General features: G+C 66.5%; 84 protein-coding genes and 1 pseudogene. 38 read left to right on the forward strand and 47 right to left on the reverse strand.

Features of this window, described 5'->3' with window-relative positions:
• Positions 1-21 precede the first annotated feature (21 nt).
• Genes ACZY0B_RS18430 through ACZY0B_RS18440 form a run of 3 tightly spaced genes read left to right on the forward strand, consistent with a single transcriptional unit; the run spans position 22 to position 2,397 of the window.
• Positions 22-882 carry an HAD family hydrolase gene (locus tag ACZY0B_RS18430; protein WP_463765726.1) on the forward strand — a complete coding sequence of 287 codons (861 nt, stop codon included), beginning with the start codon at positions 22-24 and terminating at the stop codon, positions 880-882.
• Positions 883-929: 47 nt separating this feature from the next.
• A complete protein-coding gene (locus ACZY0B_RS18435) occupies positions 930-1,463 on the forward strand; it encodes an FAS1-like dehydratase domain-containing protein (protein WP_463765641.1) in 534 nt (177 codons plus the stop codon).
• A 10-nt stretch (positions 1,464-1,473) separates the two neighbouring features.
• Positions 1,474-2,397: a cyclopropane mycolic acid synthase family methyltransferase gene (locus ACZY0B_RS18440; RefSeq protein ID WP_463765642.1), complete on the forward strand. Its 924-nt coding sequence runs from the start codon at positions 1,474-1,476 to the stop codon at positions 2,395-2,397.
• 97 nt (positions 2,398-2,494) lie between these two features.
• Here the strand turns inward: ACZY0B_RS18440 and ACZY0B_RS18445 are convergent, their stop codons facing one another.
• From ACZY0B_RS18445 to ACZY0B_RS18485, 9 genes and pseudogenes are all read right to left on the reverse strand, one after another.
• Positions 2,495-3,574: a lysophospholipid acyltransferase family protein gene (locus tag ACZY0B_RS18445; RefSeq protein WP_463765643.1), complete on the reverse strand. Its 1,080-nt coding sequence runs from the start codon at positions 3,572-3,574 to the stop codon at positions 2,495-2,497.
• Positions 3,556-4,628 (reverse strand): annotated as a pseudogene (locus ACZY0B_RS18450) (SDR family oxidoreductase). The gene ACZY0B_RS18445 and the pseudogene ACZY0B_RS18450 overlap by 19 nt, the downstream one beginning before the upstream one ends.
• A 137-nt stretch (positions 4,629-4,765) precedes the next feature.
• Positions 4,766-4,867 (reverse strand): 30S ribosomal protein bS22, encoded by a 102-nt coding sequence (locus tag ACZY0B_RS18455; protein WP_003402602.1) that lies wholly within the window; start codon positions 4,865-4,867, stop codon positions 4,766-4,768.
• Between the two features lie 165 nt (positions 4,868-5,032).
• Positions 5,033-5,287, reverse strand: a complete 255-nt coding sequence (locus ACZY0B_RS18460) for a cell division/environmental response transcriptional regulator (RefSeq protein ID WP_463765644.1) — start codon at positions 5,285-5,287, stop codon at positions 5,033-5,035.
• Positions 5,288-5,427: 140 nt separating this feature from the next.
• Entirely contained in the window at positions 5,428-6,306 is an 879-nt protein-coding gene (gene proC, locus ACZY0B_RS18465; protein ID WP_463765645.1) for a pyrroline-5-carboxylate reductase, read from the reverse strand.
• Between the two features lie 36 nt (positions 6,307-6,342).
• Positions 6,343-7,173: a thioesterase family protein gene (locus ACZY0B_RS18470; protein ID WP_463765646.1), complete on the reverse strand. Its 831-nt coding sequence runs from the start codon at positions 7,171-7,173 to the stop codon at positions 6,343-6,345.
• A gap of 13 nt (positions 7,174-7,186) precedes the next feature.
• Positions 7,187-8,029 carry a sugar phosphate isomerase/epimerase family protein gene (locus ACZY0B_RS18475; RefSeq protein ID WP_463765648.1) on the reverse strand — a complete coding sequence of 281 codons (843 nt, stop codon included), beginning with the start codon at positions 8,027-8,029 and terminating at the stop codon, positions 7,187-7,189.
• Between the two features lie 16 nt (positions 8,030-8,045).
• Positions 8,046-9,092: a hypothetical protein gene (locus ACZY0B_RS18480; protein WP_463765649.1), complete on the reverse strand. Its 1,047-nt coding sequence runs from the start codon at positions 9,090-9,092 to the stop codon at positions 8,046-8,048.
• The gene (locus ACZY0B_RS18485) at positions 9,089-10,105 is read right to left on the reverse strand and encodes a Ppx/GppA family phosphatase (protein ID WP_463765650.1); all 1,017 of its coding nucleotides are present in this window, start codon (positions 10,103-10,105) and stop codon (positions 9,089-9,091) included. The genes ACZY0B_RS18480 and ACZY0B_RS18485 overlap by 4 nt, the downstream gene beginning before the upstream one ends.
• 128 nt (positions 10,106-10,233) lie before the next feature.
• Between ACZY0B_RS18485 and ACZY0B_RS18490 the strand changes: the two genes are divergently transcribed.
• A complete protein-coding gene (locus tag ACZY0B_RS18490; protein WP_463765651.1) occupies positions 10,234-11,019 on the forward strand; it encodes a DUF3109 family protein in 786 nt (261 codons plus the stop codon).
• Positions 11,020-11,031: 12 nt separating this feature from the next.
• On the opposite strand, the gene ACZY0B_RS18495 is transcribed toward ACZY0B_RS18490, so the two are convergent.
• Positions 11,032-11,751, reverse strand: coding sequence for a FadR/GntR family transcriptional regulator (locus tag ACZY0B_RS18495; protein WP_463765652.1), 720 nt, complete (start codon positions 11,749-11,751; stop codon positions 11,032-11,034).
• A 46-nt stretch (positions 11,752-11,797) separates the two neighbouring features.
• On the opposite strand from ACZY0B_RS18495, the gene ACZY0B_RS18500 reads away from it, so the two are divergent.
• From ACZY0B_RS18500 to ACZY0B_RS18510, 3 genes are read left to right on the forward strand one after another with little or no spacing between them, the layout of a single operon-like run.
• Complete coding sequence (locus ACZY0B_RS18500; protein WP_463765653.1) at positions 11,798-12,748, forward strand: hypothetical protein; 951 nt, start codon at positions 11,798-11,800, stop codon at positions 12,746-12,748.
• Positions 12,745-13,074 (forward strand): hypothetical protein, encoded by a 330-nt coding sequence (locus ACZY0B_RS18505; protein WP_463765654.1) that lies wholly within the window; start codon positions 12,745-12,747, stop codon positions 13,072-13,074. Before ACZY0B_RS18500 ends, ACZY0B_RS18505 begins: the two co-directional genes overlap by 4 nt.
• A complete protein-coding gene (locus ACZY0B_RS18510; RefSeq protein ID WP_463765655.1) occupies positions 13,071-14,945 on the forward strand; it encodes a GMC family oxidoreductase N-terminal domain-containing protein in 1,875 nt (624 codons plus the stop codon). The genes ACZY0B_RS18505 and ACZY0B_RS18510 overlap by 4 nt, the downstream gene beginning before the upstream one ends.
• Before the next feature lie 80 nt (positions 14,946-15,025).
• On the opposite strand, the gene regX is transcribed toward ACZY0B_RS18510, so the two are convergent.
• The 6 genes from regX to ACZY0B_RS18540 all read right to left on the reverse strand — a co-directional run bounded on the left by regX (position 15,026) and on the right by ACZY0B_RS18540 (position 21,107).
• Entirely contained in the window at positions 15,026-15,709 is a 684-nt protein-coding gene (regX, locus tag ACZY0B_RS18515) for a two-component sensory transduction protein RegX (protein ID WP_463765657.1), read from the reverse strand.
• Positions 15,706-16,935 (reverse strand): sensor histidine kinase, encoded by a 1,230-nt coding sequence (locus ACZY0B_RS18520; RefSeq protein ID WP_463765658.1) that lies wholly within the window; start codon positions 16,933-16,935, stop codon positions 15,706-15,708. The genes regX and ACZY0B_RS18520 overlap by 4 nt, the downstream gene beginning before the upstream one ends.
• Positions 16,936-17,096: 161 nt before the next feature.
• The gene (locus ACZY0B_RS18525) at positions 17,097-17,846 is read right to left on the reverse strand and encodes a phosphoglyceromutase (RefSeq protein ID WP_463765659.1); all 750 of its coding nucleotides are present in this window, start codon (positions 17,844-17,846) and stop codon (positions 17,097-17,099) included.
• Positions 17,847-17,890: 44 nt separating this feature from the next.
• Positions 17,891-18,409 (reverse strand): type III secretion system chaperone family protein, encoded by a 519-nt coding sequence (locus ACZY0B_RS18530; protein ID WP_463765661.1) that lies wholly within the window; start codon positions 18,407-18,409, stop codon positions 17,891-17,893.
• Positions 18,406-19,740 carry a D-inositol-3-phosphate glycosyltransferase gene (gene mshA / locus ACZY0B_RS18535; RefSeq protein WP_463765662.1) on the reverse strand — a complete coding sequence of 445 codons (1,335 nt, stop codon included), beginning with the start codon at positions 19,738-19,740 and terminating at the stop codon, positions 18,406-18,408. Before mshA ends, ACZY0B_RS18530 begins: the two co-directional genes overlap by 4 nt.
• 59 nt (positions 19,741-19,799) lie before the next feature.
• Positions 19,800-21,107: an ROK family protein gene (locus ACZY0B_RS18540; RefSeq protein WP_463765663.1), complete on the reverse strand. Its 1,308-nt coding sequence runs from the start codon at positions 21,105-21,107 to the stop codon at positions 19,800-19,802.
• A gap of 178 nt (positions 21,108-21,285) precedes the next feature.
• Between ACZY0B_RS18540 and ACZY0B_RS18545 the strand changes: the two genes are divergently transcribed.
• Positions 21,286-22,035 carry an SDR family oxidoreductase gene (locus tag ACZY0B_RS18545; protein WP_463765664.1) on the forward strand — a complete coding sequence of 250 codons (750 nt, stop codon included), beginning with the start codon at positions 21,286-21,288 and terminating at the stop codon, positions 22,033-22,035.
• Here ACZY0B_RS18545 and ACZY0B_RS18550 read toward each other — a convergent pair.
• Both ACZY0B_RS18550 and ACZY0B_RS18555 read right to left on the reverse strand, forming a co-directional pair.
• Positions 22,019-23,392, reverse strand: a complete 1,374-nt coding sequence (locus tag ACZY0B_RS18550) for a L,D-transpeptidase (protein WP_463765665.1) — start codon at positions 23,390-23,392, stop codon at positions 22,019-22,021. The two genes, ACZY0B_RS18545 and ACZY0B_RS18550, sit on opposite strands and share 17 nt — an antisense overlap.
• A gap of 39 nt (positions 23,393-23,431) precedes the next feature.
• Entirely contained in the window at positions 23,432-24,520 is a 1,089-nt protein-coding gene (locus ACZY0B_RS18555) for a UDP-N-acetylmuramate dehydrogenase (RefSeq protein ID WP_463765666.1), read from the reverse strand.
• A 26-nt stretch (positions 24,521-24,546) separates the two neighbouring features.
• Between ACZY0B_RS18555 and ACZY0B_RS18560 the strand changes: the two genes are divergently transcribed.
• The 3 genes from ACZY0B_RS18560 to ACZY0B_RS18570 all read left to right on the forward strand — a co-directional run bounded on the left by ACZY0B_RS18560 (position 24,547) and on the right by ACZY0B_RS18570 (position 27,104).
• Entirely contained in the window at positions 24,547-25,068 is a 522-nt protein-coding gene (locus tag ACZY0B_RS18560; protein WP_463765667.1) for a DUF2505 domain-containing protein, read from the forward strand.
• Positions 25,069-25,263: 195 nt separating this feature from the next.
• A complete protein-coding gene (locus ACZY0B_RS18565) occupies positions 25,264-26,106 on the forward strand; it encodes a carbon-nitrogen hydrolase family protein (protein ID WP_463765668.1) in 843 nt (280 codons plus the stop codon).
• Complete coding sequence (locus tag ACZY0B_RS18570; protein WP_463765669.1) at positions 26,103-27,104, forward strand: LmeA family phospholipid-binding protein; 1,002 nt, start codon at positions 26,103-26,105, stop codon at positions 27,102-27,104. The genes ACZY0B_RS18565 and ACZY0B_RS18570 overlap by 4 nt, the downstream gene beginning before the upstream one ends.
• 10 nt (positions 27,105-27,114) lie before the next feature.
• On the opposite strand, the gene deoC is transcribed toward ACZY0B_RS18570, so the two are convergent.
• The 6 genes from deoC to ACZY0B_RS18600 all read right to left on the reverse strand — a co-directional run bounded on the left by deoC (position 27,115) and on the right by ACZY0B_RS18600 (position 31,301).
• A complete protein-coding gene (gene deoC / locus ACZY0B_RS18575) occupies positions 27,115-27,783 on the reverse strand; it encodes a deoxyribose-phosphate aldolase (RefSeq protein WP_463765670.1) in 669 nt (222 codons plus the stop codon).
• On the reverse strand, positions 27,780-28,217 hold the full coding sequence (locus ACZY0B_RS18580) for a DUF2599 domain-containing protein (RefSeq protein ID WP_463765671.1): 438 nt from the start codon (positions 28,215-28,217) through the stop codon (positions 27,780-27,782). The genes deoC and ACZY0B_RS18580 overlap by 4 nt, the downstream gene beginning before the upstream one ends.
• Positions 28,218-28,221: 4 nt before the next feature.
• Positions 28,222-28,509, reverse strand: a complete 288-nt coding sequence (locus tag ACZY0B_RS18585) for a DUF2516 family protein (RefSeq protein ID WP_463765672.1) — start codon at positions 28,507-28,509, stop codon at positions 28,222-28,224.
• Between the two features lie 72 nt (positions 28,510-28,581).
• A complete protein-coding gene (locus tag ACZY0B_RS18590) occupies positions 28,582-29,190 on the reverse strand; it encodes a heparin-binding hemagglutinin (protein ID WP_463765673.1) in 609 nt (202 codons plus the stop codon).
• Positions 29,191-29,492: 302 nt separating this feature from the next.
• The gene (locus tag ACZY0B_RS18595; RefSeq protein WP_463765674.1) at positions 29,493-29,900 is read right to left on the reverse strand and encodes a helix-turn-helix domain-containing protein; all 408 of its coding nucleotides are present in this window, start codon (positions 29,898-29,900) and stop codon (positions 29,493-29,495) included.
• Between the two features lie 87 nt (positions 29,901-29,987).
• A complete protein-coding gene (locus tag ACZY0B_RS18600; protein WP_463765675.1) occupies positions 29,988-31,301 on the reverse strand; it encodes a DUF445 domain-containing protein in 1,314 nt (437 codons plus the stop codon).
• A 202-nt stretch (positions 31,302-31,503) separates the two neighbouring features.
• Here ACZY0B_RS18600 and ACZY0B_RS18605 point away from each other — a divergent pair, with 202 nt between their 5' ends.
• Positions 31,504-32,205 (forward strand): TetR/AcrR family transcriptional regulator, encoded by a 702-nt coding sequence (locus ACZY0B_RS18605; RefSeq protein WP_463765676.1) that lies wholly within the window; start codon positions 31,504-31,506, stop codon positions 32,203-32,205.
• A 180-nt stretch (positions 32,206-32,385) separates the two neighbouring features.
• Complete coding sequence (gene pcaA, locus ACZY0B_RS18610) at positions 32,386-33,249, forward strand: cyclopropane mycolic acid synthase PcaA (RefSeq protein WP_463765677.1); 864 nt, start codon at positions 32,386-32,388, stop codon at positions 33,247-33,249.
• A gap of 49 nt (positions 33,250-33,298) precedes the next feature.
• Here pcaA and ACZY0B_RS18615 read toward each other — a convergent pair whose 3' ends face one another.
• The 4 genes from ACZY0B_RS18615 to ACZY0B_RS18630 all read right to left on the reverse strand — a co-directional run bounded on the left by ACZY0B_RS18615 (position 33,299) and on the right by ACZY0B_RS18630 (position 37,745).
• On the reverse strand, positions 33,299-34,159 hold the full coding sequence (locus tag ACZY0B_RS18615; RefSeq protein WP_463765678.1) for a cyclopropane mycolic acid synthase family methyltransferase: 861 nt from the start codon (positions 34,157-34,159) through the stop codon (positions 33,299-33,301).
• A 107-nt stretch (positions 34,160-34,266) separates the two neighbouring features.
• Positions 34,267-35,130, reverse strand: a complete 864-nt coding sequence (locus ACZY0B_RS18620; protein ID WP_463765679.1) for a 3-hydroxybutyryl-CoA dehydrogenase — start codon at positions 35,128-35,130, stop codon at positions 34,267-34,269.
• Between the two features lie 272 nt (positions 35,131-35,402).
• Positions 35,403-36,689 (reverse strand): isocitrate lyase, encoded by a 1,287-nt coding sequence (gene aceA / locus ACZY0B_RS18625; protein ID WP_463765680.1) that lies wholly within the window; start codon positions 36,687-36,689, stop codon positions 35,403-35,405.
• 261 nt (positions 36,690-36,950) lie between these two features.
• Positions 36,951-37,745 carry an acyl-ACP thioesterase domain-containing protein gene (locus tag ACZY0B_RS18630; protein WP_463765681.1) on the reverse strand — a complete coding sequence of 265 codons (795 nt, stop codon included), beginning with the start codon at positions 37,743-37,745 and terminating at the stop codon, positions 36,951-36,953.
• Between the two features lie 162 nt (positions 37,746-37,907).
• Here ACZY0B_RS18630 and ramB point away from each other — a divergent pair, with 162 nt between their 5' ends.
• Positions 37,908-39,323 carry an acetate metabolism transcriptional regulator RamB gene (gene ramB, locus ACZY0B_RS18635; protein ID WP_463765682.1) on the forward strand — a complete coding sequence of 472 codons (1,416 nt, stop codon included), beginning with the start codon at positions 37,908-37,910 and terminating at the stop codon, positions 39,321-39,323.
• Entirely contained in the window at positions 39,320-39,898 is a 579-nt protein-coding gene (locus ACZY0B_RS18640) for a carboxymuconolactone decarboxylase family protein (RefSeq protein ID WP_463765683.1), read from the forward strand. The genes ramB and ACZY0B_RS18640 overlap by 4 nt, the downstream gene beginning before the upstream one ends.
• 4 nt (positions 39,899-39,902) lie before the next feature.
• Here the strand turns inward: ACZY0B_RS18640 and ACZY0B_RS18645 are convergent, their stop codons facing one another.
• From ACZY0B_RS18645 to exaC, 6 genes are read right to left on the reverse strand one after another with little or no spacing between them, the layout of a single operon-like run.
• Complete coding sequence (locus ACZY0B_RS18645; RefSeq protein WP_463765684.1) at positions 39,903-40,178, reverse strand: hypothetical protein; 276 nt, start codon at positions 40,176-40,178, stop codon at positions 39,903-39,905.
• An 8-nt stretch (positions 40,179-40,186) separates the two neighbouring features.
• Positions 40,187-41,584, reverse strand: a complete 1,398-nt coding sequence (lpdA, locus tag ACZY0B_RS18650; protein WP_463765685.1) for a dihydrolipoyl dehydrogenase — start codon at positions 41,582-41,584, stop codon at positions 40,187-40,189.
• A gap of 47 nt (positions 41,585-41,631) precedes the next feature.
• The gene (locus tag ACZY0B_RS18655) at positions 41,632-42,228 is read right to left on the reverse strand and encodes a hypothetical protein (protein WP_463765686.1); all 597 of its coding nucleotides are present in this window, start codon (positions 42,226-42,228) and stop codon (positions 41,632-41,634) included.
• Positions 42,221-42,499: a putative holin gene (locus tag ACZY0B_RS18660; RefSeq protein WP_463765687.1), complete on the reverse strand. Its 279-nt coding sequence runs from the start codon at positions 42,497-42,499 to the stop codon at positions 42,221-42,223. The genes ACZY0B_RS18655 and ACZY0B_RS18660 overlap by 8 nt, the downstream gene beginning before the upstream one ends.
• Positions 42,500-42,517: 18 nt before the next feature.
• On the reverse strand, positions 42,518-42,997 hold the full coding sequence (locus ACZY0B_RS18665; RefSeq protein WP_463765688.1) for a DUF779 domain-containing protein: 480 nt from the start codon (positions 42,995-42,997) through the stop codon (positions 42,518-42,520).
• Positions 42,997-44,520: an acetaldehyde dehydrogenase ExaC gene (gene exaC / locus ACZY0B_RS18670; RefSeq protein WP_463765689.1), complete on the reverse strand. Its 1,524-nt coding sequence runs from the start codon at positions 44,518-44,520 to the stop codon at positions 42,997-42,999. The genes ACZY0B_RS18665 and exaC overlap by 1 nt, the downstream gene beginning before the upstream one ends.
• 77 nt (positions 44,521-44,597) lie before the next feature.
• Here exaC and ACZY0B_RS18675 point away from each other — a divergent pair, with 77 nt between their 5' ends.
• From ACZY0B_RS18675 to ACZY0B_RS18690, 4 genes are all read left to right on the forward strand, one after another.
• Complete coding sequence (locus ACZY0B_RS18675) at positions 44,598-46,625, forward strand: prolyl oligopeptidase family serine peptidase (RefSeq protein WP_463765690.1); 2,028 nt, start codon at positions 44,598-44,600, stop codon at positions 46,623-46,625.
• Between the two features lie 2 nt (positions 46,626-46,627).
• A complete protein-coding gene (locus ACZY0B_RS18680) occupies positions 46,628-46,948 on the forward strand; it encodes a hypothetical protein (protein WP_463765727.1) in 321 nt (106 codons plus the stop codon).
• 15 nt (positions 46,949-46,963) lie between these two features.
• Positions 46,964-47,884 (forward strand): crotonase/enoyl-CoA hydratase family protein, encoded by a 921-nt coding sequence (locus ACZY0B_RS18685; protein ID WP_463765691.1) that lies wholly within the window; start codon positions 46,964-46,966, stop codon positions 47,882-47,884.
• Positions 47,885-47,948: 64 nt separating this feature from the next.
• A complete protein-coding gene (locus ACZY0B_RS18690; protein WP_463765692.1) occupies positions 47,949-48,401 on the forward strand; it encodes a DUF5078 domain-containing protein in 453 nt (150 codons plus the stop codon).
• Between the two features lie 78 nt (positions 48,402-48,479).
• On the opposite strand, the gene ACZY0B_RS18695 is transcribed toward ACZY0B_RS18690, so the two are convergent.
• The 3 genes from ACZY0B_RS18695 to ACZY0B_RS18705 form a co-directional block, all read right to left on the reverse strand.
• On the reverse strand, positions 48,480-51,437 hold the full coding sequence (locus ACZY0B_RS18695) for an MMPL/RND family transporter (protein ID WP_463765693.1): 2,958 nt from the start codon (positions 51,435-51,437) through the stop codon (positions 48,480-48,482).
• Positions 51,434-51,877, reverse strand: coding sequence for an MmpS family transport accessory protein (locus ACZY0B_RS18700; RefSeq protein WP_463765694.1), 444 nt, complete (start codon positions 51,875-51,877; stop codon positions 51,434-51,436). Before ACZY0B_RS18700 ends, ACZY0B_RS18695 begins: the two co-directional genes overlap by 4 nt.
• A gap of 165 nt (positions 51,878-52,042) precedes the next feature.
• On the reverse strand, positions 52,043-52,729 hold the full coding sequence (locus ACZY0B_RS18705) for a TetR/AcrR family transcriptional regulator (RefSeq protein WP_463765695.1): 687 nt from the start codon (positions 52,727-52,729) through the stop codon (positions 52,043-52,045).
• A 108-nt stretch (positions 52,730-52,837) separates the two neighbouring features.
• Between ACZY0B_RS18705 and ACZY0B_RS18710 the strand changes: the two genes are divergently transcribed.
• The 7 genes from ACZY0B_RS18710 to ACZY0B_RS18740 are packed head-to-tail and all read left to right on the forward strand — an operon-like array spanning position 52,838 to position 60,013.
• Positions 52,838-54,580: a cytochrome c biogenesis protein DipZ gene (locus ACZY0B_RS18710; RefSeq protein ID WP_463765696.1), complete on the forward strand. Its 1,743-nt coding sequence runs from the start codon at positions 52,838-52,840 to the stop codon at positions 54,578-54,580.
• A 56-nt stretch (positions 54,581-54,636) separates the two neighbouring features.
• Entirely contained in the window at positions 54,637-55,944 is a 1,308-nt protein-coding gene (locus ACZY0B_RS18715) for an NAD(P)/FAD-dependent oxidoreductase (protein ID WP_463765697.1), read from the forward strand.
• Positions 55,938-56,642, forward strand: a complete 705-nt coding sequence (locus ACZY0B_RS18720) for a DUF1365 domain-containing protein (RefSeq protein ID WP_463765698.1) — start codon at positions 55,938-55,940, stop codon at positions 56,640-56,642. Before ACZY0B_RS18715 ends, ACZY0B_RS18720 begins: the two co-directional genes overlap by 7 nt.
• A complete protein-coding gene (locus ACZY0B_RS18725; protein ID WP_463765699.1) occupies positions 56,639-57,910 on the forward strand; it encodes a class I SAM-dependent methyltransferase in 1,272 nt (423 codons plus the stop codon). The genes ACZY0B_RS18720 and ACZY0B_RS18725 overlap by 4 nt, the downstream gene beginning before the upstream one ends.
• Positions 57,907-58,707, forward strand: a complete 801-nt coding sequence (locus ACZY0B_RS18730) for a DUF1295 domain-containing protein (RefSeq protein WP_463765700.1) — start codon at positions 57,907-57,909, stop codon at positions 58,705-58,707. The genes ACZY0B_RS18725 and ACZY0B_RS18730 overlap by 4 nt, the downstream gene beginning before the upstream one ends.
• A 44-nt stretch (positions 58,708-58,751) precedes the next feature.
• Positions 58,752-59,315 (forward strand): sigma-70 family RNA polymerase sigma factor, encoded by a 564-nt coding sequence (locus ACZY0B_RS18735; RefSeq protein ID WP_463765702.1) that lies wholly within the window; start codon positions 58,752-58,754, stop codon positions 59,313-59,315.
• On the forward strand, positions 59,312-60,013 hold the full coding sequence (locus ACZY0B_RS18740) for an anti-sigma factor (RefSeq protein WP_463765703.1): 702 nt from the start codon (positions 59,312-59,314) through the stop codon (positions 60,011-60,013). Before ACZY0B_RS18735 ends, ACZY0B_RS18740 begins: the two co-directional genes overlap by 4 nt.
• Here the strand turns inward: ACZY0B_RS18740 and ACZY0B_RS18745 are convergent.
• Together ACZY0B_RS18745 and ACZY0B_RS18750 are read right to left on the reverse strand one after the other, a co-directional pair.
• Entirely contained in the window at positions 60,010-60,855 is an 846-nt protein-coding gene (locus tag ACZY0B_RS18745; protein ID WP_463765704.1) for a hypothetical protein, read from the reverse strand. The two genes, ACZY0B_RS18740 and ACZY0B_RS18745, sit on opposite strands and share 4 nt — an antisense overlap.
• A gap of 21 nt (positions 60,856-60,876) precedes the next feature.
• Positions 60,877-61,392: a mycothiol transferase gene (locus tag ACZY0B_RS18750; protein ID WP_463765705.1), complete on the reverse strand. Its 516-nt coding sequence runs from the start codon at positions 61,390-61,392 to the stop codon at positions 60,877-60,879.
• Between the two features lie 71 nt (positions 61,393-61,463).
• Between ACZY0B_RS18750 and ACZY0B_RS18755 the strand changes: the two genes are divergently transcribed.
• From ACZY0B_RS18755 to ACZY0B_RS18770, 4 genes are read left to right on the forward strand one after another with little or no spacing between them, the layout of a single operon-like run.
• Positions 61,464-63,206: an N-acyl-D-amino-acid deacylase family protein gene (locus ACZY0B_RS18755; RefSeq protein WP_463765706.1), complete on the forward strand. Its 1,743-nt coding sequence runs from the start codon at positions 61,464-61,466 to the stop codon at positions 63,204-63,206.
• A gap of 38 nt (positions 63,207-63,244) precedes the next feature.
• Positions 63,245-64,081 carry a PPE family protein gene (locus ACZY0B_RS18760; RefSeq protein ID WP_463765707.1) on the forward strand — a complete coding sequence of 279 codons (837 nt, stop codon included), beginning with the start codon at positions 63,245-63,247 and terminating at the stop codon, positions 64,079-64,081.
• Between the two features lie 31 nt (positions 64,082-64,112).
• On the forward strand, positions 64,113-64,514 hold the full coding sequence (locus ACZY0B_RS18765; RefSeq protein ID WP_463765708.1) for a pyridoxamine 5'-phosphate oxidase family protein: 402 nt from the start codon (positions 64,113-64,115) through the stop codon (positions 64,512-64,514).
• A 35-nt stretch (positions 64,515-64,549) separates the two neighbouring features.
• Positions 64,550-65,113 (forward strand): carboxymuconolactone decarboxylase family protein, encoded by a 564-nt coding sequence (locus ACZY0B_RS18770; protein ID WP_463765709.1) that lies wholly within the window; start codon positions 64,550-64,552, stop codon positions 65,111-65,113.
• Here ACZY0B_RS18770 and ACZY0B_RS18775 read toward each other — a convergent pair.
• From ACZY0B_RS18775 to ACZY0B_RS18785, 3 genes are all read right to left on the reverse strand, one after another.
• Positions 65,102-65,938 carry an SDR family NAD(P)-dependent oxidoreductase gene (locus ACZY0B_RS18775; RefSeq protein WP_463765710.1) on the reverse strand — a complete coding sequence of 279 codons (837 nt, stop codon included), beginning with the start codon at positions 65,936-65,938 and terminating at the stop codon, positions 65,102-65,104. The two genes, ACZY0B_RS18770 and ACZY0B_RS18775, sit on opposite strands and share 12 nt — an antisense overlap.
• 108 nt (positions 65,939-66,046) lie before the next feature.
• The gene (gene groL, locus ACZY0B_RS18780) at positions 66,047-67,672 is read right to left on the reverse strand and encodes a chaperonin GroEL (protein WP_463765711.1); all 1,626 of its coding nucleotides are present in this window, start codon (positions 67,670-67,672) and stop codon (positions 66,047-66,049) included.
• A 177-nt stretch (positions 67,673-67,849) separates the two neighbouring features.
• On the reverse strand, positions 67,850-68,416 hold the full coding sequence (locus ACZY0B_RS18785) for a TetR/AcrR family transcriptional regulator (protein WP_463765712.1): 567 nt from the start codon (positions 68,414-68,416) through the stop codon (positions 67,850-67,852).
• Positions 68,417-68,519: 103 nt separating this feature from the next.
• Here ACZY0B_RS18785 and ACZY0B_RS18790 point away from each other — a divergent pair, with 103 nt between their 5' ends.
• Positions 68,520-69,431 carry an SDR family NAD(P)-dependent oxidoreductase gene (locus ACZY0B_RS18790; RefSeq protein WP_463765713.1) on the forward strand — a complete coding sequence of 304 codons (912 nt, stop codon included), beginning with the start codon at positions 68,520-68,522 and terminating at the stop codon, positions 69,429-69,431.
• 79 nt (positions 69,432-69,510) lie between these two features.
• Here the strand turns inward: ACZY0B_RS18790 and ACZY0B_RS18795 are convergent, their stop codons facing one another.
• The gene (locus ACZY0B_RS18795; RefSeq protein ID WP_463765714.1) at positions 69,511-70,245 is read right to left on the reverse strand and encodes a M24 family metallopeptidase; all 735 of its coding nucleotides are present in this window, start codon (positions 70,243-70,245) and stop codon (positions 69,511-69,513) included.
• Here ACZY0B_RS18795 and ACZY0B_RS18800 point away from each other — a divergent pair.
• Positions 70,244-70,735: a cupin domain-containing protein gene (locus ACZY0B_RS18800; protein ID WP_463765715.1), complete on the forward strand. Its 492-nt coding sequence runs from the start codon at positions 70,244-70,246 to the stop codon at positions 70,733-70,735. The two genes, ACZY0B_RS18795 and ACZY0B_RS18800, sit on opposite strands and share 2 nt — an antisense overlap.
• Here the strand turns inward: ACZY0B_RS18800 and ACZY0B_RS18805 are convergent.
• Positions 70,723-71,331 carry a TetR/AcrR family transcriptional regulator gene (locus ACZY0B_RS18805; protein ID WP_463765716.1) on the reverse strand — a complete coding sequence of 203 codons (609 nt, stop codon included), beginning with the start codon at positions 71,329-71,331 and terminating at the stop codon, positions 70,723-70,725. The two genes, ACZY0B_RS18800 and ACZY0B_RS18805, sit on opposite strands and share 13 nt — an antisense overlap.
• 89 nt (positions 71,332-71,420) lie before the next feature.
• Between ACZY0B_RS18805 and ACZY0B_RS18810 the strand changes: the two genes are divergently transcribed.
• Positions 71,421-73,175 (forward strand): CocE/NonD family hydrolase, encoded by a 1,755-nt coding sequence (locus ACZY0B_RS18810; RefSeq protein WP_463765717.1) that lies wholly within the window; start codon positions 71,421-71,423, stop codon positions 73,173-73,175.
• A 20-nt stretch (positions 73,176-73,195) separates the two neighbouring features.
• Here the strand turns inward: ACZY0B_RS18810 and ACZY0B_RS18815 are convergent, their stop codons facing one another.
• A complete protein-coding gene (locus tag ACZY0B_RS18815) occupies positions 73,196-74,635 on the reverse strand; it encodes a flavin-containing monooxygenase (RefSeq protein ID WP_463765718.1) in 1,440 nt (479 codons plus the stop codon).
• Positions 74,626-75,117, reverse strand: a complete 492-nt coding sequence (locus ACZY0B_RS18820; protein ID WP_463765719.1) for a VOC family protein — start codon at positions 75,115-75,117, stop codon at positions 74,626-74,628. Before ACZY0B_RS18820 ends, ACZY0B_RS18815 begins: the two co-directional genes overlap by 10 nt.
• Before the next feature lie 62 nt (positions 75,118-75,179).
• On the opposite strand from ACZY0B_RS18820, the gene moeA reads away from it, so the two are divergent.
• Genes moeA through ACZY0B_RS18840 form a run of 4 tightly spaced genes read left to right on the forward strand, consistent with a single transcriptional unit; the run spans position 75,180 to position 80,213 of the window.
• Positions 75,180-76,385 carry a molybdopterin molybdotransferase MoeA gene (moeA, locus tag ACZY0B_RS18825; protein WP_463765720.1) on the forward strand — a complete coding sequence of 402 codons (1,206 nt, stop codon included), beginning with the start codon at positions 75,180-75,182 and terminating at the stop codon, positions 76,383-76,385.
• Between the two features lie 32 nt (positions 76,386-76,417).
• A complete protein-coding gene (locus ACZY0B_RS18830; RefSeq protein ID WP_463765721.1) occupies positions 76,418-77,149 on the forward strand; it encodes a phosphatidylserine decarboxylase in 732 nt (243 codons plus the stop codon).
• On the forward strand, positions 77,146-78,039 hold the full coding sequence (pssA, locus tag ACZY0B_RS18835; protein WP_463765722.1) for a CDP-diacylglycerol--serine O-phosphatidyltransferase: 894 nt from the start codon (positions 77,146-77,148) through the stop codon (positions 78,037-78,039). The genes ACZY0B_RS18830 and pssA overlap by 4 nt, the downstream gene beginning before the upstream one ends.
• Positions 78,036-80,213, forward strand: coding sequence for an AAA family ATPase (locus ACZY0B_RS18840; RefSeq protein ID WP_463765723.1), 2,178 nt, complete (start codon positions 78,036-78,038; stop codon positions 80,211-80,213). Before pssA ends, ACZY0B_RS18840 begins: the two co-directional genes overlap by 4 nt.
• Here the strand turns inward: ACZY0B_RS18840 and ACZY0B_RS18845 are convergent.
• Entirely contained in the window at positions 80,187-80,795 is a 609-nt protein-coding gene (locus tag ACZY0B_RS18845) for a TetR/AcrR family transcriptional regulator (RefSeq protein ID WP_463765724.1), read from the reverse strand. The two genes, ACZY0B_RS18840 and ACZY0B_RS18845, sit on opposite strands and share 27 nt — an antisense overlap.
• A 21-nt stretch (positions 80,796-80,816) precedes the next feature.
• Here ACZY0B_RS18845 and ACZY0B_RS18850 point away from each other — a divergent pair.
• Positions 80,817-81,602, forward strand: a 786-nt coding sequence (locus tag ACZY0B_RS18850; RefSeq protein WP_463765725.1) for a DUF2867 domain-containing protein, incomplete at its 3' end; no start/stop codon positions are given.

Here is an 81,602-nt window from a genome sequence, read left to right on the forward strand (position 1 = left end):
GACCCCGCCGTTCGCGTTGACCTGGAATCCGTGGCCGCCAACGCCAGCGCGGCCCGTGCGCTGGAGGGCTTGCAGGAAGCGGCCGCCGCCGAGGGTGGCCCGCAACCGCCGATCGACCTGACCGCCGCCGCGTTCTTCGACGTGGACAACACGCTGGTGCAAGGCTCCTCCGCGGTGCACTTCGGACGCGGGCTGGCCGCACGCAACTATTTCACTTACCGCGACGTCGTCGGATTCATCTACGCGCAGGCCAAGTTTCAGCTGCTCGGCAAGGAGAACAGCAACGACGTCGCCGCCGGCCGGCGCAAAGCGCTCACCTTCATCGAGGGCCGCTCGGTCGAGGAGCTGGTTGCTCTCGGCGAGGACGTCTACGACGAAATCATCGCCGACAAGATCTGGTCCGGCACCCGAGAGCTCACCCAGATGCACCTGGACGCCGGCCAGCAGGTGTGGCTGATCACCGCAACGCCGTATGAGCTCGCCGCGACGATCGCGCGCCGGCTCGGCCTGACCGGCGCGCTCGGGACGGTCGCGGAGTCGGTGGACGGCGTATTCACCGGCCGCCTTGTCGGTGAAATCCTGCACGGCCCGGGCAAGGCACACGCCGTGCGGTCCCTGGCGATCCGCGAGGGCCTCAACCTCAAACGGTGCACGGCCTACTCCGACAGCTACAACGACGTGCCCATGCTGTCGTTGGTAGGCACGGCGGTCGCCATCAACCCCGACGCACGTTTGCGCAGCCTGGCCCGCGAACGGGGATGGGAGATCCGCGACTTCCGGACCGCTCGCAAGGCGGCGCGGATCGGAGTGCCGTCGGCGCTGGCGCTCGGTGCGGCGGGCGGTGCGCTGGCGGCGTTGGCGTCGCGACGCCAATCACGCTGATAGGCTGCGCCGCTGAGCAACGATTCAAGTGGGGAGCGGGCAAAGCCATGACAACTCCAGCGGGGGCCCAGAGCCTTCCAGAGGGGGCCCAGAGCCTCATCGGCAGCCATTACCGGGCGCCGGACTACTTCGAGGTCGGACGAGAGAAGATCCGGGAGTTCGCGTCCTCGGTGCAAGACGACCATCCGATGCACTTCAGCGAGGTTGACGCCGCTGAGGCAGGGTACCCCGAGGTGGTGGCCCCGCTGACGTTCCTGGCGATCGCGGGACGGCGCGTGCAGCTGGATATCTTCACCAAGTTCAGCATCCCGATCAACATCGCCAGGGTTCTTCATCGCGACCAGAAGTTCCGGTTCCACCGCCCGATCCTGGCCCACGACAGATTGCACTTCGACACCTATCTAGACTCGGTGATCGAGTCGCACGGCACCGTCATCGCGGAGATCCGCAGTGAAGTCACCGACGCCGAAGGGAAACCTATCGTCACCAGCACCGTGACGATGCTGGGCGAGGCGGCAAATCAAGAAGTCGGCGCTGAAGAAACCGTCGCCGCGATTGCGTCCATTTCTGCTGGAAAGTAGGGTCGATTTAATGACGTCACAGGGGGAAACGGGTGGCACCCAGCTAAAGCCGCCAGTCGAAGCAGTCCGCTCCCACTACGACAAATCGAACGAGTTCTTCAAGCTCTGGCTTGATCCGTCGATGACGTACAGCTGCGGCTACTTTGACGAGAATCCGGACCCGCAACATCTGACCAAGACGCTCGAAGAGGCGCAGTACGCCAAGCGCAAGCTCGCTCTGGACAAGCTGAACCTCGAGCCTGGCATGACGCTGCTCGACATCGGCAGCGGCTGGGGCTCGACCATGCGGCACGCCGTCCAGGAGTACGACGTCAATGTCATCGGTCTGACGCTGAGCGAGAACCAGTACGCCCACAGCATGGCCGAGTTCGACAAGATGGACAGCCCCCGCCATAAAGAGGTGCGGATCCAGGGCTGGGAAGAATTCGACGAGCCGGTCGACCGGATCGTGTCGCTGGGTGCGTTCGAGCACTTCGCCGACGGCGCCGGAGACGCCGGGTACGAGCGCTACGCCACCTTCTTCAAGAAGTACTACGACTTGCTGCCCGACGACGGCCGCATGCTGCTGCACTCGATCGTGGTGCCCACCGCCGAAGAGGGCAAAGCGATGGGCCTGCAGGTGAATATGACCCTGCTGCGGTTCATCAGTTTCATCTTGAAGGAGATCTACCCCGGCGGTAAATTGCCGCAGATCAACCTGGTCGACAAGTACGCGACGGGTGCGGGTTTCACGATCGAGCGTCACCACAAGATCGGTAAGAACTACGTCCCGACGCTGACCGCCTGGGGGGACGCCCTCGAGGCGCACAAGGATGAGGCGATTGCCCTGAAGGGGCAGGAGACCTACGACATCTACTTGAAATACTTGCGTGGCTGCTCGGATCTGTTCCGCGATGGCTACACGAACGTTTGCCAGTTCACGCTGGTCAAGTAACCGCTGCACGCAGAGTGCCCCGGTGGCCATTGGCGCCGGGGCACTTGCATGTCTGTGGGACGCCGAGGCGTCAGGCCAAGACGCTGAGGCGAAAAGCTCAGCCCAAGAAGATGTTGCGACGACCGGCGAGCAGCCGGTACAGCGTCTGCTGGATCGTCTCGCGCACCTGATCGGTCAACTCGAAGGTGACCATCGGGTCCTCGGCGTCGGACGCGGCGTAGTCGTTGGTGTAGATCGGCTCACCGAACGCGATGCGCCACTTCGACGGCAGCGGCACCAGGCCGGCGGGCCCGGCCAACGGGAACAGCGGCGTGACCGGGAAGTAGGGCAGCCCGAACAGCCGCGCCAGGAGCTTCACGTCGGTCAGCATCGGGTAGATCTCTTCGGACCCGATGATCGAGCACGGGATGATCGGCGCCTTGGTGCGCAACGCCGCCGTCACAAAGCCGCCGCGACCGAACCTCTGCAGCCGGTAGCGGTCCTCGAAGCGCTTGCCCAGGCCCTTGTAACCCTCCGGGAATACCGCGGTGAGCTCGCCCGCGGCCAGCAGCCGGTGCGCGTCCGTGGTGCAGGCCATGGTGTGACCCGCCTTGCGGGCGGCTTCGCCGACCAGCGGCAGGTCGAACACCATGTCGGCGGCGAGCAGCCGCATGTCGCGATGCGCCGGATGCTCGTCGTGCACGGCCACCGACAACATCAGTCCGTCGAACGGCAACACCCCGGCGTGATTGGCCACCAGCAGCGCGGCGCCTTCGCTCGGCAGGTTCTCGATCCCGCTGACCTCGACCCGGAACCACGACTTGAAAAAGAATCTCAGCAAAGGCCGCACAATGGCGTTGTTGAAGTGCGGATCGAACCCGAATTCGTCGACGGTGTAGTCGCCCGTCAACCGCTGCCGGAAAAACCCGGCAACCCCAGCGACCTGTTGGGCAAACTCGCTGAGCGGCGCTTCGGTTGCCGAAGCCCCGCCCGCGCCGCGACGATGGTCGTCGATTTCGCGAACGACTGCGGCGAGCTGTTCGGCCGATGCGGGGCTGTTTGGATCAGCGAGCAACGACGGATGTTGACGCGAGGCTTCGGCTTTCCGGCGAGCGGCGACGCGACCCCTATTGCTATGCAGGGGAATGACATTCGCTCTGGTTTCACCCGCCACGATATCTACCTGACCCCACCCCATGAATTGGATTTCGGCTTCCCCAGCGCTGCGCTAGGGCTATGGCGCGACCCTCCAAGGAGCGTACCCGATGTGGGTCGATTATGGGAGTCAGGCCGCGACCACGCACGTAGTCGTCAAACGCCTCCGCCGTCGTCCATTTCGGCTGGTAGCCGAGCTCGGACTGCATCCTCGCGGTGTCCATGACTCGGCCATAACTTAAGTAATTGAATTGTTCCCGATTGATCTCGGTGTAGCGATTAGCCCGTCTCAGCGAATCCAGGGCCCACACCCCGAAACCGGGTACCGGCAACGGAATCCGGCCCGCCCGGCGGATCGCCTGCGACAGCATGATGATGCCGTCGGCGCCGACGTTGAAGGTGCCGGCCTTGCCGGCCATCGCCGCACGCTCCAGCGCACCCAACGCGTCTTGCTCATGCAACAACTGCAATCGCGCATCGCGGCCGAGCATCGTCGGGACCACCGGCCCGGCCAGATACCGCGACAGCGTGGTGTCCATCGCCGGCCCAATCATGTTGGCCAGCCTCAGAATCGTCACCGCGATGTCGGGCCGACGCCGGCCCAGCCCACGCACGTAGCCCTCGATATCGAGGCTGTCCTTGGCGAAACCACCGCGCAGGGGCCGACGGCTGCTGCTGTCCTCGGTGAACATCACCGGATCGTGCGGGCTCGACCCGTAGACCTCGGAAGTGGATTTCAGCACGACGCGGCGAACCGAGGGCGCTTTCTGGCAGGCCGCGAAAAGCTGCATCGCGCCCATCACGTTGAGTTCCTTCAGCGCCGCCGTGCCGCCGGATCGCGGCGCATACGACGCCGCTGAGGCGTGCACCACCGTGTCGACGTCGCCGTTGCGAATCACCTTGGCTATGAAGGGATTACGAATGTCGGCGCGGACGAACTCGGCCCGGCCCATCCGGCGCAGCATGTCCTTGCTGGGGGCGATCGCGTCCACGGCGATCACGCTTTGAATCAGCGGATTCTGCGCCAGCCGGGCAGTCAGGTAGCCGCCGAGAAACCGGCACGCACCAGTAACCAGCACCACTTTCGGGTAGTGCATGGTGCTATCCGCGTTGTCGCCGGTTCCGGCGCCGCCCCCGCTTGACGAATCCACCCGCACAGCCTAACGGCCGAGATGAGCCGCGGCGCTACAGCCGCGCGACGATCGGCGAGTTCGGTAGTGCGGCGAGGCGGGGCTTACTTGCCAAGTTTTCTGCGCTGCACCCGGGTACGACGCAGCAGCTTGCGGTGCTTTTTCTTCGACATACGCTTGCGCCGCTTCTTGATTACTGAACCCATGAACTCCGCTATCTGACCTGTGACCGCTTCTTAAGGATTGCTAAAGGACCACGTCACTTTACCCGGCGGGCCGCACCGAACACCAAACCGCCAGTCGCGCGACCGCTCAAAAGGCCGCGCGCCGGTCCCGACCCGTCCGCCGTCGTCTCGCGGCGAGGCGTCGGCTCAGCCGGCGTCGAAGTAGGACGTCTCCAGCATGTCGTGCACGGCTTTCGCGTGCACCCGGAAGGACCGGCCAACCCGAACCGCCGGCAGCTCTCCGTTGTGCACCAAGCGGTAAACCGTCATCTTGGAGACCCGCATCAAGGCCGCCACCTCGGCGACGGTGAGAAATTGTGTCCTGGCCTGGCTATCGACGGAAGCTGTATCCCGCGACTTACCTGCGGAATCTCGCGCCGATGGCCCGTTGGTAGACGTCATCGCAACCCAATCGTGTCAGGCCCGCGCAACGCCAGCGGCTTCCCCTCCGCTGGCACCCACACGGGCATACACCAAGGAGAATAGCGGGACTAGTGGGGTTACTGGTACTGGTGGGGGACAATCATTTTAAAATTCTTGAATTATTCCGATGTAATTCTTAGCTGTTCAGAGCGCTTTTTGGCGGCCTGAACGGCCGCGTCGACGGCTGTCCGCAGGCCCCCTCGTTCGAGTTCGCGCAGCGCAGCGGCGGTCGTACCGCCAGGAGAGGTCACCGTGGCTCGCAGCTGCGCGGCGGTGGCGTCCGCCTGCTTGCCCAGCGCCTCGCTGTCGGCCGGTCCCCGCTCCTGATCGAGCCGTTCCAGCAGCAGCGCCGCCGAACCGGCCATGGTTTGTGCCGTCAGGTCGGTCGCCACGTCCCGGCTCAGCCCCGCCGCGACGCCCGCGTCGACCAGGGCCTCGACCATCAGGAAGAAATATGCGGGCCCCGAACCCGAAAGCGCGGTCACCGCGTCCATTTGGGACTCGGGGACGGTCAGCACGCCGCCGACGGCTTCGAACAGCGCCGAAACCTCCTCGAGCTGCGGCGCGGTCACGAAACGACCCTTGGCCAGGGCAGTCACCCCGGCACCCACCACTGCCGCCGCGTTCGGCATCGCCCGGACCACCGGCGTCCCGGCCGGCAGCTTGGACTCGAAGTAGGTGAGCGTGATTCCGGCGGCCACGGTGACGAAAACCTGTTCGGCGCTGCCGTCATCGGCTGCGCCGGCAGCACGCGCCAGCTCCCCCATCAGCGACTCGACATCGGCGGGCTTCACCGCGACGACGACAAACGTCGCGTTGTCGACGGCATCAGCCAGTGACGACGTCACCAACACCGAATAGGTGTCCGCCAAGTATTTGGCGCGTTCCGGCACGCGTTCGGACACCACCAGGTCTTTGACCTGCCGCCCGGCCCGAAGCAGACCCGACAGCAAGGCCTCCCCGATGCTGCCACCGCCGATGATCGCGATTCTCGCCATGGGAGAAAGCATCGCAGACGGCCCGGCTTCTCCGGGCTACCGGGCCGCGGGCACCAGCGCCAATTGGCGGGACTGGACGACGAGCCGGCCCAGGCTGTCGACGACGATATGGTCCTCGTCGAACCAGTCGTGCCCGATCTCGAGGCAGGTGCAGATCACGCGCAACCAGCCGTCGGCGGGCAGAGCCCGAAGGAACGCGGTGAGCGCAATCGTGGGCGCCCATCCGGTGCGCTCCACGGCGAACGTCACCGGCGCCGATAGATCCCCGCACATCAGCGCGAAGAGGGCGTCAGGAGCGACGTCGCGCGGCCGCGCCCACATCTGCAGCACCGGGGGTCGCCCGTCGGTGCTGGGCGCAAGAGTGGACAGCAGCGGCCGGACATCGCAGCCCTCGCCGAGGTGCACCAGGCCGGCCAGCGGATGACCGGGCCCGATCGGTTCGATGTCATCGGGCGGTTCCGGGGCCATCAGATCCGCGACGGGGTTCGCCGACAGCAGCGGCGCCGTGTCACCGCCGGGTGGAAAGTGCTCCGGCTCGCCGAGGTTGACCACGGCGTGGACGGCAGTGCGATCGCCCTGCATGAGTTCGACGTCGACGACGCAGATCCGGCGGCCGCGCTTGCGGATCGAGGTCAGCAGCCGCATCGGCCCCGGATCGGGCGCCCACAGGAAGCTCGCCGACACCGCTACCGGCTCGAGCCGGGCCGGGTGTCCGGCGCACGCGCTGCGCGCGGCGTTGGCGCACAGCGCCAGCATCGCGCCGCCGTGCACCTTGGGCCCGATCGTCCAGTGCTTGTTGAGCTCTCCCTCGAATACACCCGGATCGACCTCCCGCAGCTTCATCGCGGTGGTGAATAGCGCGGTCATGGTCTCCTGAGGGTCATCGCAGCAGATGCGTGCGGGCGAACTGGAGCGATTCAGCGAGCATCGCTTCGCGCTCGCTGGCCGAGCGTGCGCTGGACGTGGACACCTCGAGGATGACGTGGCCGGCGAAATGGCCGGCGGCCAGTAGCTGGCACACCTCGGCGGTGGGCTGGGTGCCGCGCCCGGGCACCAGGTGCTCGTCGGAGGGCATGCCGCTGCCGTCGCACAGGTGCAGATGCACCAGTCCGCCGCCCATCCGCTCCGTCATGTCCAGCGCGTCGGTGCCTGCGGTCGAGGTGTGCGACAGGTCCAGCGTGTAGTGGGCGTGGTTGCCGTCCAGCGGGTCGTAGGACGGCGCGAACGCCGAAATCGCCGGTCCCGGGCCACCTCCGCGCCTGCGCATCCGTTCCCGCGACTGGTCGGCCCCGAAGAACCGGTCCGCCCGGAACGGGAACATGTTCTCCACCGCGACCATCACGTCGCTGGACGCCTCCAGGTTTGTCACCTGTTCGCTGAATCCCTCGGCGTAGCGCCGCTGCCAGCGGAACGGCGGATGCACGACGACGGTCTGCGCGCCGAGTTCCTCGGCCGCCCGCACGCTGCGTTCCAGCTTGGAAATCGGGTTGGAACCCCACACCCGCTGCGAGATCAGCAGGCAGGGAGCGTGTACCGACAGCACCGGCACGTGATAGCGCCGCGACAGCTTCTTGACGGCGGCGACGTCCTGGCTGACCGACTCGCTCCACACCATCAGCTCGACCCCGTCATAGCCGAGCCTGGCCGCATACTCGAACGCGGCCTCGGCCCTCAACGGGTAGACCGAGGCCGTGGACAGGCCGACCTTGATTGCGGGGCGCACTGTTTGCGGGTGACGCCTAGCCGGACTGCATGGATAGCGCCAGCGGTCCCAAGGTGATCAGCGCCCCGACCGCCACCGCGATCAGCGTGCTCGCGATGTCCTCGGTTTTGCGGACCACCCGCACCCCGGCCACCTGGCCGAGGATGACCAGCACCGACAGCACCAGCGCCACCAGGCTGTTCCATCGCCATAGTTGGTCGAATGCGATGAACAGCCCGGCGCCGAATGCGACGGCCAGCATTGACTGGAACACGATCAGGCTGCCGCGCCACAGCGCCTCTAATCGGCCGGGCGCCGGGTGGGCATCCTTGGGCTGGGCCGCGGGCGGGGCCGCGTCCAGGTGATCTTCCCCGACCGCCTCGGCGGCGGTCACCGAGTTCGCGCCGGCTTCCTCGCGCTCGTCGCTGCGGCGTCGAGCCACCTCGTCGGCAAGGGTCTGCCCGCCGAACAGCGTCGAATCCGACGTCTGCAGGTAGGAACGCACGTAGGCGGAGTCCTCGCTCGCGGGTTCGGCTTCGCGCACGTCGGAGTCCATGACGTCCACCGGCATATCGGCGTATTGCTGCTGCGGATCCGGGCTCATGTCCTCGGCGCCGGACGACGCGGCCGGCCGGCCGGCGGGCTCCTCGGCTTCTGGCGCGTCGGGGCGGCGCGTGGGCCGCGGGTAGGCGCTGCGCTCGGGCCCCGCGCGACGCGGCTGCGGTGGCGACTTGGGCCACCGCGGCTCCGACTCGGACCAGTACGCCGTCTTGGGCTGATCCTCGGTGGCCGGTTCGGCGACGACTTGTTCCGAGACCGGTTCGGGGTGCTCTTCGAGCTCGGGTTCGACGACCTCGACCGACCCGTGGGCGTGGTGCGCTGCCTCGTCGTGCTCGTCGTCGTCGCGGATGATGGGAATCTCGCCGGTCAGCTCGGCGACCGTGACCGCGTCGCTATCGCCGCGCCGGCGGCGGCGCCGCCGGGTGACCGCCGGGGAGCCAATGGTTCCGTTCCTGGCCAGCAGTTCGGCGACCGAGATCGGCCGAGTGCCGGGGCTCTCTGTCTCAGAATGTGGTCCGGTCATGGTTTGTCGCCTCTCGATCGGTTGGTGTTCCGATCAACTCCCTGACCTCCAGCATTACGCACCGACGTCTCCACGAGGGCAGTTCCGTCGGCTTCGCTGTCCAGCTTGCGCAAGATGAGACCTTCCCGTAACGCCCACGGGCAGATATCCACTGTTTCTATCGACAGCGATCGCATACTCGCCTCCGCCACCAGAGCGCCCGCCACGATCTGCGGCGCCCGCTCGGCGCTGACTCCTTCCAACTCCGCCCTGTCAGCGGTGGTCATCCTAGAGATGAAAGATATGAGTTGCCTGAGGCCGTTTGCGGTCAGGGTCCGCTTCACCCGTGGTCCGGCGGCCGACGGCGCCGCGCCGGTGAGCCGCGCCAACGAGCGGAAAGTCTTCGACGTCGCCACCGCGAGTTCCGGGTCACCGGCTTCGAGGACGGCCTCGGCGGCATCCGCCAACTCGGCGTCCAGCCAGTCGCGCAGCATCCCTACCCGGCGTCGTCCCGGCGGATCGTCGGGTAGCCACTCGCGGGTCAACCGCCCGGCGCCCAGCGGCAGCGACAGCGCGACTTCGGGTTCCTCGTCGACACCGCTGGACAGCTCCAGCGAGCCGCCGCCGATGTCGAGGTTGATGATTCGCCCGGCGCTCCACCCGTACCAGCGGCGCACCGCCAGGAAGGTCAGCCGCGACTCGTCCACCCCGGTCAGCACCTGCAGCTCGACGCCGGCCTCTTTGCGCACCCGGCTCAGCACGTCGTCGGAATTCTCCGCGTCGCGGACGGCGGAGGTGGCAAAGGCCATCAGCTGCGCACAACCGGAGCTGACGGCGATCTTGGCGAACTCGTCGATCGTGGAGATCAGCTTTTCGGCGCCGCGCTTGGTGATCTTGCCCGAGCTGTCGGTGGCCTCGGCCAGCCGCAACGTGGCCTTCGTTGAACTCATCGGTGTCGGATGCCCGCCGCGGTGCGCGTCCACCACGAGCAGATGGACCGTATTGCTACCCACGTCAAGCACGCCTAGTCGCACGAAAACAAACTAGCCGGACGGCGATGCGGTTTGGGTTGCGCCCCGCTGGGAAGTACGCGGATTCACGGCGGCCCGGGCCTGAGTGTCAGCCGAGCGAACAGCGGGAATCTTGGTCTAACGTTGCATCCGTGGCGAATTCGCACCCCGAGCCAGGGCAGGAAGTTGAATTGGATTTTGCCCGTGAATGGGTGGAGTTCTTCGATCCGGACAATCCGGAGCACCTGATCGCGGCCGACCTCACGTGGCTGCTCTCCCGCTGGACGTGCGTATTCGGCACGCCGGCCTGCCGCGGCACGGTCGAGGGCCGCCCGGATGACGGGTGTTGCTCACACGGCGCATTTCTGTCCGACGACGACGACCGCGCCAGGTTGGACGACGCCGTGAAACAACTCACCGATGCCGATTGGCAATTCCGCGAAAAAGGTTTGGGCCGTAAGGGTTACCTTGAACTCGATGAGCACGAAGGCGAACCCCAACACCGCACCCGCAAATACAAGCAGGCGTGCATTTTCTTGAACCGGCCCGGCTTTGCCGGCGGCCCCGGCTGCGCCCTGCACAGCAAGGCCCTCAAGCTCGGCGTGCCACCGTTGACGATGAAACCCGACGTCTGCTGGCAGTTGCCGATCCGGCGCAGCCAGGAGTGGGTGACGCGGCCCGACGGCACGGAGATCCTCAAGACCTGGATCACCGAGTACGACCGCCGCGGCTGGGGCTCCGGCGGCGCCGACTTGCACTGGTACTGCACCGGCGATCCGGCCGCGCACGTCGGCGCCAAGCCGGTGTGGGAAAGCCTGGCCGACGAACTCAGCGAACTACTCGGCTCCAAGGCCTATGCCGAACTCGCGGCAATGTGTAAGCGCCGCAGCCAATTAGGGCTCATCGCTGTGCACCCGGCGACTCGGATCGCGGAGTAACCGCACGCCCGTTCAGGTCAACTGCGACCGGTAGACCGAGACCATTCTCAACGCGCTCGCAAGCAGATACGCCTCGACAGCCGCGGCGGCCGCGTCGACATCGCGCGCCAGCACCGCCTCGGTGATCGCCCGCAGGTCGGCCACCACCGGTTCAGGGTCGTCGTAGGCCGGGGTGAGCTCATGCTCTCGACCGCCAAAGGAGTGGTCGACCCAGCGATAGAGCAACCCCAAAGCACGGTTGCGCGTGCCGTGTATCAGTACCTGGAAGTAGGCGAGGTCGGCGGCCTGGCGCGCCGCGGCGCTGTCGGCGTCCCGCACCGCGGCCAGCGCACCGAGCAACGCCTCGTCATCCTCGGGCCCGCACCGTTGCGCAGCCAAGCGGCCGATCAACGGGCCCAGCGCCGCGCGGATCTCGAGGAGCTCGACCAAAAACTCCGGGCCCAATTTCCGTATCAGTGCCTCGACCACCGCGGGGTGCGTAAGTTCCTGCGGGTCCCGTACCACGTTGCCGCTGCCGTGTCGGGCCTCGATCAGGCCCATCTGCTGCAGCCGGGCCAGACCCTGTCGCAGCGACGTGCGGTTGACCCCGAGTTGCTCGGCCAGCTCCCGCTCGGGCGGCAGTGCCGAGCCCGGCGGGAACGCGCCGTCGAGGATGGCGTCGGCAATCGACGCCGTGATCTGTTCGTCCACACGCTGGCGGTCAGGCGGCTGAAGCACATTTGACTGGTTCATTGGTTCAACCAATATAGTGGATGGACCGATGGGCGGAGGTAACCAAGTGGAAGAAGAACTGCGATCGGCCTCAGCGCCGCGCTGGCGGGGCAAGGCGGGACGGCTGGAAGTCTGGTACGCCACCGCGTCCGATCCGCTGACCCGTGCCGGCCTGTGGATTCACTGCGAAACGGTCGCACCGACCACCGACCGTGCCCCCTACGCGCACGGCTGGGTGACCTGGTTTCCGGCCGACGACGCACCGCGCACCGAGCGTTTCGGTCCCGAACCGGTCCGACCCGCGATCGGCGCCTGGTTCGACTCGGCCGGTGTGCGAGCGGCACCCGAAGAACTGATCGGACGCGCCGGATCCCTGGCTTGGGACCTGTCATGGAAAGACGCGGGCACGCCGCTGTGGACGTTTCCACGCCCGGTGTGGGATCGCGAACTGCTGCCCGGAGCCCAAGTCGTTCTCGCACCGACCGCCGACTTCACCGGCTCACTGACCGTCGGCGGAGCCACCCACCACGTCGACGGCTGGCGGGGCGGAGTTGCCCACATCTACGGACACGGCAACGCCAAGCGCTGGGGCTGGATCCACGCCGACCTCGGCAACGGCGACGTCATGGAGGTGGTCACCGCGGTGTCCCACAAACCGGGGCTGCGCAGGCTTGCACCGATGGCGTTCGTTCGCTTTCGCATCGACGGAAAAGACTGGCCCGCAAGCACATTGCCGTCGCTGAGAATGCGCACCACCCTCGGCCTGCGGCACTGGCAGCTAGCGGGGCGCATCGGCGGTCGCGACGTGCTCATCCGCGTCGACCAGCCGCCGGACCGCTGCGTGAGCCTGGGCTACACCGATCCCGACGGCAGCACGGCGGTGTGCACGAACACCGAACAGGCCGACATCCATATCGAGATCGGCGACCGCCGGTGGTCGGTGCTGGGCACCGGCCACGCCGAAGTCGGCCTGCGCGGCAGCGAGGCGCCCGCCATCAACGAAAGGATCCCGACATGAGCTTTCTTCTCGACCCACCCCTGCTGTTCGTCTCCGGAGTTCTCATCGAGCGGCAACTGCCTTCGGATCGCCGCGACGCGGCCGAGGCTGCCACCCTCGGCATCTTCTTCGGCGGATCGTTCGGGCTCTACAACAACGTGCCCGGACTGGGGATGCTGTGGCGGCCCTTCCGTGCCCGCAACGGCCGCGACTTCATGTGGAACAGCGGGGTTTTCGGCGTCCAAACCGAGGAGCTCGGCTGGCAAATGCACGCCGCCGCAGGCGCCATCTTCGCGACCTACCCGTTCTTCATCAAGTTGGGCCGCCGGATCGGGCGTTTGCTATGAGCCGTCGGGCCGGACGGGCTCGAACAGCGTTGGCCTCCTTCGGCACCGCGCTGCTGCCCGAGGAGCACGGCGGCCCGCCATCGGCCCAACTGGTCGCCCGCGTCGAGCGCTACCTCGCGCAGCTGCCCGCGACGACACGGCAGGCAGTGCGGGCCGGACTGCTGTGCATGAGCGCGGCAAGCTACCTCACCACCGGCCGGTCGCTTTCGCGCCTTGATGCCGGCCAACGTGATCAGGTGCTACGCCGACTCGCCGCGCTCGGCCCGGATGCCGCTATGGCCGTCGAGGCGATGAAGGCGATCGTGCTGCTTGCCAACGGCGCGGATACCTTTGCACCAGAGCTGCTTTCGCGCGCCCAGGAGCATGACACGGCGCGCCCCGACGCGCCCTTGTCCATCATTTCCTCGACCGAGAGTCGATCCGTCGTGACCGCCGACGCGGTGATCGTCGGCTCCGGCGCCGGCGGGGCTATGGTGGCGCGCACCCTGGCCCAGGCCGGCCTCGACACCGTGGTGCTTGAGGAGGGACGCCGTTGGACGGTCGAGGAATTCCGCACCATCCACCCGATTGACCGTTACGCCGGGTTGTACCGCGGCGCCGGCGCCACCGTCGCACTCGGACGCCCGTCCATAGTCCTGCCCATCGGCCGGGCGGTCGGCGGCACCACCGTGGTGAACTCCGGAACTTGTTACCGGCCACCGCTTGCTGTGCAGCGGCGCTGGCGCGACGAGTTCGGTCTCGACCTGGCCGACCCGGACCGGCTGACCCACCATCTGGACGATGTCGAGCGCACGCTACAGGTCGCGCCGGTGCCATTGCAGATCATGGGCCGCAACGGGCGCCTGCTGCTCGATGCCGCCACGACACTGGGATGGGACGCGGCACCCATCCCACGCAATGCGCCGGGCTGCGAGGGCTGTTGTCAGTGCGCGATCGGCTGCCCGCGCAACGCCAAGTTCGGCGTTCATCTCAACGCGCTGCCGCAAGCCTGCGCGGCGGGCGCGCGGATCATCTCGCAGGCGCGCGTCGAAAGGGTACTGCACCAGCATGGTCGGACCCGCGGTGTGCGGGCGCGGCGGCCGGACGGCACGACGCTGGACATCCTCGCGGAGTCGGTCGTGGTCGCCGCCGGCGCCACCGAAACACCGGGGCTCTTGCGGCGCAGCGGACTTGGCGCTCACCCGCGCCTTGGCCGAAATCTCGCGCTGCATCCGGCGACGATGCTCGCCGGCCGCTTCGACGATGACGTGCGCGCATGGCACGGCGTGCTGCAAAGCGCAGCTGTCCACGAGTTCCACGAGTCAGACGGTGTGTTGATCGAAGCGACCTCGACGCCGCCGGGCATGGGGTCGATGGTCTATCCCGGATACGGCGCCGAGTTGCTCAGCTGGCTCGACCGCGCGCCTCAAGTCGCGACGTTCGGCGCCATGGTCGCCGACCGCGGAGTCGGTTCGGTTTTCTCGGTGCGCGGCGAGACGATGATGCGCTACAACATCTCCCGTGCCGACATCGCCAAGCTGGTGGTCGCGGTCGAGGCCATGGGGCGCCTGTTGTTCGCAGCGGGCGCCGTCGAGGTGCTGACCGGATTGCCCGGCGCGATGACGGTGACGTCGGTGCCCGCGTTGCGTGACGCGCTGAGCCGGAGCAACCCGAGAAGCCTGCACCTGGCCGCCTTCCACCCGACCGGCACCGCGGCAGCCGGCGCCGATGAACAGGTCTGCCCCGTCGACAAGACGGGACGGCTACGCGGCATCGACGGAGTGTGGGTTGCCGACGCGTCGATCCTGCCCAGCTGCCCGGAGGTGAACCCACAGCTCTCGATCATGGCGCTGGCATTGGGCGTAGCCGACGAGGTGGTCGGCGCCCGCTAGTTCAGCGGGCGTCCTGGGCGTTGCGTGTGCGCCCCGGGCGGCATAGCGGCACACTCGCCGCCCTGAACGCACACCCCGGGCTAGCCCTCGAGCTTGTAGCCCAGCCCGCGTACCGTCACCAGGTGCACCGGGTTGGCGGGGTCGGATTCGATCTTGGACCGCAGGCGCTTGACGTGGACGTCGAGCGTCTTGGTGTCGCCGACGTAGTCCGCACCCCAGACCCGATCGATCAGCTGCCCTCGGGTCAGCACCCGCCCGCTGTTGCGCATCAGGTATTCGAGCAGATCAAATTCCTTGAGCGGCAAGGTAATTGTGTCGCCGTTGACCGACACGACGTGCCGCTCGACGTCCATCCGTACCGGGCCGGATTCCAGCACGCCATCGCTGATCTCCGAGTCGTCGTCGCCGCCCCGGCGAAGCACCGCCCGGATCCGGGCAATCAACTCGCGGGCCGAATAGGGCTTGGTGACATAGTCATCTGCACCGAGCTCCAAGCCGACGACCTTGTCGATCTCGCTGTCCCGCGCCGTGACCATGATCACGGGGACGCTGGAGCGAGCGCGCAGCTGCTTGCACACGTCGGTGCCCGACATGCCCGGCAACATCAGATCGAGCAGCACGATGTCCGCGCCGGCACGATCGAATTCGGACAGCGCCGCTGGCCCATCGGTCACCACGGTGGCTTCGAAGCCTTCCTTACGAAGCAGGAAGGCCAGTGGATCGGCAAGCGACTCCTCGTCCTCCACGATCAGCACACTGGTCATCGACTTAGTTCTTCCTCTCGTTGGGACCTGTTGGGCCGCACCTCGCGAGCCCGGGGTTGCTCGGATTCTTCGTCGCTTTCGCTGTCCTGATAGGCCGGGATGGACAACGTGAACGTAGAACCGGTTCCCGGCTTGCTCCACACACCGATGCTGCCGTCGTGATTGGCCGCAACGTGCTTGACGATCGCCAGCCCCAGCCCACTGCCGCCGGTGGCTCGCGAACGCGCCTTGTCCCCCCGGAAAAACCGCTCGAAGACCCGCTCCTGGTCTTCTAGAGCAATCCCGATACCGCGGTCGGTGACCGCGATCTCGATGTTGTCGCCGCGACGGCGACGGCTGATCGACACCGGTGATCCCGGCGGCGAATAGGCGATCGCATTGGAGACCAGATTGGCCAATGCGGTCACCAGCAGCGTTTGATCCCCAAGCACCCGCAAACCGGTGGGTGAGTCGGTGCGAACCTCGATCTTCGCGTTGTCGGCGGCCACCTTGTGACGCGAAATCGCTTCGGACACAACGGTATCGACCTCAACTGCGGTGACGTTGGGCAACCGCTCGGCGCCCTGCAGCCGGGACAGCTCGATGAGCTCGGCGACCATGTCCCCCAGCCGGTTGGCCTCGATCAGCACCTTCTCGGCGAACCGGCGCACGGTTTCCGAGTCATCCGCGGACGCCAGCAGGGCCTCGGCGAGCAGAGCCATGGCGCCGACCGGGGTCTTGAGCTCGTGGCTGACATTGGCCACGAAGTCGCGCCGGGTGGCCTCCATGCGGGCGTAGTCGGACTGGTCGTGGACGAAGACCACGGCGAACCGGCGGTCCTCTTCGCTGAGCAGGCGGGCTTGCCCGTGCACCGATATGCCGGATCGCCCGGCGGCTGCGCGCTTGCCGGGCTGTAGGTCGAATTCGACGTCGTCACCACCGAGCGCCTGCTGCGCCGCCTGCCAGGCTTGGTCGTCGAGCTGCCGGTCACGCACCAGGCCCAACTCCTTGGCCCGATCGTTGAGGTAGACGACGTCGCGGTGTGAATCCACCACGGCGGCACCCAGTGGCATCAAGGTGACGATCTGTTGCAGCATCTGCGCGACGGTGATCCCGGTCGATTCGGTGGCCGCTCGCTGGCGGCGCCGCACCACACGCGCGGACAACCGAGTGCCGGCCGCCACACCAACGGCCAGCGCGAGCAAGGACAAGACCCCGGCGAGCAACAGCGCCGAGAACACAGTCACGTACAAATCCTACAAATCTGGTGAACGCAGCCCTAGCGGAACGAGGCCAAAATCGGACAAGTCACAACATGCGCCACAGGTGTTCGGCTGCCGTTCATGCGAAATTTGGCCAGAGGGCCTTTTGCGCTCGAAAGCGGCCGAAATCGGGCGGCGCGGCCAACCTACCGGGCACCCTGGCTAGCTACCGCCGCGGCGCCGGCCGCAGCAGCCGCCGGGTCCAGGTAGGTACCGCCCGGCACCATCGGACGCAAATCGGCGTCCAGGTCGTAGCGCAGCGGAATGCCGGTCGGGATGTTCAGCTCGGAGATCTCCTCGTCGGAGACCTGGTCCAGGTGCTTGACCAGGGCACGCAGCGAGTTGCCGTGCGCGACGATGAGTACCGTCTTGCCGAAGCGCAGATCCGGCACGATGACGTCGGTGAAGTACGGCAGGAACCGCACCACCACGTCGGCCAGGCATTCGGTCAGCGGGCCGCCGCCGATATCGGCATAGCGCGGGTCGGCGTCCTGGCTGAACTCGCTGCCCTTCTCGATCGGTGGCGGCGGGGTGTCGTAGCTGCGCCGCCAGGCCATGAACTGCTCGTCGCCGTAGCGGGCCTTCGTTTCGGCCTTATCGAGCCCCTGCAGCGCGCCGTAGTGGCGTTCGTTGAGCCGCCAACTGCGGTGCACCGGGATCCACAGCCGGTCGGCGGCGTCCAACGCCAGGTGCGCGGTGGTGATCGCGCGTCGCAACAGCGAGGTGTAGAGCACGTCGGGCAGCAAGTTGTGTTCGGTCAACAGCTCGCCGCTGCGAACCGCTTCGGTCCGGCCCTTTTCGGTGAGGCCGACGTCGACCCAGCCCGTGAACAGGTTCAGCGAGTTCCATTCGCTTTCTCCGTGGCGAAGCAGTACCAGCGTCGCAGTGTCACCCATGCCGGTCAGTCTCTCACGCAGGTTCTGCGGCTCGCCGAGCCTAGCTATTCCGACTCGTCATCGTCGTCGTCGATCAGGTGGGCGAAGGCCTCCAGATTCTTCAGCGACTCGCCACGCGATACCCGCCAATCCCATTCCTTCTGGATCGACGAGCGAAAACCCAACTCCAGCAACGTATTAAAGTCCGCATCCACCGCTTCGAGTACCTGCCCCAGCACCCGGTCGATCTCCTCGGCGTCAACCGAGGCCAACGACATCCGGCCAACCAGATAGATGTCGCCGACGTTGTCCAGCGTGTAGGCGACTCCGTAGAGCCGGCGGTTGCGCCTGAGCAGAAACCGGTAGACGCCCTCATGGTTCTCATCGGGTTTGCGGCATACGAACGCCTCGACGCGCACCGAGTGCGCACCGATGCTCAGGATCGTGTTGGTCTTGAGCTTGCGCTCACCGGGCAGCTCCACCACGAGCCCCGGCATCCCGCCATGTGCGCCTTCGTGTTTCGAGTACGTGAGCTCGCTGGCCTCTAGCGCATGCTCGATCACCTGCTGCACGGACGAACTCATGCGCCCACCCCGCGACGCGGTGTCCAGCGTCGTGGTTTGCGTGCCGCGACCCGGTCGCGAACCCGGCGCTGCCGCGCGGCGGTGAAGTCGCCGATGGCCCGCCGATAGCTGGTCAGCAGCGCGTCGGTGGTGTTTTCCCAGGAGAACGTCGCGGCGTGTGCGGCCGCGGCCCGGCCCATCGCCGTGCCCCGCGGCGTGTCGTCCGACCGCAACAGCTCATCGAGCGCGTGCGCCCAGTCGTCGACGTCATGCCCGGAAACCAGCGAGCCGGTGACACCGTCGCGCACCGCGACCGGCAGCCCGCCGACCGCGGCCGCCACCACCGGCGTGCCGCAGGCCTGCGCCTCGACGGCGACCAAGCCGAACGACTCCGAATAGCTAGGCACCGCAACAAGATTCGCGGCCTGGAACAACGTGGCCAGATTCTCCCGTGACTGCGGCGGCAGGAATGTCACCCGCTCCGCGATCCCGAGTTCGTCGGCCAGGCGAACCAGCCCGTCCGGGGTGGCCAGGCCACTGCCCGACGGCCCACCGGCCACCACGATGCGCACCCCCGGCAGTTTCGCCGCGGCCCGCAGCACAATGTCGGGCGCCTTCAGCGGCTGGATTCGTCCGACGAACGCCACGATCTGTTCGTCGAGCGGCAGGCCCAGTGCGACCCGGGCCGCGCGGCGATCACCCGGATAGAACACCTCCAGGTCGACGCCGGGATGAACCACGTCGATCCGCTCCGGATTGGCGTGATAGATCGAAATCAATTGCCTTGCTTCATCATCGGTGTTGACGATCAGCCGATCCGCCTCGTCGACGACCTGCTGCTCCCCCACGGTGCGCAGCGGCGGCTCGGGCGCATCGCCGTCGGCCAGCGCCGCGTTCTTGACCGCGGCAAGCGTGTGCGCGGTATGCACCAGCGGCACCGCCCACCGGTCGCGGGCCAGCCAGCCGACCTGCCCGGACAGCCAGTAGTGCGAGTGCACGATGTCGTAGTAGCCGGGTTCATGCGACGCCTCGGCGCGCAGCACCCCGGCCGCGAACGCACACAGCTGGGTGGGCAGGTCGTATTTGTCCAGGCCCTCGAACGGCCCCGCCACCACGTTGCGCACCAGCACGCCGGGTTCTACTTGCACGACCGGTGGATCGGCCGACGCGGTGGCCCGGGTGAAGATCTCCACCTCGATACCGCGCCGGGCCAGATGCAGCGCACTTTGCAGCACGTACACGTTCATCCCGCCGGCGTCGCCGGTGCCCGGTTGGGCCAGGGGTGAGGTGTGCACTGCCAACAGCGCGACCCGGCGCGGATCGTTCAGCAGGAGGACGTCGTCGTGCCGCACACTTTCATCTTTACAGGACGGGCTTTCACGCAGCCCAGGCCGCGTGCGGCTTGTTCGCGTCAGGCGGAAGACTCCGGGACGATTTCCGGGATCCGGGAGCCGATCACACCGGCACGGCGCATCGCACCCAGCGGGTCGGCATACAGCCCGCCCAGCGACACAATTCCCGCTCCGGCCTCCTGCACCCGATTACCGAAGGCGGTGACGCGGATATCCCGCGGCGCCAGCACCGAGCGCTCGGTGAACGCCTCCTCCACCTGCTGCATTGCCTCCGGATATTCAGTGAAGGCCTGGCCGCCGACCACCAGCTCGTCGGGATTGAGTAGGTCACGCAGCAGCGCGACCGCCTCACCGAGCACCCGGGCCCGCTCCGAGAGCAGAGCCTTGGCCTGCTGGTTCCCGGCCCGGGCCACCCGCAGCAGATCGGTGATCGCGGTCGCGGAGCCGTTGGCACGGCCCGCGGGAGCCGCCGGCAGAATTCGCAGCCGGCGAGCCGCCGCCAGCACGGCCTCGTCGCTGACCGTGGATTCCAGCTGGCCGCTGCCGCCGAGCAGCTCAGAGTGCGCCGGCAGGCCCGCGATGGTGCCGGGTCCGCTGGACGGGCAGTGCACCCGTCCGCCGATGACCAGGGCGTAGCCCACGGTCTCGCGGGCATAGACGTAGAGGCTGGTCGGCGAGCTCGGCGCGAACCGGCGCATGCCCAGCAGCAGCTCGGCTCCGGCCATCGCATCGACGTGCGAGGCCACCGACACCGGCAGGCTCAGCGCGTCGGCCAGCACCGGTCCGACCGGCGCTTGCCGCCAGCCCAACCGCGGGTGGTCGACGTGGCCGGTGGCACCGTCGACCGTGCCACCGATTGCCACCCCGACCCAGAGCGCCCGACGGCGATGCCAGCGCCGCAGGTACCGGCTGGCGCTGTCGGCCAGCGACGTCAGCGCGGCCCCCGGGGGGCTCAGCGGCGTCGGGGTCTCCACCGTGTCCAGCGTGCGGCCGAACAGATCGGTGGCCACGATGCTGGTGGTCCGCGCGCCGACGTGGATGCCCAGCGTCACGAACGGTTCGTGGTTGAGCTCCACCGGTACCCGAGGGCGTCCGATGGCTCCGGAAACCGCCAGGTCGGCGCGTTCCCGTAGCAAACCCGCGTCAAGCAGCGCGATGACTTGCCGGTTCACCGTCGCGATGCTCAGTGACGTGACGCCGGCGATGACGTCGCGACCGACCGGGCCGCGCAACCGGACCGCCCGGAACACCGAGGCCGCCGCGGAGTCGGAGATGTGCAGCGACGGCGGCAGAATCTGGCGGTGCAGCAGCAGGTGGCCCTTACGGCTGGGCGAATGATGCGTATAAGCGAGAGAAGTCGAGCGCACGAGCGTCCTTTGTCCGAGTTCCAAATGGCCGGTCTTGGCCACAACCTGTTTTGGGTTCAGGCGCGGCAAAGTGCGCGGCAACAACACGCACACGCCGCGCAAAGACACGCGGTGGCGTTGTTGAACTGGGCGCTGTGGTGCACACGAGAAATTTAGCACGTTTATTAGAGTTGTCTCGGTGAGTTCAGCTAATGCGAATCAGCGGATTGCGGTAGTCACCGGCGCCAGTTCTGGGATCGGCGAAGCAACCGCCAAAACCCTTGCAGCCCTTGGGTTTCACGTCGTCGTGGTGGCCCGCCGCGCCGACCGGATAAATGCCCTGGCGAATGACATCGGCGGCACCGCAATTGTGGCTGACGTCACAAACGATGCGGCTGTCGAGGCGCTCGCGAGCAAATTGAGCCGGGTCGACGTGCTGGTCAATAACGCCGGAGGCGCTCGCGGATTGGCGCCCGTCGCCGACGCCGACCTCGAGCACTGGCGGTGGATGTGGGAGACCAACGTGATTGGCACGCTGCGGGTCACCCGCGCGCTGCTGCCCAAGCTGGTCGACTCCGGCGACGGCCTGATCATCACCGTCACCTCGGTGGCCGCGTTCGAGGTTTACGACAACGGCGCCGGGTACACGGCCGCCAAGCACGCCCAGGGCGCGCTGCACCGCACGCTGCGCGGGGAGCTACTGGGACAGCCGGTGCGGCTCACCGAAATCGCCCCGGGCGCGGTGGAAACCGAGTTTTCGCTGGTCCGCTTCGACGGCGATCAGCAGCGCGCGGATACGGTCTACGACGGCATCACGCCGCTGACGGCGAGTGATGTGGCCGAGGTGATCGGATTCGTGGCGTCGCGGCCTTCCCACGTCGACTTGGACCTGATCGTCCTCAAGCCGCGCGACCAGGCCAACACGATGCGGTTTAGCCGCCGGGGCTAGGCCCTGGACTGGAAGTGGTCGTCGTCGTGGTGGTCGGTGTGCCCGACAAACTCGGCGCGGTCGACGGTGTGACCGGCGCGGTGACGGGGATCTGACTGGCGGGCGGATGCGCGTTCGGCGGCGGCAGTGCCGACATGGCGACCCAGGTGTCCCAGTCGACGGCCCAGTCCCAGATGTCGCCGTCGGAGTAGGACAGCTGGATCGTGCTGCCGGTCACCTCGACCGGGTCGCCGTAGATCGCGGTGGGGTAGTACTCCGCGGCATCTTCGTTCGACAGGTTGATGCAGCCGTTGGTGACGTTGGTGTTGCCCTGCGCGCCCGAGCTCGAGGGGTTGGCGTGGATGAACTCGCCGTTGTTGGAGATCCGCACCGCCCAGCGTTCGTGCACGTGGCTGTAACCGGCGGCGGGGTTGGACATATAAAAGTCGGCGTATTTCTCGGTGACCACGTGGATGCCGTTGCGGGTCACGTTGCGGGCCTTGTCGGCCTCTCCGTAGCTGCACGGGAAGTCCATGATGACGCCGGCGTCGGTGACGACCTGGATGCGGTGCGACGACACCTCGGCCTTGACCACCTGCTTGCGGCCGATCTGGATCTTCAACGACATGTCCTGCAGGCCGTAGGCGCCGTCACCGAACGGCAGCCCGTAGAGCTTCGCGTCGACGTTGACGGTGGTACCCGCCGGGTAGTACTCGCGCGGCCGGTAGTGGATGCGGGCGCCCTGCTGCTCGTCGGGCAGCCAGGCCCAGCTGCCCTCCACGGGCGGGTTGGTGGTGACGGTCAGGGCCTTCTCGACGGCGGCCTTGTCGCTGATCGGCGCGTCGAACTGGATGATGATCGGCGCGGCGACGCCGACGGTCTGACCGTCGGCCAACTGAAAGCCGCCGTCGATCTTCTTGCTGGGCGCCACGGTGGTGAACTTGCCCGTGACGGGAACGGCCTTGCCGTCGTGGCCGACGACCGACCCGCTCCAGCTATAGCTCGTGTCATAGCCCAACGGCTCGGTCGTCGTGTAGACGGTGCGGTCGGAGTTGAACGCCCCGGCGACGGCCTTGCCGGACGAGTTCGTCAGCGCCACCTTCTGGAACCAGCCGTCGCTGACCGCCACGCTGACCGGCGCGATGGGAACCACGTCGGCGGCGGCGTCGGCGGGCTGGTATTTCAGATTCGGCGCCGACTGCTCTTTGTTCTTCTGCGCTTGCTTGCTCACGGTGCCGCTGCAGGCGGCCAGCACGCTCGGCGCGAACACACCCAACCCCAGGGCTGCCAACGCCAAGCGCCGGTTAATCGGCGGCTGGGCGTCAGATGGGCTCACGACTATAAAAGATACCGGCAGGAACGACACCGTCGGCGCCACGACAAGTCGGGAAAGCGTACAGCCAGACCAAATTCACAGCTATAGCCCGCAGCCCAGCAGGACAGGTTCGGGTTCCAGTGTGATGCCAAACACGTCGCGGACCCCGTCGCGGACGGCTCGCGCGAGCGCCATCACGTCCGCGGTGGACGCGTTGCCGCGGTTGGTCAGAGCAAGCGCATGCTTGGTGGACAGCCGGCACGGTGCGGACGGATCGTCCGGGTAGCCCTTGCCGAAGCCCGCGTGCTCCACCAGCCAGCCGGCGGCCAACTTGACGCCGTCGGGCGCCGGATAATTCGGCACCGAACCGTCGGTCCGGCCGGCCAGCGATTCGTACACCTCCGGCGCGACAACCGGGTTGGTGAAGAACGAACCCACACTCCAGGTGTCGTAGTCGGCCGCGTCGAGCACCATGCCCTTGCGGGCCCGCAGGGCCAGCACCGCCTCGCGAACCGCCCCCGGTTCGGCACGCTCACCATTGGCCGCATTCAGCGCCGTCGTGAGCTCGCCATAGCGCAAGGGCGCACTGCGGCCCGAGTCGTCCAGCGCGAACTCCACTTCCAGCACGACCGCGGGGACCTGTTGCGCGCCGGCCCGCTTGAACATGCTGGTGCGGTAACCGAACCCCAGCTCGCCGCCGGGTATCCAGCGCGCCGCGCCGCTGCCGCGATCCAGCACCCGGACGCGGGTAATGGTGTCGGATACCTCTGCGCCGTAGGCTCCGACATTCTGCACCGGGGTGGCGCCGGCCGAGCCCGGGATGCCGGACAGGCATTCCAGCCCGCCCAGCCCGTGCTCGATGGACGCGAGCACGACGTCGTCCCACACGGCGCCGGCCTCGGCGCGCACCAGGTTGCCGTCGACGGTGATCCCGCGAGTGGCCAACTGCACCGCCGTCAGGTCGGTCAGGTCGTCGGCAATCACCAGGTTGGAGCCGCCGGCGAACACCAGCACCGGCCCGCCGCTCGCGGAATCCAGCTCGGCCAGCACAGCGACGACTTGTTCGCTGCTGGTGCAGGTGATCAGGCGTCTCGCGACCGGACCCACCCGCAATGTGGTCAGCGGCGCCAACGGCACCGCCTCGGCGACGCGCGCACCAGCGAAGCGCGATCCGGCATCGCTGGCTTTCATGGCCCGTAACGGTAGCCTGACCAGCTATGCCCCGCTCATTCGACTTGTCCGCCGACTATGCGGACAGCGTCGAAAAGCTTCATCGCGCGTTCGGTGAGGCGGACTACTGGCTGGCGCGGCTGGCCGACCTTCCGGTCGACGAGGCGAGGCTGGAATCGATCCTGGTCGGTGGTGACTCCGGGGGCGACGGCACCATCGAAGTGGTGACGCTGCAGGAACTGCGCAGCCACAACCTGCCGGCCATGGTCACCCAGCTGCACCGCGGCGATCTCTATTTCAAACGCGAAGAAGTGTGGGGACCGGTCACCGACGGCACCGCGATGGCGTCCATCAAGGGCTCGATCGTGGACACTCCGGTGAACGTGTCGGGCACCGCCGAGCTGTCGCCGATTTCTCGCGGCGGCGCGCGCCTGACGTTCCGGGTCACCATCCATGTCCGGATCCCCCTCATCGGCGGCAAGGTCGAGAAGATCATCGGCACTCATCTGGCCGAGCTGGTGAGCAGAGAACAACGGTTCACCACCGAGTGGATCACCAACAACGTGTGATTCGCTCCTAAGCTGAACTGCCCGCCTCCTCCTCGCTCCGCAAGCGGAGCGCATCGTCACCGGGCCTAAGCTGAACTGCCCGCCTCCTCCTCGCTCCGCAAGCGGAGCGCATCGTCACCGGGCCTAAGCTGAACTGCCCGCCTCCTCCTCGCTCCGCAAGCGGAGCGCATCGTCACCGGGCCTAAGCTGGCGGCCATGCGAATCGCGTTGGCGCAACTGCTCAGTGGCAGCGATCCGGCGGCGAATCTGCAGCAGGTGCGCGATTACACCGCCCGGGCCGCCGACGCCGGCGCGACCTTGGTGGTGTTTCCCGAAGCGACCATGTGCCGATTCGGCGTCCCGCTGGGACCAATCGCCGAGCCCGTCGACGGGCCGTGGGCGGACGGTGTCCGGCGGATCGCGACCGACTCCGGCATCACGGTGATCGCCGGAATGTTCACCCCGGCCGGCGACGGACGAGTGTCGAACACGCTGATCGCGGCCGGTCCGGGCACTCCCAACCGGCCGGACACCCATTACGACAAGATCCACCTCTACGACGCGTTCGGCTTTACCGAGTCGCGTACCGTCGCGCCCGGCCGGGAACCGGTGGTGATCACGGTCGATGGGGTGGGGGTGGGCCTGAGCGTTTGCTACGACATCCGCTTTCCCGAGCTCTACACCGAGCTCGCCCGGCGCGGGGCCCAGCTCATCGCCGTCTGCGCGTCCTGGGGCTCGGGCCCCGGAAAACTCGAGCAGTGGACGTTACTGGCCCGCGCACGTGCCCTGGACTCGATGAGCTACGTCGCCGCGGCCGGTCAGGCCGATCCCGGTGACACCCTGGACGGCTCGGGATCTGCCTCCGGTGCGCCGATGGGGGTCGGCGGCAGCCTGGTGGCGTCACCGCTGGGCGAGGTGGTCGCCTCGGCCGGCGCAAACCCGCAACTGGTGGTTGCCGACATCGACATCGACAAGGTCGCGAAGGCCCGGGACAGCATCGCGGTGCTCCGCAACCAGTCCGACTTTGCTCGTAGGGATAGGGCAGAATCGGTCGGGTGACGAACCCGCAAGGACCACCGAACGAGGGCCCGTCGTCGTGGGCTCGTCCCGGGGATCAGGGTCCGTTCGGGCCTACCTCCGCTGAAGGCCCCACCGAGGGGTTGGGCGCCGGCGATGCGGCCCCGCCCCCGAACACCGCGACGCAGGCGCACTACCCGGCCGGCGCGGACACCCAGCAGGCCGGCTACCCACCGCCCTCGCCGGCAGGTCCGACAGAGCGGATTGCCACGCCCGGCGAAGAGCCGGCACCGGCGAAGAAGAAACGACTTCGCGACCCGCTGTCCATCGTCCTGATCGGCATCATCGTGGTTTCGCTGGTCGTCGCGGGTCTGATCGGCGGCGAGCTGTACGCCCGGCACGTGGCCGACACCAAGGTGGCCGAGGCGGTGGCGTGCGAGGTCAAGGATCAGGCCACGGCGTCGTTCGGGGTGGCGCCGCTGCTGTTGTGGCAGCTCGCGACGCAGCATTTCACCAACATCTCGGTGTCGACGGCGGGCAACCAGATCCGCGATGCCAGGGGCATGAAGATCGACATCGGCATCAACGACGTCAAGCTGAACAGGACCGAGTCGTCCAAGGGGACCATCGGTTCCCTCGACGCGACCATCACCTGGACGAGTGACGGCATCAAGCAGTCGGTGCAGAACGCGATACCGGTGCTGGGCCCGTTCGTCACCAACAGCGTGATCACCCATCCCGCGGACGGCACCATCGAGCTGAAGGGCATGCTCGACGACATCACGACCAAGCCGGTGGTGTCCGGCAACGGGATTCGGCTGCAGATTCAGAGCTTCAACGCGCTCGGCTTCACCATGCCGAGAGAGAGCGTGCAGTCGACGCTCGACGCGTACACCGCGAACCTCACCGGCAACTACCCGCTGGGTATCCACGCGGACAGCGTGCAGGTGACGTCTACCGGCGTGACGAGCCACTTCTCGACGCAGAACGCCACCATTCCCGCCGGCAACAACAACGACTCCTGCTTCGCCAACATCTAGGCGCCGGGTTCTAGCCGAGTCCGTCGAGGACCGCCCGGGTGCCGGATAGGCCGAGCCTGGTCGCACCGGCGTCCACCATCGCGAGCGCGTCGGCGGCGGTGCGGATTCCGCCGCTGGCTTTGACCCCGAGTCGACCGCCGACGGTCTCGGCCATCAGCGCGACCGCGCGCACCGATGCCCCGCCCGCGGGGTGAAACCCGGTCGAGGTTTTGACGAAGTCGGCGCCGGCCGCCTCGGCAACGCGACAGACCTCGGTCAGCGTGCGCCCATCCGAATCACCCAACAGCACAGCCGATTCCACGATCACCTTCAGCACGGCTTCGGGGACCGCGGCACGCACCGCGGCGATGTCGGAGCGCACCGCGCCCAGCTCTCCGGCCAACGCGGCGCCCACGTCGATGACCATGTCGACTTCGCTCGCACCGGATTCCACCGCGTGGGCGGCCTCCTGCGCCTTGACCGCCGACACGTGCTTGCCCGACGGGAAGCCCGCCACCGTCGCAACCCGCACGCTTCCGGCCGCCACGGCGACCTCCACCATCGACGGAGATACGCACACCGCATAGACACCCAGGTCGGCGGCTTCCGCCAGCAGCGCGACGACATCAGCGTGGGTGGCCTCGGGTTTGAGCAAGGTGTGGTCCACGAGCGCCGCCAGCTGCTCTCGATTCAGCGTCACGAGAACGGTTCTTCGGGACCGCCGGGATTGCAGCCGGAGGCGAACATCTCGGCGTCGTCGACGACGGGTCGCCACGGCTCGAGGTTCCAGCTGATCTTGCCGGGTTGCGCCATTTCGGCGAATTGCCAATGGCAGATGAATTGCGCACGCATGCCGGGGGTGTCGGCGTCCGCTGCCATCGTCAGCACCTCGGACCAGGCCTCGTCGGCCGCACCTGCCGTGCCGGGTTCTCGGGAGGCCAGCCGCCCGGATGGCGTGGGAAAGACCCGCAGGCTGGTCAGCCTTCCCCACTGCACCCATGCGGTGTGATCGACAAACGGCGGGGAGTACACCGGATTTGGCGCCTCGGCGCCAGGATCTGCGTACGCCGTTTCCGGGAATGAGCCCAGCAGGGCGACAACCGCCGCCGCAGGCGCGGCCAGCAGGGCCTTCATTACGTCAGCGCGACTTACCCTGAATTTCCAGGAGTTTGGGCCGCACATCGACCAGATACACGCCGGCCGCGCAGGCCGCAATCGCCATGCCGAGCACGCCGAACACGAAGCTCAGGATGGACGTCAGCGCAACGGCTAGGCCCAGGATCACCAGCCACACCGGCTTGGTCAGCTTTTCCGCGGCGGTGTAGGCGTCGGGCCGCTGCATCGCCGCGTGTACGAACGCATACACCGACATCACCAGGATGCCGATCTGCAAGACCAACATGACGGTACCCACGAGGTGGCTCACGACTTAAGGGTATGCGGGCAGCGTCGTAAACGTCGAATCCGAGTTGCCCCGAAGGGCAACCCGGAATCCGAACTACTTCTGGGTGACCTTCTTGGCCGCGCTCTTCTTGGCCGGAGCCTTCTTGGCCGGGGCCTTCTTCGCGGGAGCCTTCTTGGCCGGGGCCTTCTTCGCCACTGCCTTGCCGGCCGACTCGGCCTTTTTGGGCAGCTCGATGCCGACCAGCTTGGCCGCACGCTCACCGACCGCGCGAGTCTGCGTGGCCACGGTGCCCAGCGCCTCCTGGGTCAGCTCGACGGCCTGGTCGACGTAGCCCTCGGCGCGAGCCGTGGTCTCCTCGAACGGCCGCTGGCTGCGCAGCCGCTGCAGCGCGGCCTCGCCCCGCTCGACCAGCTCGTTGTAGCGGTTGGTCGCGGCGTCCAGGTAGCCCTCGGCAGCCTTACGCAGCTCCTCGGGGGTGAAACGCTCGCGCAGCTCGGTGAACTGCTCGGGCAGGTCCTCCTGCAGCTTGGCAATGCGAGCGCGGCTCTCCTCGACCCGGCTGCGGGTGTCGGTGCGGGTGTCTTCGGCCCGGTCACGCAGGCCGGAGATGAGCTCGTTCACGGTGGCCAGGGCCAGGTCTGCTGCACCCAAGGCCGCCAGCAACGGCGCCCGTAATTCTTCGATGTTCGTGTTTTCAGCCATGGTGTTTCCTTTCATGGTTGGTTGTAGTTCTCAACGTTTGGTGTGTGGTTTTGGAAGTCGGGGCAAGCGTCGGCTCCCCTGCCGAGGAGTAGTCAAGACCCGCGGATTGACATGGCACGCGGCTTGCCGGGAAACCTCCTGGTTGGTCGGGTCGGGTTGACGATCGAGTGGTTTGGGCGCGGGCACTACAGCGGGGAATCAGTCAGTCACTTCCCTTCTGGGTAACCCGGCGGCCGTTGGGATATACGTCACCAACTCGAACTCAGGCGATTTCGCAGCTGAGCGGGCCCGGCCGGGCTACTTCACTCGTGGCTATCGGGTTCGGGCGGACCCTCCTCATGGATCGGTTCGTTTTGCTGGGCAAATGAGGCGTAGATGTCGAGCAGAATTTGCTTCTGACGCTCCGTGATCGCCGTGTCGGTGATGAGCGCGTCGCGCACCTGGCTCTTATCGCTTGGCTCGAGAATCCCGGCCCGCACGTAGAGGACTTCGGCGGAGACCCGTAGCGCTTTGGCGATTTGACTGAGCACGTCGGCAGAGGGTTTGCGCAGTCCACGCTCGACCTGGCTCAGGTAGGGATTACTGACACCGGCCAGTTCGGCGAGTTGTCGCACCGAGACCTGGGCGAGCTCACGCTGGCTTCTGATGAAGCTGCCAATGTCGGAAGCCGCAGTCGACACCTTGGCCGAGAGCGTCTCCTCCGGTGGCATTGCGAGCTCCTTGGGTCCGATGGCCGACCTGGTCAGGTACCGAGCCTACGGACATGTGCTTGCATTTGCAAGCAGTAGTTAGCACCCCTAGAAAAACAGCTGTGCTATCGCGTAGATCGCCAGTCCCGCCAGCGACCCGACGACGGTGCCGTTGATCCGAATGAATTGCAGGTCACGGCCCACGTGCAGTTCGATCCGCCGACTCGCCTCCTCGGCATCCCAGCGCTCGATCGTGTCGGTGATGATCGCGGTGATCTCGATCCCGTACTGCGAGACCAGATGCTGCGCAGCCCGCACGATCCAACTGTCGACCTTGTCGCGCAGCTCGACGTCGTCGCGCAGGGACTCCCCGATGCGAACCACGGTGTCCGCGATGCGGGTGCGCAACGCACTGGACGGATCATCGACGCCCTCGAGCACCAACCGCTTCAGCGTCTTCCACGCCGTCGCGGCCGCGTTGGCGATCTCGTCGCGCGCCATCAGCTGCTCTTTGATCGTGTCGGCGCGCGCGATGGTGTCCGGGTCGTGCTGCAGATCGTCGGCGAATTCGAACAGGAAGCGGGTCGCCGAACGGCGCAATTCGTGGTCCGGGTTGCGCCGCACCTTGTCGGTGAAGTCCATCAGTTCGCGGTGGATGCGGTCGCCGACGAGATGGTCGACGAATCGTGGCGACCAGGTCGGTGAGTCACGCTCGACCACGCGCTGGATGATCTCGCCCGCGTTCAACGACCACTGAAAGGCCCGGTCGGCGAGCAGCTGGATGAGGGCTTCCTGTCGGTGCTCGGCGAGCAGCGTCGCCAGCACCCGGCCCACCGGCGGGCCCCACTGAGGTTCGGCGATACGCCGCACGATCATCCGGTCGATCACCTGCTGGACGTCCTCGTCACGCAGCAGCTCGACGAGCACGCGGAGCACCGTCGCGGCCTCGCCCGCCACCCGCTCGGCGTGCACCCTCTCCGAGAGCCACTTGCCGAGCCGACCGGGCACCTGGGCGTCGCGCAGCTTCGTCTCCACCACCGCCGGCGACAGGAAGTTCTCCCGCACAAAGGTTCCCAGGCCCTCGCCGAGCTGGTCCTTCTTCCGCTTGATGATCGCGGTGTGCGGGATCGGTATGCCCAGGGGGTGCTTGAACAGCGCGGTCACCGCGAACCAGTCCGCGAGCGCGCCCACCATGCCGGCCTCGGCGGCCGCGCCGACATAGCCGACCCAGGCGCCCATGCTGCCGTGCGCCTGCGCCCATCGGCAGGCCAGGAACACGCCGGTAGCCCCCACCAAGAAACTCAGTGCCACCAATTTCATCCGGCGCAGACCTACCCGCCGCTGCGCGTCCGCCTCCGGATCGGCTCCAGCGAATGATTCGGCGAGGGAGGTGTGGGGCCGCGCAGCCGGGGCAGACGGCATGGTTGGCTGCGGCCGCGCGGCGGCCGAGCCGGATGCCTCGGCTCCTGGTGAGGCTCTGTGTACCACCCCACCATCATGTATCGCGCGGGCCAGTTAGTGTTACTACACGGTTGCTAAAGGCCCTTCCTGAGGCGTCCGATCCGCCGAAACGACTCCCCAACGCCGTACTATCGGGGGCGTCTAGGGAATGGAATCGTCGACAGTGACAGAGCAAATCCCGGCTGTAATCGTTAAGACGGACGGTCGTAAGCGCCGCTGGCATCAGCACAAGGTGGAGCGCCGCAATGAGCTGGTTGACGGGACGATCGACGCCATTCGCCGGCTCGGCCGCTACCTGAGCATGGACGAGATCGCCGCGGAGATCGGCGTGTCCAAGACGGTTCTGTACCGCTACTTCGTCGACAAGAACGACCTGACGACCGCCGTGATGCGCCGGATCGCGCAGACCACGCTGATTCCGAACATGGCCGCGGCGCTGTCCTCCAATCTCGATGGCATCGACCTGACCCGCGCGGTTATCCGCGTCTACGTCGACACCGTGGCGAACGAACCCGAGCCCTACCGGTTCGTGATGGCGAACAGCTCGGCCAGCAAGAGCAAGGTGATCGCCGACTCCGAGCGAATCATCGCCCGCATGATCGCCGTGATGCTGCGCCGCCGCATGGAGCAGGCCGGGATGGACACCGGCGGCGCGGAGCCGTGGTCCTACCTGATCGTCGGCGGTGTGCAATTGGCCACTCACTCGTGGATGTCGAACCCGCGGATGACCAGGGACGAACTGATCGACTACCTGACCATGCTCAGCTGGAATGCACTGTGCGGAATTGTCGAAGTCGGCGGCTCACTGGAGAAGTTCCGCGAGGAACCGCATCCGTCGCCGATCGTGCCGCCACGAGAGCCCTAAACCGCCGCTGGCGTGCCGCTCGTTTTGTGCAACACACCCGTCTCGTGTGACCCTATGACTCGACCGCGTACACGACCTGTACCGGTTGAACCCCGATAGCATGCAGAGGGCATGCGCCGGAGGCGATGGGCGCCCTCCCCAATTCGTCCCCCTCCGGGATAAAGAAAGGCTCCTTTCGTTATGTCCGTGCAGCTCACGCCGCATTTCGGCAACGTACAGGCGCACTACGACCTGTCTGACGACTTCTTCCGGCTCTTTCTGGACCCGTCCCAGACCTACAGCTGCGCGTTCTTCGAGCGCGAGGACATGACCCTGGAAGAGGCGCAGCTCGCCAAGATCGACTTGTCGCTGTCCAAGTTGCGCCTCGAGCCCGGGATGACGCTGCTGGACGTCGGCTGCGGCTGGGGTGCCACCCTGCGGCGGGCCATCGAGAAATACGACGTCAACGTCGTGGGCCTGACGTTGTCGGAGAACCAGGCCGAGCACGTTCAGAAATCGTTCGATCAGCTGGAGACCAAGCGCACCCGTCGAGTGTTGCTGGAAGGCTGGGAGAAGTTCGACGAGCCGGTCGACCGGATCGTTTCGATCGGCGCATTCGAGCACTTCGGCCGCGCGCGATGGGCTCCCTTCTTCGAGATGGCGTATTCGGTGCTGCCGGCCGACGGCGTGATGATGCTGCACACCATCGTGCGCCCCGCATTCAAGGAAGCCAGGGCCAAGGGGCTGCCGTTGACCCACGAGGTCGTTCACTTCACGCAGTTCATCCTGGCCGAGATTTTCCCCGGCGGCTGGCTGCCCACGGCGGCGTTGGTGGAAGAGCACGCCTGCGGTGCCGGCTTTAAGCTCACCCGGACCCAGTCCTTGCAGCTGCACTACGCGCGGACCCTGGACATGTGGGCCGCCGCGCTGGAGGCCAACAGGGACAAGGCCATCGCGATCCAGTCGCAGAAGGTGTACGACCGCTACATGAAGTACCTGACCGGTTGCGCGAACCTGTTCCGCCAGGGCTACACCGACGTCGACCAGTTCACGCTGGAGAAGTAAACGAAAGCGGGCCGGACAAAAAGCCCGGCCCGCCTGTTATGTTCGCGCCCTACTTCACGAGGGTGAACTGCCCCACGTTGCTGATGCCCTTGATGAAGAAATCCTCGCACCCGGTCAAGTAGTGCATGTAGCGGTCATAGACCTCTTCGGACTGGATGGCGATGGCCTTGTCTTTGTTGGCCTCGAGATTGGCGGCCCAGATTTTCAGCGTTCGTGCATAGTGCTCGCGCAGCAACTGCACTCTTTCGACTGAGAAGCCGGCGTCCTGGCTGAATTTGAAAATATCTTCCTGCGCCGGCAACTGTCCGCCCGGGAAAATCTCCGTGCCGATGAATCGCGCGAATCGGATGTCGCGCATCGTGAGCTTGATGCCGAGTGCGGGCATCTGTTGCCATTGATACGTCAAAATCGTGTGCAGTAACATTCGGCCGTCGTCCGGAAGGACGTTGTAAGAACGGTCGAAGAACGCGGCGTAACGCTCCATCTTGAACGCTTCGAATGCGCCGATGGTGACGATCCGGTCGACCCGGTCCTCGAATTCCTCCCAGCCCTGCAGCCGCACCTCGACCGTGCGGTCGGTGGGGATCTTGGCCAGCCTGGCCTTGCTGTACTCAAACTGGTTGCGGCTCAGCGTGATTCCGATGACGTTGACGTCGAACTTCTCGACCGCCCGTTGCAGCGCGCCGCCCCAGCCGCAGCCGATGTCGAGCAACGTCATCCCGGGCTCGAGGTTCAGCTTGCCCAGCGCCAGGTCAAATTTGGCATTCGACGCTTCTTCGAGTGTCATGTCGTCGCGCTCGAAATAAGCGCACGTGTAACCCATCGTCGGGTCCAGGAACAATGCGAAAAACTCGTCAGAGACGTCGTAGATGGACTGCGACTCTTCGTAATACGGCCTGAGCTGCGTCATGAAAAATAGATACCTCTCGCTTTGGTGACCGCGAAAATGATACCCGACGTGTTCACATGCCTCTCACTATGTCAATGCGCAGGTCGGGAAAAGATTTGCAATCTGGCTCAGTACGCGTAGAAGCCCTGACCTGATTTCTTGCCCAACATGCCCGCCTCCACCATCCGGAGCAGCAGCGGCGGCGGACCGTAGTGCGGCTCCTTGAATTCCTCGTACATCTTGTCGGCGATCAGTTTCAGTGTGTCCAAGCCAACAAGATCCGACAGCCGCAGCGGGCCCATCGGGTGCGACAGGCCGGCAACGACCGCCTTATCCACGTCCTCGACGGTGGCGAATCCCGCCTCCACCATCCGGATGGCCGACAGCAGATAGGGCACCAAGAGGGCGTTCACCACGAATCCGGATCGGTCGGAACAGCGCACCACCTGCTTGCCCAGCACCGCGCTGGCAAAATCCTCGGTACGAGCGGCCGCGGCTTCGTCGGTGACCAGCGTGCTGACGAGTTCGACCAGCGGCAGCACCGGCACCGGGTTGAAGAAGTGCAGGCCCAACACCCGCTGGGGGTTCTTGGTGGCCGCAGCGATCTTCATGATCGGAATGCTCGAGGTGTTCGACGCGAGCACCGCGTCGGGATCGGTGATCACCTCGTCGAGTTTCGCGAAGACCTCGGCCTTGACGGCCTCGTCCTCGATGATCGCCTCGATCACCAACTGGCGGTCGCCAAGGTCCTTGAGGTTGGTCGTGAAGGTGAGCTGGCTCAGGGCGCGGTCACGCTCCCGCTCAGTTACCTTGCCCGCGCTGACGCCACGCTCCAGCGACTTCACTATCCGGTTCCGGCCCGCCGTGATCAGCGCCTCGGTGGTCTCGTACACCGTGACGGCGACGCCGGCGCGGACCGAGACTTCGGCGATTCCGGACCCCATCTGGCCGGCCCCGACGACCCCAACCCGCTGAATCCCTTTGTCGCTCACTGCGTTTCTCTCCAGTCGTATTGTCTTACACCGCAATAGGCCCCGCCCAGGATCGCCGGGCGGGGCCTATGCTACTTCAGCCGCGAGTTGCGCAGCTGGGCTCAGTGACTTCAGCCGTCGGTTTCACGTCGTCCTCGCGGGCTCACACCCGCTCGTCCTCAGTGACTCCAGCCGTCGGTTTCACATCGTCCTCGCGGGCTTACGCCCGCTCGTCCTCAGTGACTCCAGCCGTCGGTTTCACATCGTCCTCGCGGGCTTACGCCCGCTCGTCCTCAGTGAAACTGTCCCTCTTCGGTGGAGCCGGTCAGCGCGGTGGTCGACGACGTCGGGTCCACCGTGGTGGCGATGCGGTCGAAGTAACCGGCACCGACCTCGCGTTGGTGCTTGGTCGCGGTGTAGCCACGCTCTTCGGCGGCGAACTCGCGCTCCTGCAGCTCGACGTAGGCGCTCATCTGGTTGCGGGCGTAGCCGTAGGCCAGATCGAACATCGAGTAGTTCAGCGCGTGGAAGCCGGCCAGCGTAATGAACTGGAACTTGAATCCCATTGCGCCAAGCTCTTTTTGGAACTTCGCGATGGTCGAGTCGTCCAGGTGCTTGCGCCAGTTGAAGGAAGGCGAGCAGTTGTAGGCCAGCATCTGGTCGGGGAACTCGGACTTGACGCCCTCGGCGAACTTGGCCGCGAGCTCGAGGTCCGGGGTCCCGGTCTCCATCCAGATCAGGTCGGAATACGGCGCGTAGGCCTTGGCCCGCGCGATGCAGGGCTCGAGGCCGTTGCGGACGCGGTAGAAGCCTTCCTTGGTCCGGTCACCGGTGATGAACGGCTGGTCGCGCTCGTCGACGTCCGAGGTGATCAACGTGGCAGCCTCGGCGTCGGTGCGGGCGATCACGACCGTCGGCACACCGGCGACGTCGGCGGCCAGACGCGCCGAGGTCAGGGTGCGGATGTGCTGCTGAGTCGGGATCAGCACCTTGCCACCGAGGTGACCGCATTTCTTCTCCGAAGCGAGCTGATCTTCCCAGTGCGACCCCGCGACGCCTGCGGCGATCATCGCCTTCTGAAGCTCGTACACATTGAGAGCGCCACCGAAGCCGGCCTCGCCGTCGGCGACGATCGGCGCCAGCCAGTTCTCCACCGACCGGTCACCCTCGACCTTGGCGATCTCGTCGGCGCGCAGCAGCGCGTTGTTGATGCGACGGATGACCTGCGGCACCGAGTTGGCCGGGTACAGGCTCTGGTCGGGGTAGGTGTGGCCGGACAGGTTGGCGTCACCGGCGACCTGCCAACCGGACAGGTAGATGGCCTTCAGGCCGGCGCGCACCTGCTGCACGGCCATGTTGCCGGTCAGGGCGCCCAGAGCGTTGATGTACTCCAGGTCGTGCAGCTGCTCCCACAGCACCTCGGCGCCGCGGCGGGCCAGGGTGTGCTCCTCGACAACGCTGCCCTGCAGGGCCACGACATCCTGGGCGGTGTAGGTGCGGCTGGTGTCCTTCCAACGGGGGTTGGTGTCCCAGTCGTGTTGGATCTGCTCGGCGCTCTTCGGGGTGCCAACGACAGACATTGGGCTTACTCCTTACGGGTTACGGGTCAACATTTGTTAAGCCGTACCGCCTTCAGGCGGCAGCTTCACTGGTGCGCTAACACGACGATGGCACAGCCTGTTGATGCAGGTCCACCCATTTCAATTGCCAATTTAGGCCACGACGGGGCCCCGATTTAGCAAAGTTTGCGAAGGTGTACAGGAACTGAACCGTTTCAGAAGCTACCGGCCAGTAACTAGAATTCGCAGGTCAGCAGCTAATTTACCGGGACGCTTGTCCTGTTAGAGATTGAAGAGCGAAGCGACCGCTTTCGTCTCTTCGCCGACCGCATATGTGAGCGTTGTAACAGGGCGATCGGCCAGCCCGGGGCCGAATTGCTCGGTCGATCCGGCCGGATGGATGTGCGAAATGATCTCCAGCTTGTCGCCCAGCGCCACTGGCGCCTCGTGCTCGATGGTGATGCGCAGCGGTGCCCGCATGAGTTCCAGGTGCGACGCCAGGTAATCCTCGATGACGGACCAATACACGGAGTTGTTCATGTGGTCGAACAGGTCGATGTCGGTGACCCGGAGCGGAAACTCGTGAATCTCCGACGCATCGTCGCGGCTGCCGGGTTTCAAATAGCCCTTCCACCGCAGCCGATCGACGGACGTGGTCTTGTGCAGGCCCTCGAGGAAGTCGTCGGAGATGCGCGACGGCATCTGGGTTTCCCGGTTGATGTTGATCCAGAAGGCCTCGGATTCGATCAGGCCGCCCTTGCGACCGTCGACGCGAACCCGCATCTCACACCACCGGTTCGAGGTGCCCGAACACCACCGGCGACAGCGCAGCATGTCCTGGAACTCGATCGGACGCAGCATGTCGAGCATCGTGCGACGGACGATCCACAGCGGATGGGTCTCCTCGAAGCCCATCTCGCGAAGTTGGTCCTGCCCGACGTCCTGGATGTGCCGGCAGGCGGCGTCCAACCGCAACCGGCCGGTGTGGTCGATGTCGCCGACCCGAAGCGGCCATTCGCGGTCGAACACGTCGGGGTGACCGTCGGGCACCGGCATCATTGATTTGTCCAGGCTCACGACTTCGCTCCCCAATGACTTGCGTCCGTTGTCCCGGGGTGTACCCGAGACCCCGATGCGAATCATGCCAATGACGACGGACAAACACCAAACCTGACGAGGTCGGATGTTGGCTGCCAAGTCTGCAAACCCATCCTTTGCAGTGCAGGTAGGCTCCGTTAAATGTCCAAAACGTTTGTTGGCTCACGCGTTCGCCAGCTGCGCAACGAACGCGGGTTCTCTCAGGCCGCGCTGGCCCAGATGCTCGAGATCTCGCCGAGCTACCTCAACCAGATCGAGCACGACGTCCGCCCGCTGACGGTGGCCGTACTGCTGCGGATCAGCGAGGTATTCGGTGTGGACGCGACCTTCTTCGCCTCCCACGACGACACCCGCCTGGTCGCCGAGCTGCGCGAGGTGACCATGGATCGCGATCTGGACATCAACGTCGACCCGCCCGAGGTCGCCGACATGGTCAACGCCCATCCCGCCCTGGCCCGCGCGGTGGTCAACCTGCACCGGCGCTACCGAATCACCACCGCGCAGCTGGCCGCCGCCACCGAGGAGCGCTTCTTCGACGGCAGTGGCAGCGGATCGATCACCATGCCGCACGAAGAGGTGCGCGACTACTTCTACCAACGGCAGAACTACCTGCATGAGCTGGACACCGCCGCCGAAGACCTCACGGTTCACACCCGGCTGAACCACGGCGACCTGGCCCGCGAATTGACGCGGCGGCTCACCGAGGTGCACGGCGTACACATCAACAGGCGCATCGATCTCGGCGACACCGTGCTGCACCGCTTCGAGCCCAAGACCAAGACGCTGGAGATGAGCAACCACCTTTCGCTGGGCCAGCAGGTCTTCAAGATGGCCGCCGAATTGGCCTACCTCGAGTTCGGGGACCTGATCGACAGCATGGTCGCCGAGGGCAAATTCACCAGCGACGAATCCCACACGCTGGCCCGGCTCGGTCTGGCCAATTACTTCGCGGCCGCAGCGGTGCTGCCCTACCGCCAATTCCACGACGTCACAGAGAATTTCCGCTACGACGTCGAGCGCCTGTCGGCGTTCTACTCGGTCAGTTACGAGACCATCGCACACCGGCTCTCGACGATGCAACGACCGTCGATGCGGGGTGTGCCGTTCTCGTTCGTCCGGGTCGATCGCGCTGGCAACATGTCAAAACGCCAGTCCGCCACAGGTTTTCACTTCTCCTCCAGCGGCGGGACCTGCCCGCTCTGGAACGTCTACGAGACGTTTGCCAACCCGGGCAAGATCCTGGTTCAGATCGCCCAGATGCCCGACGGACGCAATTACATGTGGGTGGCCCGCACCGTGGAGCGCCGCGCTGCCCGGTATGGTCAGCCAGGTAAAACCTTCGCGATCGGGCTGGGCTGCGAGCTGCGGCACGCGCACCGGCTCGTCTACTCGGAAGGACTCGACTTGTCGGGAGAAGTTGCCACACCCATCGGCGCGGGTTGCCGTGTCTGCGAACGCGATAACTGTCCACAGCGAGCCTTCCCGGCTTTGGGCCGTGCACTCGATCTCGACGAGCACCGCAGCACGGTGTCTCCGTACCTCGTGAAGCAGCCATGAGCGACACGCAGGCCGGCCGCGTCGCCCGCATCCCGTCCACCACCAAGCTGCGCCGGCTGGGGCCGATCAACTGGGTGCTCGCAAAGGCGGCCGCACGCACGGTCTCCGCACCGGAGATGCATCTGTTCACCACGCTCGGTCAGCGCCAAGGGCTGTTCTGGGCTTGGTCCCTCTACGGCGGGCGGCTACTGCGCGGCCGGCTGCCCCGCGTGGACACCGAATTGGTGATCCTGCGCGTCGCGCATCTGCGTTCGAGCGAATACGAGCTGCAGCACCATCGGCGGATGGGACGCCAATACGGTCTGGACGCTCACGTGCAGGCGACGATATTCGCCTGGCCCGATGTTCCGGACGGCGAGGGCCCCCGGGTGATACTGAGCGCCCGCCAGCAGGCGCTGCTGAACGCGACGGATGAGCTGATCAAGAACCGGTCGATCAGCGAGGGCACCTGGCAGCAACTGGCGATGCACCTCGATCGGCGTCGTCTCATCGAATTTTGCTTGCTCGCAACGCAATACGACGGGTTGGCCGCGACGATAACCGCCCTGAACATCGAGTTGGACAACCCGAGGTAACGCCTCAGGCGTAGACGTCGGCGAGCACGGCCAGCGTCAGAATCACCGGCAGTATCGGCAAGTCGAACGCAAACGCGGCCCACAGATACTTGCCGCGCCGGCGTAGCCGCCAACCCCAAATCGCCGCGACGACTCCCAGCACCGCCGATCCCAGCAACACCAGTGGACCCCAGTTGCCCGCCGTCGCATTGTCGCCCGCGATCGAAATGGCAATCAGCCACAGCACATAACCGGTGGCCGCACCCCCGATGGCACCGATGATGGTCTCGCCTCGAATCATCGCCCGGCTCAGAAGTTGATCATGTGGCCGGTCAGGCCGTGGAAGCACTCCTGCAGCGCCTCGGACATGGTCGGGTGGGTGTGCACGTTGCGAGCCAGCTCGTTGGCGGTCAGGTCCCATTTCTGCGCCAGGGTGAGTTCGGGCAGCAGCTCGGACACGTCATGGCCGACCAGGTGCCCGCCCAACAGCTCGCCGTATTTGGCGTCGGCGATCAGCTTTACGAAGCCGCTGGGGTCGCCCACACCGTGCGCTTTCGCGTTGGCGGTGAACGGGAATTTGGCCACCACCACGTCGTAGCCTTCCTCCCGGGCTTGCTCCTCGGTCAGCCCGAAGCTGGCGACGTTCGGCTGGCAGAACGTCGCGCGCGGCAGCATACGATAGTCGCCGAGCGCCAAAGTCTCTGCGCCGGCGATGGTTTCGGCTGCGACCACACCCATCGCCTCGGCGACGTGGGCCAGCATCAGCTTCCCGGTGACGTCGCCGATCGCGTAGATATGGTCGACGTTGGTGCGCATGTAGTCGGTGATCCCAATGGCCCGGCGGTCGGTCAGCGCGACCCCGGCCTTGTCCAAGCCGAAGCCCTCGACGTTGGGCGCAAACCCGATGGCCTGCAACACCTTTTCGGCTTTGAGCTCTTCTGCCTTACCATCCTTGCTGATCGCCACCCGGACCACGGAGCCGTCGTCGGTGATGGACTCGACCTTCGTCCCGGTGAGGATCTTGACGCCCAGCTTCTTGAACTGCTTCTCGACCTCCTTGGACACCTCGGCGTCCTCGTTGGGCAGCGCGCGCGGCAAGAACTCGACTACGGTCACGTCGACGCCGTAGTTCTTCAGCACATAGCCGAACTCCATGCCGATCGCTCCGCAACCGGCGATGATGATCGACTCCGGCAGCTCCCGGGACAGGATCAGTTCCTCGTAGGTGACCACGTTCTCCGACAGGGACGTGCCGGGAACCAGGCGCGTGCTACTGCCGGTGGCGATGATGATGTTGTCGAACGTCACCGTTTCGGTGCCGCCGTCATTGAGCTCGACCTCGAGCGTGCGCGGATCCGTGAATCGGCCGTAGCCGTGGATCTCGGTGATCTTGTTCTTCTTCATCAGGAAGTGCACGCCGGCGACGCGGCCCTCGGCCACCTTGCGGCTGCGGTCGAACGCGGCCCCGTAATCGAAAGACGCCTCGCCACTGATCCCAAACGTCTTGGCCTCTTTGGTGAAGATGTGCGCGAGTTCGGCGTTGCGCAGCAGCGCCTTGGACGGGATGCAGCCGACGTTGAGGCAGACTCCACCCCAGTACTTCGGTTCGACGACCGCGGTGTTCAGGCCCAGCTGCGCGGCGCGAATAGCTGCGACATATCCGCCGGGACCAGCTCCAAGGACAACGACGTCATAGTGAGAAGTCACGAGCCCACACTAGTGGGCGACGACTTCTCACTGCACTACACCGTGGGTCAATACGGGATGACGCCGATCAGACAATGACTGGTGCGGGCGCAGTAGTAATAGCCGTACAGGGGTGCCGCGGCGACGACGGAGGCAAACGGCCCCGACATCACCGCGATGGACAGCGCCGAGATCAGCGGCCTGCCTTGCACCATCGCCAGCATCACGCCGCCGACGGTGCACGCGACGACGTAGACCAGCACCATGAACACGGCCGGGGTCTTGTCGATCGTGTGGTACCACCAATAGAAGAGACTCAGCCCGACCTCGGCTGTCGCGGCCCACACGCCGAAGATCACCAGGACCAACTTCCACCACTTCAGGTATTGGTAGCGGCCGGGCACCGTGACCGACTGCGCCGGTCCGGCCTCCGGGAGTTCGGAAGCGGCAGAAGGAGTCTCGGTCGCATCCTGGTCCACCGACGTACCCGGCTTGTCCGCAGCGGCGGCTATCGGCTGCGAGCCGGTGTCGTCGAAGTTCGGCACGAACGGCACCGAGTGCTCACCGGTGTCCTCAAAGTCCGGGACGAATCCTTGCGTGCCGGTGTCCTCGAAGTCCGGGACGAACGGCTCGGTCCCCGGGTTCGACGCGCGGTCGTCAGCCACCCGCGGTCACCTCGATGCCGACGAGCACGCCGAACCATCCGGGCGGCATGGCCAGAATGAACGCGCCCAGCATTGTGACCCAACGACGACCGGAGAACAGGATCGTCAGCAGCCCGACCACGCTGGGCAGCCCGACCACCAGGGCGATGACGACGTCGGGGCGGACCCGGGTGTGCACCACCACGGTCAACGCCACCCCCGCCAGCAACCCGACCGCGGTGCCGATCAGCATCGCGCTGGCCAGCAGCCAGGGCCGGGGTAGCGGGATCACCTCATCGAGCGTACTGAGTTACCGAGTACGAGGCGGGCACGTTTCCGGCACGGCTTTGTCAATAATCGGACCCCGAATCGACGGGCGCTCGCCACCTTCGTATGACGCGCCGGTGATCACCGGCACGGCCTCTAGCTGGGCTTTTTCCTCGTCGGTGAAGACGCGACCGCGACTGAGAAACCGCACCCCTTCCGGTGCTTCCAGGCTGAATCCGCCGCCGCGGCCGGGCACCACGTCGATGACCAGCTGGGTGTGTTTCCAGGCCTGGTACTGCGGGCCCGAGATCCACACCGCGACACCCTCGGCCCCCACGTCCAGGAGTCCGAGCAGCACGTCGCGGTCGCCGACGAGGAAGTCGCCGCGTGGGTAGCACATCGGCGACGACCCGTCGCAGCAGCCGCCGGACTGGTGGAACATCACCGGGCCGTGGCGGTCCTGCAGTCGTGCCAGCAGTTCAGCGGCGGCAACCGTGATGACCGCGGCTGCCGGAGCGCTCATCAGAAGAAGCCCTGCGCCTTGTCGGAGTAGGACACCAACAGGTTCTTGGTCTGCTGGTAGTGGTCGAGCGCCATCTTGTGGGTTTCGCGGCCAAACCCGGATTGCTTGTAGCCACCGAACGCCGAGTGCGGCGGGTACACGTGATAGCAGTTCACCCACACCCGTCCGGCCTTGATCTCGCGACCGGCACGGTAGGCGGTGTTGCCGTCGCGGCTCCACACGCCGGCGCCCAGACCGTAGAGGGTGTCGTTGGCGATGCCCATCGCGTCGTTGAAATCGGTGAACGACGTCACCGCCACCACCGGCCCGAAGATCTCCTCCTGGAAGACGCGCATCTTGTTGTTGCCACTGAAGATGGTCGGCTGCATGTAGTAGCCCCCGGACAGGTCGCCGCCGAGCTCGGCACGCTCCCCGCCGGTGATGACCTTGGCGCCCTCCCCCCTGCCAATGTCGATGTAGGACAGGATCTTTTCCAGCTGGTCGTTGGAGGCCTGCGAGCCCAGCATGGTCTCGGTGTCCAGCGGGTCGCCCTGCCGCACCGCCTTGGTTCGGATCGCGGCCAGCTCCAGGAACTCGTCGTGGATGTCGGACTGGATCAGGCTGCGCGACGGGCAGGTGCACACCTCGCCCTGATTGAGCGCGAACATCGTGAAGCCCTCGAGGGCCTTGTCCTGGAAGTTGTCGTTGGCGGCCATCACGTCGGAGAAGAAGATGTTGGGGCTCTTGCCGCCGAGCTCCAGCGTGACCGGGATCAGATTCTGCGACGCGTACTGCATGATCAGCCGGCCCGTGGTGGTCTCCCCGGTGAACGACACCTTGGCGATCCGGTCGCTGGACGCCAGCGGTTTGCCGGCCTCGACGCCGAATCCGCTGACGATATTGACCACGCCCGGCGGGATCACGTCGCCGATCAGCGACATCAGGTAGAGGATCGACGCCGGTGTCTGCTCGGCGGGCTTGAGCACCACCGTGTTTCCGGCGGCCAGCGCCGGCGCCAGCTTCCACGCGCCCATCAGGATCGGGAAGTTCCACGGGATGATCTGTCCGACCACCCCGAGCGGCTCCTGGAAGTGGTAGGCGACGGTATCGTCGTCGATCTGCGACAGCGACCCCTCCTGGGCGCGGATCGCCGCGGCGAAATACCGGAAATGGTCGGCGGCCAGCGGGATGTCGGCGCCCAGTGTCTCGCGGATCGGCTTGCCGTTGTCCCAGACTTCGGCCAGCGCCAACGAGTCGCGGTTTGCCTCAATACGATCGGCGATCTTGTTCAGCACCGCGGCCCGCTCGGCCGGCGACGCCTTGCCCCACGCCGGGGCGGCCGCATGGGCGGCATCGAGCGCCTTGTTGACGTCGGCCTCGTCGGATCGCGCCACTTCGCAAAACGTTTGACCCGTGACCGGCGTCGGGTTCTCGAAGTAGAGACCCTTGGCGGGGGCGACCCACTCACCTCCGATGAAGTTGCCATACCGCGACTCGTAGGACATCAGCGCCCCGGCAGAACCTGGACGTGCGAAAACAGTCATCTGCTCGGCTCCTCGCTCGGATCGTCAACCACAGTTGTAATACAGCTCACATTACCGCTGGGGTCACAATGGCTTCCATGACCGCGCAGCCTGCCGAGGACAATGACGACCCCTATCTCTGGCTCGAGGACGTCACCGCGGCCAACGCGTTGGATTGGGTGCGCGCGCGCAACGAGCCGACCATCGCGAAATTCGGCGATGCGGATTTCCACGAGATGCGGGCCGAGGCGCTGGAGGTCCTCGATACCGATGCCCGCATCCCCTATGTGCGCCGCCGCGGTGAGTACCTGTACAACTTCTGGCGCGACGCCGCCAACCCCCGCGGTTTGTGGCGGCGCACCACGCTGGACAGCTACCGCCGCGACTCGCCCGAGTGGGACGTGCTGATCGACGTCGACGCGCTGGGGCGTGTCGACGACGAGAAGTGGGTGTGGGCCGGCGCCACGGTGATCGAACCGGAGTTCACTCGCGCGCTGGTCAATCTTTCCCGCGGCGGCTCGGACGCGGTGATCGTGCGCGAATTCGACATGATCACAAGGGAATTCATCCCCGACGGGTTCGCGCTCCCGGAAGCCAAGTCGCAAATCGGCTGGGCGGACCCGGATACGGTGCTGGTGGGCACGGACTTCGGCGCCGATTCGCTGACCGAATCCGGATATCCGCGGATCGTCAAGCGATGGCGCCGCGGCACACCGTTGAGCGATGCCGAGACGATCTTCGAAGGCACGCGCACCGACGTCAGCGCGGCCGCGAATGCCGACCGGACGCCGGGCTTCGAGCGCAGCTTCGCGGGCCGTTCCCTCGACTTCTGGAATTCGGAGACCTACGAAGTGCGCGGGTCGGAACTGATCCGCATCGACGTGCCCACCGACGCGAGCGTGTCGGTTCACCGCGAATGGTTGCTGATCGAGCTGCGCACCGATTGGACCGTCGGCTCCATCACCTACCGTGCCGGCTCGCTGCTGGCGGCCGACTATGACGAATTCCTGGGCGGGACAGCGGATTTGCGAGTGGTCTTCGAACCCGACGAGCACACCTGCCTGCATCAGAGCGCGTGGACCCGCGACCGGCTGTTGCTCGTCACCTTGGCCGACGTCGCCAGCCGGGTCGAAATCGTCACGCCCGGCAGCTGGCAGCGCGACGAGATCTCCGGGATCCCGCCGGCGACCAACACGGTGATCGCGGCTGCCGACGACACCGGAGACGAATTCTTTCTGGACTCAAGCGGATTCGACATGCCCTCGCAGCTGCTGCGCGGCACCGGCTCCGGGCAGCTCGAGCAGATCAAGTCCGCGCCGGGATTCTTCGATGCCGAAAACCTGGACGTGAAACAGTATTTCGTGCCATCGAAGGACGGTACGGCGATCCCCTACTTCGTCGTGCGGTCACGATCCGCGCAACGGCCCGGACCCACCCTGCTGGGCGGCTACGGCGGGTTCGAGTCCTCCAAGACGCCCGGGTACAGCGGGGTGCTGGGCCGGCTGTGGCTGGCCCGGGGCGGTACCTACGTGATGGCCAATATTCGCGGCGGTGGCGAGTACGGGCCGAGCTGGCACACCCAGGCGATGCGCGAGGGCCGGCACAAGGTCGACGAGGATTTCGCCGCGGTGGCAGACGATTTGGTGAACCGCGGCATCACAACCGTCGGGCAGCTGGGCGCGCAGGGCGGCAGCAACGGCGGGCTGCTGATGGGCATCATGCTGACCAAGTACCCGGAGAAATTCGGTGCCCTGGTCTGCGACGTGCCGCTGCTGGACATGAAGCGCTACCACCTGTTGCTGGCCGGCGCGTCGTGGGTCGCCGAGTACGGCGACCCCGACAACCCGGACGACTGGGAGTTCATCTCCAAATACTCGCCATACCAGAATATTTCGCCGACACGCCACTACCCGCAGGTGCTGTTCACCACGTCTACGCGCGACGACCGGGTCCACCCCGGCCACGCCCGAAAGATGGTAGCCGCCCTGCAAGCTGCGGGCCATAAGGTGTGGTTGTACGAGAACATCGAGGGCGGGCACGCCGGTGCGGCGGACAACGAGCAGGCCGCGTTCAAGGCGGCCCTGAGCTATTCGTTCCTTTGGCAGACGTTGGGAGACCACGCGTGAAGATCCTCGACATCATCGAGCTCGGCTTAGTGATCGCCGGGCTGGTCCTGATCATCGCCGGCTGGGCGCAGTCACGCTTTCGCTTCATCGGCGAGCGCCGCAAGGGCCGGTACTTCTACTGGGGAACCTCGGCTCTCGGCATCATCTTTTTCGCCTTCGGCACCGGCCAACTCTGGCCCAACGGTGTCATGACGACGTTGATCTTCAGCGCCATCGTCGTGACAACGGCCTACCTGACAACGCCGTACCTGAAGGTCGGCGACCGGATCTATGCGTCGACTCCGGAAAATCGCGAGCCCGACCCGCCCGTAGAGGAGCGCTAGCCCACACTTGGGCTTATGTCAGTTTCCAAGCCCGACTTCGAGACCCTGCTGTACAAGACCGCCGGCCCGGTCGCCACCATCACGCTGAACCGCCCCGAGCAGCTCAACACGATCGTCCCGCCGATGCCGGACGAGATCGCGGCCGCGATCGGCCTGGCCGAGCGGGATCAGGGCATCAAGGTCATCGTGCTGCGCGGCGCCGGGCGCGCCTTCTGCGCCGGCTACGACTTCGGCGGCGGCTTCCAGCACTGGGGCGAGATCATGATGACCGACGGCAAGTGGGATCCGGGCAAGGACTTCGCGATGATCAGTGCCCGTGAGACCGGGCCGACGCAGAAGTTCATGGCCATCTGGCGGGCGTCCAAACCGGTGATCGCTCAGGTCCATGGTTGGTGTGTGGGCGGGGGCAGCGACTACGCGCTGTGCGCCGACATCATCGTGGCCAGCGAAGACGCCGTGATCGGCACGCCGTACAGCCGGATGTGGGGCGCCTATCTGACCGGTATGTGGCTGTACCGACTGAGCCTGGCCAAGGCCAAGTGGCATTCGCTGACCGGCCGGCCGCTGACCGGTGTCCAGGCCGCCGAGATCGAGCTGATCAACGAGGCGGTGCCGTTCGAACGCCTCGAGGCGCGGGTCGCCGAAATCGCCGCCGAGCTGGCACAAATCCCGCTGTCGCAGCTGCGGGCGCAGAAGCTGATCGTCAACCAGGCTTACGAGAACATGGGCCTGGCCTCCACCCAGACGCTGGGCGGCATCTTGGACGGCCTGATGCGCAATACCCCCGACGCGCTCGACTTCATCAACACCGCCGAAACGCAGGGAGTACGGGCAGCCGTGCAGCGGCGCGATGGCCCGTTCGGCGACTACAGCCAGGCTCCAGCCGACCTGCGGCCCGACCCCTCACACGTCATCGTCCCTGATAGCGACGGCTAGTAAGACGGACTAGAAGTCGACCAAGACTCGCCCACGGCCCACCAGAAGTGCTACCGTAACCACTATGTCTCGGCTGAGTTCGTGCCTGCGTGCAGGCGCCGTTTTCCTTGCAATGGGTATGGCCGCTGTGACCGTCCCGACGACCGCGGTGGCGGACTCCACGGAGGATTTCCCGATCCCCCGCCGGATGATCAACACCACCTGTGACGCCGAGCAGATCCTCGCGGCGACCAGGGACACCAGCCCGGTGTACTACCAGCGGTACATGATCGACTTCAACAATCACCCGAACGTCAACCAGGCGGCCATCGACAAGGCGCACTGGTTTTTTGCGCTGTCACCGCAGGACCGCAGGGGCTATTCCGAAAACTTTTTTGCACCCCAGGCCGATCCGCTGTGGCTGGCCTGGCCCAATCACATGAAGATCTTCTTCAACAACAAGGGTGTCGTCGCCAAGGCAACCGACGCCTGCAGCACTTACCCACCCGGCGACATGTCGGTCTGGAACTGGGGCTAGCTCAACGCTTCCCATTCAATTAACCCCGGGCCCCCGCCCGGGGTTAATTAGTTTCACTCCCTTAAGGCTGGGTGGCCGTCAGTAGTGCGGAGAGCTCGCCTGGAAGCGATCGGTGTTGGCCGCCTCCCCGTTGGGCGACTGACCATTGCCGGGCGACCGCTGGGGCTCATCGAGCAGGGTGCGAACCGCGGGACGCGACCCGTACGGCTGCAGCATCCGACTGGCCGGACGCGGGCGAACTTGCGTCGGCCACCAGAACCAGCGGCCCATCAAGGCGGCGACCGACGGCATCATGAACGACCGCACGATCAGCGTGTCGAACAACAGACCCAGAGCGATGGTGGTTCCCACCTGCCCCATGACCCGTAGCGGGCTGATCGCAAACGTCGACATGGTGGCGGCGAACACCAGACCGGCAGACGTCACCACCGCGCCGGTGCCGGCCATCGACCGGATGATCCCGGTCTTTATTCCAGCTTGGATCTCCTCTTTGAACCGGGAAACCAGCAGCAGGTTGTAATCGGATCCCACCGCCAACAGCAGGATGACCGACATCGCCAGCACCATCCAGTGCAGCTCAATGCCCAGGATGTCCTGCCAGACCAACACCGAGAGGCCGAACGAGGCCCCCAACGAAATCAGCACCGTCCCCACGATGGTGATCGCCGCGACCAGGCTACGGGTGATGATCAACATGATGATCAAAATGAGGCTGGCCGCCGATATCCCGGCGATCATCAGGTCGTACTTGGATCCGTCCCGCATGTCCTTGTAGACCGCGGCCGTGCCGCCCAGCCAGATCTTGGACCCCTCCAGTGGCGTGCCCTTGATGGCTTCTTTCGCTGCCAACTTGATCGGGTCGACGTGCGAAATCCCTGCGGGCGTCGCCGGAGGGACGTCATGGGAGATGATAAAACGGGCGGCGTGGCCGTCGGGTGACAGGAACATCTTCAAGCCGCGCTTGAAATCGGGGTTGTCGAAAACCTCCGGCGGAATGTAGAACGAGTCATCGTTCTTCGCCGCGTCGAATGCCTGACCCATGGCGGTCGAGTTCTGGCTCATCACGTCCATCTGGTCATACATTGAGTTCATCGAGCTGTGCATGGTCAGCATCATCTGCTTCATCGTCGTCATGGTCGCGATCATCGGCGGCATCTGCGCGAGCATCTGCGGCAGCAACGCGTCCATCTGGGCGAGATCGTCGGAAAGATACTTGAACTTTTCGACGATCTGATCCAGGCCGTCGAGGGCGTCCAGGATAGATCGCAGCGACCAGCAGACCGGGATGTCGAAGCAGTGCTTCTCCCAATAGAAGTAGCTGCGGATCGGCCGGAAGAAGTCGTCGAAATTGGCGATCTCGTCGCGCATATTGCTTGTGACATCTAGCATTTCGTGCGTCAGGCCGTCCATGTGGTGCGTGACGGCGGCCATCTTCGACGTGATCTCGTACATGCGCTGCATCGTGTCGATGGACATCTGCATCGCGTCGGCCTGCTTCAGCATGTCGGCCATCCGCTTCTTCATGTACTCCTGGTTTTCGACCTGCGTCGTGTTCTGCATGCTGATCTGGAACGGGATCGACGTGTGCTCGATCGGCGCTCCCAGCGGCCTGGTTATCGTCTGAACGCGGGCGACGCCGGGGATATGGAAGACGCCTCTGGCGATCCTGTCCAGCACCAACATGTTTGCCGGATTCCGCATGTCGTGATCGGTCTCGATCATCAGCAGTTCCGGATTCATCCGGGCGTTGGAGAAATGCCGCTCCGCCGCCTCATATCCGACGACCGCCTTCGTGCTCTCGGGCAGGTACTGGCGGTTGTCATAATTGGTCCGGTATCCGGGCAGCGCGAGCAGGCCGATGAGCGCGATGCCGATCGACACGGCCAGGATCGGCCCGGGCCACCGGACGATGGCGGTGCCCACCCGCCGCCAACCCCGCGTCCGCATCTTGCGTTTGGGGTCGAACAGGCCGAAGCGACTTCCCACCGTCAACACGGCCGGGCCCAGCGTGAGCGCCGCAAGGACGGCGACAAGCGTCCCCACCGCGCACGGGACGCCCAGGCTCTGGAAATACGGCAGGCGGGTGAAGCTGAGGCAGTACATCGCTCCGGCGATGGTCAGACCGGAGCCCAGCACCACGTGCGCGGTCCCGTGGAACATCGTGAAGAAGGCCTCGTCCCGGTCCTCGCCGACCGACCGCGCCTCCTGGTACCTGCCCAGCACGAAGATCGCGTAGTCGGTACTCGCCGCGATCACCATCAGCACCAGCAGGTTCACCGCGAACGTCGAGAGGCCAATGATGTTGTTATTAGCCAAAAACGCGACAACCTGCCGTGCCGCGAACAGTTCGAGCACCACCATCAGCAGGGTGATGAACACGGTGACGATCGAGCGGTAGACCCACAGCAGCATCACGATGATCACGACGAACGTGAGCAGGGTGACCAAGATGACGCCCTTCTCACCGGCGGCCGACTGATCGGCGGTCAGGGCCGCCGCGCCGGTCACATAGGCCTTGACCCCGGGCGGCGGCGACGTGTCGTCCACCAGCTTGCGGACCGATTTGACGGACTCATTGGCCTTGGTCTCGCCCTGGTTACCCCGCAGATACACCTGCACATAAGCGGCCTTACCGTCCGTGCTCTGCGAGCCGGCCGCCGTCAGCGGATCCCCCCAGAAGTCCTGCACGTGCTCGACGTGCGTCGTGTCGGCCTCCAGCTTCTTGATCAACTGGTCGTAGTAGTGGTGCGCGTCATCACCGAGCGGCTTGTCGCCCTCCAGGACGACCATGATCGCGCTGTCGCTCTCGAACTCGTTGAACACCTTGCCGACGCGCTGCGTCGCCTGCATCGATGCCGCCTCTTTCGGGCTCATCGGCACCGTGTGTTCCTTGCCGACTTTCTCCAGGTCGGGCACGAACATGGACAGGCATACGACCATCCCGATCCAGGCCAGCACGATCAGCAGCGCGTACTTGTGCACCGTCCGCGCAAAAAACGGCATGTGAGGAAGGCCGGCGGCGGCGTTGTCGCTCATGCGGACTTCACTATGCAAAAGGTTTCAGCGTTCACTCCGGTGATCGACCTTTCGTCTTTGACCACGTCGTTCACGATGATCTGGCAGCCGATCTGGTCTCCGTCGGTCTGCGCGACCACGTTGACGCTCACCGACGGCAGCGTCGTGGTGACCGAGAGCGTCCAGGGCAGCGGCACGTTGTCTATGCGCCGCGGCTGGGCGTTGATGTCCAGGTAGTTGATGTTGGCGGTGGATCCAGACCCGTAGACCTTGTAGACCACGTGCTTCGGGTTGAAGGGTTTGATGTCGTCCAGGCTGCTGTTGCCGATCCCCGAAGTGTCGTGATTGCCGAAGAAGGAGCGCAGCCGAAGGACGCAGAACCCCGCCACAGCGATCACCAAGGCGATGACCAATACGATCCAAATCTTCTTCACCGCGTTGGCAACAGGAGCCTTTGCCACCCGATCACCTTCCGCTAACCGAGCGGCCAACCGCCCGTCCCATTGCGCAACGGTTGCTTTGGTGCGCTAAGTATCCTAAACACGCGCGAGCGCGCGCCGCGGCGAGTTCCAGGTTCGGCATCGACTCGACCGCTCCGCGTCCACACATACCAATCTGCTTTCTGCTCATGGCGATTCGCAGAGAAGGCCGATGCAAGTGGCCGTCAGCACCCGGGTCAGGGCGGGCGCGAATTCGATGTTCCATTCGGACGGCATCACCTCCGGCTCGTCGGCGTAGGCATCGGTGAGCCGCTCCGGCGGGTTGGCGATCTGCCAGAAAGCGGCGGCCAACGAGTAGGCGGCGATCAAGCTGTCGAACGCGCCGGAGCGGCCGAGCTTGGGCAGCGCGCGCTCGATGGCGTCGGCGAGGGCGACCGCGGCGGCGGAGATCGTTCGCCGGATGTCGACAACGCGCTCGACCTCCACCTCGTGCTCGAGGTGCAGGTGAAGGTTGGCCAGCAGGTCGCAAAACAGTGGGTCGGCGGCCAGCCCGTTGGCCAATGTTTCGGCCACCCGCGCCGGCGACATGGCACCCGGCTCGGCCAGCTCCTCGCACACCGTGCCCGACCATCGCACCCATCCCTCGGCGGTCAGGTGCAGCAGAACCTCTTTGTGAGAGGTGAAGTAGCGACGCACCGCCGAGTAGTGAATGCCGGCACGACCGGCGACAGCGGTCAGCGTCACCGACGCGACGCCGGTCTCGCGGGCCAAGGACCGCGCGGCCTCGACGAGTGCCGCCGCACGTCGGCGCTTGTTCTCTTCCGAACGGGCGCGCTGGAAGGTGAGTTGCGCCACTAGCGGAGGATAACGCACATGATGTGATTTGTATAACGCACATTACGTGCTTTGTGTGGTGCGGCTACCGTAGGGATCCGTCAGGCTTGAACCAATCCGTATCCCCGGTCGTCTCGAATAACACGTATGCAGACAATTGCGCTCATCGGCTTCCTCGGCGGCCTGATCACCGGCATTTCACCGTGCATCCTGCCGGTGCTTCCGGTGATTTTTCTGTCCAGCATGGACAGCGGCACCGGCGCAAGCAGTCGCAGCATGCGCGCCACAACCCGTCCATACATGGTGATCGCGGGTCTGGTGTGCAGCTTCAGCATCGCCACGCTGATCGGGTCCGCGCTGCTGCAGGCACTGCATCTGCCGCAGGACGCCATCCGGTGGGCCGCCCTGGTGGTGCTGACCCTGATCGGACTGGGATTGATCTTCCCACCGCTGCAACACTTGATCGAGCGGCCCTTCGCATTCCTGCCTCAACGCCAAATCGGCAGCAGCACGGACGGTTTCGGGCTGGGCCTGACGTTGGGTGCGTTGTACGTGCCGTGCGCGGGTCCGGTGCTGGCCGCGATCGTGGTCGCCGGCGGCACGGCGTCGCTGGGCCCCGCCGCAGTCGTGTTGACCGCGGCGTTCGCGCTCGGTAATGCGTTGCCGCTGCTGGCTTTCGCGCTGGCCGGCAGGCACGTCGCCGGCCGCGTTGCGGCCTTCCGCCGTCGGCAGCGCCCCATTCAGATCGTCGGCGGCATCATGATGATCGTGCTGGCGGTGGCGCTGGTGTTCAACCTGCCCGCAATGCTGCAGCGTGCCGTTCCCGACTACACGGCCGCGATGCAGAATCGCTTGGACACCAAAGAAATCCAGCGTTCCCTGGCGCCCGAGAGCACGCAGCCACCGACGTCGGGCAGCGTGCTGCAGCTCGGTGAGGGCAAGACGAGCAACGGTCTACCGACCAACTGCACCGACGGTTCCACGGAGCTGCAACAGTGTGGGCAGGCACCCGGCATCACCGGCATCACCGGCTGGCTCAACACCCTGGACGGCAAACCGCTGGACCCCGCATCGGTGCGGGGAAAGGTGGTGCTGATCGACTTTTGGGCCTACTCCTGCATCAACTGCCAGCGCGCCATCCCGCACGTCGTCGATTGGTACAACCGCTATCGCGACGCCGGATTGGTGGTCATCGGGGTGCACACCCCCGAGTACGCCTTCGAGCGGGTCCCCGACAACGTGGCCAGCGGCGCCGCCGGGTTGCACATCGACTACCCGATCGCGCTGGACAACGACTACGCGACCTGGAACGCCTTCAACAACATGTACTGGCCGGCCGAGTACCTGATCGACGCGAACGGAACCCTGCGGCACACCAAGTTCGGCGAAGGCGACTACGACGGCACCGAGAAGCTGATCCGCCAACTGCTGGTCGACGCCAACCCGAACGTCCAGCTGCCGGCGCCGGTGAACGGCGTCGACACCACCCCGAAGACCAACCTCACACCCGAGACCTACCTGGCACCCGACAAGGCCACCAGCTACGGGGGCGGCGGCAGCTACCAGGCGGGCAGTGCCGGCTTCAGCTTCCCGGCGCAGCTGGCCAACGACAAATTCGCCCTGCGCGGCCGGTGGACGCTGGACGACCAGGGCGTCACTGCCGGAAGCGACGACGCCGCCATCCGGCTGAACTACACGGGCAGGAACGTCTACGCCGTCGTCGGCGGCACCGGAACCATCACCGTGACCCGCGATGGCAAGACCACCACCACACCGATCGGCGGTGCTCCCACCCTGCATCAGATCGTGGCCGACGACGGCGCGCACCGCGATCAGCTCGACATGCAAGTCAGCAACGGTTTGCAGGTGTTTTCGTTCACTTTCGGGTAGACATCGGTAAGCACGCAGCTTCCCATCCGCCAGCTCGTTGGCTCCGAATAGGGATTGTGGATTCGTCACACGCGCGGTCGGTCGCGGTCATCGGCAGCGGCGTAGCCGGCCTCACCGCCGCCTACGTCCTGTCCGGCCGTGACCGCGTCACCCTGTATGAGGCCGATGTGCGGCTGGGCGGCCATGCACACACTCATTTCGTGGACGACGGTGGCGGCAACGGGAACCTCATCGGCGTCGACTCGGCGTTCCTGGTGCACAACGACCGGACCTATCCGACGCTGTGCCGTTTGTTCAGCGAACTCGGGGTCCAAACCCAGCCGTCGGAAATGTCGATGTCGGTGCGTGCCGACGACATCGGGCTCGAATACGCCGGGGCGCTGGGGGCCAGCGGGCTGTTCGCGTGCCGCCAGTCGCTGCGGCCCCGCTACCTGCTGATGCTCGGTGAGATCGTCCGGTTCCACCGCGCGGCCTCGCGGCTACTGCGCGAGGGCACCGCCGAAGGCGACCTCGAGACGCTGGAAGCCTTCCTGAACCGGCACCACTTCTCGTCGTATTTCATCGACTTTTTCGTCACCCCCCTGGTGGCCGCGGTGTGGTCGTGCGCCAGCGACGACGCGCTGCGCTACCCGGCCCGCTATCTGTTCGTCTTCCTCGACCATCACGGAATGCTGTCGGTTTTCGGGTCCCCCACCTGGCGCACGGTGACGGGAGGCTCGGCGCACTACGTGCAGGCCGTCGCGGCTCGGCTCGCCGAGGTGTCGACCGGGACGCCGGTGCATTCGCTGCGGCGGGTACCCGACGGCGTGTGGGTGCGGGCCGGCAACAACGCGCCGCGGTTTTTCGACGCGGCCGTCGTCGCGGTGCATCCCGACCAGGCGCTGCTGCTGCTCGACGATCCGAACCCGTGGGAGCGCGCGGTGCTGGGCGCGATTCCGTACTCGACCAACGAGGCGCAGTTGCACACCGACGAATCGGTGCTTCCCCGGCATCGCCGTGCGCGGGCATCATGGAATTACCTGGTTACCCCCGGGGAGGACCGTGTGGTCGTCACCTATGACGTCAGCAGACTGATGCGGCTGGACGGCACCCGCCGATACTTGGTGACCCTGGGCGGCCACGACCGTGTCGATCCGGCGTCAGTGATCGCCGAGATGACCTACAGCCATCCCCTGTACACGCCGGAATCCGTTGCGGCCCAAGCATTGTTGCCGACACTGGACGACGATCGGGTGGCCTTCGCGGGCGCCTACCACGGCTGGGGGTTTCACGAGGACGGCGCCGCGTCGGGCCTGGCTGCGGCGCGACGCCTCGGCGCCGACTGGCCGACGGCGACCCGGCGGGAGGCGGTGGCCCGATGCTGACGGCGACGCCCGCGATCTACCGCACCACAATCAGCCACGCACGGCAGGCGCCCGTGCGCCATTCGTTCGAATACCGAAGCTACAGCTGGTATGTCGATGTCGACGACCTGCCCCGGCTGCCCTGGTGGCTACGACCGTTCGCCCGGTTCCGCGCCTCGGATCACTTCGCCAGCCCCCAGCACGGTTCGCTGCGCGACCGTGTCGGCGTCCTCTTCGCCGACCGCGGACAGGCCGCTCCCGAGGGCCGCATCACCGCGCTATTGCAGGCCCGGGTTTTCGGCTACGTGTTCAACCCGCTCAGCGTCTTTTGGTGCCACGACCGCGATGGCCGGCTGCGCTATGTGATCGCCGAGGTACACAACACCTACGGCGAGCGCCACGCCTACCTCTTGCCGCCGGCCGACCTGCCGGTGGTCACCGAGAAGAAGCTCTATGTGTCGCCGTTCAACGCGGTGGACGGCTACTACCTGGTGCGAGCACCACGGCCCGACAGCGAAGTCGACATCACCGTGGAACTGCGTCGCGATCGCCAGCCCACGTTCGTAGCCAACATGCGCGGACACCGGCGGCCGGCGACCAATCGACAGGTCGCGATCATGCAAATCGTTTCGCCGCTGGCACCCCTGCTGGTGGCCGCACGTATCCGAATTCAGGGGATCAAACTGTGGTTACGTCGAGTTCCGTTGGTACCGCGATGACTGTATCGACCATCCGAAAACCCTCGGCAGCAATCGATTCCAGGCTCTGGCCGGCGATCGCGAAGGTGCCGTCCGGCCCCGTCAGCGCCACGGCGGCCGTGGCCGCCGACCGGCTGCTGCGACGTGCGGCCGCTCGCCTGCCGCTGCGACTGGCCTACCCCGACGGCACGGTGGTCGGTGCGGCCGACCCGACGGTGCCGACCTTGGTTGTCCACCAACCGGAAGCGCTGGCGCGCCGGATCGGGCGCCACGGCCTGATCGGATTCGGCGAGTCGTACATGGCCGGCGAATGGTGCTCGGATGACCTCACCGGGCTGTTGACGGTATTCGCCACCTCGGTGGGGCACCTGGTGCCGCGCCCGCTGCAATCGCTGCGTCCGATCGGCCCGGCCTTCCGGCCGCGGTGGCGGGGCGCCAGCCGAGAACGCGCTCGGCGCAACATCGCCGAGCATTACGACTTGTCCAATGACCTGTTCGCTGAATTCCTGGACGAGACCATGACGTACTCCTGCGCACTGTTTGACCGGCTGCCCGCGTCGCCGTCGGATTTGGCTGCGGCGCAAGGGCGCAAGATCGATCGGCTGCTCGACATCGCCGGAGTTCACCGGGGCAGCCGGATTCTCGAAATCGGCACCGGGTGGGGAGAGCTGTGCATCCGGGCGGCCGCCCGCGGAGCAGACGTCCGCTCGGTGACCTTGTCGGTTGAGCAGCAGCAGCTGGCGCGGCTTCGGGTGGCCGCGGCAGGGCTGTCCGACAAGGTGACGATCGACCTCTGCGATTACCGCGACGTCGACGGGTGTTATGACGCCGTGCTGTCGGTCGAGATGATCGAGGCGGTGGGATTCCATGCGTGGCAACGATATTTCGCCACTCTCGAGCGGCTGGTGCGGCCGGGCGGACGGGTGGCGATCCAGGCGATCACGATGCCGCACACCCGGATGATGGCCAGCCGCAACACACACACCTGGATCCAGAAGTACATCTTCCCCGGCGGACTGCTGCCGTCCACCCAGGCCATCTCCGCGATCACCGAGCGGCACACCGATTTACGCACGGTAGACATGACCTCGCTGCGCCCGCACTACGCCGAGACGCTACGGCTGTGGCGGGAGCAGTTCACCAAACAGCGAGACCACTTGGCGCAGTTGGGCTTCGATGACGTGTTTCAGCGGATGTGGGAGCTGTACCTGGCATATTCGGAAGCGGGCTTCCGGTCGGGTTATCTGAACGTCTACCAGTGGACGTTCGAACGGGAGGAGTGCCGATGAGTCACGTGAGCTTTGCCCAGAACTTGGCCCAGGTATCCGGTGCCTCGGTTTTGGTTCTCGCCGTGGTGCATTCGGTCACGTTCGCCATCGGCAGGCGCATCGGCCGCTACAACGTCGTCGACGTGGCGTGGGGTATCGGCTTCGTCGCCATCGCAGCCGCCGGCGCGGCGCTCGGCCACGGCGACCCGACCCGGCGCTGGCTGCTGCTTGCGCTGACGACGGTCTGGGGCCTGCGGCTGAGTTGGCACATCCAGCGCAAGACCGTCGGCAAGGGCGAGGATCCCCGCTACGCCGCCATGCTCCGGAATGCCACACCCCGGCAGGTGGTGCTCAAAGTCTTTCTGCTACAGGGGTTTATCACCTGGTTCGTCTCCTTCCCGCTGCAGCTGTCGGCGGTGACCGGGCCCACGCCCAGACCGCTGACCGCGGTTATGGCGTTGGGTGTGGCCGTCTGGCTGGTGGGCATCACCTTCGAAGCCGTCGGCGACCGGCAGCTGCAGGTCTTCAAGTCGGACCCGGCCAATCGCGGCGTAGTGATGGATCGCGGCCTGTGGGCGTGGACGCGTCATCCCAACTACTTCGGCGATGCCACCGTGTGGTGGGGGTTGTGGCTGATCACCATCAACGGCTGGTGGCCACTGGCCACGGTCGGCTCGCCACTGCTGATGACGTACTTCCTGGTCTATGTGACCGGCGCCCGGCTGACCGAGAAGTTGATGGCCGGCCGTCCGGGCTTCGCGGAATACCAGCAAAGGACAGCGTGTTTCTTCCCGCGACCACCGCGACCGGCACGGTAACCGTCGCCGCTGCGGGGCGGTGGGGAGCGATAGGCTACCTGACAATGACCGGACCGCCGCAGCTGAGCAGCGACCTGGATGCGTTGCTGCGCGAAGTCGCGCGCGGAGACACCCAGGCTTTCGCGGCGGTCTACGACCTCACCAAGAGCCGGGTGTTCGGGCTGGTGATCCGGGTTCTGCGGGATGCCGGCTACAGCGAGGAAACCACCCAGGAGATTTATCTCGAGGTGTGGCGGTCGGCATCGGAATACGACCCCGCCCGCGGCTCCGCGCTGTCCTGGCTGCTGACCATGGCACACCGGCGGGCCATCGACCGGGTGCGCTCCGAGGAGGCCGGCAGCCGCCGGGAATCGCGCTACGGCGCGGCCAACGTCGACACCGCCAGTGACGTGGTCGCCGACTCGGCCATCGCCGGTGACGAGCGCCGCCGGGTGGCCGACTGCCTCGGCTCGCTGACCGACGCGCAGCGCCAATGCATCGAGCTGGCCTACTACGGCGGGCTGACCTATGCCGAGGTCTCGCAGCGGTTGGCCGCCAATCTGTCGACGATCAAATCGCGCATCCGCGACGCGTTGCGCGGGCTGCGTAACTGCCTGGACGTGCCATGACCGAGCCCACCGACTTCGAACTGCTCGAGCTGGCCACGCCGTATGCCCTGCACGCCGTGTCCGACGCGGAGCGCGCTCACATCGACCGGCAGATCGCAGGCGCGCCTGCGTCGGTCGCGGCGGCCTTCGCCGAGGAAGTTCGCGCCGTGCGCGAAACGATGGCCGTCGTCTCGGCCTCGACCGTCGCCGAACCGCCGGCGCATTTGCGGGCGGCCGTGCTGGCGATCGCCGCGTCGACCCAGCCGAAGCAGCAACGACGTTGGCGTACAACGGCATTGATATCGGTGGCGGCGGCGATCGTGGCGGGGTTGACGGCATTCGGCGTGCAGACGCTGTTGCGGCCAACGCCGACGCAGTCGGTCGCCGAGCAGGTGATGGCGGCACCGGACGTGCGGACGGTTTCGCGTCCACTGGCCAACGGGACGGCCACGGTGGTGTTCTCACGCGACCGCGGCGCGGGTGTGCTGGTGATGAACAACGTGCCGCCGCCGAACCCGGGCACCGTCTACCAGATGTGGTTGATCGATGCCAAGGGCCCGACCTCGGCCGGGACGATGGGCACGGCGGCCGTCTCGCCCTCGACGACGGCCACGCTGACCAACCTCGGAAAGTCCACGGCCCTGGCCTTCACCGTCGAACCCGGCGCCGGCTCAACGCAGCCGACCTCGCCGATATTGGCCACGCTGCCGCTCGGCTAGGCCTTCTTCACCAGGCTGCCCAGCACCGCGACGATCACGCCGAACACCACCAGCCCCGCGCCGGCGGCCAACGTCAGATTCAGCCAGTCCCGCAGACCGGATTCGGCGGTGTGCAGCATGACGTCGGCAATCTGGCGGATATCGCCGGTGGTGCGATTGAGCGCGTCGTTGGTGTAGCGGCCCGCGCCTTCGATGCCGACCCACCCGGCCGCCCCGACGAGCAGCGCCGAGACGCCGAGACTGGTCAGCGCCTTGCCGCGGCGCCGGGCGGCGAGCACCGTCAGCAGTGCGCCAACACCGCACAGCGCCGCGGCACCCAGACTCGCCCACTGGCCCCAGGCGCCCACGCGGCTCAGCTGACCCTGCCGCAGCGAGTGCGGCACCGAAGCCGTCAGCGGCACGGTCAGCGTCGCAGGCACTTTCACGTCGTGCTCGCTCAAGATCTGCGCAAACGCGCTGTCGTTGAGCATCGGGGCCACGTCGACCGACCAGGAGTCGCCGGACCCCGCATCGGCGAACAGCCAGCGGTGCGCCGCCCGGTTCGCCGTCGCGAACAGCGGTGGAAACGAGGGACCGGCCGTGAATGCGCCGGCAGCGTCGCGCACCTGCGAGCTGTCGACCGGATAGTTTCCGCCGCCGTGCTCGGCGATCAGCGCCATCGTCCGGGTGGTCAGTTCACCGGCCATTGCGGACTGCAGGCCGGGATCGCCCGCCGCCTGCTGGGCCAGCGCCGCGTAGCCGTTCTCGTCGACGAGATTGCGCTGTGCCCATGCCGCGGGGACCGCCACCGCCAGCGCAACCGTGGTGAACAGCCACAGCAGAAGCGTCGCGATGAATCGCACCTGCCCAATCTACGGGCCGATCTACGGCGCGATCCCCCGCACGTATGCCGCTTGCCCGAGGTGCTGGGCGCAATCGTCGATGATGCTGACGATCCGGGCGCTGGCCGTCACCGGCGGATCCCAATTGGTGTCCACCACGCGGGCCAGCTCGTCGGCCGTCACGCCGGCGACATACTCACAGGTGAACTTGTGCACCGCGTGGTAGTAGCCGGACAGCAGGTCGACCGGGGCGCGCACCTTCGCCACGTCCGCGGCGCTGTGGCCGTAGCCGGTGTCACGGCGGGGCAGGTCCAGCGCGAAGCGGTCCACCCAGCCGTCGCGGGTCCACACCTCTTCGACGCCGGCCACGTCGGCCAGCTGGATGTCCTGCACCCGGGCGCTGTGCCAGATCAGCCAAGCGATGGTGTTGGCATCCGGGCTCGGACGGTAATTGGACAGCTCGTCAGTCAGTCCATCGGTGAGCTCATCGACGTGTTCGATCAACCGGGTGAACGCGTCGCGGAGCAACTCGCGGGCGGCGGCGTCGGTATCTGACATACCGCCGACCTTACGGTGGTCGATCACGAAACATCGTGGCACGAGGCGATGCACGGTCGTAGATTGATGAGGTGATCTACGACCTGCTCATTCGCAATGGCACCATCGTCGACGGGCTGGGGGGCGAGCCCTACGTCGGCGACATCGGCGTGCATGGTGGCGTCATTGTGGCCGTTGGGCCACAAAAAGACACCGTGAACGGCGACACCGGCGAGCGCGAGATCGACGCCACCGGCTTGTTGGTCACGCCGGGTTTCGTCGATCTGCATACGCACTACGACGGCCAGTCCATCTGGTCGGAACGCCTGACGCCGTCCTCGGCGCACGGGGTGACCACCGTGGTGATGGGCAACTGCGGCGTCGGCTTCGCGCCCTGCCGCCAGGAAGACCACGACGTGCTCGTCGATGTGATGGCCGGCGTCGAAGACATCCCGGGCGTCGTGATGACCGACGGCCTGCCGTGGAGCTGGGAAACCTTCCCCGAGTACCTGAACGCGCTGGACGCGGGCAAGCGTGACATCGACGTGGCCGCCTACCTTCCGCATTCGCCGTTGCGGGTCTACGTGATGGGCCAGCGCGGTGCCGACCGTGAACCTGCCACAGCCGACGACCTCGCGAAGATGCGGGCGCTGGCCAAGGAGGCCATGGAGGTCGGGGCGCTGGGCTTCGCGTCGTCACGGCTGACCATCCACAAGACCGAAAGTGGTTCGCCCATCCCGAGTTACGATGCCGCCCGCGAGGAGATCGAGGAGATCGCCAAGGGCGTCGTCGACGGCGGCGGCGGGCTGCTGCAATTCGTGCCCGACATTCCGGCCGGCGGATACCAGCCGGTGCTGCAGACGGTGTTCGACGTCGCCGAGGACGTCGGGCTGCCGGTCACCTTCACGCTCGTCGTCGCCAATGCCGGCGACCCGACGTGGCCCGACGCGATCAACATGGTCGAGAAGGCCAACGCGGCGGGCGGCGATATCACCGCGCAGCTGCTGCCGCGCCCGATCGGGTTGATCATCGGGCTGCAACTCACCGCCAACCCGTTCGTGCTCTATCCCAGCTATCAGGAGATCGCGCACCTGCCGCTGGCCGAGCGGGTCGCCGAGATGCGCAAGCCCGAGGTCCGCGCCCGCATCCTGGCCGACAAACCGGGCCAGGGACACCCGATCCTCTACGTCGCGCAGATGTGGGACTGGATCTTCCCGCTGGACGACAACCCCAACTACGAGCCGAACCCGGCGGACAGCATCGGGGCCCGGGCCAGGGCCCGCGGGGTGAACCCGATGGAGGAGGCCTACGACCGGCTGCTCGACGACGAAGGCCGCGCCATGCTGCTGGTCGCCACCAGCAATATGGAGCGGAACTCGCTGAACACCGTGGGCGAGCTGCTGCACCGCGACGACGTGGTGCTCGGCCTCGGCGATGGCGGCGCCCACTACGGGATGATCTGCGACGCCAGCTATTCGACGTTCTTCCTGTCGCACTGGGCCCGCGACCGGGCGTCCGGACGCTTCACGGTGCCCGAGGCCGTCCGCGAGCTGACCTCCGTCCCGGCGCGCGTCGCCGGGCTGGCCGATCGCGGTCGCATCGCGGTCGGATACAAGGCCGATCTCAACGTCATCGACCACGCGGGGCTGCGCCTGCACAAGCCGGTGATCACCTATGACTTGCCGGCCGGCGGACGTCGCCTGGACCAGACAGCCGACGGGTACGTGGCCACGATCGTGTCCGGCGAAGTGATCGCCGAACACGGTAAACCGACCGATGCGCGTCCCGGAAAGCTGATCCGCGGCCGCCAAACCGCGCCCGCGCCCACCCCATAACGCCACGAACAGGGGCCCGTCCCAGTTAAGTTATTGCAGTGACGAGCCCGCATTTTGCGTGGTTGCCGCCAGAGATCAATTCGGCTCTCCTTTACGCCGGTCCTGGATCGGCGCCGCTGCATGCTGCCGCGGAAGCCTGGGATGGGCTTGCGGAGAACCTGGCGACGTCAGCATCTTCGTTCTTCTCCGTGGCGTCCGATCTGGCCAACGGTGTGTGGCAAGGCCCGTCGGCGACGGCGATGCTCGCGGTCGCGACGCAATACGTGAGCTGGCTCAAGGCGGCCGCGGCCCAGGCCGAGGCGACCTCCAGCCAGGCCGCGGCCATCGCGGGCGCCTTCGAGACTGCGTTGTCGGCGACGGTGCAGCCGGCGGTGGTGTCGGCTAACCGTGCCCTGGTGCGCGCGTTGGCTTCGACGAACCATCTGGGGCAGAACGCTCCGACGATCATGGACATCGAATCCGCCTACGAACAGATGTGGGCGACCGACGTGGCAGCGATGTCCGGCTATCACGCCGACGCGTCCGCGGCCGCCGAGCAATTGGCGCCCTGGCAGAACGTCATGCAGAACCTCGGTGTGCAGTTCAACAACGGCGACCTGACTTTCGGACCCCACACGGGCACGGGGAGCCTGGCGCACCACATCAGTGCACTGGCCAGCCTCGATCACACCGGTGGTCATGTCGGGTCCTGGCTGACGGACACCACGGGCACCGGGTTCGCGCATCCCGTCCCGGGCGGTATGAGCCCAGCGGACGTGAACGCCGGGCTGCTCAACTCACCGACCGCGGGCACCGGGTTCAACCCGGGCACCCCGAGCCCGGGCCTGCTCAGCGATCTCGGCTCGGGCGCCGTACCGACGGCTTCGCCGGACTGACGCCAGGCGTGTGGCGCCTATCCTCGAGAGCATGCGCACGAAGAAGAGGGTGGACCTGGAGAAGCTGGCCGCAGCCCTGCCCGACTACCCGTTCGCGTACCTGATCACCGTCGACGACGGGTATCGCGTGCACACCGTGACGGTCGAACCGCAGCTACGCGAGTCGAGCCTCGACGTCGGCCTGATCGGCGGGGGCACTCGCAAGAACTTGGCCCACCGCAGCGATGTCACCCTGTTGTGGCCGCCGACCGAGCCGGGCGGGTACTCGCTGATCGTCGACGGCCGTGCCGAGGTGAGCGTTGCAGACGCCGAGACAGTCCGGTTGGCTGTCGTTCCGACCCGCGCCTTGCTGCACCGCGACGCCGACCCCGACTCCCCCAACGCGGCCAAAGGCTGCCTGCACGACTGTGTGGTCTTCGCGCTGCCCGCCTGACGAAACGGAACAGCTTCCGCCGTACAGTCATTCGCATGAGCCGCGTCGCACCGCTAGCCCCGCCGTGGAGCGAGGAAGACGCCACCAGCATCAACAGCTGGGGCCACCCGGACCGCTCGTATGAGCCGTTGCTTCTGGTGCGTTGCCTGCAGCGCCATCCGGCGCTGGCCAGCCGGCTGCGCAAGCTCGGCGAATCCCTCTACATCGCAGCACTTTTGCCGCCCCGGACCCGGACGATTGCGATCCTGCGCATCTGCGCGCTCGTGCGTTGCGAGTATGAGTGGGGTGGGCAGGCGGCGTTCTGGGGCCCGATCGCCGGCGTCAGCGACGACGAGTGCGACGCGCTGGTCACCGGCGGCCCGGACGATCCGCGGTGGAGCCCGGCCGAGCGGACGCTGATCGAGGCGGTGGACGAGCTGGAGCGCACCGGTTCGTGGTCGGAGGCGACGTGGGCGGCGCTGGGCGACGAGCTCGACGACGAGCAGCGCATCGAATTGCTCACGGCCGTCGGCTGGTACCGCACGATCTGTACGCTGTGCAACGCGCTCGCGCTTCCCGCGGAAGGCTGGATGCGGCGGTGGCCGGGGTCAGCTCGCTGAGCGGTCCCCGCTTGAGTCTCTTTTGAGGCCCGGATGCTGCTTTTTCAGTAGCGGCAGCAGCAGCCGTCGCGGCATGAACTGAAACAGCTTGGTGCTGATTTGGCTTGGCAGCCCGGGGATCACGGTTCCGCGATCGCCGTCGAGCGCGTCGACTCCGGTGCGCGCCACATCGCTGGCGGGCAGCCACAGGAACTTCGGGAACGCGTCGGCGAATTTCCGCTCGTCCATGCCGGCGTTCTTCAGAAACTCGGTGCGCACCGGCCCGGGGTTGAGCAACGCGACGGTGACACCGCTGCCGGCCAGTTCACCTCGCAGCCCTTCGGTGTAGTTGATCACGAACGCCTTGGTGGCGGCGTAGCCGACCTGGCCGGGGAAGGGGTGGTAGCCCGCGGTCGATCCGACGTTGAGGATCGCGCCGCGCCCCCGCGGCACCATCAGCTGCACCGCGCGCGTGGTCAGATCGATGACGGCCTCGACGTTGACCCGCACCTGGGCGATCTCGTCGTCGACGGAGGTGGTCGCCACCGACCCGATGGTGCCGATGCCGGCATTGTTGACCAGGATGTCGGCCGTCAGCCCGCGACGGTCGACCTCGTCGAGCAGGCCGGCGCGCGCGGCGGAATCCGCGACGTCGCACGCGATCACCTCGACGCGGACCCGGCTCGCGAGTTCGTCGGCCAGTTCGCGCAGTCGGTCCTCGCGGCGCGCGACGAGGGTGACGCCGTGCCCGCGATCGGCGAGCTCACGCGCGATGGCCGCGCCGATGCCCGACGATGCTCCGGTGACGACGGCGGTGCTGGTGGGTGAGGGAGTCGGAAGAGCCACGCGTCGACTCTAGTGCGCCACGGGTGGGGAGCTCGCGACCGCCGGCTCGCTCGGCGCACGAAAAAACCCGGCCCCCAAAGGGACCGGGCTTCTTCGCTAGTCGACTTCTTAGAAGTCCATACCGCCCATGCCACCGGTCGGGTCGCCCACGGGAGCGGCGGCCTTCTCCGGCTTGTCGGCAACGACGGCCTCGGTGGTCAGGAACAGCCCCGCGATGGACGCCGCGTTCTGCAGCGCCGAACGGGTCACCTTGACCGGGTCGGCGACGCCGGCCTTGAGCAGGTCCTCGTACTCGTTGGTGGCGGCGTTCAGTCCGGTGCCGGCCTTCGAGTTGCGAACCTTCTCGGCGACAACGCCGGGCTCCAGCCCGGAGTTGAAGGCGATCTGCTTCAGCGGAGCCTCCAGCGCCACGCGGACGATGTTGGCACCGGTGGCCTCGTCGCCCTTGAGCTTGAGCTCATCGAGCGCCGGGGCCGCCTGCAGCAGGGCCACGCCACCACCGGCGACGATGCCCTCCTCGACGGCGGCCTTGGCGTTGCGGACCGCGTCCTCGATACGGTGCTTGCGCTCCTTGAGCTCCACCTCGGTGGCAGCCCCGGCCTTGATCACCGCAACACCGCCGGCCAGCTTGGCCAGGCGCTCCTGCAGCTTCTCGCGGTCGTAGTCGGAGTCGCTGTTCTCGATCTCGGCGCGGATCTGGGCCACCCGGCCGGCGATGGCGTCGGTGTCACCGGCGCCCTCGACGATGGTGGTCTCGTCCTTGGTGATGACGACCTTGCGGGCCTTACCGAGCAGCGAGATGTCGGCGGTCTCCAAGGAGAGGCCGACCTCTTCGCTGACGACCTGACCACCGGTGAGGATGGCCATGTCCTGCAGCATCGCCTTGCGACGGTCACCGAAGCCTGGGGCCTTGACGGCCACTGACTTGAAGGTGCCACGGATCTTGTTGACGACCAGGGTGGACAGCGCCTCGCCCTCGACGTCCTCGGCGATGATCAGCAGCGGCTTGCCGCCCTGAATGACCTTCTCCAGCAGCGGGAGCAGGTCCTTGACGGTCGACACCTTGGAGCTGACCAGCAGGATGTAGGGGTCCTCGAGGACCGCTTCCTGACGCTCGGCGTCGGTGACGAAGTAGCCCGAGATGTAGCCCTTGTCGAACCGCATGCCCTCGGTGAGCTCGAGCTGCAGGCCGAAGGTGTTGGACTCCTCGACGGTGATGACGCCCTCGTTGCCAACCTTGTCCATCGCCTCGGCGATCAGGTCGCCGATCGACTGGTCGCCGGCGGAGATGCCGGCGGTGGCAGCGATCTGCTCCTTGGTCTCGACGTCCTTGGCCGACTTCAGCAGGGTCTCGGTGACCTTCTCGACGGCCTTCTCGATGCCGCGCTTGAGAGCCAGCGGGTTAGCGCCGGCCGCAACGTTGCGCAGGCCCTCTTTGACGAGCGCCTGAGCCAGCACCGTGGCCGTCGTCGTGCCGTCACCGGCGACGTCGTCGGTCTTCTTGGCGACTTCCTTGACCAGCTCGGCGCCGATCTTCTCGTATGGGTCCTCCAGCTCGATCTCCTTGGCGATGGACACACCATCGTTGGTGATCGTGGGGGCACCCCACTTCTTCTCCAGGACGACGTTGCGACCCTTGGGGCCCAGCGTCACCTTTACCGCGTCGGCGAGGGCGTTCAGGCCCCGCTCGAGGCCGCGACGGGCCTCTTCGTCATACGCAATTATCTTGGACATTGCGAAGTGATTCCTCCGGATTGGGGATGACAAGTTCTGGCCGGGCACAGTGCCCGCGACGGACGACCATAGCTGTCTAAGGGCTCGGTCTCACCGTCCCGACCTAGCACTCACTGGTCGTGAGTGCCAATGTCATTCTTAGCACTCGCCTATGCCGAGTGCAAGAACGGGGCGCCGCTATCGCCCAGCGCGTAAACCGTCGACGACGACGTCGGTCACCCGCTCGGCCAACTCCGAGTTGTAGGCCTCCATCGCCTGACAGCCGACCATGATCGCCTTCACTTCGCGCACCCCGATGTCCGGCCGCGCGGTGCCCGCCCGCTGCGCGGCACGCAGCAGCTCGTCGAGCATGGCCAGGAAGGCATCCTCGGCGTCCGGCGCGGCGGTGGCGATGTCGATGCCGAATCCGGCCAGGGCGTCGACCAGGCCGCGATCGGCCGCGCCCCACTGCAGCACGATCGAACGCAGGTAGGTGAAGAGCGCCTCGCCGGGTCCGTCGGACTCCAGCAGGGCGCGCCCGTCGTCGACCAATCGCTGCATACGGTCCTCGATGACCGCCTGAAACAGCGCCTCCTTGGTCGGGAAATGCCGGTAGACGGTGCCGGCGCCGACTCCGGCGCGACGCGCGATCTCGTCGATGGGCACCGCCAAGCCCTCGGCCGCAAAGGTGTCGTAGGCGACTTCCAGCACGCGCGCACGATTGCGTGCCGCGTCGGCACGCAGCCGACGTTCAGGCTGCGCCATCTGTTCACCACCCAACGGTTGACAAAACGGGGCGGACGTTCCGTATAGTCTAAATCAACCGGAGCGCTCGCCCCGTTTACTCTACTAGTTCAAGGAGCCCGTCATGGCCAAATGGACCGCCGCGGACATCCCCGACCAATCCGGTCGTGTCGCCGTCATCACCGGAGCCAACACCGGCCTGGGCTACGAGACCGCCGCCGCGCTCGCCGACCACGGCGCCCAGGTGGTGCTGGCGGTGCGCAATCTCGACAAGGGCAAGGAGGCCGCCGCGCGCATCGCCGCCCGGAGTCCACACGCCGATGTCGCGCTGGCCGAACTCGACCTGACGTCGTTGGACTCGATCCGGGCCGCGGCAGACGAGCTGCGGTCCGCGCACGACCGCATCGACCTGCTGATCAACAATGCGGGCGTGATGTGGACGCCGAAGTCGACCACCAGCGACGGCTTCGAGCTGCAGTTCGGCACCAATCACTTGGGCCACTTTGCGTTCACCGGCCTGCTGTTGGACCGGCTGCTGCCGGTCGCCGGTTCCCGGGTGGTGACGGTCAGCAGCATGGGCCACCGCATCCGCGCCGACATTCACTTCGACGACCTGCAGTGGGAACGCGGCTACAGCCGGGTGGGCGCTTACGGGCAGTCAAAGCTCGCCAACCTGCTGTTCACCTACGAACTGCAGCGACGGCTGGCGCCACAGGGGACGACGATCGCCGTCGCGGCTCATCCCGGCGGCTCGCGCACCGAGCTGATCCGCAACCTGCCCGGGTGGGCCACGGCCGTCTTACCTGTGGTCGAACCGCTGTTCCAGGGAGCGGATATGGGCGCGCTGCCAACCCTGCGTGCCGCGACCGACCCCGGCGTGCTCGGCGGGCAGTACTACGGCCCCGACGGCTTCGGCGAGCAACGCGGCTACCCCAAGATCGTGTCGTCCAGCGACAAGTCGCACGACCTCGACGTGCAGCGCCGGTTGTGGGCGGTCTCCGAGGAGCTCACCGGCGTGGCCTATCCCTTCGACTAAGGCAGATGGTGCCGACCCGTCCCCCGCAAGCGGGCGGTACCCCCAGCGCCCGGCGCATGCGCCGCGCTAGCGATCGGCACTAGGACAGGTCGAGCAGCTGTTCGTAGAAGCCGCCGAAACCGCGCGGGCGGTCGACCAGATGGATCTCGAGGATCCAGTGGCACGGCCGCCCGCCGCGGTCGGTGCGCCGCATCGGCTTGTCCGAGCCGGGCGTGATGTACGACTGCGTGCCGTCGCCCGCGATCTTCTTGTGCGGAAACTCGCCCACCAAGTGGCCGGCGATCGGGCTGCCCCACTCGAAACCCTCGGCGCGGGCCGCGCCGACGACGTGGTCGAACAACTCGGCGCCGGTGACGGACGCGTGCTCGTCGAAATAGTTGTGCCCGGCTGCCCAGACCCGCGGAAGTGCTTCGCGGACGGCCGTTTTGGCCGGATCGTTGCCCAACACAAACGTGCGCCCGAAGTCTGCCTCCCACTCCTCGAAGATGGGCCCGAGGTCGAGGAACGCGATATCGTCAGCGGCGATCACCCGGTCCGGCGGATGCTCCTTGAAGGGCTGCAAAGTGTTCTCGCCGGCTCGCACGATCCGCCGGTGCCAGTGCCGGGTCACGCCGAACATCTCCGCGGCCAAGTCGCGGATCTCGTCGGATAACGTCTGCTCTCCCACGCCGGGCCGGATCATCGCGCGTCGTTCGATCTCGTCGAACAATTGCGCCGCCTTGTCCTGGGCGTCCAGGAGCCGTTCCACGCGCACGTCTTCGCCGGCGCTCGAGGCCTCCACCCTCGCGATGCTAACTGGCAGGCTGGAAACCATGTCCCTCGTCGTGCCGCCCTACCCGCCGCCCCGCTACACCGCCGACGAGCCGGAGGTCAGCGCCTGGCTCAAACGGGCCGACTCGCCGCCGGACCACGAGACGGCCGGCGTCAAATACCACTACCTGGCCAACCAGCAGGCGACCGACGGCGACTACGGCCTGTACCGGGTCGACATCGCCCCAGCCGGCGGCGGGCCCCCGGCCCACTTTCACCGGGCCATGTCCGAGGCCTTCTTCGTGCTCTCCGGGACGATGAAGCTCTACGACGGCACCGAGTGGGTCGACGGGCGCACAGGTGACTTTCTCTACGTCCCGCCTGGCGGTATCCACGGTTTCCGCAACGAGGCCGACGAAGCCGCCTCGATCCTGATGCTGTTCGCGCCGGGTGCGCCCCGCGAGGCCTACTTCGAAGGTTTCGGCGCGCTGGCCGACATGACCGACGACGAACGCAAAGAGTGGTTCGTCTTGCACGACAACTACTGGATCTGACCGCTGACGTAGTGCTGCAGGTTGGGGGTGATCGCCGCGATCGCCTCGTCGTCAGACATCGACGCGATGGGCTCGATCTTCCAGACGTAGCGCATCAGGGCGAAGCCCATCATCTGTGACGAGACGAGCCCGCTGCGGATCAGGCGGTCGCGTTCGTCGCTGCCGAGTTCCGCGACGCCCATCAGGCTGCCCTCGACGACGCGACGCAGCTTCTCCCGGGTGGCCGGTTCGTGCGCGGCGGTCTGCAGGATGGCGCGCAGCGTCGGGCCGACTTCGTCATCGGCCCAGCTGGCCAACAGCAGCGTGATCAGCGCGGCGCCGAGCTGATCGATCGGCGTGGTCCACACCTTGGCGACGTTTTCCAGCCATTTCTGCGGCGGATTCGTCGCGGCGTCCAGCAGGCCTTCCTTCGAGCCGAAGTAGTGGTAGACCAGCGCGGGGTCGACGTCGGCCGCCCGCGCGACCGCCCGGATGGTGGTGCCGGCCCAGCCGTGATCGGCGAACTCGGCGCGAGCGGCGGCCACAATTCGCGCGGCCAGCACCCCGCGTTCATCCCGCGGACCCGGAGTCAACGACGTCTTCGGCACGAGTTTCATCGTAGCGTGAATTTCTTCTTGCCGTGAAACTATTTTCATCCTACGATGAGACTTGTCTCAACGCAGTGTGAAACTTTGGGAGAGCCGCTATGAGCACCACCTCGAAGCGTGTCGCCGGAATTGAGCCCGGCCAGCGTCAGCTGAACGGACCGCAGACATCGGGCCGCGAGTTCCGTAACCTGAGCCAACCGCGGTACCGCACGCACCGGCAGCTCAACGTCAAGATCCCGATGCGGGACGGAATCGAGTTGATAGCCGACATCTTTCGCCCGGACGCCGACGGCGAGTTTCCGGCACTGGTGGCCGCATCGCCCTACGCGCGGCAAGTGCAAGACCTCGGCGCGCCGGCCGGCTTCATCGAAGCGGGGGCCACCGACTTCTGGGTGCCGCGCGGCTATGTCCACATCATCGTCAACCTGCGTGGAACCGGCGGCTCCGGTGGGACTTTCACCTTCTTCGACGCCTCTGAAAGACGCGACATGCACGATGTGATCGAGTGGGTCGCCGAACAACCGTGGTGTGACGGCAATGTCGGCATGCTGGGCATCAGCTACTTCGCCATGACCCAACTCGAGGCCGCCGTCGAGCGGCCCCCACACCTCAAGGCCATCTTCCCGTTCGCGGTCACCAGCGATCTCTACGATGCCGCGACGCACCACGGCCTGCCCAGTACGAAATTTGTCAGCTCGTTTCTGTCGATGCTTGGACTGACGGCACCGAAGAGCGACAGGTTCTACCGCAGCGCGCCTTTCGCCATCGCCCGCCGCCTGCTGAACCTGCCCCCGATACACAAGAAGTTCGCCACCATGAACGGCGAATCTGCCAACGGCATGCTCAACCTGCTGATGAAACTGCCCCATCCGCCGCGGCCGTGGGACGAGCTCTGGCAGGACGCCGTCGTCAAACATCCGATACGGGATGCCTGGTGGGACGATCGCGACCTGGCGCCGTTGCTCGAAAACATCGATATACCAGTATATTTGGGCTGCGATTGGGAGAACGCGCCACTACATCTGCCGTCGACCTTTTCGACGCTGCGCAACCTGACCAAGAGCCCTTGCGTCCGGGTCGCGATGCTCGGCAAATATGGCCTGACCTGGCCATGGGAGAGCATGCACATCGAGGCGCTTGCGTGGTACGACCATTGGCTCAAGGGACAGGACACGGGGATTCTCGAGGGTCCCGCGTTCCGCTACTTCCTGCCCGAAGCCGACGAGTGGAAGGCAGAGGAATCATGGCCACCGCTCCAGAGCACACATGTGGAGTTCGCGCTGCGAACCGACGGAGGTCTGGCCGCCGGCGAGGGCGAGCCCGGCAGCCGCGAGTACTGGGCCCTGGGAACAGGACTCAACCGCGCCAGGCCCAGCGAGATCGATCCTCCCTCGCTACTGACCTGGACCACCGCACCGCTGGACGACGACCTCGATGTGGCCGGCGACATCGAACTGCGACTGGTCGCCTCGGCAACAGCGCTGGACACCGGATGGATCGTGGTGGTGTCCGATATTGGCGAAGACGGCTCGCTTGTCGACCACCTCACCAGTGGCTGGCTTCGGGCCAGCCTGCGCGAGGTCGACGAAGACGCCAGCCGTCCGGGCGCCCCGGTGCTACGGTGCCGGACCGCGGTCGGGGTCCCGATAGGCGAAGACGTCGTCTACCGAATCCCGTTGCTGCCCAACGCCCGCCGGTTCCACCGCGGGCACCGCATCCGGTTGACGCTCACCAGCGACGACCAGAATCCCGAAGTTCCGGCGATCATGGACTTCCGTCATGCGCCCGTCGGCACCAGCACAATCAACACCATCCGATCGTCGTCGCGGCTGCTGCTGCCGGTGCTTGGCTAGCAGCCGGGTTGGCCGACAAGCTAACTCAGCTCGTAGTCATCATCGACCATCGCGCGGGTGCGCTCGAAGAATGTCCTTCCGCTATAAGGCAATTGAGTGACGACCTTGCCACTGGGATGGCGAAAGTAGTTGGTGCACGCGAGCCAGACCTTGCCTACCATCGCGGCCTGGATTTCGTCGTTGTAGCGCCGCTGCGCGTCCCGGGTGACCTCGATGGTCCGCGCCCCGCGACTGCCCATCACGTCCAGCATCTGGCGGATGAACGTCGTCTGCGCCTCGTGGATGTAGATGATCGAGTTGACGCCATTGGTGTTGGGGCCGTAGAGCGTAAAGAAGTTCGGGTATCCGGCGATCAGTGTGCCCAGGTAGGCTTCCGCGCCGTCGCTCCAGTCGTCGCGCAGGTGGCGACCGCCGCTTCCGTACACGTCGATGCTGTCGAGATAGTCGGCGGCTTTGAAGCCGGTGCCGTAGATGATGGTGTCGACGCGGTGCTCGACGCCGTCGGTGGTACGCACGCCGCGTTCGGTGATCTCGGCGATCGCGGTCGTTTCCAGGCTGACGTTCGGCAACGCGAACGTCGGGTACCACTCGCGCGACATCAGTGGCCGCTTACACCCCGCCGGGTAGTCCGGCGTCAGCTTGGCGCGCAGCTCGGGATCGGCGACCTTGCGCATCAGGTAGCTGCGCGCAAGCTCGGTCGCCTCGCGCGTCTGCGTGGCGTCGACGTCGAAACTGGATGACTCGTAGGCATCGAAGGCCTCGTCGCGCAGCTTCTGCAGCGCCGCCGGATCGCGTTCGAACTCGTCGTGCTGCTCGGGGCTGAACGGAAAATCGAAGCGGGGTGAGATCCAGATCGGGGTGCGCTGAAACACGGTGAGCTGCCGAGTTTTTGGGGCGATCGCCGGAACATACTGGATCGCGCTGGCACCGGTGCCGATGGAGGCGACCCGCTCGCCGGCCGTCGACTTGCGGTGATCCCACCGCGCGGAGTGGAATCGCCGTCCCTGAAAACGCTGCGCCCCAGGGATATCGGGGATGTTGGGCACATCGAGCATCCCTACCGCGCTGACCACGGCGTCGAACTCGTGCTCGTCCCCTTCGGCGGTGACGAGCGTCCAGCGCCGAAGCGCGTCCGACCAGCGCACCGTGGTGATCGCGGTGTTGGGCCGCAGATGTGGGCCCAGCCCATGCTCGGCGGCCACCCTTTCGAGATAGGCCAGGATCTCGGGCTGGTTCGCGTAGGTCTTGCTCCATCGCGGGTTGAGCGCGAACGAGTACGAGTACAGATGCGACGGCACATCGCAGGCCGCACCCGGAAAAGTGTTGTGCCGCCAGGTTCCTCCGAATCCGTCGGCGCGGTCGAAGATGGTGAAGTCGTAGCCAGCCTGGGCCAGCTGGATTCCCATCGCGATGCCCCCGGCACCGGCGCCGATGACCCCGACGCGCGGCTTCAGCCCCATTGCGCGAAGTAGGGTCGCTCGGGCCGGCTCTTCTCCACCAGGATGAACACCACGCCCCACGGATCGACGAACCAGGTGGTGCGCACCCGCGCGACGTCGGCGATTCCACTGACGAGGAAGCGAACTCCTTTGCTCTCGAGTTCGGCCCGAGTGGCGTCGAGGTCCTCACAGATCAGCCCGACGTGCGAGAGCCCGTGGTCCGTCAGAGCCCTGCCCGCGGCACGCTGGCCGGCGGGAGGGCCACCGTCGACGTTGAGGTACTCGATCACCTCCAGGACACGATCGCTGTCGTCGCCGAAGCCGACGATGGCCGCTTTCATCGTGGGATCGGCCACCAGCTCACCCATGTCGTTGCGAATGGCGTTACCGGCCATCACGTACGGCGGCGAGAGCACACGCAGGCCTAATACGTCTCGGTAGAAGGCCACTGCGGCCTCACAATCGGGGACGCACACCCCGGTGTGGGCCAACCCGGTAATCACGTTCTCGACTCTACGTCGGGCGGCGCCCACCACCGTAGGCGGACAGGGAAGATAATGGCCGGGTGCGGTCGGTCGAAGAGCATCAGCGCGTCGTAGCGGGAATGATCACTGCGGGCCCCGCCGTCACGGTCGCGCTGACGGAGGCGCAAGGCCTGGTCCTGGCCGACGACGTGGTTGCCAACCTGGCGCTGCCGGTTTTCGACAACTCCGCGATGGACGGCTACGCGGTGCGAGCCGAGGACACGGCGGACGCCACACCCGAGCACCCGGTGGTGCTGCCGGTCGCCGAGGACATTCCGGCCGGGCGCACCGACCAGTTGACGCTGCAACCCGGAACCGCGCACCGGATCATGACCGGCGCGCCATTGCCGGCCGGGGCGACGGGCATCGTGCCGGTGGAGAGCACCGACGGCGGTGTCGAGTCGGTCGCGATCCGCGAGGGTGCGCAGCCCGGCAAGCACATCCGTCGCGCGGGCGAAGACGTCGCACCGGGCACCACCGTGCTGCGCAAGGGCCAGGTCGTCACCCCGGCGGTGCTGGGTCTGGCCGCGGCGCTGGGATTGCCTGGGCTACCGGTGATCCCGCGGCAGCGGGTGCTGGTGATCTCGACCGGGACGGAACTGGTGACGCCGGGCACCCCGCTGCAGCCAGGACAGATCTACGAGTCCAACTCGATCATGCTGGCCGGGGCCGTGCGTGAGGCGGGCGCGGAAGTGATCGCCGTCGCGACCGCCGAAGACGACGTCGAGCAGTTCAGCGCGATCCTCGATCGGCACGCAGGGAATGCCGACGTGATCATCACCAGCGGCGGTGTCAGCGCCGGCGCCTACGAGGTCGTCAAGGACGCCTTCGGCCGGGAGGGGGATCAGGGAGTCGAATTCGTCAAGGTGGCAATGCAACCCGGGATGCCGCAGGGCGTTGGCCGGGTCGCCGGCACGACGATCGTCACCCTGCCCGGCAACCCGGTCAGCGCGCTGGTGTCCTTCGAGGTGTTCCTCCGTCCGGCGCTGCGCACGGCCATGGGCCTGCCGGATCCGCACCGTCCGCACCGGCCCGCGGTTCTCGCGGAGTCGCTGACCTCGCCGCGCGGCAAGCGCCAGTTTCGCCGCGCGATTCTCGACACCGACGGCGGCAGCGTGCTCAGCTACGGCCCGCCTGCCTCGCACCATCTGCGCTGGCTCGCATCGGCGAACGGACTGCTCGACATCCCCGAGGAAATCGTGGAAGTATCCGCCGGAACCGAGCTGCAGGTCTGGGATCTGACCTAGCCCAGCTACCGAGGCTCCGTAAGATGACGCGGGTGGCACGACGCCCCCGCCCTTCCGCTGAGGAAGGCCCGTCCTATCAGGGCCCGACGGTCAGCCCACGGCACATGCTCGAGTTGGTGCGCGAGACCGTCCCGCCGGTGCACCCCGCGGGACTGCCGTTCATCTCCGCCGGCTTGGCCCTCGCATTCCTCGGACGCAACCACCGGTGGCCCCGTCGGGCCGGCCTGCTGGCCGCCGGTGCCTGCGCCGCGTTCTTCCGGCACCCGCCGCGAGTGCCGCCCACCCGGCCCGGTGCCATCGTCGCCCCGGCCGACGGCCTGATCTGCCTGGTCGACTCCGCCGTCCCGCCCGCCGAACTCAGCATGGGCGACGCGCCGCTACCGCGGGTCAGCATTTTCCTGTCGATCCTGGACGCCCACGTGCAGCGCGCCCCGGTCGGCGGCGAAGTGATCGCCGTCCAGCACCGGCCCGGCCGCTTCGGGTCGGCCGACCTACCGTCGGCGAGCGATGAGAACGAACGCACCAGCGTGCGGATCCGGACCGACAGCGGTGCCGAGGTGGTTGCCGTGCAGATAGCCGGGCTGGTCGCGCGCCGCATCGTGTGCAACGCGCACGTCGGAGACAAGCTGGCCATCGGTGACACCTACGGCCTGATCCGGTTCGGCTCCCGGCTGGACACCTATTTACCAGCGGGCGCTCAGCCCATCGTCGCCGTCGGGCAGCGCGCGGTGGCCGGCGAGACCGTACTGGCGGATCTGCCATGACAAACAAGATCCGGGGCCGCGCGGTCAACCTGCAGATCCTGCCCAGTGCGATGACGGTGCTGTCCATCTGCGCGGGGCTGACTTCCATCAAGTTCGCCCTCGAGCACCAGCCGAAGGCGGCCATGGCACTGATCGCCGCGGCGGCGATTCTGGACGGGCTGGACGGCCGGGTGGCCCGCATCCTGGATGCGCAGTCGCGGCTCGGTGAGGAGATCGACTCGCTGGCCGACGCGGTGAACTTCGGGGTGACGCCCGCGATCGTGCTTTACGTGACGCTGCTGTCGGCCTCGCCGGCCGGCTGGATCGTGGTGCTGCTCTACGCGGTGTGCGTGGTGCTGCGGCTGGCGCGGTTCAACGCGCTGCAGGACGACGGGACCCAGCCGGCCTACGCACACGAATTCTTCGTCGGGATGCCCGCGCCGGCGGGCGCGATCTCGATGATCGGCCTGATCGGACTCAAACTGCAGTTCGGTGACGGATGGTGGTCGTCGCCGGTGTTTCTCTGCATCTGGATCACCGGGACGTCGATGCTGATGATCAGCAAGATCCCGATGCGCAAGATGCACGCGGCCGCGGTGCCACCGAACTGGGCAGCCCCGCTGCTGGCCATCCTGGCGATCTGCGCGGCGGCGGCGGTGCTGGCCCCCTACGTCTTGATCTGGGTGATCATCATCGCCTACCTGTGCCACGTCCCGTTCGCGCTGCGCCACCAGCGCTGGCTGGCCGCGCACCCCGAGGTGTGGGGTGAAAAGCCCGAGCAACGGCGGGCGGTGCGGCGCGCGAACCGCCGGGAACAACCGCACCGGCGGCCGATAGGCCGGCTGGGCAGACCGGGCGGGCGATCGATGGCGCGGCTGGGGCTGCGTAAGCCGGGTGGACGATTGCCATGACGGGTCCCCGCGCGGGGTCCGGACAGCTGACGCTGACCGCCCGGCTGAACACCTCAGCCGTCGACTCGCGCCGCGGCGTCATCAGGATGCACCCCAGTGCCGTTGCCGCCCTTGGCATCCGGGAGTGGGACGCGGTATCGCTGACGGGATCGCGAACCACCGCAGCGGTGGCGGGGCTGGCCGACCAGGGCACCCCGGTGAGTACGGTGCTGCTCGACGACGTGACGCTGTCCAACGCCGGGCTGCGCGAGGGGACCGCGGTGATCGTCAGCGCGGTCACGGTGTACGGCGCGCGCTCGGTGACGCTGAACGGCTCTTCGCTTGCCATCCAATCGATTACCTCGGCCACCCTGCGACAGGCCCTGCTCGGCAAGGTGATGACCGTGGGCGACGCCGTGTCGCTGCTGCCCCGCGACCTCGGCCCCGGCACGTCGACGTCGGCGGCCAGCCGGGCGCTGGCGTCGGCAGTCGGGATCAGCTGGACCTCGGAGCTGCTCACCGTTACCGGCGTGGACCCCGACGGGCCGGTGAGCGTGCAGCCGAACTCGCTGGTCACCTGGGGCGACGGGGTTCCGATCGGCGCTGCGGCATCCCGGTCGGAACAGATCCGCGTCGCGAACCCCACCATCCATGTCGACGATCTCAAGGGCTCGCAGGCGCAGGCCGCCAAACTCACCGAATGGCTCAAGCTCGCCCTTGATGAACCCCATCTGCTGAAAACCCTTGGCGCCAAAACGAACTTGGGTGTGCTGGTATCGGGCCCGGCCGGTGTCGGCAAGGCCACCATGGTGCGCGCGGTATGCGCGGGCCGCAGGGTGATCGAGCTCGACGGCCCGGAGGTGGGCGCACTGGCGGCCGAAGACCGGCTCAAGTCGGTGGCCGCCGCGGTGACCGCGGTCCGCGACGGCGGTGGCGTGCTGCTGATCACCGATGCCGACGCGCTGCTGCCCGCGACGCCCGAGCCGGTGGCCGCCCTTGTCCTCGCCGAGCTGCGCAGCGCGGTGGCCACCGATGGCGTTGCATTGATCGCCACTTCCGCGCTTCCCGACCAGCTCGACCCACGGCTGCGCTCCCCTGAGCTGTGCGACCGTGAACTCGGCTTGCCGCTCCCCGACGGTGCAACCCGCAAAGCACTGCTGGCGACGCTGCTGAAGTCCGCGCCCACCAGCGAGCTGAATCTCGATGAAATCGCGGGCCGTACACCGGGTTTCGTCGCCGCCGACCTTGCCGCACTGGTGCGCGAGGCGGCGCTGCGGGCAGCCTCTCGGGCCAGCACCGACGGCCAACCGCCGAAGCTGAACCAGGACGATCTGGTCGGCGCCCTGAGCGTCATCCGGCCGTTGTCCCGCTCCGCCAGCGAAGAGTTGACGGTCGGGAACGTGACGCTCGACGACGTCGGCGACATGACCGAAGCCAAGCAGGCTCTGACCGAAGCGGTGCTGTGGCCGCTACAGCACCCCGACACCTTCGCGCGCCTCGGCGTCGATCCGCCACGCGGAATGCTGCTGTACGGGCCACCCGGCTGCGGCAAGACCTTCGTGGTCCGCGCACTGGCCAGCACCGGGCAGCTCAGCGTGCACGCCGTCAAAGGCTCTGAGCTGATGGACAAATGGGTGGGCGCCTCGGAGAAGGCGGTGCGCGAGTTGTTCCGGCGCGCGCGCGATTCGGCGCCGTCGCTGGTGTTCCTCGATGAGGTGGACGCGCTGGCGCCCCGGCGCGGGCAGAGCTTCGACTCGGGCGTGACCGACCGGGTGGTGGCCGCGCTGCTGACCGAGCTCGACGGCATCGACCCCTTACGTGACGTCGTGGTGCTGGGCGCCACCAACCGGCCCGATCTGATCGACCCCGCGCTGCTGCGTCCGGGCCGCCTGGAGCGACTGGTGTTCATCGAACCACCCGACGCCGCCGCCCGCCGCGAAATCCTGCGCACCGCAGCCAAATCCATTCCGCTGAGCGCAGATGTCCATCTCGATGACATCGCTGCCGAAATCGACGGGTACAGCGCGGCCGACTGCGTGGCGCTGCTGCGCGAGGCCGCGCTCACCGCGATGCGGCGGACCATCGACGCCGACAACGTCACCGCCGCCGACCTGGAGGCGGCCCGCAAAACCGTGCGGCCCTCGCTGGACCCCGTGCAGGTCGACTCGCTACGGGCGTTCGCCAAAGCTCTCTAGCACCGCGCGCACCGACACCGCGACATCGGCTTCCAGCCAGGACGGCATCGCCGCATCGTGCGCGTGCCGCCGGACGACCGCGTAGGGCAGGTCTGCGACCGCGCGCGCGACGGCGTCGACGGATCGGGAATCTTTGCGGCCATACAGCTTTCGGGCCAGGACGCCAACCCGCTCGGTCAACGGCGCGTTCATGGCGGCCACCGTCTCCTGGAATTGCGCGTCGGGTTCCTCGTCGAGCAGGTCACCCGGGCGGATGGTCAACAACAGCCGGGCATCCTCCGGCAGTTCCCGCGCGAAGCTGATCGCGGCGACGGCCATCGCGACCGCGGTTTCGACCGGCGTATCGGCCGAATTGGTCTCCGCGGCCGCCATCGCGCGGGACTGGAAGCGTTCCAGCGCACGCAGCCACGCCGCGGTCAGGATCCCGTCGCGGTTACCGAAGCGGTGATACAGCGTGCCGGCAGGCGCACCGCTGGACTTCGCGATCGCGGCCACACTGGCCGCGCGCGGCCCGCCCTCGAGCACCAGCGCCCGGGCTGCGTCGAGGATCACATCGGTTTCGTGCTTCCGCGGAGGCGCCATGATCTAGTACAGTCCTTCCATATGGAACGATTACCCTATATTGATGAGCATGCCATAACTGTCGATGCGAATCGCGCAGAAACGTGGTCGGCGCTGCTACGAGTCATGTGTCGCGACCCGCACGACCCGTGCACCGTGCCAACCGGTTTCGTGCTCGAGGAAGCCCGGGCGCCCGAACGGTTCGCGCTCAAGGGCCGCCACCCGTTCGCGGTCTACCGCTGGGTGTTCGAATTGGATGCCCAGGCAGCGGACCGCACTCGCCTGCGCGCGGCCACCTGGGCGGCCTTCCCGGGACTGCATGGAAAGCTCTACCGCGCCCTTGTCATCGGCACCGGTGGACACCGGGTCGCGGTGCGGTGGACGCTGGAACGCATTGCGGCGGCGGCACTCGCCGAGCAGACCGAGACCGGCGAGACCGCGTCTGACTACACCGACGTCTTCGAAGTCCCGATCCCGCACGGCGATACCCGCACTGCCGAACAGATGTTTCGTGACGCAGTGCGAGATGAACCGGGTGGCGGAATTGTGTTGTGGATCCACCGCCATGTATTGAGATTTCGCCTCGGTCCGCTCTCCTCACCCGATCACGTAATCGGCTGGCCGATCGTGCATTCGGATCCCGATGCGATCGCGCTGACGACGAACGGGCCGCTGATGCGCGGCGAGCTGACGCTGCGACGGGAGGACGGTCGGCGTGCCACGCTCACCACTCGTGTGCACTATCACCGCAAAGTCGCCGCCCGAACGGTCTGGGCCATGGTCGGCCCCCTGCATCGGGTCGTCGCACCACGGTTGATGGAACGTGCC

Source organism: Mycobacterium sp. IDUB_19 (assembly GCF_055419445.1).

Coding starts and splice junctions, on each gene's coding strand:
- ACZY0B_RS18525 (WP_463765659.1), bottom strand. CDS start 17,846: ATGGGTGACACTGCGACGCTGGTACTGCTTCGCCACGGAGAAAGCGAA.
- regX (WP_463765657.1), bottom strand. CDS start 15,709: ATGACCAGTGTGCTGATCGTGGAGGACGAGGAGTCGCTTGCCGATCCA.
- ACZY0B_RS18765 (WP_463765708.1), top strand. CDS start 64,113: ATGCGCACGAAGAAGAGGGTGGACCTGGAGAAGCTGGCCGCAGCCCTG.
- ACZY0B_RS18530 (WP_463765661.1), bottom strand. CDS start 18,409: ATGAGTTCGTCCGTGCAGCAGGTGATCGAGCATGCGCTAGAGGCCAGC.
- ramB (WP_463765682.1), top strand. CDS start 37,908: ATGTCCAAAACGTTTGTTGGCTCACGCGTTCGCCAGCTGCGCAACGAA.
- ACZY0B_RS18510 (WP_463765655.1), top strand. CDS start 13,071: ATGAGCCGTCGGGCCGGACGGGCTCGAACAGCGTTGGCCTCCTTCGGC.
- ACZY0B_RS18595 (WP_463765674.1), bottom strand. CDS start 29,900: ATGCCACCGGAGGAGACGCTCTCGGCCAAGGTGTCGACTGCGGCTTCC.
- ACZY0B_RS18785 (WP_463765712.1), bottom strand. CDS start 68,416: ATGGCGCAGCCTGAACGTCGGCTGCGTGCCGACGCGGCACGCAATCGT.
- ACZY0B_RS18675 (WP_463765690.1), top strand. CDS start 44,598: ATGACCGCGCAGCCTGCCGAGGACAATGACGACCCCTATCTCTGGCTC.
- ACZY0B_RS18600 (WP_463765675.1), bottom strand. CDS start 31,301: ATGCCGTCTGCCCCGGCTGCGCGGCCCCACACCTCCCTCGCCGAATCA.
- ACZY0B_RS18725 (WP_463765699.1), top strand. CDS start 56,639: ATGACTGTATCGACCATCCGAAAACCCTCGGCAGCAATCGATTCCAGG.
- ACZY0B_RS18645 (WP_463765684.1), bottom strand. CDS start 40,178: ATGATTCGAGGCGAGACCATCATCGGTGCCATCGGGGGTGCGGCCACC.
- proC (WP_463765645.1), bottom strand. CDS start 6,306: ATGGCGAGAATCGCGATCATCGGCGGTGGCAGCATCGGGGAGGCCTTG.
- ACZY0B_RS18840 (WP_463765723.1), top strand. CDS start 78,036: ATGACGGGTCCCCGCGCGGGGTCCGGACAGCTGACGCTGACCGCCCGG.
- ACZY0B_RS18795 (WP_463765714.1), bottom strand. CDS start 70,245: ATGGTTTCCAGCCTGCCAGTTAGCATCGCGAGGGTGGAGGCCTCGAGC.
- ACZY0B_RS18440 (WP_463765642.1), top strand. CDS start 1,474: ATGACGTCACAGGGGGAAACGGGTGGCACCCAGCTAAAGCCGCCAGTC.
- ACZY0B_RS18695 (WP_463765693.1), bottom strand. CDS start 51,437: ATGAGCGACAACGCCGCCGCCGGCCTTCCTCACATGCCGTTTTTTGCG.
- ACZY0B_RS18640 (WP_463765683.1), top strand. CDS start 39,320: ATGAGCGACACGCAGGCCGGCCGCGTCGCCCGCATCCCGTCCACCACC.
- ACZY0B_RS18445 (WP_463765643.1), bottom strand. CDS start 3,574: ATGGGGTGGGGTCAGGTAGATATCGTGGCGGGTGAAACCAGAGCGAAT.
- ACZY0B_RS18730 (WP_463765700.1), top strand. CDS start 57,907: ATGAGTCACGTGAGCTTTGCCCAGAACTTGGCCCAGGTATCCGGTGCC.
- ACZY0B_RS18565 (WP_463765668.1), top strand. CDS start 25,264: ATGCGAATCGCGTTGGCGCAACTGCTCAGTGGCAGCGATCCGGCGGCG.
- ACZY0B_RS18590 (WP_463765673.1), bottom strand. CDS start 29,190: ATGGCTGAAAACACGAACATCGAAGAATTACGGGCGCCGTTGCTGGCG.
- ACZY0B_RS18480 (WP_463765649.1), bottom strand. CDS start 9,092: ATGACCGGACCACATTCTGAGACAGAGAGCCCCGGCACTCGGCCGATC.
- ACZY0B_RS18460 (WP_463765644.1), bottom strand. CDS start 5,287: ATGACGTCTACCAACGGGCCATCGGCGCGAGATTCCGCAGGTAAGTCG.
- ACZY0B_RS18710 (WP_463765696.1), top strand. CDS start 52,838: ATGCAGACAATTGCGCTCATCGGCTTCCTCGGCGGCCTGATCACCGGC.
- ACZY0B_RS18750 (WP_463765705.1), bottom strand. CDS start 61,392: ATGTCAGATACCGACGCCGCCGCCCGCGAGTTGCTCCGCGACGCGTTC.
- ACZY0B_RS18735 (WP_463765702.1), top strand. CDS start 58,752: ATGACCGGACCGCCGCAGCTGAGCAGCGACCTGGATGCGTTGCTGCGC.
- ACZY0B_RS18495 (WP_463765652.1), bottom strand. CDS start 11,751: ATGAACCAGTCAAATGTGCTTCAGCCGCCTGACCGCCAGCGTGTGGAC.
- pcaA (WP_463765677.1), top strand. CDS start 32,386: ATGTCCGTGCAGCTCACGCCGCATTTCGGCAACGTACAGGCGCACTAC.
- ACZY0B_RS18560 (WP_463765667.1), top strand. CDS start 24,547: ATGCCCCGCTCATTCGACTTGTCCGCCGACTATGCGGACAGCGTCGAA.
- ACZY0B_RS18580 (WP_463765671.1), bottom strand. CDS start 28,217: ATGAAGGCCCTGCTGGCCGCGCCTGCGGCGGCGGTTGTCGCCCTGCTG.
- pssA (WP_463765722.1), top strand. CDS start 77,146: ATGACAAACAAGATCCGGGGCCGCGCGGTCAACCTGCAGATCCTGCCC.
- ACZY0B_RS18770 (WP_463765709.1), top strand. CDS start 64,550: ATGAGCCGCGTCGCACCGCTAGCCCCGCCGTGGAGCGAGGAAGACGCC.
- ACZY0B_RS18800 (WP_463765715.1), top strand. CDS start 70,244: ATGTCCCTCGTCGTGCCGCCCTACCCGCCGCCCCGCTACACCGCCGAC.
- ACZY0B_RS18810 (WP_463765717.1), top strand. CDS start 71,421: ATGAGCACCACCTCGAAGCGTGTCGCCGGAATTGAGCCCGGCCAGCGT.
- ACZY0B_RS18805 (WP_463765716.1), bottom strand. CDS start 71,331: ATGAAACTCGTGCCGAAGACGTCGTTGACTCCGGGTCCGCGGGATGAA.
- ACZY0B_RS18690 (WP_463765692.1), top strand. CDS start 47,949: ATGTCTCGGCTGAGTTCGTGCCTGCGTGCAGGCGCCGTTTTCCTTGCA.
- ACZY0B_RS18470 (WP_463765646.1), bottom strand. CDS start 7,173: ATGACCGCGCTATTCACCACCGCGATGAAGCTGCGGGAGGTCGATCCG.
- ACZY0B_RS18720 (WP_463765698.1), top strand. CDS start 55,938: ATGCTGACGGCGACGCCCGCGATCTACCGCACCACAATCAGCCACGCA.
- ACZY0B_RS18815 (WP_463765718.1), bottom strand. CDS start 74,635: ATGGGGCTGAAGCCGCGCGTCGGGGTCATCGGCGCCGGTGCCGGGGGC.
- groL (WP_463765711.1), bottom strand. CDS start 67,672: ATGTCCAAGATAATTGCGTATGACGAAGAGGCCCGTCGCGGCCTCGAG.
- ACZY0B_RS18845 (WP_463765724.1), bottom strand. CDS start 80,795: ATGGCGCCTCCGCGGAAGCACGAAACCGATGTGATCCTCGACGCAGCC.
- ACZY0B_RS18740 (WP_463765703.1), top strand. CDS start 59,312: ATGACCGAGCCCACCGACTTCGAACTGCTCGAGCTGGCCACGCCGTAT.
- aceA (WP_463765680.1), bottom strand. CDS start 36,689: ATGTCTGTCGTTGGCACCCCGAAGAGCGCCGAGCAGATCCAACACGAC.
- ACZY0B_RS18685 (WP_463765691.1), top strand. CDS start 46,964: ATGTCAGTTTCCAAGCCCGACTTCGAGACCCTGCTGTACAAGACCGCC.
- ACZY0B_RS18615 (WP_463765678.1), bottom strand. CDS start 34,159: ATGACGCAGCTCAGGCCGTATTACGAAGAGTCGCAGTCCATCTACGAC.
- ACZY0B_RS18790 (WP_463765713.1), top strand. CDS start 68,520: ATGGCCAAATGGACCGCCGCGGACATCCCCGACCAATCCGGTCGTGTC.
- ACZY0B_RS18665 (WP_463765688.1), bottom strand. CDS start 42,997: ATGAGCGCTCCGGCAGCCGCGGTCATCACGGTTGCCGCCGCTGAACTG.
- exaC (WP_463765689.1), bottom strand. CDS start 44,520: ATGACTGTTTTCGCACGTCCAGGTTCTGCCGGGGCGCTGATGTCCTAC.
- ACZY0B_RS18435 (WP_463765641.1), top strand. CDS start 930: ATGACAACTCCAGCGGGGGCCCAGAGCCTTCCAGAGGGGGCCCAGAGC.
- ACZY0B_RS18555 (WP_463765666.1), bottom strand. CDS start 24,520: ATGAAAGCCAGCGATGCCGGATCGCGCTTCGCTGGTGCGCGCGTCGCC.
- ACZY0B_RS18505 (WP_463765654.1), top strand. CDS start 12,745: ATGAGCTTTCTTCTCGACCCACCCCTGCTGTTCGTCTCCGGAGTTCTC.
- ACZY0B_RS18455 (WP_003402602.1), bottom strand. CDS start 4,867: ATGGGTTCAGTAATCAAGAAGCGGCGCAAGCGTATGTCGAAGAAAAAG.